Source organism: Neiella marina (genome assembly GCF_002165625.1).
Classification (GTDB): domain Bacteria; phylum Pseudomonadota; class Gammaproteobacteria; order Enterobacterales; family Neiellaceae; genus Neiella; species Neiella marina.
The window spans coordinates 1-115,343 of the sequence record NZ_NGNS01000011.1; the positions used below are offsets into that span (position 1 = coordinate 1).

Below are 115,343 nucleotides of genomic sequence, written 5' to 3' on the forward strand. Positions count from 1 at the left end.
AGCTTGGGAGGGTGAGAAGCCTCGTGGGTTCGAGCCGAGCGCGTAGCGCGAGACAACATCGCCATCGGCGATGGCCCGAAGGGAAGGAGCGAAGCGACGCATAATCCTTCCCTCTCCGCCATTATTCAGAGAGCCCGCGTTAATACGCGGGCTTTTGTCGTTTTAGAGCAATAAAAAATGTTATTTGCTCGAATCAAGCAAGGCAAGAGGCGTTGCTGTAGACTGCATTAAAAATGCATGGAATAAGGAATGGAGCAAGGGCAATGAGGCATGTCATTACCGTTACGCTCAACCCGGCATTAGACCAAACCGGTAACCTTCAGATTCTAAAGCCGGGCGCTGTTAATTTGATTGAGCGGGCAAGCCTTCGTCCAGCGGGTAAGGGCATCAACGTTGCTTGTGTATTAGCTCAGTTGGGACAAAGCGTCATCGTTACAGGATTCCTCGGTTCCGATAACGACAACGATTTTGTCGAGTTATTCAAGCAATGGAAGATGACGGATGCGTTTGTTCGTGTGCCAGGAAACACACGAGTGAATGTCAAACTAGCCGAGTCAAATGGCCGAGTGACCGATGTTAACTTTCCGAGCTTTGAGGTCGCTAAAGCCTATCAAAAAGAGTTAATTGAGCAGCTCACGGAGCTAGTGAACGACAATAGCTTAGTGGTTATTGCTGGCAGCTTGCCGCGCGGTGTAGACCCAGGCTATATCCAACAATTGATTGGTACAGTTAAAGCTAATGGCGGCAAGGTTTATGTCGATACCAGCGGTGCCGCCTTGAAAGCCGCCGTGCTTGCAGAGCCTGATCTATTAAAACCCAATATCGACGAATTTGCAGAGCTAGTTGGTGAATCGGTGAGCAAAACAAATCTCCCAGCTCTGGTGAATTCTGTGTGTGACAGTAGTGTGCAAACCCTCGTTGTGTCGGCCGGTAGAGATGGCCTTTACTCGTTTGGTCCGTTTGGTCAACACCAATGTTTGCCACCAAAGGTTGAGATTGAGAGTACGGTTGGTGCTGGCGACACCTTAGTCGCAGGTTTAAGCCTCGGTTGGTTAACCGACTCAAGTACCGAGAAATGCTTAATCAGGGCAAGTGCATTAGCTGCTTGGGCTGTGACGCAGCATGGGGTTGATGTACCAAGTGCACAGAAGCTAGAGCAACTCATGGCTGAAGTTGAGTTTAAGGCACTCGAGCAAGGCGGTTAGGAGATAACCATTTTGCACGACAACTTCTCCTTTGGCGACTACATTTGAGTTTTTCCCTGATCCTATGGGATGGCTAAGTGGAGGCCACATGTTAGGCGAAGACCATTCATTAGTTCATGAATTTCCTGAGTACTCGGAGCAAATCAATCAACTGAAACAGAATGATCAGGAGTTTGCAGCAGACATGCGGCAATATGATGAACTCGATCGAACAATTCGCAAACTGGAGCTAGCTAACTCGCCGATTGATGATACCGACATGCATCAAATGAAGCATGATCGCTCGGCATTAAAAGATTCACTGTATCGACGTCTCCAACGGGCCTAGGTTACGAGGCTAAACTAGTGGGCTCAAAGTTGAGCCCACATGCGATGTTTAACGCTTACCAAGCGAACGTTTGAATCACGTTCTGCTGGGTGATGGGATTATTCGCTATTTCATGTTCAATCTTGCTTAGAAAAGCGCGCTGATGCATGGGTAGCCAGCCTTTCATTGGCGAAATGTTGTTGCCATGATCGCCCCAATAGTAGGTTTGAAAGTTCAGGTGCTCAAGGAGATACTGCTCCTCTTCCAACACTTGTAGCGAGCTAGGCAAAACAAACTCACCACGCTGCGCTTCTCTCTCCAACTCTGAGCCGGGTTGCAAGGCAATCGCCATTGGCGCAATCTCTTCTGGCTGAGTTAGGTTGAGTATGTCCGTCGTTGCTCTGATGTGCTCTTTCGAGCGCTCTTTGCCCCCCAAACCGAAGATAAACGAAGCCAACATTTTGATCCCAGCTTGTTTCAACATTGCGGCACCCTCAATCACATGTTCGCGTTTGAGGTTCTTCTTTATCTTCTCTAATACGATTGGATCGCCTGATTCCAAACCGGTATAAACCATTGACAAGCCGGCTTTTCGGAATGCCTTGAGGTCATCAATGGATTTACGACGAATATCGTTGTAGCCAGCATAAAGTGCAATATTCTTGAGCTCAGGGAAGGTACTGGTGAGTTTATTCAGTAGCTTCAACAATAGCTCGGAGCGCACTGCCATGACGTTGCCATCGATCAGAAAGATCGACTCAACATGTCGATACTTGGCACGCGCTTCGTCAATGTCGGCAAACACCTCGTTGATGTCACGGACCTTAAAACGTTTGTCGTCAAACATAGTGCAGAAGGTGCACTGATTGTTAGAACAACCCAAAGTCGCCTGAATCAGCAAACTATTGGCTTCGGGCCAAGGGCGATAGATTTTGCCTTGATAATCCATGACTCTCCTCCTTCAGTATTGTGGTCGACATGCGTTGGAGAGCATTCTATTACCTATGACTTGGAAGATAATTGGTGTAAATGGAGAATTAGTTTCAAGGTAATTTAAGTAATCGAGCGAACTGCTTGCATAAAAAAGCCCGCGACTAGCGCGGGCTTTTGGCTGTGATGTAACGAAGTTCTAATTCGTTTGCTGACTGATTTGTTTGCTCCAGACACGAGCTTTGATGACTTGGGCAAAACTAAAGCCAACGCCACAAATCATCATACTGCTGACAGTTGCACCAAGGCCAAACACGACAACAGCGCCACTGGCTTCTGAACCTTGGACAAAGCCATGGGCGGCTCCAAACAGTGCCAAGGCCACGAAGCTTACCGCTTCAAGCAGATGATGTCGGCCAATCGCTAGACCAGCCAAGGGGACCAGTACCACTGAGGCCATCATTAAGTATTCGATGGTAGTTGGCGCGGTAAATAATGACGTGAGCAGCATGCCGCCAACAAAACTCAAAGCAATCATCGATAGTAGCACTTTGCTTTGGCCGTTTGATAAACGAGCGGTAACCACGCCCATCAGCAACATAGTGAGCAGGTGATCGATGCCGGTCAGCGGGTGCAGCAAACCACTGTACCAATGGCTAACGTCATGGTGGCCAGCGTGGGCCAATGCCGCTGGCGATAAAACACAGGTTGTGGCGAGCAGTGCCATGGTGGTTAGTTTTTTCATGATTAATCTGCCTTGATTAGACGGTTTCTGCAGTAGCTGGCTCGACGGCAACGTGGTAGTCACGCTTAGCCAACATGCCTTGCTCAACGATAAAGTCGATAATGGTGGCGACACCGTCACCACGCATGAAATTGGTAAATACGAAAGGTCGCTCGCCGCGCATTTTCTTGGCATCCCGGTCCATTACCTCAAGTGAGGCATTCACCATGGGAGCCAAATCAGTTTTATTAATAATCAGAAGATCGGACTTAGTAATACCCGGGCCGCCTTTACGCGGGATCTTATCCCCTGCACAAACGTCAATGACATAAAGGGTTAAATCAGAAAGCTCTGGGCTGAAGGTGGCACTTAAGTTATCGCCGCCACTTTCGACGAGGACTAATTCAAGCTCGGGATGACGTTCTTGCAGTTCATCAATTGCGGCCAGATTCATCGACGCATCTTCACGAATGGCGGTGTGCGGGCAACCGCCGGTTTCAACCCCCATAATGCGATCGGCTTCCAGCGCTTCGTTGCGAAGCAAAAATTCAGCATCTTCTTTGGTGTAAATGTCATTGGTCACAACGGCGATGTTGTAATGCTGACGCAAGGCTGCACACAGTTGTCGCAGCAATGCTGTTTTACCTGAGCCAACAGGGCCGCCGACTCCGACGCGTAAACATTGGGTGGTCATATTAACTCCTGAATAATCGAGAATATTGGGTTTCATGCCAGGCACTGACCATGGCGAGGTTGGGCAGCGTCATGCCGATTTGCTCATCGGCAACGCCAAGCCCATGCTGGACGCTTGCTTCAATGGCAGGCATCAGCGCGAGTAAGGTTTGTTGTGCTGGGGTTTGTCCCAGTGGAATGGTTTTACAAGCAACGGTGACTTGGTTTTCCAGCCAGCTCCATAACCAGCTGCATAAGCCAGATTCGAGTTCGATATCAAAGTGGGCGAGGGCATAAGCAAACATAGGTAGGTAGCCTAAGCCCTTTGCTTCAGCAGGTAGATTGCAATCTAGGCTGTTGAGCAAACGATGCAGCGTGCTGCCCAGTTGCAGCTCTTCTTTCAATAGCTCTGCGCTATCGCGATTGGCAAGAAGAATCGCTTGCCAGTGCTGAATTGCGCCATAATCTTTGGCCTGCCAAGCTTGATAGCAACGACTCATGAGTGGCACTTCAAGTTGTGACAAGCTGTATTTCAATTGCGGCTCAATCCACTGGATCAAACTCTGCTCGTTGCTCACCCAGCCTAAGTCGACCGCTGTTTCTAAACCTTGGCTGTAGGCGAAAGCCCCAATCGGCAAGCTAGGACTGGATAGATGCAATAGCGATAACAGTTGCTGTTGCTTCATGCGTGTTCATGCTCATGGTGTGCGTGTTCATGGGAGTGACTATGACCATGGTCGTGACCATGACTATGGCCACCTAAGCCTTGAGCATAGGCGCCGTTCTCCGGGTCAAAACCAGCATGAACTGTGGATACGGTTAGGCCCAATAGTTCGACCATTTGTTCCAGCACATGATCAGGCTGAAAGCGCACCCACATCTCGCCTACTTGCAGCGGTGTATGACGGTTGCCTAAGTGATAGCAGGCCTTGGCAAATGTTAGCCAATCGGCCGCTTTCGCTTGGCTCAGTTGTTCTGGCTCAGCTTTGACCAAAAAATTTTCGCCACATTCACTAGTGAGGTAATCACCTTCGCGCAGCACTTCGCCACGGGTAAGAAATACGCCAACTTCTTTACCGGTCACTGTGGCGGCTTTGAACCGGCCGCGTTGGCGGGTTTCAAACGGCAATGAGACAATATCTAGCACTTTGCCATGGCAGTGATCTGATTTACTGATGAGTTTATACATCGATCTGTCCTTTACCTTGCCAGCGTTAAAACAGGCAGTAACGTTGCGCCAGCGGCAGTTCGGTCGCTGGTTCGCAAATGAGTGGCACGCCGTCGGCCTTGACTTCATAGGTTTGGGCATCAACGGTCACTTCTGGCTTGGCGGTGTTGTGGATCATCGCTTCTTTGAATGCCTTGCGGGCACCAATACATGGCACCAAGCGGCGTTTAACGCCAATTTTCTCGGCCAGTCCTTGGTCAATCGAAGCCTGACTCACGAAGTACACTGACGTTTGTGACGCCGATGAACCGAAGCCGCCAAACATATAGCGGTAGTGAACCGGTTGTGGTGTTGGAATCGAGGCATTGGCATCGCCCATCGGCGCCGCGGCGATAAAGCCGCCTTTGATGATGAGTGATGGTTTGATGCCAAAAAATGCTGGCTTCCACAGCACCAGATCGGCCATTTTGCCGGTTTCAATTGAGCCCACCAGATGATCAACGCCATGGGTAATGGCGGGATTAATGGTGTATTTGGCAATGTAACGTTTGGCTCGGAAGTTATCGCAGCCAATGGCTTCATCTTCGGGCAGCAAGCCACGTTGGGTCTTCATTTTATGGGCTGTTTGCCAGGTCCGGCAGATCACTTCACCGACACGGCCCATGGCCTGAGAGTCCGAGGCAATCATCGAAAACGCCCCCATGTCATGGAGGATATCTTCGGCAGCAATGGTTTCTTTGCGAATTCGAGAGTCAGCAAATGCGACATCTTCTGGGATATTTGGATCAAGATGATGGCAAACCATCAGCATATCCAAGTGCTCATCCACCGTGTTGATGGTGTAGGGGCGGGTCGGGTTAGTCGAAGAGGGCAATACGTTGGATTCGCCACAGGCTTTGATAATGTCCGGGGCATGGCCGCCACCAGCCCCTTCGGTGTGGTAAGTATGAATGCAGCGACCTTTAAATGCCGCGAGGGTGTCTTCCACAAAACCCGATTCGTTCAAGGTGTCTGTATGAATCGCCACTTGCACGTCGTACTGCTCGGCAACGGTCAGGCAGTTGTCGATAGCCGCAGGCGTAGTGCCCCAATCTTCGTGCAGTTTCAAACCGCAAGCACCGGCATCAAGCTGCTCAGCTAACGGCTCGGGCAAGCTGGCATTGCCTTTTCCCAAGAAACCAAAGTTCATTGGCAAGTCATCACAGCTTTCAAACATTCGCTGCAAATTCCATGCACCGGGCGTACAGGTGGTAGCATTGGTTCCTGTTGCTGGTCCGGTCCCACCACCGAGCATCGTGGTGGTGCCTGACATCAAGGCTTCTTCCACTTGCTGCGGACAAATAAAGTGAATATGGGAATCGACGCCACCAGCGGTCAGGATTTGTCCTTCACCGGCGATCACCTCCGTGCTGGCGCCAATATGAATATCAACTCCTGGCTGAGTGTCGGCATTACCTGCTTTGCCGATGGCGGCAATCAAACCATCTTTGATGCCCACGTCGGCTTTGATAATGCCCCAATGATCGAGGATCAGCGCATTGGTGATCACGCAGTCCATCACTTCATCGCGGCACTTTTGACCTTGGCCCATGCCATCGCGAATGACTTTACCGCCACCAAATTTTACTTCATCACCGTACTGGGTTTTGTCCTCTTCGACTTGGATCCACAGTTCGGTATCGCCCAAACGTACTCGGTCGCCGGTTGTTGGGCCATACATATCGGCATAAGCTTTTCTGGAAATCTTACTCATTTGCTGTCACCTTGATCGCTGGTCTCGCTTGTGAGCTCGTTGCCATCAAGTGGCCCCATAACTTCGTTGCGAAAACCATAAACGTGGCGCGAGCCGGCAAAGGCGACTAACTCGACTTCGCGGTTTTGGGCGGGCTCAAAACGAACCGCAGTACCCGCCGGAATATTAAGGCGCATGCCGCGGGTTTTACTGCGATTGAATTCCAGTGCTGGGTTGGCCTCGAAGAAGTGATAGTGACTGCCGATTTGAACAGGGCGATCGCCATGGTTGACCACATTTATGGTGATGGTCGGGCGACCAGCATTCAATTCAATGTCATCACCTTGTAATTGATATTCGCCTGGGATCATGGCCAACTCCTATTGAATGGGGTCATGAACGGTGACCAGTTTGGTACCGTCAGGGAAGGTGGCCTCGACCTGAACCTCGTGAATCAGTTCAGCTACGCCGGGCATTAGATCATCATGACTGACAATATGGCGCCCTTCGGCCATTAGCGTCGCGACACTTTTGCCATCACGAGCACCTTCCATGATGGCGGCTGAGATCAATGCGACCGCTTCGGGATAATTGAGTTTGGTGCCACGGGCCAAGCGGCGCTCGGCCAATAGAGCCGCAGTAAAAAGCAGTAATTTGTCTTTGTCTCTTGGGGACAGTTCCATCGTCAGCTCCTAAAACTAAAGCTAACGGATAGGCTATCGGAACTGGTGACAAGAGTAAGTACGCTAATTGACGTAGTTTTAAATTAACTATATGTAATTGTTTGTTATTTCATGACCAAGGAGTGACAGTGAAAATCAGAGTAGACATCGTCGACGCATTTACCAAACAACGTTTCAAAGGCAATTCTGCCGCCGTGGTGATCACCGAAGCTTGGCTCGCTGATGACTTGATGCAAGCGATTGCGGCAGAAAACAACTTGTCCGAGACTGCTTTTTTGGTCCAGTCAGCCGATGGTAGCTATCACATCCGCTGGTTTTCGCCGCTCGCCGAAATCGATTTTTGTGGTCACGCCACGCTGGCCTCTGCTTCGGTGCTGTTCAAACAGCTGCCACAGTGTGATGAACTGACTATGGTTGCAAAGGCTGTAGGGCGGATGACCATTAGTCAAACTGCTGAGGGTTTCATTGAGATGGATTTTCCCAACCGCAAGCCAACAGCTGTGGCTGATATTCCGCAAGCGTTGTTCGACGGGTTGTCGATTCAACCGGCGCAGGTGCTGTTAAACAATCAAGCTTACTTTGCTGTTTACGATAGCGAGGCGGATGTTCGTGCCGTGGTTGCCGATTCTGAACAGCTGAAAAAACTGGCGCCATACGATGTGGTGGTGACTGCTGCTAGTGAGCAATACGACTTTGTCTCGCGCTATTTTTGGCCAGCCAATGGCGGTGACGAAGATCCAGTGACGGGCTCGATTCATACCGGCTTAGCACCTTACTGGGCCGAGCGACTGAGCAAGCAGCAACTTCATGCCTATCAGGCATCGCAGCGAGGGGGCGAGCTTTATTGTCGAGTCGATAATGATCGGGTGTTTATCTCTGGTGGCGCGGTGCACTATCTGCAAGGTTACATTGAAGTGTAATGGGCCGCCCCGTGTTGAAAGCGGGGCGCTCGTTGTCACTCCGCATAGCTATTTCTTAATGCTGGGACATCGGTAAGGTACTCAACAAACTCCACTTCAAACCCTGCAGGATCTAAGAAATAAACATTGTTGCGATATGGGCTATCGGCACCATCTTTGGCTATTTCGTAGCCTGCCGTTTCTAGTCTGCCGATCACTTCGTTTAAGTTGCTGACTTCAAAGGCAAAGTGAGCGAGCCCGGTTGAGGTGGTGGTCAAGTCCCGATTCTCGCCAATACTCGGCGAATTAAAGGTGATGTAATTGTAATCATCGCCAAAGTGGCACCAATATCTTGGCTTGCCATACCAATCTCCGTTTCCCTCGCCGCGCATCGACCAGTGCGGAAAAGCGGCTTGATAAAACGCCAATACCGATTGGATATCTGGAACAAATAGGTTGATATGTTCTAAACGCATCATGTTGGTTCTCCTTGCTCTCCACTTGTAAGTGATAAGTTATTTAATAAAGCATTTTCTTTATTAAACTAGCAGGCAATTTAAATATGTAAACCTTTTTCTTTATTAATTATGTTGAGAGAGCCATAATGAGCTCAGGAGGGGATGATGAAAACCACTGAAGAAATTGTTAACTTGCTGAAAACCAATGGCCCTATGACAGCCCAAGCCATTGCTGATGTGTTGAATATGACTAGCATGGGCGCTCGTCAGCACTTGCTGCAGCTTGAGCAAAGTGGCGATCTGGGCCACGAAGATCGCAAGGCCAAGCGCGGGCGGCCAACTCGCTATTGGTTTTTATCATCGAATGACCATCCGCAATTTGCCGATCGCCACAATGAACTCACTCTCCAACTCATCGACTCGGTCAAAGAAGTCTTTGGTGAAGAAGGGCTATCAAAGCTTATCGAAAGTCGTGAGAAATCGACTGAGCAACTCTATCAACAGCAATTAGCTGCTATCGCAGATTTAACACAACGGGTAGAAAAGCTGGCTGAAATACGAACGACCGAAGGCTACATGGCAACCGTGGAAGAACAAGACGGTGCCGTTTGGTTGCTAGAAAACCATTGCCCGATTTGCGCTGCAGCGACTGCTTGTCAGGGCTTCTGCCGCTCAGAGCTCGAGTTATTTCAATCACTGTTTAGCAAGCTTGCAGAGGTTTCTCGTCAAGAGCATATCGTCACTGGAGCGAGGCGCTGCGCCTATCGCTTTTTACCCCGCTGATCTTGAAGGCCTCCGAGGAATTCACCTAAACCGCGATTGTTCTAACTAATCAACTTTTTTCAACTTATTGAATTGTTGCATTTGATTTGTATTTTATTTGTTGCATTTGATATGCATCAAATAAATATTTGGTCATGCCAATCACAATGCGCTCAGTTTTTAGCAGTTTTAGGAAGTTGTATGAGCAAGTTGAAGCTGGTCGTGATCGGTAACGGCATGGTTGGTCACCGTTACATTGAAGACCTGGTGGAAAAAACAGAACTGGCCCAGATTGAGCTGACAGTGTTCTGTGAAGAGCCGCGAGTCGCCTATGACCGCGTGCATCTGTCGTCGTATTTTTCCCACCACACGGCCGATGAGCTTTCGCTTGTGAAAGAAGGCTTCTATGACAAGCATGGCGTCACCATGCTGGTTGGCGAGCGGGCGATTAACGTTAACCGAGATAAACGTATTGTTTATTCCAGCACAGGCAGGGAAGTGCAGTATGACAAGCTGATCATGGCCACGGGTTCATATCCATTTGTCCCTCCCATCAAAGGTCGTGAAAGCAAAGATTGCTTTGTTTACCGCACCATCGAAGATCTCAAAGCCATTGAAGCATGTGCCAAGCACAGCAAAGTTGGTGTTGTTGTCGGTGGTGGCTTGTTGGGATTGGAAGCCGCTGGTGCGCTAAAAGCTCTCGGTGTTGAAACCCACGTCGTTGAGTTCGCGCCGAAACTGATGGCTGAGCAGCTTGATTTAGCGGGCGGCAATCAGCTGCGACAAAAAATTGAAAGCATGGGCGTTCATGTCCATACCAGCAAAAATACCCTTGAAATTGCGCCGCAAGGCATTACGTCTCGCAATGTCATGCGATTTGCCGATAGCACCGAGTTAGAGACCGATTTCATCGTGTTCTCCGCCGGGATTCGGCCACAAGATAAGCTCGCTCGGGAGATGAACTTAACCACTGGCGCGCGTGGCGGTATCGCCATTAACGACTACTGCCAAACATCCGATCCGGATATCTATGCCATCGGCGAGTGTGCCTCGTGGAACGATATGTTTTATGGCTTAGTTGCGCCGGGCTACAAGATGGCCACAGTGGCTGTTGACCACCTGCTCCATGGTCATCAACTGCCAGCCGAAAGCCAATTCGCCGGTGCAGATATGTCAGCCAAGCTTAAGCTTCTCGGCGTTAAAGTTGGCTCTATCGGTGATGCCAATGGCCGCACGCCGAATTGCAAGAGCTACGTTTATCAGAATGAAGAGTTAGACGTCTACAAACGCTTAATCGTCTCCGCTGACAACAAAAAGCTGCTTGGCGCAGTGATGGTTGGTGATACCTCCGACTACGGTGATTTGTTGCAGCTGATGCTCAATGAAATCGACCTGCCAGAGCATCCAGATACGTTAATTCTGCCAGCCCATACCGGTGCAGAAAAACCAACTTTAGGTGCTGACGCGCTGCCTGAATCGGCAGTGATTTGCTCATGCTTTGATGTCACCAAGGGCAAAATTGCCACTGCGGTGGCCGACGGTCATCACACCGTGGCTGAGGTCAAAGCTGCGACGGGCGCAGGCACGGGCTGTGGTGGTTGTATTCCGCTGGTCACTTCAGTGTTGAATGCCGAGCTGGCTAAAGCCGGTGTTGAAGTGAAGAACGATGTCTGTGAGCACTTTGCCTACTCGCGACAAGAGCTATTCCACCTGATCCGCATTGAAGAAATCAAAACCTTTGATGAGCTGCTTGCCAAGCATGGCAGCGGTTATGGCTGTGAAGTATGTAAGCCGCTGGTGGGCTCTATTTTGGCGTCATGCTGGGGTGAGCACATTCTCAAGCCTGAGTTGGTCAAATTGCACGATACCAATGACAACTTCCTCGGCAACATTCAAAAAGATGGCACCTATTCGGTTATTCCGCGGATGGCCGGTGGTGAAGTGACTCCGCAAGCATTGGCAGCACTCGCTGAAGTGGCAGCCGAATACAGCTTGTACACCAAAATAACTGGCGCCCAGCGCATTGGTTTGTTTGGCGCGCAAAAAGATGACTTGCCAGCCATTTGGAAAAAACTCATTGCCGCAGGCTATGAAACCGGCCAAGCCTATGCCAAAGCGCTGCGGATGGCGAAAACGTGTGTCGGCTCCACTTGGTGCCGTTACGGCGTGCAAGACTCGGTTGGCCTTGGGGTGATGATTGAAAATCGCTACAAGGGTATTCGCACCCCGCACAAAATGAAATTTGGTGTGTCCGGTTGTACTCGCGAGTGCGCTGAAGCCCAAGGTAAAGATTTGGGCATTATTGCCACCGACGCCGGTTGGAACATGTACGTGTGTGGTAATGGTGGTATGAAGCCGCGCCATGCCGATTTGTTGGCCAGCGACCTCGATAAAGAAACCCTCATCAAGTACATCGACCGTTTCATGATGTTCTACATTCGCACCGCCGCACCATTACAGCGTACCTCTGTGTGGTTGGAAAACTTAGAAGGTGGCGTTAATTACCTGCGTGAAGTCATCGTTGACGACAAGCTCGGTATCAATGACCAACTCGAAGCCGATGTTGCCAAACTGGTTGCGGAATACCGCTGCGAGTGGACCGATACCATTGACAACCCGCAGCAGCTCAAGCGTTTTGCTCATTTCATCAACTCAGATGAGCGTGATGCCAATGTGGTGTTTGTCCCTGAGCGTGCACAGCATCGCCCTGCCACCTTTAGTGAAAAGAACCCGCAAGTGGAGGGTGACATCCTCCACGTCGCAGCCGAGTAATTGGGAGAAGTACCATGGCATTTACCACGATTTGCAATATCGAAGACATTATCCCGGGTACCGGTGTTTGTGCCTTAGTGGCAGGCGAACAGGTTGCCTTATTTCGTCCGACGACAGAGCAGCAAGTACTGGCAATTAGCAACACCGATCCCTTCTTCCAATCGAATGTGTTATCGCGTGGTCTGATTTGTCAGCATCAAGGCGAACTTTGGGTTGCAAGCCCGTTGAAGAAGCAGCGCTTTAACTTGAGTACTGGCGTTTGCATGGAGAACCCAGAGTTCAGCGTCAAGTCCTATCAGACCCGCGTGGTTGATGGCTTGGTTGAAATTGCGGCTTAGAGCGAGCGCCATTGAGTTCGAAATTTAATAGCAAAAATGCTTCTTTACCAATGCCACCTTAGCGTACTCAGTACGTCTGGTTTAGAGCCTTTGTCTATTGAATTTTATAGATTTTTATACAACCCACTTTCTAACTTTAAATTACAACTAAGGACGTATATATGTCTGCTCCAAAACCTGCAGAATTTGTACAAACCATGATTGATGTTGGCGAAGCCAAAACCAAAACCAGCAGCCGAGACTTATTGCTACGTGGCGTCATGGCCGGGGCAATTTTGTCATTTGCCGTAGTGGTTGCCATTACTGCGATTACCCAAACTGGTCTTGGTCTTGTTGGCGCGTTGGTATTCCCAGTGGGCTTTTGTATTTTGAGCCTGATGGGTTACGACTTGGTCACCGGCGTATTTGGTTTGGCGCCTTTGGCAAAGTTGGAAAATCGCCCCGGTATTACTTGGGGCCGAGTGTTGCGCTGTTGGGGCTTGGTTGGCTTGGGCAACCTGATTGGCTCTTTGATCGTCGCCTTTTTAATTGCGCTGTCATTGACCATGAACTTCACCATTGAACCGAACGCAGTGGCACAAAAAATCATTGCTGTTTCCACCGCACGCACTGTCGGTTTTGAAAATCTGGGCGCTGATGGTTGGATTACCTGCTTTGTTCGCGGCATCTTCTGTAACTTGATGGTGTGCCTTGGCGTTATCGGCAACATGGCGGCTCGCACGGTTGCTGGCAAAATTACCGCGATGTGGTTGCCGATTTTCATCTTCTTTGTGTTGGTATTCGAGCACACCGTGGTCAATATGTTCTTGTTCCCACTGGGCATGATGTTGGGCGCCGATTTTGGTGTGGCCACTTGGTTGAACTACAACCTGATCCCAACCATTTTGGGGAATATCGTCGGTGGTTTGGTTTGTACTTGCATTCCGCTCTACATGACTCACGCCCGCACAGCACCCGCGCTGGATACTGAAGAACCTACGGTAAACGCCGAGCCGGTGTTAGAAAGTTAATGGTGACAGTTTGTCGACAGTAGCAAAATCAGATCAGCAAGGATTTGTATCACTTGTAGGAGCAGGGCCGGGCGATCCGGACCTGCTGACAATGAAGGGGTATCGAGCGATTCAGCAAGCGTCCGTAGTGGTCTACGACCGCTTGGTGTCACCGCAAATCCTCGCCTTAGCAAGTGCCGATGCAGAGAAGATTTATGTTGGTAAACAGTTGGATTTTCACTGTGTGCCACAAGCACAAATCAATCAATTACTGGTCGATAAAGCCAAAGCTGGCAATAGGGTCGTGCGCCTTAAAGGTGGCGACCCGTTTGTTTTTGGTCGCGGTGGTGAAGAGCTCGAAGTGCTGGCCGAACAGGGCGTCCGCTTTGAAGTTATTCCCGGCGTCACCGCCGCTGCTGGCGCTACCGCTTATGCCGGTATTCCGTTAACGCATCGCCAGCACGCCCAAAGCGTGCAGTTTATTACCGGCCATCTGCAAGCCAATGGCGAAGAAGTTAACTGGCAAGCGTTAGCCCAGGCTAACTCGACCTTGGTGTTTTACATGGGCCTTAAGCAAAGTGGCTATACTGCCGAACGGCTAATAGAGCAGGGCATGGATGTTCAAACCAGCTGTGCCATCATCGAGAATGGTACTCGGCCACAACAACGAGTATTGACCGGACAGTTGGCCGATTTGGCCGAACTGGCCAACAAAGCCGTGAGCCCGGCACTGATTGTTGTTGGCAGCGTGACTCAGTTGCAGCAAAAACTCAGTTGGTTTGCTGGCGAGTAACAGCAAAAGCCCCGTAATTTGCTGTGTCAATTTCAGCAAACATGGTTTGGCAAAATTTAGTTTGCTGACAAATAACATCTTTTGTGACCTAACAACGTAGAATCGGGTATAACTAACCTCTACAACTGTTTAGGGTTTATTTGGTGTCTGACAACATCTCTCAAATCTCTCATCCCAAAGTCGCGGTGATTGGTGGCGGTATGGCCGGCTCAACCATTGCCTTGCGATTGTCTGAGTTAGGCATTGCCACTACCTTGTTTGATAAAGGTTCCAGCTTGGTCAATGGCCCGCCAATGTGTCATTTGCATGCCGGCGGTAATCTCTATCGAGATATCTCCGATGAACAGTGTTTTGCTCTACTCGAACAGTCGATTGATACTCTAAAGGTGTACCGCAATTGCGTCGATTGGCGTCCTACCGTTATTGCCTTGCCAACGACGGATAAGAGCACGCCTGCAGCACTATTACCGCGGCTTCACAAATTGCAGGCCCATTATCAGTCACTCATTGCTAAAGATTCATCGAACGCTGTGCTTGGGGAACCTGAGCATTATTTCCGTCCATACCAGCGGGAGCAGCTTGAACAACTGGCGCTGCGCGACACACCTAAGTTTGCTCAACATTTTGATGATTGGTTGATTCCCGTTGCCAAAACGCTGGATTTGGATGCCTTGCAGTTTCCTGTTTTCTTGGTACAAGAATACGGTCTGAATGCCTTTCGCCTTGCTGCCACTGCATCTTTGGCAATGACATCGCTCGAAGCCAGCGAACTGCGTTTGCAGCACCGAATCGTTGACATTGAGCGCCAGCCCCGAGCCAACAACTCTGAGTCGCTGGCGGCAAACTGGCGTCTTATCAGTCAAGATCAATCAGGCGAGTTAAAGCATTGGCAATTTGATTATGTGGTCAATGCTTGCGGCTTCCAAACCGGTGAAATTGATGACTTGTTGCAGCAGCCACGGCAACGCATGGTTGAGTTTAAAGCTGCCTATGTTGCTTACTGGCATGGTGCTGAGGGCCAATGGCCAGAGGTCATTATTCATGGTGAGCGCGGTACCCCGCAGGGCATGGCACAGCTAACTCCTTACGCCAACGGCTTTTTCCAGCTCCATGGCATGACCAAAGCCATCACCCTGTTTGAAGATGGTCTAGTGGCCACATGCGCCGAAAGCGCGCAGCCAAAATTGGCACAACCATTTATCGATAAAATTGAGCAGCATTGGCCGGCAGCAGAAGTGCAAACCCGCACCAAAGCGGCTATTGCCCATGTGGCTCAGTATCTTCCGGCCTTTGCCAATGCCAAAGTCGGAACCAAGCCGATGTACGGTGCGCAGCAAATACCGGGGGCCGATCCGGGTTTAAGAGCGGCTGATGTGTCTTTTTGCTGTGATGGTTATGCTCGCGCTGAGATTGTTAAGGCCTCATCGGCGCTTGCCGCTGCCGATGCCATTTTATCGGACATGGTGCGGTTACAGGTTGTTAGTCCGCAACAGTTTGGCGACAAGCTAAGCCATCATCATTTGCCAGTCACCAAGGCATTGCCGCCGGTTAGGGTTGCTGGTCTCGCGGCGCAAATTGCTGCGCAACGTGATTATGCTGCCGCTTTGGCAGAACCTATCAAAGCGGTAGTCTGATTGCTGTTAGTCGCAACAGGGAAGGGGTATCATGGCGGCTGCAATGTAGCCATGTAGCCCCCGAAATGACCAATAACGACATTCTTCGCCGAGTTCGATACATCTTTAGTTTCAATGATGCCAAGGTCATTGAACTGTTTGCGTTGGCCGACTTGCAGGTAACCAGAGAGCAAATTTCAGGCTGGCTAAAGCGCGACGATGATCCAGCCTTTACACCCTGCAATGACAAAACCCTAGCCACTTTTCTTAATGGCTTGATCAATGACAAACGCGGCAAGCGCGAGGGCGAACAACCTCAACCTGAGAGCCGCCTGACGAATAATCTGATATTGATGAAGTTTCGGATTGCGCTCAACTTGAAAGCCGAAGAAATATTAGCGTTGCTCGCTGACGTTGGATTTAACATAAGCAAACATGAGCTCAGTGCCTTTAGCCGCAGACCAGACCATAAACACTTTCGCGAGTGCAAAGATCAAGTGATCCGCAACCTGCTAAAAGGCATGCAACTTAAATATCGTGGTGATGCAGGGCCCAAAGAGCAAAGCAAACAACGCCGCTCCGCTAAACCGGCTACCAACAAAAAACAGCCGACCAGCGGCGGTTTTAAGTGGCCCTCAATTTGATGTGAGGGGCGCGCTCACCCAAATGGCGTTTTTTATCTTTATGATTTGAACCACCATTTAGCATCGGCTAATGTGGTTAAGTAGACATCCATAAATCTTCATTCTCACTTTCTACACCAAGGACTGGTTTGAAAGCTGCGCCTCGGCACTCCTACCTCCTTGTTCTTGATGGAAAGTCAGGAATGGATCATTAAAAAATTGAACTGCGATTTTCGAAGAAATTTCGAGTTCGCAGTAACACACTGTTAGGTGAATAAGGAAACCCAGTAGCGTGTTCAAGCTAAATGAAACAGATAAAGAAATTTTGCAGATTTTGAAAAGGGTGTTTCTGACCAAGAAAATAAAGCCCCTTAGCTCAGATGATCATCTTAGAATCTGGATGATTCGCATGTTTTTCTATTTGTCTCTTTTATTCATTGTTGTGAAGATAGTTTTTGAATTTACTGGTAAAGAAATGCGCTTTACCGCCAGAGCCAGAAAAAAATAAGAAACCGAAATAAGCGAATACATCAACAAATAAGCCCATATACCGGACTCAGCGAATTTCATTGAGCTGGTTCCGCCAACTTCAGTAGTAATTGCCAATAATAAAAAAATTCTTGCCATCCACATAAATAATCACCTTCACTTAAAATGCATGGCAATTCTAGTTCGATAGTTCACAAAGAGAATGTATTGCAGTTATGCAGAAATGAATAACTCAGTGAATATGATATGGGCCAGTCACTAACCAAATAACTTGGTGATGCCTTGATGTAGATGCTGATAGAACGGGTGGTTTCTGCGGCGTTGTAACATGCCGCCATACACTTTCACCAATGAAAACTGTGCCGATGCTTGTGCTAGTGGATAACAACGAATATCCGAATGTAATTTCGCCGTTGAGGGGTTGGCATACATGATTGCGTTGCTCTCGCTCAAACAGGCCAGTCCGGCAAGAATACTGGTTGTTGCGAGCATGACATTCACTCTTAGCCCATGTTGTTGATACTCAAGTTCAACGTAGTTGGGGCGGTGGTTGCCATCGGGTGGGGGTAGTATCACTACTGCCAGCTCTGCCAACTGTTGCCAGCTGCTTGCTACTACTTGGGACAGCACTGGGTGGTCTTTTCGAGCAAGCACTTTCATCGGCTCTTGGTAAAGCTGTTGCAAATAGATTTCTTGCGGAAGACTCGTTTCTTGATCGCAAATGCAGTAATCAAAGCTACCCTGCAGTAATTGCTCGATGCTGGCAGTTCCCCAGCCTGTTATTGCGACCGAAGCATTGGGGTATTGAGTGCGCAAATAGTTAGCGAGCTGGGGGCCCTGCTCTTGCAGGACATAAGGATCGACCACGATAGCGATGTCACCTTGATAGGCCAATGGATCAAACTGATGATAAGCGGAGAGAGCTTCTTTTACCGGCTCCAACATTAAGTCGGTGGCTTTGGTTAATCGCAACGCCAGTTCCGAGGGTTCCATGCCATGGGCTTTGCGGATAAACAATTGATCGCCAAAAGTGGCTTTTAGTTTGGTCATGCCGCGGCTTGCACTGGCTTGTGAAATACCTAGCCTTTCAGCTGCAGCTCTAGTACTGCCGGTTAAGACAATAGCGCGTAGCAACTGCAATAAATTGAGATCGAGTTGGTCGATATTGTCAATGGCTGTTAATCGTCTAGTCTGAGGCACTATTGTTACTTTTTTCGCCTTGGTGCAGTTTCAATTGTAAGCATCATAGTCGATTGAATTGATGCCAGTAAGCAAATCACTCAAAGACTGTAACAATCAAGTATTCCAGATTCTTGGCACACAGGCTGGCTTGTTGATGATCGATGGTCGCAAGATTTGCCAGCATTGCCGCAGTAGGCGCTGTGCTTGCTCTGAGCAATTGCCCAAATAGCGCACCAAAATCAAGTCAAGCCGTTGGGTGATGCTAATGCAGCGTTCCTCTTCTATGTCAGCCATCGCTTGGCGCAGTTGCTCAACTTGTTGCTCTGGTGCACCGGCACCAAATGCCACTAAGGTGCCGGACACCGTACAGTTATTAAAACCAACCAGTGCTTCAATGAGTGGATCTTGACTGCCCAATCGCTGCCGATCGAGCAATAAGGGTTTGTCGTTGTGATAGAGATTGAAGGTTTGTTCAATCATTCCTTGCTCAAACGGCAGACCGCTGTGGGTGCGACCCAAACAAAACACATCCATACCAATAAAACGGGCATCGCCATAAAGGTTGATCTGAGTGTTGAGAAAACCATGGGCGCCATCGAAGACAATGGTTTCCATTGGCAGCCATTCGCATTTGGCGTTATCGACGCTGATGTCGACGCGTTGCTTCTGCTCAATATTGGCCGAATCGGCTTGATAGATTTTACCTGCCGATGGCGTGGTGAGTAGGGCATGAGATTGAGGCTGGCAGTCAACCTGAATGTGCAAGTCATCGCCGGATACCAGTCCGCCGGGCGGATGCAGCAAATAGACATGGCAGCTGTCACCCTCCGGATAAAAGGGTCTTTGAACTCGCAAAGGCCCTGCGAACTGCATTTGATTCATGCGGGTTTTGCCCCGCGCTTGATCAAACCCTAGGGCAATCCAAGCCGGCCAGTGGCGCTGCTGGTCGGTTTGAGAGGCTTGGTTATTATTGATTGCATTCAAATAATCAGTCATCGAAAGGCGCTTTCCTACCACTGGGCTGCGATCAGGCTAAACAGTCAGATACTGCTTCACCAGCTGTTCATCTAAATCGCCGATGTCGCCATTGGCAACCTGACGGCCTCGATCCATTAAGCAAAAGTTATCCGCTACTTTACGGGCAAATGGCAATTTTTGCTCGACTAACAGTACAGTCAGGCCGATTTCCTCATTGAGTTTGCGAATGATATCGCCAATTTCAGCGACAATGTTCGGCTGAATGCCTTCGGTCGGTTCATCAAGGATAAGCAGCTCAGGCTTGATTGCTAGCGCTCGGCCAATGGCCAACTGTTGTTGCTGACCGCCGGACAAATCACCACCTTTGCGGCTCAGCATTTGCTTCAATACCGGGAACATGTCGAAGATGAATTCTGGCACTTGTCGTTGTTTATCAGGCCGAGCAGGTAAGCCAATGCGCAAATTTTCTTCGACTGTCAGTAATGGAAAAATCTGCCGGCCTTGCGGCACGTAGCCTACGCCTAACGTGGCTCGGCGCTCCGATGACAGTTTTTGTAGGCCGACTTCCATGCCACGTCCACGATAAATAATCTCACCACTTTTGACTGGCAATAAGCCCATAATGCTTTGCAGTAGGGTGGTCTTGCCAACACCATTGCGGCCCATCAACACCGTGCATTTACCTTGCTCCACTTCTAAGTCGAGATCCCACAAGGTGTGGCTCTGACCATAGAATTGATTGAGCTGTTGAATACTTAACATGCTGTTCATCGCGACTACTCTCCTAGATAAACTTGAACGACTTTGTCGTCGTTTTGCACTTGGTCCATTGTGCCCTCGGCAAGCACTGAGCCTTGATGGAGCACAGTGACTTGATTGGCCAGCGAACGGACAAAGTCCATGTCATGCTCCACCAGAATCACGGTATGCTCGCCTGCCAATGAGGTCAGCAGTTCGCCGGTGCGATCCATTTCTTGGTGAGTCATGCCGGCCACCGGTTCATCCACTAACAGCAGTTTCGGGTTTTGCATCAATAGCATGCCGATTTCTAACCACTGTTTTTGCCCGTGAGACAGGGCGCCTGCCAACAGGTTGCGTTGTTGCTTGAGACCAATTTGGCCCAATACATGATCAATATGATCAAGTTGCGATGAACTGAGTTTTGCCATCAAAGTGGTGAACACGCCCTTGGCGCCAGCCATCGCTAGCTCCAAGTTGGCAAACACCGTTTGATGTTCAAACACGGTTGGTTTTTGGAACTTACGACCAATACCGGCTTGGGCAATTTCTGGTTCTGACATATTCAGCAAATTGATTTTTTGGCCAAACCAAGCCGAGCCTTCATCGGGGCGAGTTTTGCCGGTGATGATGTCCATCATGGTGGTTTTGCCCGCGCCATTGGGGCCAATGATGCAGCGCAACTCGCCTTCGTTGATGTATAAGTTGAGCTTGTTAATGGCTTTGAAACCATCAAAGCTGACGCTGATATCTTCTAAATAGAGCAGGTAACCTTGACCAACGTCCAATGCTGGGCTGGTGTTCGGCATCATGAAATCGAACACCTTGTCGCGATGCTGAAATTCTTCGATGAGCCTCATGCTTTTACTCCGCTGTTATCCAAATCGTTGCCATTGTCCAAGTTGTTACCGTCGCTATCGTCATTGTCTGGCCGCTCGCGCTGCAATATCCCCATCACCCCTTTGGGTAAGAACAAGGTCACTAACACGAACATGGCGCCGAGGCTGAATAGCCAAATCTCAGGCATGGCGGCGGTTAAGTAGGTTTTGGCGTAGTTGACGGCGACGGCACCAACCACGGCACCATAAAGTGTTGCGCGACCACCCAAAGCGACCCAAACCACCAATTCAATGGAATTAAGCGGCGAAAACTCGGATGGGTTGATGATGCCAACTTGCGGCACATATAACGCCCCGGCAACACCGGCTAGCACCGCAGAGACGACAAAGATGAATAGTTTGACGTTCTCAACTTTGTAACCAATAAAGCGGGTGCGGGCTTCGGCATCGCGAATGGCAACCGCGACCCGGCCAAGGCGACTGGTGACAATCATCCGGCAAGCGATGTAACCCAAGCCCAGCGCTACCGCTGATGCAACATAAAGGGCCATGCGGGTGGCATCGGACTGGAGATCAAAGCCCAAGATGTCTTTGAAGTCGGTGAGGCCATTGTTACCACCAAAGCCCATTTCATTGCGGAAGAAGGCCAGTAGCAGGGCATAGGTCAGCGCCTGGGTGATGATCGACAGATAGACGCCAGTCACTCGCGAGCGAAAGGCCAGCCAGCCAAAGACAAAAGCCAGTAAGCCGGGTACCAGCACAATCATTAAGGCTGCAAACCAAAATTGATCAAAGCCGTGCCAGAACCAAGGCAGCTCCTGCCAGTTAAGGAACACCATGAAATCCGGCAACAATGGGTCGCCATAAACGCCGCGGTCGCCAATCTGACGCATCAAGTACATGCCCATGGCGTAACCACCAAGAGCAAAAAAGGCGGCATGGCCGAGGCTCAAAATACCCAAGTAACCCCAGACCAAGTCAACGGCAACTGCCAGTAGGGCATAGCACAAATACTTGCCCATCAGCGTCATGGTATAGGTCGTTACATGCAGTGGGTTTGAGCTGTCCAGTGCATTCAATAGTGGCACAGCAAGTGCCACGACAATCAACACCGCCAAAAAGCGAATGGTGCTTTTGTTGAAAATGCCTTCGTACATTTGTGGATGTGTTGTCATAACTTAGCCCTCAGCCGAACGGCCCTTCTGAGGGAACAATCCACGTGGCCGTTTTTGAATAAAGAGAATGATGAATACCAGTACCAAGATCTTCGCCAGTACGGCGCCAGCCCAAGGCTCCATGATCTTGTTAGCAACACCCAGTGATAAACCAGCAACCAAAGTGCCCCAAAGGTTACCCACGCCGCCGAACACCACCACCATGAAGGAGTCGATGATGTACGCCTGGCCCAGGTTTGGCCCGACGTTAGTGAGCTGACTTAAGGCAACCCCTGCGACACCGGCAATGCCCGAGCCTAAACCAAAGGTCATGGCATCAACCCATTCCGAGCGAACGCCCATAGCGCGCGCCATGGCTCGGTTTTGGGCAACCGCACGTACTTCAATTCCCAAGCGGGTGTAGCGCAGTAGCATAAATAACAGGGCAAAAACGATGAGACAAAAGGCAATGATATACAGGCGGTTAAGGGTCAGACTAAGCACAGGGTTAATCTCAATGACGCCACTCATAAACTCAGGCGTCGCCACCGAGCGGTTTAGCGGCGAGAAAATCGAGCGCACTGCTTGTTGTAAAATCAGGCTGATACCAAAGGTTGCCAGCAGGGTTTCCAGAGGCCGACCGTAAAGAAAGCGAATGACGCCACGTTCGATCAGAATGCCGACAAAGGCGGACACCAAAAAGGCAGCAGGAATCGATACCAAAATCGACAAGGCAATATTGTCTGGCATCAGTAGTTGCACCACATAGGTGGTGTAAGCGCCAAGCATAATGAGTTCACCATGGGCCATGTTAATCACGCCCATGACGCCAAAGGTAATAGCCAAGCCAATAGCCGCCAAAACGAGCACCGAGCCTAGGCTCAAGCCAAAGAATAAGGTTTCGGCATGGCCAGCCCATTTGCGCTTTTCATCGATGCTGCGTAAGCCTTTGCTGGCTTGGCTTTTGAGTATGGCGTCATCAGTGGTTTCGACAAATTGTGCGAGGGCGTTGCGAGCTGCCGGTTGCAGGCTGTCAGATAAAGTTGCAACGGCGGTTTGTTGCTCGGCTGAGTCACTGTCAGTACTGTTCAAGTCGGTCACGGCGAGGGCGACTTCAATCAGTTCTTGTACTGAGTTGTCCCGTTCGATATCGAGGCGTTGAGATAAGGTTTGATAAAGCTCAGGAGTGAGCTTGCCCATCAATTGACTGACTGCTTGTTGACGTTGCTCGACATCAGGCGAGGACAGCTTTAACGAGGCCAGTGCTGCTTTAAGGCTAGCGCGAATACTGTTGTTAATTCGTACCTTTTTGATTTTGCGTTTGCTGACGGTTTGGGCGCTCTCACCACTGTCGTCGAACAAGTTGACGATGATGAGTTTCTTGTCTTGCTTGCCTTGGACGACAACCAACTCATCGGTTTTCTTGAGACGATAGAGTTCGCCATTGAGTAATAGATTCAGGACCAATTCGGTGTTGGCATGTTGGCTGCTGGCAATTGCAGCAATGCCTTGTTCAATATGGCTGAAGTCCTTGGATTTTAATTGTTCTAATCCTTGCTCGAATGAATCTGCCCGAGCGAAACCTGTGGTCGCCACGGCGCTCAATAAGAGCAAGCTTACCCAAAGTACTCGAAGTAACATCTGTAATCCTCCAGAGCCACTAAACGGAAAAAGGATGGCGCCTTTCGGAGCCATCAATCCAGGTGTACACATTGCGTGTGATTCCTTTTCAACTGAAAAGGAGAAGAACTTGATGAACGAAACACCTTTACCGAACCGGTGTGCAATCCGGTAAAGGGTTTTCACAACAGTCAGAACTAGTAGTTCTGGCCTGAACACTTCGAGGTCTTGACGTTGTAGTTACCGCAAGACAAAGGCGCTCGCCAATCTGAAATCAAGTCTTTTGAGCCCGGCAGGAAGTCAGACCAAGCATCGCCTGGGACCAAGCCAGAAGTCTTCCAAACTGTTTCGAATTGACCATCGTCCTGAATCTCACCAATCAACACCGGCTTGGTGATGTGGTGGTTTGGCATCATGGCAGAGTAGCCACCAGTCAAGTTAGGTACTGCAACACCAATCAGCGCATCACCAACCACACTTGGGTCTGTGGTGCCGGCTTTTTTCACTGCTTCAACCCACATGTTGAAACCGATGTAGTGAGCTTCCATTGGGTCGTTGGTCACGCGATCTTCATCTTTAATGAAGGCGTGCCATGCTTCGATGAACTCATCATTGACGTCAGATTCAACGCTCATGAAGTAGTTCCAAGCGGCCAAGTGACCGACCAGAGGCTTGGTGTCGATACCAGAGAGTTCTTCTTCACCGACTGAGAAAGCCACCACTGGGATTTCGTCGGCGCTAATGCCTTGGTTACCCAACTCTTTGTAGAAAGGCACGTTGGCATCACCGTTAATGGTTGAAACTACCGCTGTTTTCTTGCCTTTTGAACCAAACTTTTTGATGTCAGAAACAATCGACTGCCAATCTGAGTGACCAAACGGGGTGTAATTGATCATGATGTCAGATTCAGGTACGCCTTTCGCTTTCAAGTAGGCTTCAAGAATCTTGTTGGTGGTACGAGGGTAAACATAATCCGTACCGGCCAGAACCCAGCGCTTAACGCCTTGGTCCATCAGATAATCAACTGCAGGGATGGCTTGTTGGTTTGGCGCAGCACCTGTGTAGAAGACGTTTTTCGATGACTCTTCACCTTCATACTGAACGGGATAGAACAGCAGGCTGTCGAGTTCTTCGAATACTGGCAGTACCGATTTACGTGATACCGATGTCCAGCAGCCGAATACTGCATCAACGTCTTTCTTTTCAATCAATTCACGAGCTTTTTCTGCGAACAATGGCCAGTTTGATGCGGGGTCAACCACCACGGCTTCGAGCTTTTTACCCAGCAAGCCGCCCTTTTTGTTCTGCTCATCAATGAGCATCAGCATGGTGTCTTTCAGGGTGGTTTCACTAATCGCCATGGTGCCAGAGAGTGAGTGCAACACGCCGACTTTGATGGTGTCTTCATCCGCCATCACACTGCCAGCGCTCATGCTGCCTGCAATGGCGGCAGCTAACATTAATTTTTTCAGGTTCATCGTCAGTTATCCTTGTTTAACGAGTGTGGTTGGGCGAGTGCTTAGAAAGTCACCAGCGCTTCAAGAGCAAAGCTGTCGGTATCGACGTCGGTGGCATCGTCGGTATCCATGCGGTATTCAGCAACAATCAGCAGGTAATCGTTAACGGCATAGCTTGGCGAGATGGTGAAGCCACTGATGTCTTCAACGGTATCGCCATCATCGTTTTCAACTTCCCAAGCGTGATAACGCAAGGTGATGCCGGCTTTGTCAAAGGCATAGTTAGCCATCAACAAGTAACCATCGGCTTCAGCACCTGGACCACCGGCGGTAGCGGTTGCTGCTGGCGTTTCTTCTGAAGTGTTGTATTCCGCGGCAAGAGTGATTGGGCCTGCGGCATAGCTTGCCCAAACGTTGACCATGCTGATGTCTTCACCGGTGTCATCGTTCTTATCAGCAAGATAGAAACCTTTCACTGTGACCGATTCGATTGGGTTAAATGCCAACATGGTTTCGATAGCAGGATTAGAGAAGTCGCTGCCGTCGCCTTTGAGGTTACCGGTGTCAGCAACAACCGATAGCGCTGCACTGAACATGTCACCAGTGTATAAACCAGAGACACCCTGCTGATAAGCACCATAGAAGTACTTGCCATAGCCAGTGCCTGAATACTGGTAGAGGCCTGTTGGATCTTCTGTTTCCCAACCAGAGTAGCTGAGGAAACGACCTGCTTTCACTGAGAATTGATCGTTGAAGGCGTAGTTGATGGTCATTTGCTCAAGGTGCATTTCTTCGCCATCACCATTGTCATGCCATTCGATATCTGCATGGGCGCTGAACTTGTCGGTCATGGCATAACCGATTTGAACTTCGGCTTGGTCGAGCGCAGCGCTGGAATCTGAGCTAGCGTCATCTGGATCTTCGTAGTAGTAAGACATGTCGATGAAGCCTGAGATGCTGATTTTATCGAACTGAGCTGCCAGTTCATCAGCGGTCAAGGCGTTGGCCATTGGGCTTGCCATGAGTACTGCTAGAGCGAGTGCGTTCTTCTGAAAGCCTTTCATCACGCTATTTCTCCTGAAAAATGTTATGTTATTGGTTGGTTAAAAACCTTCGCAGAGTGTTTTTGTCGCTAACGTTTCAGGCTCTGGCGACTCTTCGATGAAAGTGATTCGCAAACCAGCAACGTCGGCTTGTGGCTACTATCCGAGGAAAGGGCAATTGGGCCAATCAGGCGATCGGCGCATAGGGCTACGTTAAATAACGCATATTCGAAAGCACGCTGACTCAATAGACTTAGGAATGAAGTTACCCTATGCCGCAGGAAGCAAACCTGTCCGCTGACGGACAGCCCCGCCAACAGATGCAGAAAGTTCTTGTCACGCGCCGGATCTACAACAAGTTCGTTGCCAATGAGATGCAAGAAGACTTTGCCTTGCGCTTTACCGCGAAGCGGGCCCGTAAGTGGTCATCGGGCTGGATTGCCAATACTGCGTTAGGCACTGTGTCATTCCTGGTGCTTGAAGCATTGGGCGGCGCTATTACCCTCAACTATGGTGTCACCAACGCCCTGTGGGCGATTTTTGCGGTTGCCTGTGTGGTGTTTATTAGTGGTTTGCCGATTAGCTACTACGCCGCCAAGTATGGCGTCGATGTTGATTTGTTGAGTCGTGGCGCCGGTTTTGGCTACATCGGCTCCACCGTGGTATCGCTGATATACGCCTCGTTTACTTTTATCTTCTTTGCCCTCGAAGCGGCCATTATGTCGATGGCGCTGCAGCTCCTTTTGGGGATCCCTTTGGTGGTGGGGTACATCATCAGCGCAGTAATGGTGATCCCGCTGGTGATGCACGGTATTAGCCGTATCGGTAAGTTCCAGCTTTGGACGCAGCCGCTGTGGTTGTTAATGCAACTGATCCCGCTGTTCTATGTGTTTACTCACCCTGATAGCCGTGTTGATGAATGGCTTAACTTTGCCGGTGTTGATGGCATTAGTGGCAATAACTTTGACCTATTGATGTTTGGCGCTGCATCGGCCGTGTTGTTATCGGTGGTAGCGCAAATTGGTGAGCAAGTCGACTTCCTGCGGTTTTTGCCTCAAGCCGAGAAAACCACCAAATTGAAGTGGTGGGGTGCGGTGATCTTGGGCGGTCCGGGATGGATGTTTGTTGGCGCCGCGAAGTTGGTACTGGGCAGTTTTCTTGCCTATCTGGCGCTCAAACATGGCGTTGCAGCTGCACTTGCCGATGATCCAGCTCATATGTATCAGGTGGTGTTTAGCTACGTCACTGACAACCCGCGCGTTGGCGTGCTGTTGGCTGCAATCTTTGTCATCGTCTCGCAGCTGAAGATTAACGTGGCCAATGCTTATGCTGGCTCATTAGCGTGGTCGAATTTCTTCTCGCGCCTAACCCACAGCCACCCAGGTCGGGTGGTTTGGATGTTCTTCAATGTCGCCATCGCCTTGTTGTTGATGGAACTCGGTGTCTATCAGGCCATTGAAAGCATGTTGCAAGTTTACTCGGTACTGGTGTTGGCCTGGATCGGTACCTTGGTTGCCGATCTGATTATTAACAAGCCGTTAGGCCTGAGCCCAAAGCATATCGAATTCAAGCGCTCGCAGTTGTATGACATCAACCCTGTTGGCCTAGGTTCGATGATCATTGCCTCAGTATTTGGCTTTCTGGCTCACATGAATTGGTTTGGTGAAGTGACTAAGGCGTTGGCGTCATACTTGGCGTTTGTGATTCCTTTTATCACGGCGCCAGCAATAGCCTATTGGACCCGCGGTAAGTTCTATTTGGTTCGTTCCAATCAGGACTTGATTATTACTCAGCCACAATCCACTTGTGGTATTTGTGAGTTGGAGTTTGAACAAGAAGACATGGTTTGGTGTCCAGCATATTCGGCACCTATATGCTCGTTGTGTTGCTCGTTGGATGTGCGATGCGGCGACAAATGTCGGCCGAAAGCGACCTTGGCGGCACAGTTCAAACGCTGGTTTAGTCCTTATCTCAGCCCTGCTTGGATGACGCGTTTGTCATCTTCACTGGGCCAGTTCTTATTGGTGATGACGACTATCAGCATCATCATGGCGGTGATCTTAACACTCGCTTACGCCCAATTACCGCACCGCATGTACTACGCCGAGGACCCCATATTTTGGGCCTTCACTAAAGCCTTTTTCTTACTATTGATTCTTATCGGTGTCGTCAGTTGGTTGTTTGTCCTGGCACGTTCGAGTGGCATGGTGGCAATGAAAGAAGTGCAATCTCACGCTCGACTGCTCACCGAGGAAGTTGAAGCCCACCAAGAGACTCACAAAGCACTGCAATATGCCAAGGACCTTGCGGAAACGGCTAACCAAGCTAAAAGCCGATATTTAGCGGGGATCAGCCATGAATTGCGCACGCCATTGAATATTCTGCTGGGCTACGCTCAGCTGCTGTGCAATGACAACGAACTAACACGAGAGAAGCGCGATTATGCCCACATCCTTAAGCGCAGCGGCGAGCATCTCTCGGACTTGCTCGAAGGCTTACTGGAGATCTCGAAGATTGAAGCTGGGCGGTTAGAACTGGCTCGCGATGAGTTCAACGTCCGCGCTTTAATGAAGCAGTTGGTTGACATGTTTCAGCTTCAGGCACAGCGCAAAGGTATTGAGTTTACCGCGGAGATTAGCGATCGCTTGCCAGCCTATGTGGCTGCTGACAAAAAGCGCTTGCGTCAGATCCTAATTAACCTGCTCAACAATGCCATCAAATTTACATCCGCTGGCAGCGTCAAATTGACGGTGTCATTCCGCAGTGACGTTGCTCGCTTTATAGTCGCCGATACCGGCATTGGTATTGGCAAGCAAGATGTCGAGCGTATTTTCAAACCTTTCGAGCGCGGTGAAGAGTCGTCAGCCAAAGGCATTCGCGGTACTGGGTTAGGGCTGACTATTTCTAATAGCTTAGCGGAGTTAATGGGCGGCGAGATCCGTTGCGAAACTCAGTTGGGGCAGGGCAGCACCTTTACCCTGAGCCTGATGTTACCGGAGATCGAACGACCAGAATCAAGTGCCGAGCTACACCATGCCACCGCCGTCGGTTATCAAGGCGGGCCATTCCATATCATGGTGGTCGATGATGAGCCGGCCCAACGAGAAATGTTACATCACATGCTCAGCCCTCTTGGTTTTGAAATCTGTCAGGCAGCGGACGCCAGCGAATGCCTTCAGCAAACCAAACAGTCGGCATTTGATTTGTACCTGCTTGATATTCAGATGCCAGGCCTGTCGGGCTGGCAGTTGGCGCAACAGCTGAGGCAAGCGGGTATTACTGCGCCTATTGTGATGTTTTCTGCCAATACCTTGGAGATGGAACAAAAGAGCATCGCGGCGCAGCTTCATGATGACTACATCACTAAGCCGGTTGCGTTGGAGACCTTGTTGGAAACCCTGGAACGCAACCTCAAATTGCAGTGGATTTTTGCCGATGACAGCGCCAATGAGTTGGTAGGACAAAATCGCGGCGACCAACTGCCACCCACTGATGTGTTATTGCAACTGAAAAGCTGGGCCGAGATTGGCTATATGAGCGCATTCAGTCAGGCGTTTCGTGATTTAGAAAGAGACCAAGCGATTTGCGGCAAATTTATCGAGCGTCTCGATGCCGATTTAAAGCAATGTAATTTCGTCAATATTACCCAGTACTTAGATACCTTAATCCATGAACCTAGCGCAAACTAACAGCTCCATTGTACTTGTCGTTGACGACTCACCCGAGTCGCTCGGCATGCTTAATGTCACCCTAAATAATGCCGGATTGACTGTGCTGGTGGCTCTCAACGGTTTGCAAGCGCTTACCATTGTTGAGCGGGTAACCCCTGATGTGGTGCTGATGGATGCGGTGATGCCCGAAATGGACGGTTTCGATACCTGTCGGCAGTTGAAAATCAAACTGCCACAAACACCGGTTATTTTTATGACCGGCTTGACCGAATCAGAGCATGTCCTGAAGGGCTTTGAAGTCGGCGGGGTGGATTATGTCACCAAACCCATTGTGCCCGATGAAGTGCTAGCCCGCATTCGAGTCCATTGCCAAAACGCTAAGTTAGCAGAAACCGCGCAGGCGGCGCTGGACTATAGCGGTCAGTATGTGTTTTGTGTTGATAACCAAGGGCAAATGCAGTGGGCGACGCCCAACACTCAAGAGTTAGTCGGCTCATTGACCGAACAGCCGGAGCTCGCTTGGCAACAGATTGAGCAGCAATTATCGCCGTGGTTGAGTCAGTCAGATAAGAATGCCGGTTTGGAGTTACAAGCCTTTGACCCACCGATGAAAGCTTTCTACTCGGGTGAACATGAAGGTGCCTATCAGCTGATCCGCTTGGTCACCCCGAAAAAGACCAAAACGGCGGAAGCGTTGCAAGAAGAGTTAGGGCTCACTAAGCGTGAATCGCAAGTGATGTATTGGGTGTCATTTGGCAAAACCAATTGGGAAGTTGCCCAGATCTTGTCGATGAGCCCTCGCACCGTCAACAAGCATCTGGAGCAAATCTTTAAGAAGTTAGGCGTCGACAATCGGACCTCTGCCTCGGCCATTTCGATCCGAGTGCTAGAGGCCGAATAACAACGCCACAACAGCTAGTTTGACGACAGCTGTTCGCGGATTTGCTGGCACACTGATACCACTGTGGTCGATGCCCGATTGAGTTGTTCGGTTGTTGGTGGTTGATTGCTCGCCAAGTCTTGCTCAATTGCAATGGCGACATCAGCAATACAAGTTACTCCTAGGTAGGCCGCTGCTCCTTTCATACCATGAACGTAGGCCGCCAGTTCATCTCCTTGCGACTGCAATCCATCGCCATACATATCGGCAAACTTGCGTAGCAAATCGACATAGACCTTAGGGTTGCCACCACAGCGTTGCAAGCCTGCTTCGCCATCCAGGCCATCAATACTCATTGCCTCGATACTTAAAGTTTCGATCTGTGCCGCTTCATTGTCTGTTGCTTGTTCCAATTCGATGGTTTGCTGCCAGCGACGGATTTCTTTGATGAGCTGCTGAACCCCTTTGACTAACCGCTGACAATGACTCTCTACTTGCTCACTGGAAAGACGGTCTGCTTGCTCGACAAGCTCTTGCGCCAACCCCGTAAAATCAGGATGGGCGAGGTGACTAATGACTTGTTGGATTTGCCGTGCCGCATCCTGCAAGGCACCCGATTGTTGGCTGGCGGCGGCCTTTTTAAGCGCCATCACCTTCGGAACACAGACGCCAGTAAATTGCGTCAATAGTTCCTGTATCGGTTGTTGTAGTTGTTGGGCATGAGCTTTGACCCGAACTTTGTCGAGATATTCCTGCAGGTCATCAGCCTGGGCAGGTTGTGGCAGCCATTGATAAAGCAGTTGGTAGAATTGTTGGGGTTCGACCGGCTTGCTGGCAATAGCGTTCATGCCTGCTGCCAACGCTTGTTGTGTTTGTGCATGATCGGTGGTGGCCGTCAGCGCAATAATTGGCAGTGACGCCCATTGCGGCTGTTGCCGAATTCGTTTTGTTGCCTCGATGCCATCCATGATGGGCATCTGACAGTCCATTAACACGAGATCAAATGATTGCTCGGCAAGAATATTGATCGCTTGTGCGCCGTTTTCTGCCAACACCGGTTTAGTGTTCGCCTTGGATAGCAACTCAAGCAGCAGAGTTTGGTGGATTTCATTGTCTTCGACAAATAGTACCCGAATACCGCGAATCGCAGACATGACGCGCTCATGCGGCACACCTTCAATCGTTCTGGGTTGTATCATGTATTGCCATACCTATGCTTATCAAATAACGGTTTTATTGGTTTCTGAGCCGTTTCAGTAGTTGTTCTAACAAATCATTAGCTTGGTCAAATTCAAAGTTTTCAGCCAATTCCGCCAGCGTGACCAACTCTGGTAATTGACTCGATAGCACAGGTGTTAACTGCTCAAGCACTGACATGGCTTCGGCATCATAGCTTTGTAGGTACTGCTGCAAGCTAACTAGCTGTTGATACTGCTCATCGGTGAGGGCGGGCTCCTTGGTTACAACCGCAGGCGTCGGCTCATCATCGGCATCTAGTTGCGCGAGAGACGCAATCACGGGCGCTAACTTGAGGTCTACTTGCTGCAACCGTCGGCGTACGTATTCATCATCTAGTCCATCAATAAGCGCTGCTTCCAACTCTTTCGCAGCTTCCTGAACACCTTTTGCGCCAATGCTGCCAGCGACGCTCTTGAGCGAGTGGGCATGGCGAGTGGCTGAAGTCTGATCCGACTCTGCGAGTGCTGATTCAAATGTGGCTTTGAAATCTTGATAGTTGTCGTAGAACTTAGTCAGAAGCTTGCGATATAGCGATTTGTTGTTCATTGATACTCGCAGACCAGTGCTAATGTCGATATCAGACAACGGTGGTAACTCGATTTCAGAATCGTTATTGGCTGTGACTTCTGAATCTTGCTGACTAGTTGCTTTGGGGGATATCCAATGCGCCATGATTTGGAACATTTGATTAATGTTGATTGGCTTAGCGATGTGGTCATTCATCCCCGCTTCGAGTACTTTTTCGCGGTCGCCCGCCATGACATTGGCTGTCATGGCAATTACCGGCAAGTCTTTAAAGCGCTGTTGATTGCGTATTTCTCGAGTTGCTGTGTAACCATCCATCACCGGCATTTGGCAATCCATCAAGACACCGTCAAATGATTGTTGATCTAACAGCGTTAGGGCTTCTTGGCCATTGTTGGCAACGGTTGGGTTTAAGCCATGGCTGCGCAGTAGCTCAACGGCGAGTTCCTTGTTTATTTCATTGTCTTCAACGAGCAGAATTTCGGCACCATTGAGTTTTCTAATCGCGCCCTTAACGCTTTCTTGCTTGGTCGATGTGCGAGAATCAGCTACAACCCCATGGCCCAGCGCCAGCAGCATGGTGTCGAGTAGCGTCGATGGCATCACGGGTTTCGACAAAAAACCTGCGAGTTCGACATCCTGTGCCTCGAGCTGCGCTTCCTCCCGGCCATACGCCGTGACCATGATGACCGTTGGAGCTGACTGTAATTTCGGGTCGTTTTGAATGAGTCGTGCGGTTTCAATACCGTCAATGCCCGGCATGCGCCAGTCCATTAGCACTAAGTCATACGGCGCTGGTTTATCGGCCGCCTCGATCATGGCAATGGCGTCAGTACCATTGGTCGCTTCATCGATGGCAAAACCAAAATTCTCCAGCATGTTGCGCAGGATTAACCTGGACGAGCTGTTGTCATCGACGATCAGTATTTTCAGTTCATTCAGCTCTTTGCGAGTCTTCATTGCTGTTGCGGCGCCAGCTTCTTGTAAACCGAGGCAACAAGTGAATGAGAATGTACTGCCATTACCGGCTTCACTGTCCACCCAAATCTCGCCCTGCATCAGCGACACTAGCTGTTTCGAAATTGCCAGTCCGAGACCCGTACCCCCATGCTTGCGAGTGGTTGAGGAGTCAACTTGGCTGAACGACTCAAACAAATGCTGTTGTTGCTCGGCATTCATGCCGATGCCGGTATCACGAATGGCAAACTGCAACACCGCTTCGTCTTTAGTACGCTCTTTCACGGTCGCTTGAACAACCACCTCGCCGCCTGCTTCGGTGAATTTGATGGCATTGCTACCTAAATTGAGAAGAATTTGTCCCAGCCGGAGTGGGTCACCAATCAATGCTGTGGGCAATTCGCAAGGCAGATCGAACATCAGCTCAACGCCACTCTCTTCTGCTTTTAGGCCGAGCAAATTGTTGAGGCTTTCCATGACATCTTCGAGTTGGAAATCAATGTATTCGAGCTCAAGCTTGCCTGCTTCGATCTTAGAAAAGTCGAGAATGTCGTTGATGATTCCCAACAGACTCTCTGCGCTGCGGTTGACCTTTTCAATATAGTTACGTTGTTTAGGAGCTAAATCGGTGCCCAGTGCCATGTGCGACATACCGATAATGGCGTTCATCGGGGTTCTGATTTCGTGGCTCATATTGGCAAGAAAATCAGATTTGGCCTGAGTGGCTTCCTCTGCCACTTTTTTCGCCTCAATGAGCTCGGAGACCTCAGCAGAAAAGCCAAACATGCCGACAATGTTGTGCTGATCGTCATAGATGGGACGTTTATTTGATTTAACCCAACCGGTCGAGCCATCTGGCCGCAGGTAGCTCTCTAAATGATCGATGAGCGGTTCACCTTGTTCAATGACGGCACGTTCACCATCAAAGTATGCTTGCGCATCCTCGCGAGGAAAAATATCGAAGTCGGTTTTGCCTTTGGCGCCAAATACGCCATCTTGCCCAGTTAAGCACGCATGATTAAGGTTTTGTGCTCTGTATCGGTGCTCTGCATCTTTGATATACAGAAAGTCACTGGAGAAATTGAGAATGGCGTTGAAATCGCGATTCAGTAGCAATAGCTCCTGACTTCGTTGCTCGGCTGCTTCTTTCGCCCGGGCCAAACTATTTTCCATCTCTTTGCGGGTAGTGATGTCGGTGACCGAACCACTGGTCCGATAGGCTTCTCCATTACCCTTTCTGAGTGACTTCGCGCGAGCCCTAAACCAACGATAGGAACCCGATTTGGTTCGCATGCGATACTCGATATCGTAAGGCACATCATCAACTAGGTGCGCCATAAACGCTTGGTTGGCCATTTCGAGCTCGTCGGGGTGAACGTGATCGCGCCAAGTATCTAGAGTATTCGGTAGTTCACCCGGCAGATAACCAAGAATTTCAGTGAACCGAGACGAAAACCAATTTTCTCCAGAGCGCGAGTCATATTCCCAAAGTGCGTCACCACTGCCACGAACGGATAGCTCAAAACGCTCTTGGGTTTCGGTTAGCTTCTGCCGAGACTTTTTCACTTCTTCAATGAGTTTACTTTGTTTTTGCTCTTGCCGAATGGAGTGGCGCAAGTAGACAAACAATAAGATCGTCAACAGGCTAACCGCCATCGGCATAACCAAACTCGTTGGGTCCCACGTCGGATACAACGAAGGGTGAGCCGGTATTGCGATCATTTGCCATTGGCGGTCGCCGAAGGCAATGATGTTCTCGGCGTGCATTTTCTCGTTGCCAATATCGAACACTGCAGGTGGTGGATTAGCTCCGGGGTAGCGACTGGCATGAGTGTATAAGCTTTGGTGATCGTTCGGCTCGGTAATATCAACAAAGTGCATGTGGATACCACCGGGCTTGGAGTAGTTGATTAGGATATCCTCAATCATTGAACCTACTTCGATGGTTGCTGCAGCGATGCCTAACACCGCACTGCGGCGTTCCGCCACATGAGTTAATGATTCATCTCGACGGTAGACCGCTAAAAGAATAGCTGCGCCAACGGCGTCGTCACGATCCTTTAGTTGTACCAAGTTTAACGGCGATATTGCCGTTGGCGAGCGGCTATCAATGGCTTTGTATACCGCAGGTTGGGAGTATGATTGTGAGGTAACATCAATACCAATCGCCCCCTTGTTGGCCTCATAAGGCTCGGTATAAAGAATTGGATAATGTTCTTTATGGGTTTCTATTGCGACGTAGCCTTGACCATCGAAAAGCCTGATAGTCAGTGGTGTTTGATACAGCTCGCTAATGTGCTGCTCAAACGCGGCTCGCTGCTCGCCTGTGACTTTGGGTAACCATTGCAAACCAAGCAAACCTGGCTGCACCTGCAAGTTGCGTTGTACGTATTTGGCGAACTCTTCTCGAGAGATGTGTTGTGACGAATTGAATATTTTTTCAATGTCATAAAGCGATTCGGTGTAAGCGGTGATCCCCCGAGTAATGGCGTTTGCGTGACTGTAGGCAGCAGCTTCAAAACGTGCTTTGGTTGTTTCTCGGGCGGTGTTATCAAGAATTGTGTACAGCAATGCCGACAACGCGATACCGAAAAACAAAGCGACCATCGGGGCGTAGTCTTTGAGTTTATTGTCTTCAGCGATTTGTGCCGACAAGCTGGTTCGAATGGCTAAGGTTAGACCTAAGGTTGCAATAATGCCGAAAAACAACACGCCTTCATCGGCGAAGTTATTGGCTGATGAGCCCAGCAACTCGACCATATTGTGTTCGTGAGACTTCAACGCTTGCCATGTGGTAATACTCAATGACAAACAGCCAATACCAATAGGCCACGGCAGCCACATTGGCAATTTGTGTTTGTCCTTGGAAGGTAACGAACTGATGGTATAAGCCAAGAGGCCTATGCCGAGTACAACGAAGCCAAATGAGGTATGCACTGCCATTTTGGTTAATTTGCCCCAGCCGTAGGCAGTGTCGATTTCAATGAGATAGCCGCTAAAAGCAATGAAACCAAGCGAGAATACCAGCGATGCCAAGATGGCCGAGTATGACTGTTGCCATTGGTAGCTGCCGGAACGAGAGGCGATAAAGCATCCGAGCCCGAACAGCGAAAAGCATAGCGCCGTATTGGGGGCCATACGCCCAGGATGAGAGGTATTGATGTCGACATAATGCTCCATCAATAGTTGATCGATGTGCAAGTCGACACCAGCGATGTACTCAGTGAGCGTGAGAGAGCCGAGAAGGATTAGGAAGACCGATGAGACACCGGCGACTATCGATGAACGAATGAGCAACAACGCAATGGCTGATGCGACAAACCCTAGCGCGGTGTTGTATTGCATCGGAACAAACGACGGATCGATTTGAATCAATAATTCGTTGTGGCTATGCCAACCGATCACAACGAGGACGCCTAAAACGAGTGTTAGTGCACCGGCTAGCCGGTGCACCCCATTCCACCAATTACCTTGAATCATCCTAGAAATCCAATCCCCGAACCGCTGTATTCGTTATGTTTTTTACAAACGCCAAGTTAACCACACTGGCAACAAATATTCACATCAAATCGCTTTGCAACGGGATGGAGGGCGACGCTTCGCTAACGTCTAAATCGATTCGTTACTCGAGGCTGTTTGTTACTTTGTTGTTTTGAATTTGCCAAATGTCACAACGACCTCATGGTTTTTTCTGACCAAAGCTTTGCCATCGACCCACAGCGGTTTGTATTTCCAGCGTTTAACCGCTTCGCCAGCGCTATGTTCAAATCCGTAGCGTTTTGGGTAAGAGTCAACCACGCGGATATTTTGCACAGCACCGAGTGTCGATACATCAAAGCGCAAGTGAACCCAGCCAGACTTACGTTTTTCAGCAGCGCGCTTAGGGTATTTGGGTTCAATAAGAATGATTGGATTTACTGACTGAAACTGTTCAGCTAATTCTGGGATCGATTGACTGGCAGTGGATGTTGTTTCAGATGTTGATGCGCAGCCAAACAGCAGCGCTGCGGTTAGAATGATCCATCCTTGTTTCATGAGGTTTGTTGCTCCTAGTTGAACTGTATTGAAAATAAAGGGCATAAAGCGTTAGCGAAGCGGCGTTGGCAACAAACCGATTAAGACAACGCTCAGTCGCCGTAAACACGTCCATGTGGGCTCGACGCTGGCTTCCATGCCAGCGACGCTTCGCTAACGTCTAAATCGATTCGTTACTCGCGGCAGTTTTTGCCTTGTGCTCTTTGTTATTTGTTGCCGCCAGAACAAAAAAGCCGCTCTGTGAACTGAGCGGCAAAAGGTTCGGGGGGAAAGTAGGACAAGGTCCCTAGAACACTACTTCCAAACAACCGGCATAAAGACGGTCATTTCAGCTTCGCCTCGGTTACTCCAGGCGAAGTAAGGAACTAACTGCACACGCTGCTCGTTCCAAACAGGTTTCGTCACAGCGCGATACATGCTTTCTTGCTCGACTGGACGAAGTAATAGGTTGGCATCAATGGTGGTAATGCCGCCGAGGAAGTCGTCTTTGTGCTCGGCATTGAGGCTGGCTTCTCCTTCAATGTAAACATCAAGGATTTCCGTGCCTTCTGGCAGATCCGGAGTTTCAACACAGTAGACCAATGGGCCACGCTTCACTGCAACTTGGCCGCGTACTTCTTCGATACGAGGGTGACCTTCAACAAACGTCGCTTCCATTGGAATGTCAATGACGACCACATCACCTGCTTGCCACTCTCGGTTCAATACGGCATAGGTACCCGGAACGGCTTCGACTGCAGCCTTTTCACCATTAATGGTGATTTCCGCGCCAGTGGCCCAGCCCGGAACGCGCAGGCAAATATCGAAGGCTGCAGACTTGCATTCTTCAACTGTCAGTTTGACTAAGCCTTTCCACGGGTATTCGGTGTCTTGAGACAACTTCAACGCTGAACCGTCACGCATGGTGGAGGCTAATTTGTTGCCGCCGTAAAGGTTCACATAAACGCCATTTTCGGCAACGCTGTATGCCCAACCTGACAGGTTTGAAATAGTACGAACCAAGTTTGGTGGACAGCAGAAGCAGTCAAGGTAACCTTCGCGGTTTGGCGTTTCGGTCACATCAGCATGAGCGTCGTAGTCACGTGTGTTGTGAATCATCCGCAATGGGTTGGCATAGAAATAGTGCTTACCGTCATCGCTAATACCCGACAGGCCGCTGTTGTGCATCACCAATTCAATGATGTCGGCGTACTTGGCATCACCGTGAATACCGAGCATGCGGAAGCTGAACATGGCATTACACAGGTTGGCACAGGTTTCGTTGTAGGCGGTTAGGTTAGGCATCATGTAGTCATCAATGAAGCCTTCTTCGATCATGTCGCGGTTCACGGAAGCACCGTAGTGGGTTTGACCCACAGCGCCAGTGACGTACATTTTCTTCTGCGTCACGCTTTCCCATAGACGATCCAGGGCTGTGATGAGTGCTTCTTCACCGGTCTCGGCGTAAACGTCTGCTGCACCAGCGTAGTAGTACAATGCTAACACCGCGTGACCGACAGGCGAGGTTTCTTCTCGCAGTGGCGTGCGCTCTTGCACCATGTCACCAATTGGGTAACCAATAGTGGTGGCGTCGTGCTCAATTTCGTAAGTACCACGGCGGTCGATGAACTTCTGCGCCAACTTCAAGTACTTGGCATCACCGACGGTACGATAGAGTTCAACCAGACCCATGATTTGTGTTTGGTTAAAACCGAAGCGCTGGTAGTGCTTAGTGTCAGGGAAGAAGATGGTATACAGCAGATCGGCATGTTTTACTGCCAAATCTAAGAAATTACGTTGGCCAGTGAGGCGATGGTGGGCACAGGCACTGATCAACAAGTGACCGGTGTTGTACATTTCATGGTACTTGCGGTTTTCGTAGCGGTCGGCATCGTCACGCAATTGAATTTGAGTTTGCAAGTAACCATCTGGCTCTTGCGCCTTGGCTAGAATGTCGATGTACTCGTCAAGCTCTTTGAGCAATGATTCGTTTTTAGTCAATGCGTAGGCATAGGCTTTGGCTTCCATGAACTTGTAGAAGTCACCGTCATGCCAGTACATGCCTTGGTGTTCACCTTCTTTCATGCCAGCAGCAATTTTGAAGTTGTTCAGTGCATGGCCCACATCACCACACAACACATCACCCATGTAAGGGATCATGACTTCAATGGCTTTTGCGGTTTTTTCCGCCCAGAAACCATTGGTCCACTGACAGTCGCCAAAGTTGGTGGCCTTTAGCTTGACATGTGGGCTTGCAGAATTCGCTAAAATAGCTTTATCTGTCACTTCAATCGCGCTCATGTTTGTACCTCTTGGTTATTTTTTCAATGGCCAAATGGTTCACCAACCGCGGCCAAAAAACTTATTTGTTAGTTCAGTTCAATATATGAAACGGTATATGGCTTGCTGTGTTTGCTGTTGCGAATGCCTTTACCTTTCATTAAGTCAAAGTTAGAAATGATCAGTTTGTCGCCATAGACAATCAGATCTGCTGGCTGATCAATCTGACCATTGGAGCCGTCGTTGTCAGCATAGTCGGCTAACATAGTGACCACTCCATCAGGGCTCAGTTTGAAAATTTGGTTGAGGCCAAATCCGGCCATATATAGGTTGTCGTCGCCATCAAAGGCAATGCCATCAATACGGGTATCGTTCGGCAGTTTCGCCAACAATTCCTTGCCGGTGACCTTGCCATCCTTGTCCATGGTTAAGCGATACACTTCGCTGTCACCTAAATCGGCGGTGAACAACTCGCCAGCCTTATTAAAGGCAATACCATCGAGACCAAATTTGATGCCCTGGTTGTCTGTTTCAGTATGAAAAATAAGCTGGGCATCAGTTAATGTGTTGGTCATTGCTAAATTGCGATCTGAGGCGTTGAAACGATAGATAGCGCTGGTAGTTTTAGCGGACTTCACTTTCGGCATTTGCAGCTGAGTAATGTATATCTGCCCTTGGTGGTAGCGCAGGCCGTTGGGGTTAATACCAGAAGCAATCACTTCAGTATTAACAATGTCGTTGCCATCAAAAGTAAGTTTAAGAATACGGCCAAATTTTGGTCCGCGAGAATCACCAACATAAAGTGCGCCGTGTTCATCGTAGGCAATGCCCATTGGGTTGGCTTTCTTCTTTAAGCCTAATGTTGGCACTGTCGCAAGGTGGCTGACCTCACCATTTGGACTCAGTGACAGCAATTCGCCCTGTAACTTATTATTGGCGAAGTTTGGGCAAGATAAGGTCAGCGAACCATTTGGTGCGATGGCAAAGGCATCAGGCGTGGGGCAGTTTGCTGGTAGTTCGGCGAATAGCTTCGCCGGTTGTAAATTTGTTGCTTTTTCAACTTCAGTAGCGTCAACAGAGGGCAGAGATAAGCCCGCGATGAGCGCAATCAATCCAGCGTTAGGTAACAACTTTGTCATTATGTGATCCCGAGATGATTGTTAACCAAGTTTTATAAACATGGCCCTTGAGTTTCAAAAACTTTAAACATAATATGTTTGAAATGATGTGATGTACATAGGTTTCTGACAAATTATGAGAAAAAGTCCAGACAGTCTTGTGACCCAATACTCATTAATCGCCGCTTTCGGTGGTTTTGTGTTTGGGCTCGACGCCGCCAACATTTCTGGGGCGGTTCGCTTCGTCAGCTCGTTATTCGAGCTCGATAGCATCCAACAGGGCACCGTTGTTGGCTGTGCTTTATTAGGTGTAATTGTCGCCCTGCTATTTACCGGCACCCTTTGTGAGCGGTTTGGTCGCGCCAAAGTGTTGCTAGGAATTGGCTTTGCCTATTCGTTATCGTCGATTTTGTCGGCGACTGCAGTGAACTATGAAATGCTCATTGTTGGCCGCTTTATTGGTGGTGTGGCATTCGCTTCAATTACCGTTTCGGCTATGTACATCGGCGAAATTGCACCACCCGAGAGCCGGGGTAAGTTTGTCTCGGTGAACCAGTTCATGATTGGCCTCGGCTTGCTGCTTGCCTTTATCATCAACTACTTCCTTATCAAGTCGATGCCAAGCATTAGCTGGATTGACAACACCAATGTATGGCGAGTCATGCTCGGCGCTGAGCTGATTGCCAACGCTGTGTGGGTTGCGTTGTTGTTGCGAATTCCTGAGTCGCCACGTTGGTTGATCTCTAAGCATCGCGATGAAGAGGCGAAAGAAGTCTTTAAAGTAATCGCCCATGAAGACCAAGTCGATTCGTTGGTTGCAGATGTCAAACAAAGCCTACAAAAAGAAGACAAACTCGATACCGCCAAACAGCTTAAAGAGCTGTTTAGCAAGCGCATGCGGTTTGTTGTCTTCATTGCTGTTTGCTATGCCATTGTGCAAGGCGCTACCGGCATGAATGCAGTGCTGTTCTTTGCTCCCATGGTGTTTGAACAAGTGGGCATGAGCGTTGAAGACACCTTCTTACAAACCATTGCCACCGGTGCGGTTGGTTTGGCGGCGACGCTCATTGCGATTGGCTTTGTCGAAAAACTGGGGCGGCGAATATTAACCATTGCTGGTTTGATTTTGGTGGTGCTATCCCATGGCGCGACTTGGATGGGCTTTAATCAAGCGAGTTACACCTTTGATGATAAAGCCATTGCCGCGATTGAAGTGCAATTGCAAGAGCAGGGTATTGATGTTGCTAAGATTCAGCCGTTTGTTGGTCAAACGTTTGATACCGACGTCGAGTTGAAGAAAGCGCTAGCGGCTAATTTCGACAACAAAGAGTTCCCATTGGTCAGCGGTTTGGTTATCAACGAAACCATTAGCGGTGTCAATGCAGCGTTAGTTCTATTTGGAATCTTTGGTTTCCTTGCGGCATTTAACTTGTCGATTGGCCCGATTATGTGGGTTCTATTCTCTGAAATTTTCCCCAATTCAGTACGGAGTGTTGCACTACCTTTTGCAGCCTTGGTACAGACTATTTCGTCTTGGAGTATCCAACAGTTCTTCCCTTGGCAGCTCAATAACTTGGGTGTATCGACCATCTTCCTGATTTATGCCGGCTTAGGCCTCGCAGGTTTGATTGTCATGTGGTTTGCTTTGCCAGAAACTAAGGGTAAAACCATTGAAGCAATTGAATTGGAATTGGCGAAGGCATAGGGAGCTGTTTAGATGTCAATTGAGAATACCAAATACCTGATCCTCGACTGGGGCACCACCAACTTTCGTGCTTTTGCTATGTCGGCAGAGCACGAACTACTGGCAACGCAAGAGCACCCGATGGGGATCTTGCAAGTCGAAGATGGCAAGTTTTCTGAGTCGTTAGAAGCCATTTTAAAAGACTGGCTACCCGATTACAGCCAACTGCCAGTGTATATGGCTGGCATGATTGGCTCGCTCAAGGGCTGGGTCAATGTGGCTTACGCGCCGACCCCTGTGGGTTCGGACGATCTGATTGCCAAGGCCCACCGCTTTACTCTGCCGTGGGGGCCAGAAGCCATCATCATGCCAGGCGTTAGCCATCAGTATGAAGGCGACAAGTACGATGTGATTCGAGGTGAGGAAGTCCAAGCTTTGGGCTTAGCCAAAATTATTGATGCCGCTGATTACGAAGCTATTTTGCCAGGTACCCACAGCAAACATCTGTTGTTTAAAGACGGCAAACTTTGGTCTTTTGCCAGCTTTCTAACTGGCGAGCTCTACTCAGTAATTTCCAATCACATGTTGCTCGGCCGCGATTTACCCAAACCGTGTGGCGACGAGCAAGCCTTTATCAAAGGCGTTGAAGATGGTCAGTCAGGCCCATTTGCCAGCCGCTTGTTTTTGGCCTGGACCAATCGACTATTTGAAAAGCTGACCCGAGACCAAATCCCTGACTATTTGTCTGGCTTGCTGATTGGCTTCGAACTTCGAGAGTTGAAGAGCCAAAAGGTTTATATCGTTGGCGGCGACACCTTGTCGAGGCTTTATCAAAAAGCCGCCGCTAGCTTGGGTATTGAAGCGACTATTGCCGATGGCAACGCTTGTTTTCTAGCGGGAATGACCCGTCTAATTGAGGATTTATCGAATGACTGATTGTGTGTCATTGCAAGGACACTTACCGCTAATTGCGATTATCCGGGGTGTGACACCGGACTTGGTGCTTGAAGTAGCTGATGTGTTGGTGGAAGAAGGCTTCACCATGATTGAAGTGCCGCTGAATAGCCCTGATGCATTAACTAGTATTGCTAAGTTGGTTGCCAAATACGGTGACAAGTACATCATTGGCGCGGGCACTGTGACTACGCCAGAGTTGGCCGAGCAGGTCATTGCCACTGGCGCCAATTTAATCGTCACGCCAAACTTTAATGAGCAGGTGGTTAAAATGTCGGTTGCTGCAGGTTGTGCTACTTTTCCTGGAGTCGTAACACCAACTGAAGCCTTCGCTGCGTTGGCTGCTGGTGCCACCGGATTGAAGCTGTTCCCAATCTCTATGGTCGGTCTTGATGGCTTTAAAGCGCTGAAATCAGTGTTACCAGCTGATACTAAATGTTACCCAGTCGGTGGCGTCTCACCTTCGATTGAAAGTATGAAACCTTACATCGAGATTGGTGCGGATGGGTTTGGCTTGGGCTCTGCGCTCTACAAGCCGTCAATGACCCTTGAGCAAGTTCGAGCCAATGCCCGTGGTTATGTGACTAGTTTTAAACAACTAGTCAGCTGAGCTCGCTGATTTTTTGTTTATTTGAAGTTTATTGATTTAATGCAGGAACTGGTGCTGTCTTCAATTCGCGAATTATTATACTATTCAAAATAATTAAAGATAATATGTTTAATAGCTAGAACAAAGATAAGATGTTTGCCGATGAGTGAATTAGTTTATTACGACCTGAAGCGGTCGACCAAAATGACCCCAAGTTTGTCGGTGCAAGTTGCACGAGAACTGGGACGTCGCATTGTAGCCGGCTCAATTGAGCCTGGTGCCTTGATTGATGACGAAAATGCTTTGGCGGAACGCTTTCAGGTGAGTCGCGTGGTTGTGCGCGATGCGGTTAAAATTTTAGTAGGTAAAGGATTACTGGATGTTCGCCGAGGGATAGGCACTAAAGTCCGACCACGTAATGAGTGGATTTTACTGGACGACGATGTCTTAGCTTGGCATATCACAGCAACGCCTCGCGCTGATTTCATTAATCAGCTGATGGATATTCGATTGGCGTTTGAACCCAAGGCTGCGCGCTGGGCCGCTGAGCGGGCTACCGAAGAAGACATCGCTGAAATCGATAAAGCATGTAAGGGCATGGAAGAAGAAACCGGCTCCATTGAGAAGTTTATTGTCGCCGATGCGCTGTTCCACAAAGCCATGCTTCGCGCCGCCCACAATGAGTTTCTCAATGCAATGGAAGGGGTGATTTACTCTGCCTTGCTGGTGAGTGTGCGAATCACCAATCAAGACCCGCGCAAAAATAGCGACTCCGTTGCTTTCCATCGTGAAGTGTACGAAGCGGTTGCGGCAGGGGATGGAGACAAAGCTGAACAACTCACCGAAAAACTGTTAACCGACGCAATTCGTCGCCTTAAAGAGAACTTTAACGTCGAACGCTAATCAGTACACTGGTAAGAGCTAAATATCAAACGGGAAGCCCCTTGGCTTCCCGTTTTTTTTGTCTTAATGGAACGGGATGAAGGGCTTTACAAATCACAACATTTGTTAATGATTTGTTAATTGTGGTGGACGCAACACATTGCAAACTCCTTTCCAAGCCACTCATACAGGCAGTGATAGCGATATCATCGAGACTTATTCGCAGGTTTATCGATCTCGCAACATTAAAAATATTCGTTAACAAACTGTGCACTCGCGCATGAACTGCTGTTGAAAGCTCAAACATCATATGTTTACATAGGTGGCATAAATATTCCTGCAAAGTATGTAGGATCAAATAATAGAGATACATGACCATCGGAGTATTAAACGATGAATCAATTGGGGAGTAGTGGGAGTTTTGCCTTCGCCATCACGACGGCGCTCTCTTTGTCAGCCTGTAATACCGCATTGGCAAGTGACACTGAAGTGACTGATGTTCCGTGTCAGCAAGTTTCCACGACAGCCAATGACAGTGGTCTCGCCGATTCAGTCGAACTGGCGTTGACTGACGCAGGATTGCAGCTTAATCCACACGTTTTATTGTGAGTGGAGCGGACAGGACAAATGAGCGACACCGCAGCGGTGTCTTTATCTGAAAACTATCCATTACCGAAGTGAACAAGAGCTTGCTTTCATGAACTCGTTTAATTTCAAAAATCTAAAAGGCGCAGCAGCGTTGCTGTGTCTTGTTACACCGTTTCTGGCCTCACCCTCTTTGGCCGATGTCAAACGCACTGAAAAACCAAATGTGCTGGTACTCATGTTTGACGACATGCGCTTTGACACTTTCTCTTACCGCGGTGGCCCGGTTAATACCCCTAATATTGACCAATTGGCTGCTGAATCAACTCGTTTTGACAATGCAATGTCAACAACGGGCCTGTGTTCGCCATCTCGAGCTGCGTTTTACACTGGCCGTTGGGGCCACAAAAACGGTCTAGATGACAATGTTGAGCTCTACCACACCCGCTTGATGGAATTGGATCCACGTGAAGGTACGCTGATCAAGCGCGCCAAGGATGCGGGTTACTTGGTAGGTCATGTTGGCAAATGGCATTTAGGTGCGACCGGTACTGCCATGCGTGGCGCAGAAATTGACTTAGCCCATGGTCATGAACCACGCGAACGTTTTACTCGGGTTTACACGCCGTATTCAAAAGTGACTCAAGTTGAAGGTTACTATGCGGGTAAGCTTGATGATGGTGATGAAAAGCACGAGTACTACCGCACGCTACCTGGCGGTTATAAGGATACCGAGGCCTACAAGAAGGTAGTTGCTGGTAAGCAAATGCTGAAACAAATGGCCAGCGACGAGCGCCCCTTCTTTGGTGTGATCAGCTTTAATCAGCCGCACCCTGCCTATCGAGTGCCAGAGCCATATGCCAGCATGTTTGACCCGAAAACAGTCAAACTGCCGTCGAATCATCTAGCTGAGCGAGTGAAAAAACCGTTGGCGCAAGGAGGGATTTGGTGGCCTTGGCATGATGTGGGTCATATGACTGACATGGATTGGCGAAAAGCTCGCGCCTACTACTATGGCGCCATTGCAATGGTTGACCGCATTATTGGCGAACTGCTGCAAGCAGCTAAAGACGAAGGTATTTACGACGACTTACACATCGTCTTGCTTGGCGATCAGGGCAGCATGCTGGGCGAGCATACGCTCTATGACAAAGGTCCATATGCCTACGATGAGCTGATGCGGATGCCGTTGTTGATCAAAAACCCGAACCTACAACCGCGCACGGTTAATCGTCAGGTGTCACTGCTTGATGTGACGCCAACGCTGGCTGAATTGATGGGCTTGGCCAGTGATGGCGATGTTGATGGTCATACCCTAACGCCGTTGATGACCGAAGGTGATAAAGCTGAAGCCGGACAACCTGACACCGCCCTCTATGCCTACGAGTGGTACAACGGCTCATGGTTTGGGATTCGCGCAGTACGGACGCCAGAGTTCAAGTTTGTCTGGAATCCGGGCGACAACGTGGATGAATTCTACGACCTGAGCAACGACCCTGGCGAGGTCAGCAATCTGATCGGCAACGCCAAGTACAAGAAGCAAATCGCCATGATGGTTGAGCTTCTAAAAGCTGAGCTCAAACGCGTTGATGATCCATCGCTGACTAAATTAGAGCATCACGCCAAAGCGTACCTGTAAAGATTACTGCGAGGCGCGAGGCGCCTCGCCCCTAGAGGAAGTTATGAAGACAACACTAATCAAACGAATCGCTCCGGCACTGTTGGGTTTGGCGTCGGTGTTTGCTGCAGGTGCGGCTGAGCGTCCGAATATTTTGGTGATCATCACCGACGATTTAGGTTACGGCGACGTCGGCTTCAATGGTGCGACCGATATTCGCACGCCAAACCTTGATGCCTTAGCGGCAGACGGTACCACTTTCAACGCGGCCTACAACGTCCATCCGTTTTGTGGACCGAGTCGAGCGGGATTGATGACCGGCCGTCATCCACACAAATTCGGTTCGCAGTTCAATCTGCCAACCAGTTATCTTTCGGGCGGCTTAGGCGTTCCCGTTGAAGAAACCTTTATCAGTAAAACCCTACAGAATGCCGGTTACTTTACCGGTGTCGTTGGAAAATGGCACTTGGGCGAGACCGAAAAGTATCATCCTCACAATCGTGGTTTTGATGAATTCTATGGCTTCTTAAACGGCGGCCATGACTACTTTCCAGAAAGCTTCGCTCCTGCTTACGAGCGTCAGCGTAAAAATGGCATGAAGAAAGCCATTGGAGGCTACCTTCACCCGCTTGAGTACAACGGCAAAGAAGTTGAAGAGAAAGAGTACATCACTGATGGCCTGTCGCGCGAAGCGGTCAACTTCATTGAGAAAGCTGCTGACAACAAAGATCAGCCATTTTTCTTGTATCTCGCTTACAACGCTCCGCATTCGCCAATGCAAGCGAAACAAGAAGACATGGATCAGTTCCCAGAGATTAAAGACAAAAAACGCAAAGTATACGCCGGCATGGTCTATGCCGTTGACCGCGGCGTGAAGCGCGTGGTTGAGGCGTTGAAAGAAACCAATCAGTTCGACAATACCTTGATCGTGTTCCTCAGTGATAACGGCGGTAAACCCAAGCTTGGTGCAACCAACACACCATTGCGCGGTGAAAAAGGTAGTGCCCTGGAAGGCGGTACTCGCACGCCAATGTTTTTCCATTGGCCAGACAAAGTCGCCGCGGGTAAGTCCTTTAAGCATCCAGTTTCAACACTTGATTTCTATCCGACGTTCGCGGCATTGGCGGGCGCAGATCTCCCTGCCAATAAAGAACTTGATGGCAAAGACATCTGGCAAAGCTTGCAAGATGGCAGTAGCCCTCGAGCCGGTGAAATGCTTTATGTGATGCGTCACCGCAATGGTTTCTCGGAAGTGTCAGGGCGCAAAGACAATTGGAAAATCGTCAACGTGACCGGCAATCAATGGCAGTTGTTTGATATTGAGAAAGACATTAGCGAGCGCAATGACCTCAGTAAGCAGTACCCACATGTGTTGCGCGAAATGGTTGCCGATATGGAGATTTGGAGCTGGCAACATGCGCAGCCGAAGTGGTTCCACATTCACTCTGAAGGGGTGCTGTGGCGAGAAAAGTCGATGCCGCGCTTCCATGAGACATTTGAGATCAAAGATTAACTAAACATGCACAGTTCGGGATGGCCGACGTTCCCCCGACTTCGCCTCCCGAACTCGTGCTTATTATGCAATGAATTAGCCAAGCGGCTTTGAATCAAAAGGTGGGGGGGAGTAAACAACACGAAATAGCAACACCATAAGGCGATAACAGCAATGTTTAGTGAGTGCCCTCATCCGCTACTAGGCAACTGATATCTCCAAGACAATAACGAATTACATCGACCACACAAGATGGATCTGAGTTTGTCTTACGGACCGAGACTCTAACGATAAAACTATAAAAGAGGTTGGATTTTCAATGAATTTTCTAAGCCGATTCAGAATTGGACCGCGTATTATCGCACTCGCGTTCCTACCGATTATTGTGATAGGCGTCTTGACGCTCAATCAGTACCGACATGCCAGCGATGAACAACAGCGCATCGCTGAACTCACTAGCCTAATGGCACTAGCCAAAGAGGCGGGAACCCTGATGAATACCATTCAGGATGAACGCGACCTAGCCAACGGTTTTCTCGCTCGGGAAAACAACGTGGTGGGACCCGTTGGTGAATACTTTGGTAGTCAGGGCAATGACTTTAAAGTCGATATGCAACAACAGCGACAGGTCGTTAACCGCCAAATTCAAGAATTCAAAACCTACGTAAACCTGCGCAAGAGCGAATATGCCTCGATGCCATCCGTGCTTGGTGTGTTGGAGCGGCTGAACGAGAATCTTGCTGCCATGGTAGAAGTCCGCGATAAGATCGACCAGTACATGATCAAAGACGGCAAAATCTGGACTCTGATGATTTACGACAATACCTCTGAGCAGTTTTTCCGCCTGTTCGAGTCGATTGTTAGAATCGCTTCTTATGATCCTGAATTGAGCTTGCTGTCTAATGCCTACTTGGCTCTGGTCAATTTAGGTGACCGTTATTCGGTTGAACGGGGCGTGGTAGCACGTGCTTCATACATGAACGCCCTTGATTACAATATCTATGCTCGTGAGAAAAGGACTCGGCAAGAAATCAGCAACCTCATCGCACGATTCAATGCCTATGCCAATGACAGCTTGAAAGATGACTTTACTCGCCAGCATTTGCAATCGACAGCGACCCAACAGGTCATTTCTGATTGGAAAGCCTACCGAGATTCCGCGGCCAAGAAATTGCCGTTTGATGCTAAAACTTGGTATCCGAGATCATCAGCCAATATCCAATCTCTCAACCGTTTCAAAGATCAATTGGCGGTTCAGATTGTTGAGAAAGCCGATGAGCTCTATCAAGTCGCCACCGCGAAAGTGTGGCAGAGCCTGATTTTGTTCTTTGGTATTTGTATTGCCGTGGGAGTGGTGTCGTACGTCATCATTATGTCAATCATTCGGCCATTAAAACGTTTGGTTCGACAATTGACCCATGTCGCTAACAACAAAGATTTGAACTATCAACTCGATGTATCTGGCAATGATGAACTGTCAGAAGTTGCCAAGGCCGCTGATTCATTGCTAACCAGCTTCCACTCGGCGCTGGCAGGCGTGTTAGAAGTGGAGATGAAAATGAAGCAGCTGACTTCCAATGTGCTGCAATCGATGACTATCAGCCAGCAGCGAGCAGAGAATCAAAACCGCAACACCGATGGTGTGTCGGTTGCGATGAATGAAATGACAGCTTCTGTCGGGGAAGTGTCCGTTAGTGCCCAATTGACCTCCGATGCGGTTCAGCGATTGCATGACATGTCGGTGAAAAGCGCCGATAGCGCCAATACCAGCAAGGACATTATGGAACAGCTGACCAGTGACCTGGATAGCGCCACCAAGATGGTGGAGAGCGTCAATGAAGAAAGCAATGCCATCGGCGCAGTGATTAATGTTATTCAAGATATTGCCGAGCAAACCAATTTACTTGCCCTTAACGCCGCGATTGAAGCAGCACGGGCTGGCGAGCAAGGCCGAGGTTTTGCGGTAGTGGCAGATGAAGTTCGCAGCCTGGCTAGCCGCACCCAAGAATCAACAGGTCATATTAAGCAGCAAATCGAAGCGCTACAGACTGGTGCCCACACGGTTACTACCACCATGGACCGACTCAAGGGGCAGGGCAGCGAGGCGGTTGCCGTAGTAGTTGAGACCCTCGGAGCCTTTGAGGTGCTGCAGCAAGAGTTAGACAACATTGCTCAGATGTCGACCCAAATCGCCACTGCGGCAGAGCAGCAGTCGATGACATCAGGTGATATAAACCGGCAGATCCATGAGATCAAAGAAGACTCTGATGAGATGACAACCCACGTGAAGTCAACGCAAGTGGCCAGTAATGAACTGGACCAGACCGCTGAAGTGTTGGACTCCTATGTCTCTGCGTTTCAGTTGAAACATGCTAGCTGATCAATAAACAACCAATGCATCAGGCAATTATTTTTGTCTGATGCATTAATTCACAATGCCAATAATTGCTTACAAACAGTGTTTTTTAGCGACAGAACTGACGATTTTTTAGTCGTCGTGTTGGCTCGTTTAGTCGGGTCAAAATTGGCTTCATAACCTACCGTTGATACACCTATTTTTATCTATTAAAGACATATAAAACAGTTATTTATTGGTTGTTTGTTGGTTTTTTTGTCGGACTCGTTTAACAGTCGCTGGCGCTGCTTTGTCGCTGTCAATTTGGCACAAACATAAGTCATCAAAAATAACCAACAAAAAATTCACACATCGCTCACGTTTTTTTGAATTACATCTTGCAAATGCAAACATCATACGTTTGAATAAGTCCTACAATGAAATTAACTAGATCGTTAGCCGTGCGTTCGTTGTGACTGTTATGTCGTCAGCACACCAAATCAGGTTTTATTTATGAAAATTGAATGTATTAAAACGCACCACATTAGATGCCAACTGAACGAACCTTTCGGTTTCTCCCAATGGTTCTACGATCAGCGCAATGTGTTGCTGGTTGAAATTATCACCACTGATGGTGTTCGTGGTTGGGGTGAGTGCTATGGGCCTGCAGACGTTATTCAAGGCGCAGTTGAGAAGTTTTACGCGCCGCGCATCTTAGGCATGGATGTCCTCTCTACCGACCAAATTTGGCACCATATGTGGCGCGCCTCGTTAGATTTTACTCGCTCTGGCGTCATGATGGCGGCCATGTCTGGTATTGACATGGCACTTTGGGACTTAAAGGGCAAAATGCTTGGTCAAAGTGTTAGCCAGCTCATGGGTGGTGCTTGTCGCGATCAGGTACCTTGTTACGCAACTGGTATGTATTTCCAGGATCTACCGGAAGACCTGCTACTGAAACAGCTTGTTGACGAAGCTGTGTCATATGCAGAGCAAGGTTTTAAAGCGATGAAGATCAAGGTTGGTAAGAATCCAGCCTTTGATGAGAAGTTAATCGTTGCCATGCGCGAAGCGTTACCCAACACCATTTTAGCGGCGGACTCCAACCACGCTTACGACCTGCCAGAAGCGATCCGCATTGGTAAGGTCTTAGACAAGTGCGGTTACATGTGGTTCGAAGAGCCATTGTCGCCAGAACATCCAGATTTATTCCGCCAACTGCAAGACAAAGTCAATTTGCCTGTCGCCACCGGCGAGTGTGAGCAGACTCGATATGGCTTCAATAACTTAATCTCCAAGGGTGGTGTGCAACTGGTCCAAGCTGACTTGGCTTACTGCGGTGGCCCAAGTGAGGCATTGAAGATCCGCGCCATTGCGTCGGCTAACGGCATCAATATGATTCCACACGTTTGGGGCACGCAACTTAACTTGGCTGCTGCGACGCACTTCTTAGCGACTTCTTATTCAGAGCCTGGCCGTGCTGAGTCAAAGCCACTCTACCTAGAATACGATCGCACCGAAAATCCGCTGCGGGATCAACTCTACAAAGTCAATGTTGAAGTGGTCGATGGCTCGGCCAAGGTGCCAACAGCGCCAGGTCTTGGCGTCGAGATTGATACCGATGCACTAAACGAATTCACTATTTGTACGACGGAAACGAAATGAACTCCAATCAATTTCAAATGCTGATCAATGGCGAGCTAGTTAGCTCATCAGATACTTTTTCAGTAGAAAACCCAGACACCGGCGAAGTGATTGCTCAGGTTCCGCAAATGGAACCTGCTCAAGTTGAGTTGGTACTCGAGAGTGCCAAGGCCGGCTTTGACGTTTGGTCACAAACATCCTTGGCCGAGCGTGAAGCGCTGATGCTGAAATACGCTGAAGTGCTTGAAGCCCATAAAGACGAAATCATTGACTTGTTGATTGCTGAAACTGGCAAGCCAATCGACAACGCTGAGTATGACTTTGGCATGCTGACCACTTGTCTGCGCTTCTTTATTGAAGAAGCAAAGCGTGTTGACCAGCCGGTAATCGTTGACCCAGATGGCCGTTTCCATCATTACGTGCAGCGTCAACCTTTGGGCGTTGTGGTTGGTTTCCTAGCGTGGAATTTCCCACTGTTGAATTTGGGATACAAGCTGGGGCCAGCACTGGCCGCCGGCTGTGCCAGCATTATTAAGCCGTCTCAAGTGACGCCATTGGCTTCTCTGCGTTGTGCCGAGTTAGCGCTTGAAGCGGGCTTCCCGAAAGGCGTGATCAATGTCATTAGCAGCAATGACTACGACGTCACCAATCCGCTGTTAACCAGCGATATTCCAGCACTGTTCACCATGATTGGTTCAACCAATTCCGGCATTAAAGCAATGCGTACCGCATGCACTAGCATCAAGCACTTCTCAGTTGAACTCGGTGGTAATGCGCCGGTTGTGGTGTATGACGATGCCGATGTCAAAAAAGCAGCGCAGAACATCATTGACCTTAAATTTGGTAACAGTGGCCAGGTTTGTGTATCGCCAAACCGCTGCTTTGTTCACGAGTCGGTTTATCAACAATTTATTGCTGAAGCAAAAGCTCATGCTGCCGGTTTAGTGTTGGGCGCAGGTCGTCAAGAAGGTCGCTTAATGGGGCCGGTGATTAACGAGAAAGAACGCACACGCATTGTCGGCTTGATTGATAGTGCAGTATCGGCTGGTGCCAAGGTTGAACTTGGTGGCGCAGCGCCTGCTGATCGCCCTGACGGCTACTACTTGGAGCCAACCATTCTATCGAACGTTTCCACCGACATGGATGTCGCCTTGCAGGAAATTTTCGGTCCAGTACTACCTGTGATTTGTTACAGCGATGACGACGACGTGATCGCCATGGCTAATGACTGCGAGTTTGGTTTAGCAGCTTATGTCTATACCACCAACCTGCAGCGTGGCATGAAAGCGGCCAACGAGATTCAGGCTGGCAGTGTTTGTGTCAACGAAGTGCATTACGCCGTTCACTTGCCGCATGGCGGTTTGAAGCAAAGTGGCGTTGGTAAAGATTGCTCTCGCTATAGCTTGCAAGAGTACCTGACCAACAAACGCGTATCGGTACTGATTGGCGACTAATAACGACCATGAAGCCATGTCACAACAAGCGAATCGCATGGCTTCATTTTTAGGGCTTTGCCTAACACAAAAAAATACGAGGGGGGTATTTAAGCAAATGGGGGACTTTGCCAAATAGCAATGAATAACTAACTCCGCCCAATGAGGTGGAGATAAAAATCAAATTAACCAGATGCTTAAAGCGTTCAGAGTCATGCGGTGCTGAGCGCAAAAAGAAATAGAAGAGGATTCAATACGATGAAGAGTAATTTTAAATTGTCAGCGTTGACCGCTGCGATTATTACTTCAATCATGTCTTCATCCGTCTACGCAGCAGAAGAAGCGAAAGCAGAAGAAGCTGCCGAAGATGTCGAAGTTATTGAAGTACGTGGTTTACGAGCAAGTTTAAGAAAAGCGGTTAACGCCAAGCGTTTTGCAGATAACGTCACCGACTCAATCCACGCCGAAGACGTGGGTAAATCAACTGACCAAAACATCGCTGATGCACTTTCGCGCGTAACCGGTGTATCGGTGCAAGAAGAAGGTGGTGAAGGTACTCGAATTTCGGTTCGTGGTGCTGGCCCATCATTGAACCAGGTTTCGGTTAACGGCGTTACCCTGACCGGTGGTTTAAGTACCGATGGTTCAGACGCTGGTGCAACCAATGATAACAGTGTCGACTTGAGTGCTTTCTCATCCGACATTCTGTCTTCGATTGACGTTGTTAAAACCGCTGCTGCTGATCAGAACGAAGGTTCTTTGGGTGCTAACATTGAGTTGCGCACCGTCAAGCCATTGGGCTTAAACAAGCCGCGCCGTTCGTTCACTGTTGAAGGTCGTCACAACGAGTTCGCTGATGAGAACGACTATCGCATCAACGCCAGCTTCTCTGAAAAGTTCTTTGACGACACCTTTGGTATTGTTGTTACGGGCTCAAAAGATACTCAAAAAACCCGTCAAGATCGCGTTCGTACTCAGTGGGTCAATGGCGCACTACCAATTGACGATTTGATGACTGACGGTGGCCACACCGCGCACGATATTGCCACCGGCAAGCCAATTCGTGTGTTGGGTTATCAGCGTGATGAGAATGGCGATTACATTCTTGACGACGACGGCAACAAACAGCTTAACCCGATTGATTCACTGGAAGGCTACGATCCAGAGACGCAAGCCTTGTATGAAGGTGACCTTTACGTACTGGCTCGCAACTACGACGACTTCTCACTAAGCACTGATGAGCGTGACCGTTTCTCTGTTTCTGTTGGTCTGCAGTATCGTCCAAATGAAGATTTAGACATTCAGCTAGATGTTACCCATGCTGAGCAGGACATCACCACTGACTATCACAACCTGCGTTTGAACTATGCGCCGGTTACCAACGTCTATCAAGGTGAAGATGTCACTGGTTTGAATGGCGTCGATTTCGGCAACAACACCCTAGCTAAGTACTCCAGCCGTTCTGCTGCTGGTAACTTCAACCGTTCTTACGGCTTACGCGAAGTCGACACGGACGTTGCTTCTCTCACCATTGATTACAACATCACTGACAACTTCAGCAGTAGCTTGCGCTTAGGTTATTCAAAAACCACTGATGAAAATCCAGATGATGATGAGAAAGATCGTTTCATCTCGATCAGCACCAACACTTGGGGCACCGCTGGCCGTCAGGTTGTTGAAGAAATGAATCACGACGCCTTTGAACGTGTCGGCTACGACTGTAGTGGCGCTCAGTGTGCTTACACCGCAGGTGTCACGCCAGCGGTATTTGATGCCTTTGATGGCACGACCAATATTGCTTACAGCCGCTTTACGCCGTTTGACATGAACCACAACCACTTAGGTGGTTTGACGCTGCGTAAAAACAAACTGGAAGATGAGATTAAATCAGTGTTCGTAGATTTCGAATATCTGTTTGATTTCGATTACCTGACTTCTATTCAGTTTGGTGGTAAGTGGTCAGAGCGTACCAAAGACGTCAACATTCAAAACCGAGCTACCACTAACGGCTCTGATTTGGTTGATTTGGATGATCCAGATGCCGAGTTTGAAGTGCGTGGTCTGGGCTCGATTCGTTTAGGTGATATTCTTGCGACCAAAGCATTCCCATATGACAACTACGCCAAAGATTTGGTAAACAGCCGTGGCAATGACTTCTTTGGCGGTTGGCCATTGCTCGACGCCGATAAAGCATTGGAATTGGTTTCCGGTAAAGATGCTAGTGAAGTAGGCTTGCGTGAAACTCGTGCCGGTACTCGCTACATTGAAACCAAAACCAAAGCGGCTTACATCAAAGCTAACTTTGAAGCGCTTGATGGTCAGCTGACCGGTAACGTCGGTGTTCGCTGGGTGCGTGATGAGAACACTGCCAAAGGTATTGGTGGTATCACTTACGTCAAGTTCCCACAAATGCTCGACCCATATGATTTGTTGGTGACCCGCAACTTAGCGGACATGAGCCAAGAGCCTTGTCCTGACGCGGCAATGGGCTTAAACCCTCAGGGTGTCGGTGATACTCGTTACACGCCAATGAACGACGACCAATTGCGTAACTGTTGGGCATGGCAAGTCACCCATGCTTACAACTACACCAATGACGCCACTATTCCTTATGACAGCACTACAGGAGAGTGGTTGGTTAGAGGTCCTGATGGCCAGACTGGTCCAGATGTTAACCGCATTGTCTTTATGGACGAAAATGGCAACCTGACTATCAATCAATTGCCATCACAGGTCTATGACGCCGATGGCAACCTAGTTAACTCGCCGCGTAGCCAGTGGGCTCACTTTGGCTCTGCCGGTCACATCTGGCCATGGCTTGACCGTACCACCGCCTTTACTGGCCCAGGTGGCGATGGTCAGGAAGTTCAGGTACGTGAATTCGAATCGAAAGGTTCTGGTGAACAAGATACTTGGCTGCCAAGTTTGAACCTCAACTATGCCATCAACGATGACATGATTGGTCGCTTTGCCGTGACTCGCACCATGACCCGTCCTCGTTTTGACTCGCTCAACCCTCGTAACCAAGTTCGTGAAGAGCAGTGGGCTCCTACAGCCACCGGTTCTGCGGGTAACACTGAATTGAAACCATTGAAGTCAACCAACCTTGATTTGTCTTGGGAATGGTACTTCGACGAATCTGGCCTGCTGTCTGTTGCTGGTTTCTACAAGGACATGGAAGACTTTGAAGAGACGGTTATTATTCCGTTCCACTACAAAGACATCCGCACTGAATACGAGTTAGAAACCGCGGACTTGCTACTGCCATTCGATCCTAATCGTTTGCCGGGCGACGCCGATGACTGTAGCCCAATGCGTCAAGTGGCTGGTTTCTTTGATACTTGGGATATCCAGTGTGATGTGGTGAACGTGGTCACCCAGACCAATGGTAAGGGCGCTGAGATTAAAGGTCTCGAAGTGACCTATAACCAGAACTATGACTTCCTACCTGGGATCTGGTCTGGCTTAGGTTTGAACATGAACTACACCTATCAAAGCTCAGAGTCTGATAAAGAAGAAATCGGTGATACCGGCGTCTTCCTGAAGCCGCTGCCACAGCCTTACACACCAGAAAACTCGTTGAACACGACGCTTTACTGGGAAGATGGTGGTATTCAGTTGCGCTTAGCTAGCCGTTATCAAGATGATGTGTTGGTTAACCGTGGTCAGGCTGGTGGTGCTATTTGGCAAGAAGACACTCATCGTCTCGACTTCAGCTCTGCCTACCCAATTACTGACAACATAAGTGTCACTTTCCAGGTGTTGAACCTGACCGAAGAGTCGTTCCGAACTTACTACACCAGTTCGAACACTCGTAATGTCAACGACCCTAACAGCGTTGAAGTGGTGATGGACGAAGGTAATGCCCTTGATGGCGGCGTACCTAAGAACCGTACCGTGTCGACATGGCAAACCGGACGTCAGTGGCGTTTAGGTATCCGTGGCAGCTTCTAAGCATCAGTGAACTTATTAAGTGCTGGCCTTGAAAAGGCCAGCCGATAAAGAATTGGAGAAGTAAGATGAAACAAAACTTACTATTGAAAACCGCGATCGCAAGTGCATTGGCGGCCGCGTTATCAGCCTGCGGTGGCGGTACCGATAAGGGATACGACTCAGGCTATAAGAAGAACAACAACGAACTGACGTTTGAAACCGAGCAGATTGTTGTCGAGTTTGATGAAGAAAGTGGCCTGCAAACCATCGATTTGCTAGAAGGTGCTGTGGTCGATGGTCAACCTGCTGCAAACCTGACCACTCGTATCGTGACAAGTCAACTGATATTTGAAGCAGAAGACAACTTCGAAACTCCGCAAGCGCCATCGAACACGGTTGCAAACCAAACCATTTCACCGTTTGTGAAGTCTGAAGATAGCCGCATGCTGTATGTTGACACGGATGCCTTTGCCGAAGCATTGCGTGCCTGTGATGATACTGACGTGCGTGGCGATCGCGATGATGACAATAACCCGATCCCAGATGGTTTCGCGGATTATCCGACCCAAGCGGTGTATGAAATTACTTATACCATTGACCATGGTTATCCAATGACGCCGGGTGAACCGTTACCAGAGCGGACGTTGCGCCTGACCATCAACGCTATTGATGACCCAGTCACTGACGTTAACATTGCGCCGCTGGAACTGCCTGCTGGCGGTACCGCGCAATTGGTTGCATCAACTGTACCTACTTACGCTTGTAATCAAGAGCTCACTTATAGTTCTGCTGATGAAGACATAGCGACAGTCGATTCAACTGGCCTTGTTACGGGTGTCATGGTTGGTGAAACCAGCGTTACAGCAACCAGCGTTGATAACCCAGAAGCTTCTGCAACTGATTCGGTAACGGTGACCTCTGCATTTAGCATTGCCATTACTAATCAGGATACCGATGACCTCGGTGCGCCAACTGGTCATAAACAAGTTGCTGCGTGTACTGCGACGGGTATTGATGTTCAACCATTTGAACTCAACGACAACCTCACTGGCGAGTATGGTTACGACTGGACCTTGACCAATGAAGTGGACTACGTCAAAGGCATGTCTTGGGATAGCGGTGTTGGCGGCTTCGGTGAGGTGTTGGCAGTGAAAATGCCTGCCGATGTTGGCTCAATCAATACCGTTGATGTTGAGTTGGTTTCAGGTGAGACAGGCGGTACGCCAATCTCTGAAGTGACGCCTAAATCGATGGACATGACTGTCGTCAACAACAAGATGTGTGATCCAGGTACATCGGCTCACCCTGCAGGCTGGTTCATTGACTTTGATTTGGACTTTGTCCAAGCAGGCTACGGCGGTAACGCCAGCTACTCGGCTTCTGATGATGTCGTTGCTGGTTCAGCAGCATCGGTACGAATCACTGCTGGTGCCGGTGAAGCAGAATGGGGTGATGCAGTAGTACCTTATTCTTGGGGCGCGCAACAAGTTTGGAATAACCAGCGTAACTGGTACACCGCGAACTATGGTCAGGGCCTGAACTCCATTGGCAAAGTTTACCGGTTTGGCGTCTGGGCGAAGCTAGAGCAAATGCCAACTGAACCAGTGGTATTACGTCAAGCGATTGTTGCTTGGAACTACGAAGGTATTCCAGATGGTGCTCAAGGCTTCCAAGGTCGCTACAGCGGTGCTGGCTTGTTCAGCGCAGAACTGGAAATGACCACCGAGTGGCAATACGTTGAGTTCATCGATGACCGCACCGGTGAACGTGACTGGGCAATTCCAGCCATTTGGAGCATGAGTACGCCAGTATTCACCTTGTGGGAAACGTTCAAGCTGCCTCAAGGCAACAGCATCTTGTTGGATGAAGTCAGCGTAACCTTGGTCGACGAAATCGAAGAATAACCTCCGATAAGTCGAGTCGAAAGCCACTCATTCGAGTGGCTTTCTTTTAGGGCCCACGAAGTAAGCGGCTCTGTAAGTTCAAACGAAATAGTTTGGAGCTAAGCAGTTTGGAGCTATGTAGTTAGGAGAATGTGATGCGGTTTTGTCGTTCAGTGAAATCCTTATGTGCTGTTATGTCGATGGCGATTGCACCATTGGTGCAGGCGCAATTGCTACCTGCCTCTGATCCGGCCAATGCTGGTGACTGGCAGCTCAACAGTAAAGTGAGCGATGAGTTCAATGCTGAGTCGTTGGATCTCAATAAATGGTATGTATCCGGAACTGACGGCCAGTTTTATATATGGAAGGGCCGTGCACCTTCCCAGTTTGCTCCCCACAACGCCTATCTTGATGATGGCAAGTTAATCATTCGTACCCAATGGCAACCGGATTACCCGTTTATCGGTAAGCCTCCGCAGCGGCAAGAAATCAAAGCCTACGAAAACATCACCACCGCCGCCGTTATTAGCCATCACACCGTGTTATACGGCTATATGGAAGTCCGAGTAAAAATTCCTGATGCACCAATGACCGGCGCATTTTGGGGCACTGGCTATCACCAAGAACTGGATGTATTTGAGCTTGTTGGTCGGGTGACCAAAGGCAGTAAAAACCCAGAAACGACGTTTGTCACCTCGTTCCATGATTGGCGACCAAACCACCCGAAGAAAAACAAAGTTTGGAAACATCCTCACCCCACACTAGGCCGTACGGCAGAAAACTTCTTTGTTTACGGCGTTGAATGGCTACCCGATGGCTTGAAGATGTACTTCAATGGTGAGCTGGTCCACCAAGTCACACAGCAAGAACTAGGTGACAAGTGGGTACTGAATAACCCGATGGAGCTTTGGTTCGACTCCGAAGTATTCCCATGGCATGGCATTCCTGAGCAAAGTGATTTACCTGCATTTTTTGAAATTGATTACGTCCGGGTATGGCAACGACCTGATGACAATCAACTAGACCGCGCCTTTTTTGGTTTTGAAGGGCCGCTACAGATGAACAGCCACCATAAACCCGCGCCGCGAATGAAAGATGCCAAATTCTGGCTAATCGACGAAGCGGTCAGCAGCGCGCTGAGTGTCACCGACTACGGCGACAATATGTTCAGCACCGGCCGCAAGAGTTTAAAACTCGATCTTGACCACCTAGAGCAACCGACAAAACAGCAACAAGTGGTCGCCTTCTCGCCGGATGGCTCAGTGCAATTAGCCACTGGCGATTATCGCTTGACCGCTAAGGTTTGGCTCTCTGAGCAGGTCCAAGACACCCAGCTGCAAGTGGTACTCGAATCGCCATGGCAGCAACTCAATACGATCGACCTCGATTCTTTGCCGAGAGGCCAATGGACTGAGGTAGCAATCGAATTCAAACAGCAACAAGCGTCTTCTGCGACGGACCGCATGCGGCTTGTCTTTAAAGGTGGCAAACAAGGTCAGGTATACCTTGATGATATTGCCATTCGCCCTCTGAAGTAGCAGGAGTTCAAATCATGACAACGACAAAAATGATCATCCGAGTATTGGCTATCCTGAGCTTGGCTTGGGCTGGCTTAGCGAATGCCAACGACCAAATCTCCAACCTGGTCGTTGAGCAAGAAATTGGCCCTAATCAGCCGCCTCTGATAGAGATGGATTTGCAGGTGTCTAAGCAACGTGAACTGCACATTGCCATGATTCGCCTTGAGGATTGGAAAAACGTTAAACGAATTCAAAAACGGATCAAGAAGTCGGGACCGGTCAAATTGCGTTTGCCGGTCGCTGATTTAAAGCCCGGTAGCTATCGCATCGATGCTTATCTAGCACCCCGACGCGGCGGCTGGACCGATCGGTTGGCAGAACCAACTAGTGCCAATCTATCTGTGGTGACAGATGCTCAACTGGCTGAAAAGAAACAAGCGAAGAAAAATCAAAAGCCGCAATTTGCCAAAGAAGACAAAGTGTTATTGGTGAACTTTCCTAAAACCGTTGGTGATGAGCCAGTGGATTTAGCCGTTAAGTTTCAAATTTCTCAAAACCGCACCTTAAAGATCAAACTACTGTCGAGCGAAAACTGGGAAGAATTTGGCGCCTTGGACTTTCCCGTCGAGCGTAATGGCGATTTAAACGTGCCGTTGGAAAACTTAGCCGCTCAGTTCCCGCCAGGCAAATACGCTTGGGTGGTGCAGATCCTTGATGATAACGACGAAGTTGTAGCCAAACTTGGCAAGCACTTCACCTTAGGTAAGTAGCCGCTCAGTTCGCTGACATATTCGAAGTAACTGGTAGTAGTAGGATGAAAAATCAAATGATATGTGCGGCGGCCATGTTGCTGACTGCATGTTCGCCAGCGGACTTGACTGCCGCTGAAGCAAGCCAACAGGTGATGCCAACGTTTAAGGAGCAGTTACAGGACTTTAAGCGTGAGAATAAAGATCGACGCAAATGGGACTCGCCTGTGGTTGCCGATTTAGATCAGGATGGCTTTGCCGATCTGATTATTAATGATCATGGTTATGGCATTCGTATTATGTGGAACAACGATGGCAAATTCGCCAAACCTTATGACTTGATCATGGGCGATATTCACGGTGTCGCAATTGGTGATGTCGATGGCGACGGTTTGCTTGAATTGTTGCTTTCTCGGGGCGGCGGCTCGGGCAGCAATGCCCGCAATAGTAAAGTATTTCGAGCCCATAAAGACCGCACCCTTGTTGCCTTACCTGAGCAAAAACCAGCCTTTGAGTTGATGCGCGGTCGGACCCTAAAGCTTATTGACTTGGATCGCGATGGCGACTTAGATCTGCTGAATTTCGCTTTCCCGAGTAAAGAACGGCTAGGTGCTAGCGAAAACTATGTCTACGAAAATCAGGGTGATGGCTACTTTACCGTCAATAATGTGCTGCCCCCGGTCAAAGGCGATGGTCAGAAAACGCTGGTAACCGATTTTAATAATGATGGTTACCCAGATTTGCTGATTTACGGTCACGGACCAATGCAGGCCTATCAAGGGCAGGGCGATTTGACCTTCAAGACGGTCACTGATGTTGTATTACCTAATCGCATTGCTGATGTGAATGGCATTGTTGAGCTGGATTACGACAATGATGGTGACTTTGATCTTTTCATTGCTCGCGGTAAGCCGTTTAAGCCCGGTGAAACCTTCTACAATCCACAAACCCGCAAATGGGGTTTTTTCACCATGCGCGGTAAGTTTGACTATGTGATTCCGGCAGGCGAAGTACTTCATATCGAAAATCTTCAGACGCCTTGGCCACACACTACATTCAAGGTTGGAGAATCAGCTTATACCTTTGAGTTTGACGGCGAGACCCATTCTGGACGCAACACTAAATTGGTCAGCAGTGATGCCTTTGGTTTTCCCGATAAGCAGTTATCGAAGGGGCTATACATCGGCTACATCGGCAACAACAACTGGCGCATTGCCGGCAGTATTTTCAACCAATCGAGTGCTGTATTTAGTGAAGTTTCTTCCTATAAAGCCGCTGAACATCACCCTGGTTTGAATGATGTATTACTCGAAAATCGCGGTGGCAAGTTTGTTGATGTGTCGGCTCAAGTTGGATTAGCTGAAGCCAATCAAAGCACTGCGGTCACCACTGCCGACTTCAATAACGACGGCTATGCTGATTTGGCGATTAGCCCACAAGGTTTGCTGGTAGAACAGAACGTTGGCTTAATTTGGCTCAACACGGCTGGCAAAGACGGCAAGCGGACTTTCGTGAAGGCCGATGGTCACCATGTCAGCACCGGAGATATTGGTTCTTGGGGCATGGCGATTGATAGCTTTGACCGCGATGGTGATGGCGACATCGACATCGTGATGGGCCAAGAGCGTGGCAAGTGGCACTTGTTTGACAACCAGCTGCAGCAGCATAAAAACACCAACAACTTTGTCAAAGTTGCGCTGCCTTTGGTTCACTCCGGCAAGCGAACATCTGTCGGTGCCATTGTCATGGTTAAAGCTTGTGGTATTAGCCAGCAAAGACGAATTGGTTCATCCGGGGCGATGTACTCTTCGACGTTCGACAATATTGCTCATTTCGGTGTTGGCCAGTGCAGCAAACCTGCCTCTGTCGAGGTGAAGTGGAGTGATGGTGCGGTTAGCAAATTAGCCAGTGCCAAACTGAACCAAACTCACCAGATTCAATAATTGATTGTCGCCTTCGTTGGAAACGTCGGCGTTCCTGTTTGTGTGGTTGCTGCTGCCCGTGCCCGTTTGGGCAGCAGACTTTTTTAATCATCTCCTGGTTAAAAAGACCAACTGGTAAAAATTCACCTCCCAAAGCAAATCAAAATGATGATCTCGCTAGCAGTTCTTAGTTGTTGTTTATGACAACGCTTACACCAGTCGTTGTAAAAGTGTAAATTTTATAAACATCATATGTTATAACTTGTCAGATCAATTAATGTCTGGTTTATGGATGAACCCCAAGTGTGGAGTTGAGCGGTGAGCGTATTAAACCAACTTAAAATTCGAACTCGGATCTTGATCCTGACCTTGTTGCCTATTTTGGTGGTCGCGGGGCTGGCTGTGCAAGGTTATCTGCAAGCATCAGCTAAGAACGAGGCCTTACAACAGTTGTCCATTGCCATGGAGTTAGCGCGAAAAACGGGTGGACTACTGCAACAGGTGCAATCTGAGCGTGACTACACCTATGGTTTTGTTCAGGGCAAAAGTAATCCCGCATTGGGCGAACGTTATCGCCAGCAACTCAGAGAACAGCGTCAACGCGTTGATCGGGCATTGAACGATTACAAGCAGTACTTCGCCGCATCGAAACAACAACTTGGCCATTTTGAACAAAGAGTCAACAGCCTATTGGAAGGTGCGGCTAAGTTGCCACGCACCCGTCAACACATTGATCGTTACCAGCTGCAATACGACGATAAAAAGTGGGTGATGAATGATTATTACCCGCTAGTCAAACGATCACTTAACATCGTTAATGGTGTGATCAAACTAGCTGCAATTGACAGTGATCTAAGCCTGTTACTCGGCAGTTACCGAGCCCTGATCAAGTTGGACACCATCGTCTCATTTGAACGCGGTGCGATGATCCGCACCTTAAGCCAGCCGACTCTCGACTACGTTTCTGTGGCGACAACCGTCGCGGCGTTGCGACAGTCTGAGGACGCTGCCGAGGGTTTTCGCTCGTATGCTCCAGAGGATGTCGGTTTACTGTTTCGCGATACCTACATGAGAACGGATATTCATAAACAGCTGGAAAAGCTGCGTGCCAAGCTCGCTCGTTCTGGTGGTGAGTCCTACCAGCTGTCGCCGGATCAATGGTTTGAAATGTCATCGCAGAATATTCGGGCGTTGCGTCAAGTTATTGAATTCACCGATCAGCGCATCGCCAAACAAATGCTCACTCAGTTGGATGACGCGCAGAGCAAGGTCAACAACAGCATTTTGTTGCTACTTGGCTCGATATTGCTGATCGGCAGCGTGTCCTACTTCATTATTTTGTCGATTATCGCTCCGCTTAAGATTTTGGTTAAAGAACTCAAACAAGTGGCAGAGACTAAGGATGTTAGTCGTGATGTTCCTGTCACTGGCACTGATGAACTCGCAGAGGTGTCGCGCGCCTTCAATACGCTGCAAAACAGCTTTAACGAGGCCTTGCTCGGGGTTCGTGGAGAAACCAGCAACATGGAGCAATTGACCGATTCTGTGTCGCAGTCGATGGCCGAAAACAAGCGTCGCGCCACCAGTCAGGATGAAGCGACTAACAGCGTATCAGTAGCTGTCAATGAGATGAGTGCGACGATTCAAGAAGTAGCAACTATTGCTCAAGATACCGCTTCTGCAGTTGTTAGTGCCCACCAAAGTTCAGTGACCAGTGCTCAGAATGCCAACGACAGCAAGGATATTCTTGAACGACTGATCGCTGAGTTAGCCAGTACCCAAGATAAAGCCAAGCAACTCAACAGTGAAACGGAAGTAATTGGCAGTGTATTGGAAGTGATTCAAGGAATCGCCGAGCAAACCAACTTATTAGCGTTAAACGCTGCGATTGAGGCAGCTCGCGCTGGCGAACAGGGTCGCGGATTTGCCGTGGTGGCCGATGAAGTGAGAACGCTGGCGAGCCGCACTCAGGAATCAACTGAACAGATCAGAACCCAAATCGAAACGCTGCAAGCTGGATCGCGGGCAACCACTAATAGCATGGAGCAACTGCAAGTGCAGGGGGCTCAGGCGGTTGACGTCGTAGTGAACAGCTTGGCGGCGTTTGATCGATTGCGCGAGCAACTCGACAACATCAATGGTATGTCGACGCAAATTGCCACCGCCGCCGAAGAGCAAACCGTCGTTGCCTCAGAAATCAATGAGCGTATTCATTTAGTCAAAGACGATACCCACGAGATGACCGTGCAAACGGATGCCACGGTGCAGGCTTGTGGCGAGCTCAGCCAGTCGGGCAAATCACTCAGCGACTATGTCAACACCTTTAAAGTCAGAGGATAGCCACAGCCAATAGCGACGTGCTTGGTAGATGGAACTCATCGTAATAACACCCACGAGAACAATAATATGAATAACAGCAAACAAATCGCACCGCTTGCCTTGGCGTTGATCGCCTTAGGCTGTAATGCTTGTGGCGGCTCTTCCGGCTCGAGCGATAGTTCTGGCCCGGTTGTTGAGCAACCGACCCCAGATCCAACACCAGATCCAACTCCTGATCCAACGCCGGAACCAGAGCCGGAATTGACCCTAGTTGAACAAGCCGAGGCGAACATTGCCACGCTTGAAGCATTGATGGCTGATGCTGAGCTGGAGCAAATTGATACCACTCGCGAGCAAACCGTGATTTGGTTTGCCAAAGAGTTTCTGAAGTTCGCTGAGTGGGATGAAAACAATCCAGATACAGTTGCTGGCCTGTTTGGCATTTATGGTCCATTTCGCGATCAAAAAGATCACTACGCCGCTATGTTGCCAGATTTTCAGCGCCAACAAGTGGTTGACATTCTAGACGATGGCATCGCGCAGTTAACTCAAGTACTCGAAGGTTCTGTCGAGCGTCGTGCTGTGACTAAAGTCGACTGGCAGAACATTAGTGTGGCGGACGATATGTTCGTCAGCAATGGCAAACCAGTGTTTCTTTATGACTATTTCTCCAAGGCACAGGGCAACCCAACGAATGACCCAGACCTCTACAACGATCACTTGGGCAACATGGACTCGATGCCAAGTATTAGTCTTTCATGGAGCGACAGGGGCGATTCCATTTGGCAAGGTAAAGTCAATGAGGTAAACAGCAAAGAAGACAGCAAAGTTGGTTACGCACTGCTGTGGAATACTAATGTGCCACAGTGGATGCGCGACCGAGAGCCAGAGATTGCTACTGGACGCTCGCTGTTCACCGGTTTTGACATTGACAACCCATTGGTACAAACAACTTGGCGTAACATTGTTCGTGAATTTGGCGAGCTAAGCCGAGGCAAACACGCCATTAAGGCCGGGGTTATTTTGTCAAATGAGCCGCACTGGTTCTCCGAGCAAGGCCATTGGACACAAAATTACCAAGAGATGAATGATATTTCATCGTATACCTTAAATGGTTTTAGGGATTGGCTAAAAGACAAATACCAGGACAACATTGCACAGCTCAATGACAACTGGGATAGCCAGTTTAATGGGTTTTCTGAGGTAACTATCGACATTCCGATTAGTCTAGCGAAACGTGGTCAGCCGATATGGTATGACTGGTGTCGCTACAACATGGATCGCGGTATTGCTTGGTTTAAAATGCTGCAGGACGAGTTACTGGCCGCTAATCCTGAAGCTGATACTCACATCAAAATCATGCCCGATTTGTTCACCGAGAATTCTCGTTCGCACGGTATCGATTTAGAGGCTCTCACTGTGCTCACCACCATGATTGGCGATGATGCCAAAGCTAGAGGTCGAGATCTGCGTTCTACTTCGCCCGAGGAGTGGGAAGCGCATTATTCCTACTTCTGGGAGGAGCTTGCAGTTTCTTACGATTTTATGGAATCGGTGGCGCCAAATAAGATTCATGTCAATTCTGAAGGCCATTTTCTGTCGACCTCTTGGTATCGCGACTTGGGAATGTCGCCAGCGTACGTCCGAAACACCTTCTGGCTGGCCACTATCATGGGAATGGATGCCAGCATGAGCTGGTTCTGGGCGCGGGATCCCGATGGTTCGCCGGAGGATCGCCTGGAGGGCGATTTGAACTTTGCCGATCCGGCTCTTGCCGGTTCGTATGCCGCTTCAACCGCGATGCAACCTCAAGTAGCGAACGCTGTCACTCAAGTGATGATGGACATGAATAGCTTCTCTGAAGAGATCATGGCGTTGCGGCAACAAAAACGGCCAATCCGATTGTTCTACTCAGAGACCTCTGCAATTAACAAAAACAATCACATGACGGAACAGTTTGAGCTCTACGAGTCGTTGTTTTTTGAGGGCTTCCCAATGGGCTACGCCACTCAAAACGTCATCGATAGTCAAGACAATAGCGATTGGGATGTAATTGTTGTGTACCGCACTGAATATGTCACTGATGCTGAGTTTGCCGCGTTGCAGCGCTATTTGAATAACGGCGGCACCATCATTGTCGATAACTCCTCGAGTTTGGCTAAAAACGAGTACGGTCAAACTCGGGCATCTAGCTTAGTCGCCGCAGCGGGTGAGCTGATCACCATGGCAGAGAGTGCCGATTTCAATGATGTTGCCAGCCGAGCGCTTGAGTTGTTGGCAAATTCCAATGCCGATGACACCGTGTTACTCAATGAGGCGAACGGCACTGGCCACAAAGGCTGTCACTGGCGTGTTGTGAAGCAGGCTGACGGCAGTTACTTGATGACGGTCATTAACATCGGTAGTAGCACAGCAACCCTGTCTACGGCGATGAAAACCGGAGCCAATGCACTCAGCACCAATCTGCTGACTGGCGAGGAGCTAGGTGCAGAATTCGAACTACCATCGAATGGGGTGTTGTTGCTTGCGGTAAATCCTCAACAGCAATAACGACATCGTCGCCCCAAATCAGCGGGCTGGTTTGGGGCTTCATATTTGCCACTCCAGAAGCCAAGTTGGAGCGCTTGACCGTGTCTGCTCGTCACCAATAAAAGGGACTTTTCACTGCTATTGATCGCAGAACAAATCTCTCTACGTATGAACATTAACGCAAATATTTGATACTTGACCTCCACTACTGTTTTGCCCCCGATGTCAACGGTCTGGTATCGACAAACTAGAGCCCAACAAAAATCAGCAGATAGATGAATCTTACTTAGCCAACTTTTTAAGCTAACTCCATGATAAGATTACCGGTTGTAGCAGGCATTAAGCTTATGGAAACACATATATGGAGGTTGCAATGAAGCGACCTCAAGACAACAAGCAAGGAGTGAAAGGAAGCATGCGCAAAATTTGTTTAGGGTTATTGGTATCCGCTGTTTTAACCGGTTGCGGCGGTGGCGGAGGAAGCTCGTCATCTTCAACCCCAACATCGCCAACACAACCCGAATCCAGATGGCAAGCTGGAGTATTCGAACCATCGACAGACTTTGACGGTCAGTGTGAAGTGGTAAGAACTCATCTTAATATTTTTGGTGAAGCTTACCCTGACGTGCAAGGTACCGAAGAGGATGAAAAGCTCTGGCTACGTTCTTGGAGCCATGAAACCTACCTTTGGTACGATGAAATTACCGATGTAAATCCGGCAAATTTCGCTTCACCCCAAAGCTACTTTGAGGTGTTAAAAACCACCCAAACAACAGCCTCCGGAGCGTTGAAGGATAACTTCCATTTTTACGAATCAACTGACGATTTCGAAGCGTTTTCTCAGTCTGGTAGTCAAACAGGCTACGGCATTAACTGGAGCTTTATTGCTAGCGCTCCGCCGCGTGATATCCGAGTGACCTCGGTTGAGGGCAGTTCGTCTGCTGGATTTGAGGGCGTCGCCCGTGGCGACAAGCTTATTCGAATCAATGATGAAGACGTGATCGACGGTGATAATGTCGATTTCCTAAATAATGCCCTCTTTCCTGCCGAGGAAAACAGTCAGTTCAGTTTTACTTTTGAGCGCGTCGATGGCAGCGAAGTGACTTTTAACCTGACATCTGGCGTGTTTGAAGAAAGCTTCGTCAACAACGTACAAATCTTGCAGACCGACACCGGTACTGCCGGTTATATGCGCTTCGATGGCTTTCAGCGGCCAGCACAAACGCCATTGATTGAAGGTTTCCAGCGTTTCGCTGACGAAAACGTCACCGATCTGATCCTCGATTTGCGATATAACGGCGGCGGTTTACTCGCTATGTCCTCGCAGCTGGCGTACATGATTGCCGGCGAGCAAAACACTGCTGGTAGTGTTTTTGAGGTATTGCAGTACAACGATAAATTCCCTAGCTCGGCCACGCCGTTTTATACCGAAGAAATTGATTGGGAACGTGGGGTGTTGACCGACAATAAACTACCGACCCTTGATCTGGAGCGGGTGTTTGTTATTGCCACAGGTAGCACTTGTTCTGCCAGTGAATCACTGATGAATGGCCTCAGAGGTATCGATGTTGAAGTGATTCAAATTGGCGGTACAACATGTGGCAAGCCATATGGCTTTGTGCCAACAGATAATTGTGGCACCACCTACTACACCATTCAATTCCAAGGCGTCAATGACAAAGGCTTTGGCGATTATGCCGACGGCTTTAAGCCGCGAGTTGCGCCGCGCTTTGACGATGAGTTGCCGGGTTGTGAGGTTGCAGATGACTTTGAGCATTCGTTGGGCGATACCAGCGAAGGGATGTTAGCGGCCACTTTAGAACGACTAAACACCGGTAGCTGTCCGGTTAACGCCAGCGGCGTGGCGGTTCGCAGTCTCGATCTGAATGGCTTAGTTGATTCGCAGAGTGAGTTGTCAGTGTACGACCCAAGAGGCATCGCACTGGCAGAGAACAATCGCATCTATATTGCGATTGAGGATAGCAACGATGAGTAGATTGGCGACTGTTGTATGCGCTGGTTTTAGCCTTGTTGCATTGGCAGGTTGTCTGAGTACTTCTGCCGATGCCAACGAACCGATGCCAGCTTTGGTTGAGATGAATTCGGCAACCAAGCAAACGTTGGAGCGTGCAGCGTCGGAATTACTGTTTGGCCGCCAACTGAGCTTTTCATCGTCGGCTTTTACTACGAATAGCAAGGTGTTGATAGACAAAAAACAAGCGCGAGACAGCCAAGGCCAGTTGCTAAATGGCCGCGAGCTGCAAGCTGAGGTGATTGCCTTTACGCTTTGGAAGCAAAATCAGCAATGCTGGCTGCAGCGCGATGATACTGAGGCGCGCGTTGTGCTAAATGGGGTCAGTTGCAAGGTTAGATAGAACAAGAGGCGGGCGCTAAGCCCGCCTTTTTTTGTTCCGATTTTTTAATGTGTCGAGTAAAGCCAGTGATCAGCCGTTGTGGAAACCTACACCACTAGTCAAACAAGGGGCGATTTTTCTTCAAACGACGCCACACGAATCGCCCTGGGTTGACGGCATCCAGTAACGCTTGCGAAGTCGGATGAGCAGTATCGCAGATATAACTGGTGATGATGTCAGCGGCCAGGGGACCGGAGCAAATACCGCGAGCGCCGAGGCCTGAGATCACATACAAACCAGCTTGATGCGGCAGCTCCGATAGTTGAGTCGTTTGCGGCAGCTTGGTAACAGAAGACCAATCTGGAATTGGCCCCACAACTGGGAAATGGTCACGTAGCACGGCTCGAAATCCAACTCGCCCGTCGGTTGCCGAGTTTTTCCAATCTTGGGGTAATGCTGATTCAGGAAGCGCCTGTTGCAACCGCTCAAGGTTGATCTGATGATCCTCGTCCAGTAACTCAGTACTGTTGTTGTCGCGTGAAAAAGTCGCGCCCATACAATGGCCATCCCAAGCGTCGTGGTCCGATGGAGTAAGATAGCCGGTGTGGCAAATCACGGTCTTGAGCCGCGAGCTTTGTTCCGTGACTGGGACATGGCTAACCTGGCCGCGCACTGAGCTGATTGGTAAATGACGACTGACATCAAAGCCATTGGAATCAATCCCCGCAGCAATCACAACCTGCTTTGCCTTAATGCTTTGCTTGCCCTGCAGCTGCCAGTAGCCATTGTCACGACTGATGTCATCAACGCGCCAGTCGAAACGAACATCATGGCCATTGTCGATCAGCCAATCACCGATAAAGCGGCAGATGTCACCGGGGCAAAACCATCCTGCATTGGGGTAATAAGCTGCAGAGTGGGGGATATCGATACCGGCCAGTTCGCTTGCTCTGTTCGCATCAACCAATTGTATTAATGTGCTCGGATAGTTGTGGCTGGCAATAGCGCTATGTTTGCGGCTCAGCTCTTCGTTGCTATTTAAGTGCAGCAAACCACACCACTGGTGTCGAATCCTATCGGTTTTGGCTGTGAGCTGTTGATAGTCATTGCAGGCGAGGTCAAACGCCTGCCAGTAGAATTGTGAGAGTTCTCCGGGGTTCGGCGTTAGTAACGGATACAGTGCCCCTTGACGGTTACCGCTGGCTGCTAGCGCAAGCTGTTGGTCGGCACACAGCAAAACCACCTGTTTGCCAGCATTGGCAAGTTTCCAGGCGGTTAGACAGGCTGCCAAACCACCACCAATAATGGCTACTGTTTGGTCTGTTGTATCTGGCCTTGAAACGCGGTTTGGCTCTCTATTGGCAATGGTCATATCACGCTTATTGCCATAACCTGGCTGCTTTGCGACAGTAAAACCGGCTTGTGCTAATCCTCTTCGAACCAAACCTGCAGCGGTGAATGTCGCCACGCTTGCGCCAGCCCGTGATAGCCGAAACATTTGGTCAAACAAACTTTGTTGCCACATCTGAGGGTTTTTACTGGGTGCGAAGCCATCCAGAAACCATGCATCGACAATACCGCCGGTATTGTTGGGGAGCGTTGGCATCACCTCATTGATATCACCTAGCCACAGATCCAACACAACCCGTCCCTCTGCGAAGGTCAAACGATGGCATCCGCGGCGAAACTCGGTTGGAAACTGGCGCTGCAGTTGCCTGGCATATCGAGTGAGGTTAGGGAAGTGTGCGTGGGCAGCAGCGAGGTCAGTTGTGGTTAAAGGAAATTTCTCAAACGAAATAAAATGCAATTGTTGCGCGCCGTTTGCTGAGCCTTGACTAAGATAGTCATCGAATGCTTGCCAGCTGGCTAGGAAGTTGAGTCCCGTGCCGAATCCGGTTTCGGCAATAGTAAATGAGTTACAGCTGTGCGCTCGCCACCGGCTGGGTAGCTTATTTGCAGCTAAAAATACGTATTGGCTTTCGGCGAGGCCGTCATCATTGGAAAAATAAACGTCATCAAAATCCTCCGCAACAGGCGTACCGTGGGCGTTGAAATGCAGGTTGGCAGAGTGAATTTGCTGATCAGAACTCATATTAGCGTGGCATGGAGATTAAAGTGGCGCTACTATAACCGACAAATTAGCGTACACGTGTAACTTTATTGTAAGCAAAGCGGACCAGTATAGAGTCTAAATCCGATTACAATTCACGCGTTTTTGTACCAGCAGGTTTCTAAATTAAACAGGAATTATCAATGAAAAGAGCCGTTATCACCGGTTTAGGCGTTGTTTCAAGTCTTGGTAACAATGCCGAGGAAGTCTTGGCTTCTTTGCGTGCAGGCAAGTCTGGGATTCGCGCATCCGAGCAGTTCAAGGAAAAGGGCATGCGCAGCCAAGTCTGGGGTGATGTGCAGTTAAACACAAAAGACCATGTTGATCGCCGTGCGCTGCGTTTCATGGGAGATGCCGCCGCTTATGCCTACATTGCTATGGGGCAGGCCATTGAAGATTCCGGTTTAACCGAAGAGCAGGTTTCTAATGTCCGTACCGGTCTGGTAGCAGGATCTGGTGGCGCCAGCTCTGAAAACCAAGTGCTGGCAGCAGACATTTTGCGCGAAAAAGGCGTCAAGCGTATTGGTCCTTACATGGTTCCGCGGACTATGGGTAGCACGACATCTGCCTGTTTGGCAACACCGTTCAAAATTAAAGGTGTCAACTATTCGATGAGCTCTGCCTGTGCGACTTCCGCACACTGTATTGGTCATGCCTGGGAGTTGATTCAACTGGGCAAACAAGACGTTGTTTTCGCTGGTGGTGGTGAAGAGTGCCACTGGTCCTTGGCAATGCAGTTCGACGCAATGGGCGCACTGTCAACTAAGTACAATGAAACCCCAGAAAAAGCGTCTCGCACCTATGATGCTGATCGCGATGGCTTCGTTATATCGGGTGGTGGCGGCATGGTCGTGGTGGAAGAACTTGAGCATGCCCTTGCTCGTGGCGCCAAGATTTATGCTGAAATCGTTGGTTATGGAGCGACATCAGATGGCTATGACATGGTGGCTCCTTCCGGTGAAGGTGCTATTCGCTGCATGCAACAAGCGATGAGTACGACTGACGGTAAAATCGATTATCTCAACACTCACGGTACCTCGACGCCAGTTGGCGATGTCAAAGAACTCGAAGCAATCCAGCAAGTGTTCGGAGACAATTCACCAATGATTAGTGCCACCAAATCGCTATCAGGCCACGCTCTTGGAGCGGCTGGCGTGCACGAGGCGATCTATTCGTTATTGATGGTTGAAAATAGCTTTGTATCACCGTCGATCAACGTCGAGAACTTAGACGAAGCGGCACAAGGTCTGAATATTGTTACTGAACCAACAGAAGCCGAACTGACACAAGTGATGTCAAACAGCTTTGGTTTCGGTGGCACTAACGCAACCTTGGTATTTAAAAAGTACAGTTAACCGCGTCACTGGCCAGATATTGAAAACCGGCCAATAGGCCGGTTTTTTGCTTTTAGTGGCAGTCTGGCGTTGCTGGACAGGTACAGTAAAAAAGCATACATTCGCCCTGAATTTTGGACTTCTAGATGGATAGACCTTCATGCGCATATTAGCCGATGAAAACATGCCATATGTCGAAGAGTTGTTTTCACCTTATGGTGACGTGATTCGAGCCCCTGGGCGCGATATTTGCCCCAGTATGTTGGTTGATGTTGATGTGCTGTTAGTCCGCTCAGTAACCAAAGTAAACGCCGATTTGTTGAGTCAGGCTAACAAGCTTCATTTCGTTGGTACCGCAACGATTGGCACTGATCATGTCGACCTGAAACTACTGCAACAAAGGGGCATCAGTTTCACCAATGCGCCGGGCTGTAATGCATATGCGGTATGCGATTATGTGTTGAGCAGCTTGCTATTGATAGCGGAGCGACGGCAGTTGCAGTTGCATGGTCTGACGATGGGAGTTGTTGGGATTGGCAACATTGGTACTCGCCTGTTGCCGAGGTTACGTGCACTGGGCCTGCAGGTGTTGGTCAACGATCCGCCGCGGGCAGCCGCTGAGCCGGATTTTCATTCAACCCCGCTTGAGCAAGTGCTGCAGCAAGCGGATATCATCACTTTCCATGTGCCATTGCAGCGCGATGGAGAACATTCGACCTTCCACTTAATCGCTGCTGAGCAACTCGAAATGATGAAACCCGATGCGATACTCATTAATGCTTGTCGCGGCGAGGTCATCGACAATCAGGCACTATTGCGGCATTTGACCAGACATCCAAAACTATCGGTTGTGTTGGATGTCTGGGAGAACGAGCCGAATCCGAACAATGAGTTGTTGCGAGCCGTTGATATCGCAACGCCGCACATTGCTGGTTATTCGCAAGAGGGGAAAGCGTTTGGCACCAGTATCGTCTACGATCACTGGGCTAAGTTACATGGCTTCGCTCTGGCCAATGTTCAGGCTTTATTGCCCAAGCCTGATCTCGCAGCGATGACCTTATCCGCCGCTCCTAACCAAGCGGTGCTTAAGCAATTGGTGCAAGCGGTCTATGACGTGCGCAATGATGACGAGCGGATGCGCCACCATAGTCAGCAACCAGAATACTTTGATCGATTGCGCAAGACATATCCTTTGCGCCGCGAGATCCTAAGCACTCAAATTCAATTTTCAGATTTTGACAACCAAGTGGCGCGAGATGATATTGCTGCCCTCGGTTTTCAAATTCAGCACTAGATAACAACGACAAAGCGGAGAATCCAAGCATGTCAGCCAAGTATAATGTTGCAGTTTTAGGCGCTACCGGGGTGGTCGGTCAAACCATGCTCGATATTCTCGCCGAACGCCAGTTCCCGGTCGATCAAGTATTTGCTCTGGCTAGCGCCAGAAGTGCTGGCGGTACTGTGAAATTTGGTAATAAACAACTTGAAGTACTTGATGCCGAAGAGTTCGAATGGGACCAGGTGCAACTAGGTTTCTTCAGTGCTGGCGGTTCTGTGTCAGCTAAGTATGCGCCAATTGCGGCAGAGGCCGGCTGTGTCGTCATCGACAATACCTCGGAGTTTCGTTACGAACCGGATATTCCGCTGGTGGTGCCAGAAGTAAATGCCCATGACTTAGCCAACTTCCGTAATCGCAACATCATTGCCAACCCAAATTGCTCGACGATTCAGATGGTTGTTGCGTTGAGCCCGATTCATCGCACGGTTGGTATTAGCCGGATCAATGTTTCGACCTATCAGTCAGTATCAGGTACCGGCAAAGAGGCCATTGAAGAGTTGGCATCGCAGGTTGGTGAAATGATCAATGGCCGTCCTGCGACTAGTAAAGTTTACCCAAAAACCATCGCGTTCAACGTGTTACCTCATATCGATGTGTTCCAAGACAATGGCTACACCAAAGAAGAAATGAAAATGGTTTGGGAGACTCAAAAGATCTTGGGTGACGAAACAGTGCTGGTTAACCCGACTGCGGTTCGTGTCCCTGTGATGTATGGCCATGCCGAAGCTGTCCACATTGAAACCCGAGATCAAATCGATGCCGAAGGCGTAAAGTCGCTGCTGCGTGAAGCGCAAGGCGTGATTTTGTTTGAAGATGACACTGATTATCCGACCCAGTTAGAAGAGGGCAGCGGCAATGATGACGTTTATGTTGGCCGTGTCCGTAATGATATCAGTCATCCACACGGCATCAATCTATGGGTTGTCGCTGATAATGTCCGCAAAGGCGCAGCTCTAAATAGTGTCCAAATCGCTGAAGTCTTGATTCGCGACTACCTGTGATTGAACATCGCTGATCTGATGTCAATATCTTGACGACAAAAAGCCAGCCTTGGGCTGGCTTTTTTTATGGTCGGCGTTTTACCATTGATTGTCATGGATATTGCTGCAACTTGCGATATGGGTAGTGGCGTTGGAATGCGAATTGCTTATTATGTTGAGATATAGCCAACATCACGCAATTGTGCCCATATTCCGGCGCAGCAAAGTAAAGGAAAGGAATATGTCTCGAACCCCTAGCTTTGGGTTATCTGCGGTCCGCCGTATCTTGACTGCTACATTGCTGGCAAGCATTGCCAGTTTACCCATTGCCGCTGGTGCTTTTGAGCGCGGAAAGGTCGAAATCGTAGGGCCTGATGGCGAGCCTAAAGAGCAACAACAAGCCGCCCCAACACGATATGGACCTGTTGCCAATGCAGATACCTTGTGGCGGATAGCTAGCGTTACCCGTCCGGATGGCTCTATATCCGTTTATCAGATGATGTACGCGCTGTACCTGAAAAACCCCCATGCATTCGAGCAGAACAATATTCATTTGTTGAGCCGCGGTAGCTTCCTGCTGATCCCGACGCTTGCTGAAGCTCGCCAATACACCAACCGGCAAGCAGTTGCCCAATTACGTGATGATGAGCAACGTCTTGCCGCTAGCGAAGCTAAAAAATCCTCTACGAACCAGCAGCAGGCAGTCGCCCAAACGACTGTCGAGCCTGCGGCACAGCCGGAAACTCCTGCTCCTCAGCAAGCTGAATCGCAACCTGTGGTTGAAGCTCCGCCGGAGCCAGCACAAGAGGTGGTGGCGGAAAAAACAGTAGAGCAACCACCTAAAGCGGCGGTTTCTGATCGCGAACGCCGTTTGTATGACGCTCAAATGCGTCAACTAAAAGAAGATTTAGCAAACTCGATTGGTAGCATCGAAACTCTAATTGCTCAAAATGACCAACTCGCCAGCCGGGTAGAAGACTTGTCGTCAACCATCGTCAACCTCGAAGCGGAGTTGACTCAGGAGCGCGAAGCGGCGGAGCAAGCCAGAGAGCAATTGGCGAAGCAATCTGAGGTCACCAGTACCAAGGTTGATAACCTATTGGAGCAACCTATCGGTGCTTCCAGCATTTGGCTATGGTCGCTGTCGGCAGGCCTTGCAGTAGTGTTTGGTCTAATTGCTTGGTTGATTTTACGTCATCGTAAACATGCTGAAGGCGCTCAGGAGCAAACCGTTGCAGAGCCGATGCCGGAAACCTTGTTGGCACAGGATGCAGTGGCTGAACAAGCGGTTGACACAGCGGAGCAAGAGCAGAGTAGCGAAGAGGACGTGCTGCTAGATCTGGGACTTGATGATAATAACGATGCGCCAGAAGAAGATGCTTTGGTTGACTTGGCATTGGATGATGCGCCAATCGAGGCCATTAGCTTAGATGACGATGACGAAGCAGCCATCGACCTCGACGATGATAGCGCTGATCTGCTAGCTCTTGATGATGAACTCAAAGAGCCGGCTAATGCGGAAGCGCCAGCAACCGAATCTCAGCCCGAAATGGCCGATATCCAAGAGCTTGACTTGGATTTGAGTGATGATGGCGGAGAACTAACTCAAGACGCGCTCGATGCACTGGCTGCGATGGACGAATTGGCCGCATCTGATGGCCCATCCTCTAGCGACGATGATGATTCGTTGGAAGAAGCATTTGATGCTATTGGTGCGGCCGATAGTCAGGATGAGCGAACCGAAGAAAGCTCTGATCCTGATGACATCATGGATGAGTTTGCTGCCGCTGTAGCCGCCCAAACAGCTGCCGAGGAGGCTGGCGAGCCGGTCAATGATATCGCCGATATTGATGATTTGGTGGATGAGTTTGATGCTCAAGTTGCTCCTGCCGAACAACCGCAAGCCAATGATCCTGAATCAGAATTAGTTGGCGAGCCTGATGCGGAGCCAGTAACGACAGCAGATGTTGATGAGCTTTTGGCATCCGTTGAAGAGGCATCTGAAAGCAACGATATTCCCCAGCAAGTTCAAGATGAACTGGATGAGCCAGAAACCGAAGAACTGGTTGATATTGATAGTTTGCTCGCCGAGTCAGGTCCTGAACAGCCTCTCGCTGAAGAGAGTGGCGTTGAATCGGATATCGATATTGAAAGCTTGATTGCTGAAACCCAAGAAGCGGTTGATCAATCTGCCGATACCCAACTGTCGGAGTCTGCGCCGGAACCTGCAGAGCTGGATGTCGAAGAGATCTTAGCTGCCGAGACCCCAGCGGCATCCCCTGACATTGAATCTGAACCAGAACCACAACAGGTGTTGGATAGTGATGGTGCCGATGAGCTACTGGCCGACTTTGAATCCGACTTGTTGTCGGAACCGGATAGCCAGTCGCAAGACGACGAAGTGTCGTTTGATGAGCTGGAGCAAGAATTCGATTTATCCAATGTTGCCGATGAGCTGTTGAATGAAACATCGCCAGACCAAGAGGTTATTTCTGAAGCAGAAGAGCTCACTGAGTTAGGTGAAGATGACAGTGTTGATTTGGATACCGAGCTGGCAGCTATTGAACAGCAAATGCCCGCCGAACCGGAATCGTCAAAAGATGGCGAAGACGAATATCTCGACATTGATCAGTTGTTGGCTGAAGCTGATGGCGCCGCGGGGCCTGATGATGACATTATGCTAGTGGGTGATCTTGAAGACGACATCGAGCTCGAAGAGGAAGATGGCATCGCCGCTAAGCTAGACCTCGCCAGAGCCTATATTGAAATTGGTGACAAAGAGGTCGCTAAACAACTGCTGGAGGAAATAGCTAGTAGTGGCAATGACGGCCAAAAGGATGAGGCGACCGAATTGCTGCAACGATTAAGTTAGTTGTTTCAGCATACCAATCAAAGCAAAGCTCGCTATAATGGCGAGCTTTGTTGTTTTTCAAAAGAGTAAACCGTCATGCGCATTGCACTTGGTGTTGAGTACCAGGGCACTGGTTACTTTGGTTGGCAGCGCCAACGAGAGGTAGATAGTGTTCAGGCGCAACTGGAAAAAGCTTTATCTCAGATCGCCAGTGAGGACATTGAGGTGTTATGCGCTGGCCGGACCGATGCAGGTGTTCATGCCACCGGTCAGGTCGTCCATTTCGAATGCAGCAAACCCAGAGATATGGCCGCTTGGAGCTTGGGGGTTAACTCCCAGTTGCCGGATGATATCGCTGTGCGTTGGGCTCAGCCCGTTGCAGATGACTTTCATGCTCGCTTTACCGCAACTGCAAGGCGCTACCGTTACATCATATTGAATCAGCGGTTACGTCCTGGGATTATGCGTTTTGGCGTCACCCACCATTATCACCCGCTGAATGCTCAGGCGATGCATGAAGCCGCTCAATGCTTGTTAGGTGAGCTTGATTTCAGTAGTTTCCGTGCCGTTCAATGCCAGTCTAACTCGCCCTTTCGCAATGTTCATCACGTTGCGGTCAAACGTTTCGGCGACTATTTAGTTGTTGATATTCAAGCGAATGCTTTTGTTCATCATATGGTCCGCAATATTGTCGGATCGCTGATCAAAGTGGGTGAAGGGGAGCGCGACGGTGAGTGGTTGCAGCAAGTGTTAGAGGCAAAAGACCGGACGGTTGCAGCGGCGACTGCTAAGCCACATGGTTTGTATTTGGTGAATGTGATCTATCCTCAACAGTACTCGATACCAAAACCAACCATGGGGCCTTTGTTCTTGCCTGACGACTTTGACCTGAATTGAACGAACAATACCTTTGGTGGTCCAAATGACACATCGGGTAAGACCAGTAAACGATGAACAACGGCCTGAGTTGTGTTTTAATGTGCCGGTTTTATTAATGAATTTCCTCTGCGGACAGCGACCGAGAATAAAAACATGAGCTGGATTGAAAAGATTCTCCCAAAAAACAAAGTAGACGCTTCGCTGCGTCGCAACATTCCTGAAGGTGTATGGGGTAAATGCGGTGGCTGTGGCCAAGTCATTTACCGCGCCGAGCTAGAGCGCAATCTTGAGGTTTGTCCTAAGTGTGGCCATCACATGCGAATTGGGGCTCGGAAACGTCTCGAACGTTTGTTGGATGAGAGTGATCGCGTTGAGATCGGTGCAGAGTTAGAGCCAAAAGATGCACTAAAATTTAAAGATTCCAAGCGTTACAAAGAGCGAATTGCTGCGGCCCAAAAGTCCACAGGCGAGAAAGATGCCTTGGTTGTAATGAGTGGCTCAATCAAGGACGTCAAAGTCGTTGCTGCGGCATTTGAATTCTCCTTTATGGGCGGCTCCATGGCCTCTGTTGTTGGCGCTCGTTTTGTCCAAGCTGCTGAATACTGTTTGGAACATAACCTGCCATTGATTTGCTTCTCCGCCAGTGGTGGTGCGCGAATGCAAGAGGCGCTATTTAGTCTGATGCAAATGGCCAAGACCTCTGCCGCCTTGGCTCGAATGTCGGAGCAAGGCTTGCCATTTATCTCGATATTGACCGATCCGACGATGGGAGGCGTATCAGCGAGTCTGGCCATGTTGGGTGATATCAATGTCGCCGAGCCGAAGGCGCTCATTGGTTTTGCAGGTCCTCGAGTCATTGAACAAACGGTGCGAGAAAAACTGCCGGAAGGTTTCCAACGCAGTGAATTCTTGGTTGAACATGGCGCTGTCGATATGATCGTTGACCGTCGTGAGATGCGCGACACTTTGGCGCGCTTATTGGCCAAGTTGACTAATCAGCCGACTACAGAAAGCGAACTATTACCCCTGTCTGAGTAATGTCGAACACTCAAATACCCAGCCGCTCTCTAGCTGAGTGGCTGGCTTATCTCGAATCCATTCACCCAACGACTATTGAACTTGGCCTCGAACGAGTGGGTCAGGTGGCTGACGCTCTGTCGTTGACCAGCTTCGATGGTAGCAAAGTGATCACGGTTGCTGGCACCAATGGCAAGGGCTCTACTTGTGCCTATATTGAACATTGTTTGCTGCAAGCCGGCTATAGCGTGGGGGTTTATAGTTCACCACATTTGGTTGATTATCGCGAACGAGTGCGACTTGACAACCAACTGCTGAGCGAAGCGGCTCATTGCCAAGCGTTTGCAGTGATAGAAGCTGCGCGTGGTGATGTCAGTTTAAGTTACTTTGAGTTTGGAACGCTAGCGGCGCTATGGCTACTGCAACAACAAGCCCCTGATGTGGTGCTGTTGGAAGTAGGGCTTGGTGGCCGATTAGATGCAACCAACGTGGTTGAACCCGATGTCGCGGTAGTGACCACTGTCGATTTCGATCATCAAGCATTTTTAGGCGATAACATCGAGCAGATAGGGTTTGAGAAAGCTGGCATTTTCCGTTCCGGCAAACCCGCGATTCTTGGCGATGCTCAGTTGCCCAACAGTGTTGCTCAACATGCGTCTAATATCGGCGCTACGATCATTGCTGCAGGTGTTCACTTTGACCTCAAGCTCGATGACAATTCATGCTGGTGCTATTGTAGCGACGATTATCAACTCGACGCGATCGCCGAATCTCAATTACCGATAGAGAATTTGGCGACTGCTGTGACCGCTATTCGCGCCGCCCAACTATCGGTACCTGACCAAACCATGCGTCTGGGCTTGGCACAGGCTTCGTTGCCTGGCCGTTGGCAGCAGTTGCAAACCCATCCAGCAGTATTTGCTGATGTTGCCCATAACCCTCAATCGACGCGTTTGTTGGCAAACAAAATATCTCGCTGTCAACGCGATGGCAGCAAGGTGTATGCTGTCGTGGCGATGCTGGCAGACAAAGATAGCCTGAACTCAATAAAACCACTGTTGCCGGTCGTCGACTATTGGTACTTGGGCGGATTAGGTGTCCCCCGTGGCGCCAGTGCAGAGCAACTGGCGCAAGCGTTTGCTTGCTCGGTGGTCACTCACCCAAATGTCGCAGATGCGTTGTCACAGGCTCTTGAATCGGCAGACCAAGATGATATGGTTGTCGTCTTCGGCTCTTTTTACACGGTTGCAGAGGCGCAATCCGTGCTGCAAGGAAATACCTGAGCGTGAATTCTCAACTCAAGCATCGACTGGTCGGCGCGACAGTTCTTGTGGCATTGGCAGCCATTATTCTGCCCGATGTGCTCGATGGCCAAAAAGTTAGTCGCAAGCAGGATTTTGCGATGATTCCGTTGCAACCACAGTTATCCTCGCCTGAATTTCAACTTGAGCAGCCGATAGAGCCGCTAAATGTGCCTAATGACTCCGCTATTATGGCGGCCGAGAATCGCACATCAGAAGCTGAAGTGGCCGACAATGTCGATAGTGAGCAACCGCAGCCAGTGGCGGCAGAACCGCCAACTAACCCGACGGACCGACAATTACCTCAGTTCAAAGATAGTGGCTGGGTATTACAGCTTGGCGTTTTTCGCAATGCCAATAACGTTAACTCCCTCATTGCCAAGCTAAGAGATGCTGGTTTTCCGGCCTTCAGCAAACCCAAAACTGCAATTCAAGGCAAGCCAACTTGGGTTTATGTCGGCCCTAATCTAGACAAAAATAAACTGTCTGCGATGCAGCCTGAAGTGAAGCGCTTGACCGGTCTTAATGGCCGGGTCTTTCCCTATAATCCACAAAGCCAATAAATGACCATGGTCAAGCCTGTAATTATTTTGTTAGAATTCGCGCCGATTTCGGCAGGTGAGTATTAGCATGGTTTGGATTGATTATTCCATTCTTGCAATTGTCTTAATTTCAGCTCTAGTGAGCTTAATGCGTGGTTTTAGCCGCGAGGCGATCTCCTTGCTTACTTGGGTCATTGCTTTTTTCATTGCCAGTCAGTTCTATCAAGATTTATCGGTGTTTCTGACCGGAATAGATGATGCGCTGTTGAGGGATGCTGCAGCCATCGCCGCCTTGTTCATTTGTACTCTGATTCTTGGAGCTTTAGTGAACACTGTGATTGGCAATTTGGTCGATAAGACCGGTTTGTCGGGCACAGACCGAGTGTTGGGCTTGGTATTTGGTGGTTTGCGCGGTGTGCTAATTGTCTGCGCTTTGCTATTTTTCATGGATGCCTTTACCGGCGCGGCACAAACCCAGTGGTGGCAACAGTCGTTGCTTATCCCTGAATTTAAAATTGTAGTTCGTTGGTTTTTTGATTATATCGAGCAGTCGTCTGACTTACTGAAGGTAGCGACGACTTCAAGCTGAGGTGACCCTTCTTATGTGCGGTATTGTGGGCATTGTGGCGAATTCGCCAGTGAACCAAACTATTTATGACGCGTTGACTGTTTTGCAGCATCGCGGTCAGGACGCAGCGGGGATCATGACTATTGATGATCAGCAACGCTTCCGTTTACGCAAGGCCAACGGCTTGGTACGAGACGTGTTTGGCACCTTGCACATGCATCGCCTGCAAGGTCACATCGGCCTCGGGCATGTGCGTTATCCAACCGCTGGTAGTTCTAGCTCAGCAGAAGCTCAGCCATTCTATGCCAATTCACCATTCGGTGTGTCATTGGCTCACAACGGCAATTTGACCAATGCTGATGAGCTCAAAGAGATGCTCTATCAGACGGCTCGTCGCCACATCAATACGACCTCTGATTCTGAGGTGTTGTTGAATGTCTTAGCTCATGAGATGTGCGTCTCTAGACAGTGGAACTTGACTCCGGATGATATTTTCAGCGCGGTGAAAGCAACGGTAAAACAGGTGCGTGGTGGCTATGCTGCTGTGGCATTGATTATTGGCCATGGTTTGATTGCGTTCCGAGACCCTCACGGTATCCGGCCGTTGGTATTGGGCTCTCGTGTCGATGAAAGTGGCAAAACGGATTATATGGTAGCTTCAGAGAGCGTTGCTTTGGACGTTTGTGGTTTCACCTTGGAGCGCGACATTGAACCGGGCGAAGCCATCTACATTACCGATGATGGCCAGTTGTTCAGCCAGCAATGTGTTGAAAAATTCTCTCACAATCCTTGTATCTTTGAGTTTGTCTATTTTGCTCGCCCTGACTCCTTTATTGATAAGGTTTCAGTTTATCAAGCGCGGGTGCGCATGGGCCGTAAGCTTGGACAGAAGATTCGTCGCGAGTGGGAAGACAAAGATATTGATGTGATTATTCCAATTCCGGAAACTTCATGTGATATCGCCTTGGAAATTGCTGCTGAACTAAAAATCCCGTATCGCCAAGGTTTTGTAAAGAATCGCTATATTGGCCGAACGTTCATTATGCCGGGTCAGAAAACTCGCAAGAAGTCAGTTCGTCAAAAGCTCAATGCAATTGGTGCTGAGTTCAAGGGTAAAAACGTGTTACTCGTTGATGACTCCATTGTTCGTGGTACAACCTCGCAGCAGATCATTGAAATGGCTCGAGATAGTGGCGCAAATAAGGTCTACTTTGCTTCTGCTGCACCAGAGATTCGCTACCCGAATGTGTATGGTATCGATATGCCATCAGCAGAAGAACTGATTGCCCATGAACGTACGGTAAAAGGTATCTGTGACGCGATTGAAGCGGATGGCCTAATTTTCCAAGACTTGAGTGATTTGATTGAAGCCGTCAGAGAGGGCAACCCAGAGCTCAAGGGATTCGAAACATCGGTATTTGATGGTTGTTACATCACCAATGATATCGATAGCGGTTATTTGCAAATGTTGAATGATATGCGCAATGACGATGCCAAAGCTGACCGCGCAGCGGAGCTTGCTTCAAACTTAGAGATGCACAACGAAGGCCACCCTTAAGTCGGCTGACGGTATTTTTTGGCTAACAAAAAGGCAGCTGACGCTGCCTTTTTTTGTTGCTGCAATTGATCGGCCTATTGGACGAATACTGGTCCTAAACCCAGGTTCCACAAGATGACCGTACCAGCGAGCGTGGACACTAATAACACTAAGCCGCAAGTGACCACCGAGCTAGCGTAGATGAATCCTCGCTCTTCGGGAATGTGCATTAGTATCGGAATGCCTGAATAAAGCAAGTAGACGGAGTATGCCAGGCCAGCTAAGCCGACGAGCATGACGAACCAGACTGCCGGGTAGAGTGCTGCAAAGCCGACCATAAACAGCGGCGTTGCGGTGTAAGAGGCGAGCTCTAAGCACTGGGTGTAGGTTGGTGACGAGCCGAACGTTTGGGCCATCCATTTCGCCAGATAAGCAAGAGCTCCGACACCGGCGAGTAGCGCAAAGTACATTGCCACTGCCATCATTAATGCCGAATTGGATGACAGGAAGATTGGGTCGCCGACTCCAATTCGCCAGCCGATATGAACAGCAGACATGTAAGCGCACACTGACGGTATCAGGGCTATCAGCATGATATGGGCAATGCTATACGTCGCGCTCTCGTGCTCTCGATCGATGGTTTGCCATTCTTCTCGTGGGTGCGCATACAGGCCCCAAAGATGGTTCAGGATCATAGCTATTTCCTTCTTTTTTCTGTGTCGCCGTTTATACGGCGTTCTCACCAGCAACAGTTCAATAATTAAACTGCTTAAACCCACTTTTGACGAGGGCTTTGCTTTCGTCAAGTTTGGATTTTTAGCTAATTCGGCGGATTTTTCGGTTCTGAGGCAGGAAATATCGGGCTTCCAGCTCATTTAGGGGGAGCGGACGGCTAAACACGTAACCTTGAACAACGTCACATTGAAGCTCTCGTGTGAGGCTTAGTTGTTGGTTGGTTTCAACGCCTTCGGCGACGACTTCGTGGCCTAACGCTGATGCTAAATCTTGAATCGCTTTGACAATATACCAATCCTGCGATTCGCGCGTTAGATTGCTTAGGAAGCTGCGATCAATCTTGATGCTATCGAACGGCAGTTGTCGTAGCAAAGAAATGGAGGAAAAGCCGGTACCAAAGTCATCTAGTGCAATGCGAATACCTAAGCCACTTAGCTGCTCCAGTAGGTTTCTGACGTTATCCATTTCTGAAATAGCAGTCGACTCGGTAATTTCAACCGTTAATCCGGTTGGATCGACACCTGTGGCATTAATTATCTCAGTGACATTTTTTAAGAAGTTTGGATCGGTCAGTTGGCCGGCACTAACGTTGACGGACATATTGATTGGGCGGCGCTGATTATGCTGCCATTGGCGTAATACTAGGCAGGCGTTTTTGATCACCCACAGTCCGAGCTCAACAATCTGGCCGTTTTCCTCGGCCATTGGAATAAACTCCGCAGGCGATACGGTACCAAGTTCGCTGGATTGCCAGCGCAGAAGAGCTTCAACGCCAACAAGTTCGCCATAAACAGTTGAAATTTGCGGTTGAAACACCAGCGATAATTCATTTTTAACGATTGCTTTGCGTAACTCGTGATCGATGCGAGCCCTGACATTATGCTCAAGTCGAAGCGATTGTTTAAACAGAACGGATTGGTTGCGGCCAGATTTCTTCGCTTGCTGCATTGCCATATCAGCATTGCGGAGCAAGTTTGCTGGCGTGTCAGCGTGATCTGGGTACAGCGCAATACCGGCACTGGCGGTGACGTAAAAATCGACGCCAAAGGTCGCTTGCAGAGGCTGCTCGATAATGTTGATTAAACGATTAGCCATCATCACGGCTTGGCGCTGATTATCGACCAAACACAAACATATAAATTCATCGCCGCTGAAGCGGGCAAAGAAATCACTTTCTCTTAGGCCTTTTTTCAGTAAGTTGGCGACGTGTTGTAGCAATTTGTCGCCAACTTCGTGGCCAAAACGGTCATTGAGGTGTTTAAAGCGGTCAAGCCCGATTTGCAAAACCGCGACCGGTTGCTCTGGCGCAGCAGATAACTGCTGAGCAATTTGATCACTGATCATTGAGCGATTTGGCAGGCCTGTTGTGGCGTCATAGCTTGCCGCCATTTGAAAGCGCTGATTGTTCTTTCGCTTGTCTGTGACGTCTTTGATGGTACCTAACATGCGTTTGGCATAGCCGTGAGCGTCGACGATAGCTTCACCTGTGGCAGCAAACCAGCGAATCGAACCGTCTTGACACTGAATACGAAAGTTTACCGAAAACGGCATGCCATGGTTGACGTGAGCCTCTACACGGCGTTTGACAATGGCGATGTCTGGCTCACTCATGTAATGGTAGAAGCTCTGCTGCTGGCATACCGGCTGCTCAGCTTGGTTGAAACCGAATAACTCCAACGCCCGTTCATTCCACTGTACCGTATCCTCGTTGAGGTCCCACTCCCACAAACCGCCAGTTGCGGTTTGTGCCACCGATTGCAAACGGCGTTGCAGTCGGTCAGTAATCTTTCCGTGACGATTGGCAAGCTGTTCTAACAGATCGCGCTCAATGCGATGGCTAAGCTGAGCGACAAGCTCAACAAACTGATGATAAAGATCGAGCTTGTTGGCTGGGGTGAAACGTGCGGCAAAGGTGAGCGCTCCCCACAACTCGCCACGCAAGCGTATCGGCACTGTCAGTACTTGACTGGCAGGTTGACAGAATTTGTCAGTCAACGAGTGAGGAGGGAAATTTTCAGGTAGACAGTTACAGGCTCCCGGATAGCGTTCAACATCAAGAGCATCAAAGTCACCATACATTTCGATGATCTTCAGATAGTGATTATGCTCATCAGTGCCGGACCATTCAGCTAGGCACGCGAAGCGCATAAATTCACCGAACTGATGATTTAAACTAACGAACTCGGCCAAACTGGAACGCAAACTTTCATGGACGCTGAAATAGGCTTGCAGCGAGCGAATCGCTAGCTCTCCGTCTGACGCTATGTGTTCATCTGCCACTGGTCTTTCAGCTAAATCCGAACTTTGTGCCGCTAAAAACTCGGTTTCTATTAAACGATGCTCAACTGGCTTTTGTGGTAGTTGATGACGCGCTAGCAACAGCTCAAACGCAGCATCGGCAGTGGCAAAGTAATCTTGATTAATAGTGCTAATAGTGGGGCGATGAGCTGCTGCAATGTGGGAACCATCAAAACCAACCACAGCAATATCTTGTGGAATTCGCCACCCCAGTTGTTTTAGTTGCCCTATTAAGCCAATTGCGACTAGGTCATTAGCGCAAAGCACTGCAGTGGGCATCGGGTTCATTTGAATGAGTCGATTGGCTGCTTGTTCGCCACCGTAAAACGAAATACTACCGACATCAATGGCGTCGGATGGCTGTTGCTCAATGCCATAAGCACTCTGACAATGGCGGAAGGTATCGTAGCGTTGCTTGATGTCTGACGTCGATAGATTGCCGACGAAGGTAAACTGTCGGTGACCTTGTTCATGCAAGCTGGTAAAAGCTTGGGTGATGCCATCTTCGTTATCAATCAATACACTATCGACATCATGATGAGCATGATCACTACCGATACATACTAATGGCAGTTTGCGAGATTGAATGGTTTGTAGCAAACGGCTTGAAATCGCGTCACGAACAACAATGACCGCGTCGACATGATTAAGGCTGAGTTCGTTGTCGAAGTCTGAGTAGGCGCCAGTAACTATCAGCTGAATTCGGATATTCAGCTCACGCGCAATGGTAAGAAGCTCACGGCACAAGTCACCATGGTAGTATCCATGGGCAACTTGGGTAAACACAGCAACTGATCGTATTGTGGAGCCACCCATACAACTACTCTAAAGGGAATTACAACAAACGACTCTTCCATGAGTTGCTGCGGCATAGTGCCGAGCTTTTGTGACACTTTAAATACAAACCTCAAAAAAAAACAGTGTGTCGATCAACTTGTGCGTCAATAACGTGACGATTATTAACATTGTTGGTGATATCTCTCACAGAAAATTAACACTTCAGCCAAGCAAAGTGGCCTTTGAGCGCTGTTGCCAATGGCTTTATAATTGCCGACCGGATTTAGTTGCAATGACTCAGAATAGGCAATGACAAGTACTGACTATCAATTTTTGCTGGAGCCGATTGACGGCTTCTTACAATGTTCAACGCCATCAGAATGGATTGCCGTGGCGAAGCGACCGGAAAACCTCAGTATCATATTGATCGATCATATGGTGTGTGAGCTGAAAGCTGCGCAAAGTGCCATGTATCTGATCCGTAAATATGCCGTTGATAAGAGTAGCGGTGACGCACTGCTGTCGTGGTTGAAGCCTTTTGAAGATTACGCATATCGCAAAGAAGGCGACTGGCGAGAGCTAAGCCAGCATAACAAGCTTAGTAAGTCGATGTTGCCGAAGTCTGGCTCGCCTTATGGCCAGGATTTGATTGATAAAATGGTGTTGCTGATTAAAGAAGAATTGCACCATTACTATCAGGTGCTAGAAATCATGGACGAGTATCAGATTCCTTATCGAAACATTAGCTCCAGTCGATACGCCAAGGGATTATTGAGCCATGTAACAAATCACGAACCGCATACCCTCATCGATAAGCTAATTTGTGGCGCTTACATCGAGGCCAGATCGTGCGAGCGATTCGCCAAGCTGGCGCCTCATGTCGATAAACGGCTAGGTGACTTTTATGTTTCATTGCTGCGTTCTGAAGCTCGACATTATCAAGATTATCTGACACTTGCGGAGCAAATTGCCGGCCAAGACATTGGTGAACGGGTTCGCTATTTTGGTGAAGTCGAAGCTGAACTTATTTCATCGCCTGATGACGATTTTAAGTTTCACAGTGGGATGCCGATTGATTAACTTCCGCGATTAAAAAAGGGAGCGGATGCTCCCTTTTTCGTATCTTGTCAGTTAGACAGGCTTGTTAGAATTTGGCGCTAGTCCAAATCCACAACTTGTCGGTATCAACTTTGTAGTCGTCGGCAGAATAAGCCGCGAATTTGATGCCGCTAGAGAATACCTTGTTCCACTTGTAAGCGTAGAGCAAATCAAGTTCTGAACCTAAATCGTCGAGTGCATCTGATGATTCATCGGCAGAGAAGTCGTGGTAAGCAACAACCCATTTACCACCGAACAGTTTACCTGTTGCTGAGACATAGATGTCTTCAACACCTTCGTTTGGCGTGCTGAGGAATTGGTCAGCCCAACCTTGGAATTTGTGCAAGGTTGCCAACGGAGTTTGGAAGCCTTTCATGCCGTCGTCTGAACCCAGTACTTCGTAGCCTAACTTAAAGGTAATACCGTTAAATACAACACCACCTTCGAGCAAGTAGTAGTCAGTATCGAAGTCGGCGCCAGCAGCATTTTCAAAGTTTTGCTTGGCAAACTCAGCTGCGTACAGCACCTTTACTGAATCCAGTTGTTGAGCGCCTTTGAAGCTCACACCGAAGGTGTCGTATTGGTTTTCAGTATCATTGTCTTCTTCAAGCAAGTAGCCGTAGCCAGTCACGGTACCGATTGATGTTTTGTAAGACGCGTTGAATAAATGGTCTTTGGAATTGATGTCGCGCTCTTCAGCAAAGATACGGTTACGCTGATCGATGTAGGCATACTTCAGTGCCAAATCTTTCATTGGTGTGTAGTCGAAGCTCAATGCATCAAAGGTTTGACGGTCTTGACGCCATCCAACGTGACCAACAAAACGTTGACCATCCCAAGCGATGACCTGTCGACCTAGCTTCGCACTGAACTTATCACTGCCATAGGCAACAAAACCTTGGTCCAACTCCGTTGTTTCTGGGTCGGCAATTACTGAGTATTCTGGCTTACCGTTTAAACCGGCGGCGTTGTAGTCTTCAACGCCGGCAACGACGCGAACGTCTTCCATGCCGATAGTGGCCGAGAAGCCTTTGAACGCGCCGGTAGAGTAGGTAAGACGGGTACGAAGAGTCAGCGCGTCGGCATCTTTCTTGTCAGAATCATCCGATACGTTTTCATAACGCAAGTTCATATCGGTTGATACTTTACCTGCACTTAGAGCGCTGGTGAAATCGTCAGCCAACGCAGGTTGAGCTGCAGCAGCAAGTGCTAGTGATACGGAAAGTGCAATCTTGTTCATCTGATAGTTCCTTTTAGAATTTATCGTTTAAAATTGTCTTGTTACGCCACTTCAGTGGTCTTTTTAGTGGATTCTTTGGTGCTTTTTGAAGCTGAAATAGGCTCTACTTTGCGTTGTTTTTCGTAGAGGAACTTCAGTACTTCAGAGCGCAGGTGGTTGTATTCAGGGTCTTCGGCCAGCGCTAAGCGTTCACGCGGGCGTTCCAGGTTAATATCGAGTATTTCACCAATTGTGGCGGCAGGGCCGTTGGTCATCATCACAATGCGGTCAGACAAAAGAACTGCTTCGTCAACATCATGGGTGATCATGATGACAGTGTTGTTAAGTTCGGCCTGAATTTCCATTAGCGAGTCTTGCATGTGAGCGCGAGTTAATGCGTCCAAAGCACCAAATGGCTCGTCCATCAGCAGCACTTCCGGCTGCATTGCCAGCGCGCGAGCAATACCGACGCGTTGTTTCATACCGCCAGAGATTTCGTCAGGACGCTTGTTCATGGCGTGGTCCATGTGCACTAGCTTGAGGTTGTGCTCAACCCACTCTTTGATTTCGGCTTTAGATTTGCTACGACCGAATACTTGTTTGACCGCTAGTTCCACGTTTTGATACGCCGTCAGCCAAGGCAACAGCGAGTGGTTTTGGAACACCACTGCGCGCTCTGGGCCTGGCTCTGATACCTCGCGGCCATTCAAGATAACGCCACCTTTGCTGGCCTGGTATAAACCAGCAACAACGTTCAGTACCGTTGACTTACCGCAGCCTGAGTGGCCAATCAGCGAAACGAATTCGCCTTTTGATATTTGTAGGTCAACTTCTTTCAGTGCTGTGAATGGGCCCTTTGGAGTAGGGAACACCATGTCGATTTTGCTGATATCTAAAATAACACTCATGATCTTATCCTTTTTGTCCAAAGCCTTATTGGGCGCCTGCTTTATCCCAAGACACGACGCGTTGCACTTGCAACATGATGCGGTCGAGCAAGAAACCGATGAAACCAATGACAATCACAGCAGTCATGATGCGAGACAAAGAGTCAGAGCTACCGTTTTGGAACTCGTCCCAAACGAATTTGCCCAGACCTGGGTTCTGCGCCAGCATTTCTGCTGCAATCAATACCATCCACGCAACACCCAGAGATAAGCGCATACCAGTGAAAATAGCTGGAATCGAGGCTGGCAAAACAATCTTCTGAACGTGCTTCAGTGCTGGTAAACGCAACACTCGGCTCACGTTGACTAAGTCTTTGTCGATAGAAGCAACACCGACAGAAGTGTTAATAACCATTGGCCACAAGCAACATAGCGTCACTGTGATCATGGAGTTGATGAAAGACTTAGGTACCACAGGGTCCGGGCTGACATAAAGGGCACTGACGACCATGGTGACCAGCGGCAGCCAAGCGAGAGGCGACACGGGTTTAAATAGTTGAACAATAGGATTGACTGCGATGTTGAGCTTTTTGTTGAGGCCAATGGCAATACCCAGAGGAATAGCAATCACAGCCGCTAAAATGAAGCCTGACATTACGGTAATCAAGCTGGTAACAATTTGGTCGAAGAAGGTTTCTTTACCTGTGTACTTACGGATTTTCGGTTCGTAAGTTGGATCTTTGGCAACGCGAGCAGCATTGCGTTTTTCTTGGCGCTCGTAAAACGCCGCGGCTTTGTCGCGCTCAGCGACGTGCTCGTCATACAAAGTAACAGCTTGCGTAGCAACTTGAGAAGGGCCTGGGAATTTACCTAATGAAGTATCAATGCGATCGGCTGCCATCGACCAAATCAGCAAGAACATTGCGATTCCGATAAGTGGCAGGGCAATCAAGTTGGTAGCTTGTTGCAAAATGGACTTGAATTGAGGGTTGTTCAATTGAAGTGCATTCATTTTCGCTACCTTAGTCGTTGTAGTTGTCATATTTGTAACCTCTAACACCTGGAATGTTGCGCCCGGTTTGCTTGGGAGAAATGCTCCCCGGGCGCGTGGTTATGACTGGTGTTTAAATTTTGTCGCCAGTTTTCAAACCAATTTTAAAGCTATCGATGTATGCGTTCGGCTTGGTACCGTCATAGCTAACGCCATCAATGAATTCTTTTTGCACAGGTTTGAAGCCGGTTTCAGTCGCAAAGTCAGGGAAGCCTTTGGCATCAACTAATTTCTCTTTAATAAGTGATTTAGCTGCCGCGGCATAGATGTCTGGGCGGTATACTTTCTTCGCCATATCGAAGTACCAGTCATCTGATTTGTCTTCTGAGATTTGGCCCCAGCGACGCATTTGAGTTAGGTACCAGATAGCATCTGAGTAGTACGGATAGGTCGCGTTGTAGCGGAAGAACACGTTGAAATCAGGTACTTCACGCTTGTCGCCTTTCTCGTATTCGAAGGTGCCAGTCATTGAGTTGGCGATTACGTCGTAATCAGCACCAACATAGTTAGACTGTGACAAAATTTTCACCGCTTCTGGGCGGTTGGCGTTGTTGTTCTCATCCAACCAAATAGCGGCGCGGATCAGAGCACGAGTCAAACGAATAGTGGTGTTTGGATACTTCTCAGCAAACTCAGCAGTGATACCAAATACTTTCTCAGGGTTGTTTTTCCAGATTTCGTAGTCAGTAATAACTGGCACACCGATGCCTTTGAATACTGCTTGCTGGTTCCAAGGTTCGCCGACACAGTAGCCGTAAATCGTGCCAGCTTCCAAAGTGGCAGGCATTTGCGGTGGAGGCGTTACTGACAATAGTGCTTCGGCATCGATTTGGCCTGACACGTCACCTTTGTGAGGCGCATAGTAACCAGGGTGAATACCGCCAGCTGCCAACCAGTAGCGCAACTCATAGTTGTGGGTCGATACTGGGAATACCATACCCATGTTAAATGGCTTACCTTCTGAGGTGTATTTCTCTACCACAGGTTTGAGGTAATCGGCTTTGATCGGGTGAACTGGGCGACCATCTGCCATTTTAGGAATGTTAGGCTTCATTTGTTTCCAAACTTCGTTAGAAACTGTAATGCCGTTACCATTCAAGTCCATTGAGAATGGGGTGATGATGTGAGCTTTTGTACCAAAGCCCATGGTTGCCGCGAGCGGCTGACCGGCCAGCATGTGAGCACCATCAAGACTACCGTCGATCACACCATTGAGCAGCACCTTCCAGTTCGCTTGCGCCTCGATGGTGACATACAGGCCTTCCTCTTCGAAGTAACCTTTTTCGTATGCAACCGCGATTGGCGCCATGTCGGTCAGTTTGATAAAGCCAAATTTCAGCTCTTCTTTTTCTGGCCAACCTAGCTCTTCAGCTGCAGCTTGGGGCGCAAAGATTGTTGCGATTGTAAGGGTAGCAACTGAAGCGATTACTGCTCGTTGCTTCATTGCCTCTTGTTTTAGTTGAGTGAGGCTAGTCCACGTACGTTTGATTAATGACACCTGCATTCTCCATCCGTTTATTATGTTGTTCTGAAAACTAAAAAAGGCGCTCTCACAGCACTGACAAAATTCAGTGAGCGAGAGCGCCTTTGCTCTAATTCAGTTTGTGTTGCAGCGCTGATTGAAATGGTCAAATCGCAGCTGCTTGTGTTGATTAACTGATTGCGAAGCTTGTGCCAGAACTGGAATAAAACAAAAAATATTTTTTAATCTATTTAAATACAATGGGTTAGATCTATTTTGTTTGCATCGGCATACCGCTTATTTTTATTGTTGCATGTCATTTGCACTAAAATGAGTGCTCCGCTTTGGGGGCGTTTTTAAGTGAATGCACAGCTTTGGTGAGTTTTGTCACACTTCTGGTTGAACCCTGAATCCTCAAAATGAGGCAATAAAAAGCCCGACTTTTAGCCGGGCTTTGTCAAAATGGCGCAGCAACTAAAAGATGTTGGTGATCCAAACAGTCTGGTAAGGAGCAAGCTCCATTTCCATTCCTGATAAATCAACTTTTTCCTGTGCTACTAGGTCAAACCAATCGATATTGTCGATCAAGTTGATATCACCGAGATTTAGCAGCTGTGGTTCATCCGACACATTACTGACAGAAAAGATACTTTGTTTGCGATCTAAGCTTTGCCGCCAAAGGCCAAATAGTTGACCTCCCAGTTGTAAGGTAAATTGAGTCGCATTGGGATGAAATGCCGGCTGCTTGGTTCGGATATCGATCAATCGGCGCATGTGACCGAGCACTTTGCTATGTTGGGTTCTGTCATCGGCCAATGCTTCAGCGAGTGCTTGATCGTCCCAGCGATGGCGATTAATTGAGCGATTGTGCTGAGTGTGTTTTAACTTTTCATAGTCATTGCCAGTCGCCAGCAGGCTGTGAATATAAATGCCTGGTACACCTTCCAAGGCAAACATAATGGAGTGAGCACATAAAAAGCGTTGCTCACCCCAGCGGTCAGGCCCATTGATGGTGCCTTGCAACGCATCATACAGAGCGATGTTGATTTCGTATGGTTTACGCTGACCATGATCGGCGGTGCGCCAACTGACACAACCACCAAACGAGGCCATGGTATTGACCAGCTGATTGATTTCCTCTTCACTCAGCAAACCCTCAGCCGGGCGCAAGCCGATGCCATCATGTGAAGCAATGAAGTTAAAGTATGCAGTGCCGTTTTGCGCTGGCGGCATACTCATCAGCCATTGTTTCAAGTAGCGACAGTTGCCAGTGACCAGAGTGTTAACTAATAGGGGCGGCAGTGAGAAGTTATAGATCCAGTGTGCTTCGTTAGCGTTGCCGAAGTAACTGAGGTTTTGCTGGTTTGGGATATTGGTTTCAGTGATGACCACTGCATCTTCAACGGCATGCTCGATCAAACAACGTAGCAAGCGAATACATTCGTGAGTCTGTGGCAAGTTGATACTGCTAGTACCCACAATCTTCCACAAGAATGCTACCGCATCGAGGCGGAATAACTTGACGCCACTATCGAGGTACTGGCGAATAATCGATATAAAAGCGATTAGCACTTCCGGGTTGCGGAAGTCCAAATCGACTTGGTCATGGCTAAAGGTACACCAGACATGTTGTAGGCCATTACCGGTTTCGGTCTCTCGCAGTAGCGGTGATGTTCGCGGGCGAACTACTTGTGATAAATCATCAGTGGGGTCCGCCGTCATAAAGTAGTCGCTACCGGTGCCAGAGCCTTTGATGAAGTTTTGGAACCATGGGCTGCGACTTGAACAATGATTGATCACCAAATCAGCCATCAGTCGATAATCATCAGCAATAGCCTCAATATCTTGCCAATCGCCCAATGCATCGTTGACACTCGAATAATCGATCACTGCAAAGCCATCGTCAGAGCTGTAAGGAAAGAATGGCAAAATGTGCACCGAATTGATGATGCCCTTACAGTGATCATCAAGGAACTGATGCAGATACTTCAATGGCTGTTGTTGTTGACCACAGATGCTGTCGCCATAGGTGATCAAAACAACATCCTGCTGATCCCAATGATTGATGAAGTGCTCAGGTGTTGAGTTCACCTCATCCAGTCGCATGGTCGCCAAAATGCGAGCCATTATGGCCTCGAGATCATCAACGTGCTCGACATCGCGATAGATAGTCGCCAGATGATGAAGAACTCGCTGCTGCAGGTGTTCGGTAGCGTCGGTCATTCGTGCTCCTTAGCGCAAGAATTCTTTGCGATCTTCTTCGACCGCAGTATAGAGGCGTTCCAGTACATCCGGCATCGCGCTAACAACGCGGTTCCAACTCGGAATGAATGGTGTATCCATCGGATACTCTAGGAACTGCTGGCCGGCGGTCATAATGTTTTGGGCGAACATTTCGACCGCTTTCTCTTCATTATGAATATCGAGAGTGAGGCCATTGATAATGGCATCGTTGCGATAAGCTTCAATAAAGTCGAGAGCGATGCGGTAATAGGTTGCTTTTAGTGAACGGAATACTTCGGTGCTGAAGGTTTCGCCTTGAGTCGCGAGTTTACGAAATAGCGCCTTGGTAATGTCAATGGACATTTTGCTCAAACCGGCATTCTTGTTCTCTAGCGATAAATCCTGATGTTTGTGATCGTAAACTCGGGCGATATCAACCTGACACAGGCGGTTATTTGAGTAGTTGCGGTGCATTTCTGACAGCACGCCAATTTCTAGGCCCCAGTCACTCGGGATACGAATGTCGTTGAGGACATCGCGGCGGAAAGAAAACTCTCCAGCTAGCGGATAGCGGAAGCTGTCCATGTATTCTAGGTATTCGCTGTGGCCACAAATACGCTTCAGCGCCAACAACAATGGTGTTACTAGCAAACGCGAGACTCGGCCATTGATCTTGCCATCGGCCACTCGGGCATAGAACCCTTTACAGAACTCATAGTTGAACTGGGGATTTGCCACCGGGTAGATTAAACGCGCTAGCAGGTCGCGTTCATAAGTCAAAATATCGCAATCGTGGAGTGCGACAGATTCAGACTTGTTTGACGCCAGAATGTAGCCCATGCAATACCAAACGTTGCGGCCTTTACCTAATTCTTTGGGCGCGAGACCGAGTTCGGCTAGCTCTTTGTCCAACGCTTGCAGGCGCGGGCCTTCATTCCAAAGTACGCGATGGTGCTGTGGCAGTTCACCAAAGAACTTCAAGGCATGTTGATACTGGGCTTGATCAGCGCGATCGAGGCCGATGACGATTTCGGTAAGGTAGTTAACCCCTTTCAAATTATCGATGATATTTTTCAGTGCAGGGCCCTCAAGTTCAGAGTAGAGCGAGGGCAAAATTAGCGCCATGGGGCGAGTTTTATTAAATTCGTACAACTCCGCTTCGATTTCTTCAAGTGGGCGTTCGGCAATGTTATGCAGTGTAGTGATCACACCATTTTGGTAAAAGTCTGCCATATTATTTCTCTCGTTCTAAAAGGGCCTGAGCTGGAATTTCCAGCAATTGAATAAGGGTCTCTCGCCAGCCTTCGGGGCCATAAGCTTTGGAGTGATTTAAGTTGGCTTGGCGTTTTAGTTTTGGGGCCGAATGAGTTGGCGAAGCAATGACCACGGCGTGGTCGGCGATTTCCAACATGTCGACGTCGTTTTGACTGTCACCTAAGGCGATGGACTGAAATTCTGTGTTTGGATAATGGTCGCAATACAATTGTTTGAGCCATTGCATTGCTGCGCCTTTATTGACGGCATCGCCGACATGAAGGAAGCGGCCGCCTTGTAATACATTGCCTCCCAATTCATTGATAGCTTGAATAAACAATAACTTGTCTTCGCGGTTGCCATGCCATAAGACCGGCTCACCAAATTGCCGTTTAGCAGCTCGCTCTGCTTGTTCAGTTGTTAGGCCGGTCAACTGCACGAGTTGTTCAATCGACAGGTTTGAGAAACTGGTGTAAAGCGATTGAAAGCTGGGTTTCAAGCTGTGCAACAGGTTCAGCCAATGCTCGCGTGGACGACTCATTTCGTATCGCCACAATGCACCATCATCGTGACAGTCTTTGGGACATTCGGGAAAGAGCTTTTTCGGCAAGTAAACTGCTGCACCATTTTCGACAATAAAGGGCGCTGAGTTATTTAGTTCCTTGCGAATGTGGATCAATTCTGCGCAAGTTTTGCTGGTGTTGGCAATAACGGGTATTTGTTGCTCATCAAAGTAGCTAAGCAACGGTTGGGCCGGTTCAAAAGAATAGCTGAAATGGTCCAGCAATGTGCCATCTAAATCGGTGAAAATTAGCGGCTGACCAATCATAAAAATAATTCCTTGTTGCGACTAACCTCGGATATTCCACGGTCAGGCTGTAACTGCCAAACCACATGACTGTTGGCTGGCAATGTCGCTAATCCGTGTTCGGTTAGACGTTGAAAATAGCTGATAAACGTTTCGATTTGTTGTTCGCTCATCAACCCGGAGCGATCATCATCCGCTGACAATCGGGCTGCTAGTTTTTGTTCTTGTTGGTGACGCCACTGCTTAACACAAGCAAATGAGGGTGCTTTGAGCATCAACATTATGTCGGTTAATTGATACAGCGGAAGGTAATGCTCGACGATTTGATTATTAACGTAGTTGCGCCATATCCCTTGGCAATCTTGCTCAGTTTCTAGCCCATTTAACGGCGATGACAAAGCCGCCGAGGGCTGCTGTGAGATGCCCCAACACCAGCCCTCGACAATAATAACGTCGACTGCAGATGGCACATGGGTCCACTGACTGGTCTCAAATCGATCATCGGTTGCTTTGTTAAAGCGGGGAATTGCCGTTGCCTCTTGGCGTTGCAATGCGCCAATAACGGTCATCATTAACTGACAATCGTGGGTGCCTGGAACACCGCGAGTAGCCAAAAGCGGGTGCACCGATTTGGCTAATTGCTGGCGCTCAGCTTTAGTCAGGTAGAAGTCATCCATCGACATCGCAACGACGGACAAACCAAAATTTTCCGATAAAGTTAGTTCGAGATAGGCTGCTAGCGTTGACTTTCCAGAGCCTTGACAGCCATTGATAGCAACGATTAGCGGTCTTCTTGCACCATGTTGGTGCTTGTTGATTTCGGCTGAAATTGGCATGAACCATTTTTGCGCATGCTGGAGATAACCGGTATCCAGGCCGTTTTCATCAAGGAAACACTGTTGTTGCGGTGTGGGTTTGATAACTGCCTCCATTGATCGAGATATTTTGGAGGAATTAATTCAACTTGCATGCCACATCCACACTAGAGGTGTGGATGTAGACTGCTCTAAAGGCAGATTGGCTGAGTTTAGTTGGCTTGGTGGGGAAGCGCTATAAAACTGATTTGACCATCATCAGAGCAGGCCAAAACGTTACCTTGTTTAAACCAGTCGCCGAGTACAATACGCCGGGCTTCTGCGCCGTCGACGGCTAAGGTGTGAATGGCTTGTCGGTGAGTGTGACCATGAATCAGTAAGTGGGTTTGGTTTGCGATCATTTGCCGCAGGACCTCGTCCTGAGTCACATCCATGATGGTCATCGACTTTTCAGATTTTGCTGTTTTGCTTTGCTTTTTCATGTTTTCAGCAATGCGGGTACGGACTTTTAACGGCAGTCTTAGCATCAGCAATGGCCACCACCAGCTGCGGCTCTTCCGGCGGAATTTTTGATAATCGACATCGAGTGTGCACAGGGTGTCGCCATGCATTAGTAACGCCGGCTGACCATACAAATCAATAACACTATGCTCGGGTAGGATGGTGACACCCGTTTCTTTGCAAAATCGGCGGCCGATCAGAAAATCTCGATTGCCAGCGATAAAGTATAGTGGCACGCCAACGGAAGACAGCGAAGCGAGAGCATTCTTGACTTGGTCAATGGTGTCGGTGCGGTAGTCATCACCGACCCAATAGTCGAACACATCACCGAGTAGGTAAATAGCGTCTGCTTGTTGGGCCGGGCCAGTGAGGAACTCGAGCAGAGTTTTGGTGATGTCTGGTCGCTGCTCGGTGACATGCATGTCCGACAGCATATAGGTGATGCCGGACACTATAATTATTCCTCGATAGTCGCGCTGGTGATCAGCACTTCTTCGTTGGGAACGTCTTGGTGGAAGCCAAAGCTACCAGTTTTCACTGCTTTGATCTTGTTGACCACGTCCATACCTTCGACAACTTCGCCGAATACGCAGTAACCCCAGCCTTGCACCGATTCATTTTTGAAATCTAAGAAGCCGTTGTCGGCTACATTAATAAAGAATTGCGCAGATGCTGAGTGCGGTTCCATGGTGCGAGCCATGGCAATGGTACCAACTTTATTGCTGACGCCATTATTGGCTTCGTTCTGAATCGACTCACCGCTGTCTTTTTCGTCCATGCCTGGAGCGAAGCCGCCACCTTGAATCATGAAGTTATCGATGACGCGGTGGAAGATTGTGTTGTCGTAAAATCCATCTTTAACGTACGACAGGAAATTGGCTACAGTCTTCGGTGCTTTATCTTCAAACAGGTTGAGTTTGATGTCACCGAAAGTGGTGTGAAGAACAACCATGAAACATACTCTCGTCAAGATCAGGGAGCAGAATAGTACCTAAATGCTGGCCAATGGAAAAGCAATTCCTAATTCCGTAATTTGCATGCGGATTAAGGGATGGCGCTTGTTTGGTGCTTGAGCAATGATACAATGCCGCCTCTTTTATCAATCAGTAAGGAATCCAAGTGCTTCAACTTCACAATACGCTGACGCGCAAAAAATCGGTATTTGAACCAATTGAGCCGAACAAGGTTGGCTTGTACGTCTGTGGAGTCACCACTTACGATTTCTGTCACATTGGCCACGGTCGCACTTATGTGGTGTTTGATATCCTCAATCGCTACCTCAAATTTTCTGGCTATGAAGTCAACTATGTCCGCAACATTACTGATGTCGATGACAAAATCATTCGCCGCGCCAATGAGAATGGTGAAACCTTTGAGCAAGTGACCGAGCGCTTCATCGCCGCCATGCATGAGGACTTTGATGCGTTGGGCATTATGCGACCGAACATTGAACCGCGCGTTAGTACCTCGATGGTTGAAATCATATCGTTAATCGAGCGCCTGATTGAGCGCGAGCATGCCTATGTGGTTGCCAATGGCGATGTCCTGTTTGATGTCTCAACCTTCGATAAATACGGCGCCTTAAGCCAGCAAGATTTGGATATGCTTAAGGCAGGCGCTCGAGTTGATGTTGATGAGCACAAAGATGACCCACTTGATTTTGTTCTCTGGAAATCGGCCAAACCGGGTGAACCAAGTTGGGATTCGCCATGGGGTAAAGGCCGTCCGGGTTGGCATATTGAATGCTCTGCGATGACCATGGCGCATTTAGGTGAAGAGTTCGATATTCATGGTGGCGGTTCGGATTTGACGTTCCCACATCACGAGAATGAAATTGCCCAATCTTGCTGTGCCACTGGTAAGAACTATGCCAACACTTGGATGCACGGCGGCATGGTACAGATCAACTCCGAGAAAATGTCGAAGTCATTGAATAATTTCTTCACCATCCGCGACGTGCTTAAAGAGTATCCGGGGGAGGTTATTCGCTTTTTCTTGATCGGCTCGCAATATCGCACTCAACTGAACTACAGCGAAGACAACCTCAACCAAGCTCGTCAAAGTTTAGAGCGCATGTACACCGCGTTGCGTGGTGTCGAAGTTACTGAAGTTTCTCTGGCGGACAGTGAATATAAGGTTCGATTCTGCCAAGCGATGGACGATGATCTAAATGTTCCAGAGGCCATGGCGGTATTGTTTGATCTAGTCCGTGAACTCAATCGAGCTAAAGAACAAGGCGCAGATGATGTTGCTACTTTAGCTGGCACACTTAAACAACTGGCTGCGGTGTTAGGTATTCTGCAACAAGAACCGGAAGCTTTTTTACAAGGCGATGGCGACGATGAAGAAGTTGCTCATATCGAGGCTCTGATTCAACAGCGAGCTGATGCTCGCGCTAGCAAAGATTGGGCAGCAGCTGATGAAGCGCGAGATGCCTTAAATGCATTGAATATTGAGCTAGAAGATGGCCCCAATGGCACGACTTGGCGACGGAAGTAACTGTTGCTGAAGTTGATTGCTGAATACGAAAAAGGCCGCGATAGCGGCCTTTTTTAATGGCAACACACGTTGCTCAGTCAGTCATGATATTGCTCAGCTGCCAGCAGCGTGTTTTCAATCAGGCTCGCGACGGTCATTGGACCAACGCCGCCCGGTACTGGTGTAATAAAGCCCGCGCGCTCTGCTGCTGTGGCATATTCAACATCACCGACTAATTTGCCATCTTCAAGACGGTTAATGCCAACATCAATGACTATGGCCCCTGGCTTAATCCAGTCACCAGGCAGGAAGTTTGGTTTGCCAACGGCAACCACGACCAAATCCGCCTCTCGTACGTGTGACTCCAAATCTTTGGTAAAGCGATGACAACAGGTTGCGGTACAACCGGCTAGCAACAGTTCAAGCATCATTGGCCGGCCAACAATATTTGATGCGCCCACCACAACGGCATTGAGTCCATGAGTTTTCACCCCTGTGGATTCAATCAGCGTCATGATGCCTTTGGGAGTGCAAGGTCGCAGAGCCGGAATACGCTGAGCCAAGCGGCCAATATTGTATGGGTGAAATCCGTCTACATCTTTATGCGGGTGAATGCGTTCCAGAATCAATTCTGAGTTGAGGTGTTCTGGCAAGGGAAGCTGAACCAGAATGCCATCAACTTCGCTGTCATCATTCAGTTCATCAATTAACGACAACAGTTCTGCTTCTTCTGTTGTGGCCGGCAAATCGTAAGAACGAGAGATAAAACCAACTTGCTCACATGAACGGCGTTTGTTGCCGACGTAAACTTGAGAGGCCGGGTCTGCACCCACCAAAACCACGGCTAGTCCGGGTATACGTTTACCAGCGTCACGACGAGCGTTTACCGCTTCAGCAACTTGCTCTTTGAGTTGAGCAGCGACGGCTTTACCGTCGATGATTTGTGCAGTCATCTTGTTGTCTGTTTATTAGATGTAGGGAAAAGAAGCGATATTGTCGCAGACTTTTGGGGAAAATTGGAAGCGCCAAGCGGTTTGCTGCGCCGTTTGATTGTTATTTAATCACAAAGCGCGAAGGTTACCCCGAACAATACCAAAAACCGTTTGACGCTCTTCTGTTGCATCGCTATTATCGCCGCCTGATCGGCAAGTGGACCAAGGTTTGCCGCAAGTCATGACCCCATAGCTCAGCTGGATAGAGCATCTGCCTTCTAAGCAGACGGTCGCAGGTTCGAATCCTGCTGGGGTCGCCATTATTTGCGATTCTCAGCGAGAAGCCAGAATTTAGACGTTTCTGCTCTCGACTCCCCGATAACCCGCCGCTATAATGTCGCGTCAAAATTTTAACTGAGCACTAGCTATTACGTGAGTGTTCGCGCGTAAGCACGAATGAGAAGCCAAATCGCCATGGGGCAGGGCTCTCGCCATGGCTGCTATTGGCGGCTGAACGACTGAGGTAAATCCAATGCAAGTTTCTGTTGAGACGACTCAAGGTTTAGAGCGTTGTCTGACAATCACCGTACCTGCTGACAAAGTAGATTCTGCGGTTCAAGGCCAACTTCGCCGCATGGCGAGCGACAAGAAGCGTCGCGTTCCTGGCTTCCGCCCGGGTAAAGTGCCAGTAAGTGTAATTAACAAAATGTATGGCGCTAGCGTTCGTCAAGACGTGATCGGCGAAGTTGCGCAGCGCAGCTACGTTGAAGCCATCATTGCTGAGAAAATTAATCCAGCGGGTAGCCCACGTTTGGAAGTAACCAAAGCGGAAGCTGGTGCAGACCTGGAATTCAAAGCAACGATCGAAGTTTACCCAGAAATCGAAGTGACTGGCGTTGACAAGGTCGAAGTAGAAAAACCTGTTGTTGAAATCGCTGACGCTGATTTGGACGATATGGTTGAAACTCTGCGCAAGCAAAACGCAACTTGGGAAGTTGCTGAGCGTGCAGCAGAAGACGGCGACAAAGTGAATATCGACTTCGTCGGTAAAATCGACGGTGAAGAATTTGACGGCGGCAAGTCAGAAGGTTTCGACCTGACTTTGGGCAGTGGCCAAATGATTCCTGGCTTCGAAGATGCGATTGTTGGCGCTGAAGCTGGCGCTGACGTTGTAGCCAACGTGACCTTCCCAGAAAACTACCACGCTGAAAACCTCAAAGGTAAAGAAGCTGAGTTCGCGATTAAAGTGAACAAAGTTGAAGCTCAGGTTCTGCCAGAAGTGACGGAAGAATTTGTTCAGAAGTTTGGTGTTGAGTCTGGTGACATTGCTGAGTTGCGCGAAGAAGTGAAGAAAAACATGACTCGCGAGCTTGAGCAAACTCTGAAAAACACTGTTAAACAACAGGTTTTAGACGGTCTGGTTGAACAGAATGATGTTGAAGTTCCTCAGGCTCTAGTGGCTCAAGAAATTGACGCTTTGCGTCAACAAGCACTTCAACGCTTCGGTGGCAACACTGAAAATGCGCCAGAATTGCCTGCTGAGTTGTTCGACGAGCAAGCTCGCAAACGTGTCAAAGTAGGTTTGGTGTTGGGTGAATTCATCAAAGCCAAAGAACTGAAAGTTGAAGACGAGCGAGTGGAAGAGCAAATCGCTTCTATGGCATCTGCATACGAAGATGCAGAGCAAGTCATTGCTTACTACAAGTCTAACGATGAGTTGATGGAGCAAATGCGTAATCTGGCTTTGGAAGACCAAGCAATCGACGCTTTGCTGGCTGAAGCTAAGGTCACAGAAGTCGAGAAATCTTTCAAAGACGTGATGCAACCTGCGCAGTAAGTTCAAGCAATAATTGACGAAACCGCAGGGCTGACGCCTATAATGGCTCGTGTGATGATCACACGGGCCATTTTTTTCGGCTATTCATTTTTAAGACAAGGAGGCAGTACCAATGTCTGATTTGATCGATTCTCCGCTTAACGCGCTAATTCCCATGGTTGTTGAGCAAACCAGTAAAGGTGAACGCTCGTACGATATCTACAGCCGCCTGCTCAAAGAGCGCGTGATTTTTATGGTTGGGCCGGTTGAAGACCACATGGCCAACTTGATTGTTGCTCAGATGCTGTTTTTGGAGTCAGAAAATCCGGATAAAGACATTTATCTGTACATTAATTCTCCCGGTGGTTCGGTTACTGCGGGTATGGCAATCTATGACACCATGCAGTTTATTAAGCCGAATGTCAGTACTGTGTGTATTGGTCAAGCAGCTAGCATGGGCGCATTTTTGCTTGCCGGTGGCGCCAAAGGTAAACGTTACTGCTTGCCAAATTCGCGGGTGATGATTCACCAGCCATTGGGAGGTTTCCAGGGCCAGGCATCGGATTTTGAAATTCATGCCAAGGAAATCCTGTCTATTAAAGAGAAGTTGAATCGCTTGTTGGCGGAGCACACTGGACAGGATTATGATGTGGTAGCAAACGATACTGACCGAGATAACTTCATGAGCGCAGCGCAGGCCAAAGAATATGGCTTGATTGACGATGTCTTGAACAAGCGCGCAGAAAAGGACTAAGTCCTGCAAAGTCGTTCGGAATGAAGTACACTCAGGTCGACAGTGACAAATACGATAGTAAGAGATTGAGGATATCAGATGTCTGATTCTCGCAGAGGCGGAACAGAAGGCGATAACAAGCTACTGTTTTGCTCATTTTGCGGTAAAAGTCAGCACGAAGTTCGCAAGTTGATTGCCGGTCCTTCGGTGTTCATTTGTGATGAGTGTGTTGAACTTTGCAACGATATCATTCGCGAAGAGATCAAAGAGATTGCTCCGCGCAAAGATTCTAATGCGTTGCCGGCACCACGAGAGATTCGTGAGCATTTGGACGATTATGTAATCGGCCAGGAGCATGCCAAAAAAGTTCTATCGGTGGCGGTTTATAACCACTATAAACGCCTCCGCAATGGTGACAGTGTTGATGGTGTTGAGCTTGGTAAAAGTAATATTTTGCTTATTGGCCCAACCGGCAGCGGTAAAACGCTGCTGGCAGAGACCCTCGCTCGCTTTCTTGACGTACCATTTACCATGGCCGATGCCACCACGCTGACAGAAGCGGGGTACGTTGGTGAGGATGTTGAGAACATCATTCAAAAGCTACTGCAAAAATGTGATTACGACGTCGAGAAAGCTCAGCGTGGTATTGTCTATATTGATGAGATTGACAAGATTTCTCGCAAGTCAGACAACCCGTCGATCACTCGTGATGTATCCGGTGAGGGTGTCCAGCAAGCACTGCTTAAATTGATCGAAGGCACGATTGCTTCGGTACCTCCGCAGGGCGGTCGCAAACACCCTCAGCAAGAGTTTTTGCAAGTCGATACGTCTAAAATTCTGTTCATTTGTGGTGGTGCTTTCGCTGGCCTAGACAAGGTGATTGAGCAACGCACCGACAAAAACTCGGGTATTGGTTTTGGCGCTGAAGTGAAAAGTAAAGTAGAAACCACTTCATTGACCGCCAATTTCGAACAAGTGGAGCCGGAAGATTTGGTCAAATACGGCCTGATCCCAGAATTCATTGGTCGTTTACCTGTAGTAGCAACGCTAACCGAATTGGACGGCGACGCGTTGGTGCAAATCCTCAACGAACCGAAGAACGCTTTAACCAAGCAGTATGGTGCGCTTTTCTCTCTCGAGGATGTCGAGCTGGAATTCCGTGAAGATGCTTTGTTCGCTATTGCAAACAAGGCCATGGAGCGTAAAACTGGCGCTCGAGGTCTACGTTCGATTGTTGAGCATATTTTGCTACATACTATGTACGAACTGCCGTCTATCGAGAATGTTGCCAAGGTGGTTGTCGACGAGTCGGTTGTAAATGGCGAGTCAGATCCGATTTTGATTTATCAAAACAGTGATAAACAAGCGGTCTCTGAATAGCGGCTGTTCGGCTAAAAAGTAAACAAAAAAGGAGCTTAGGCTCCTTTTTTTTGTTTTTACGGTAGAAAGCCATTTAAAAACTATCACCGATCCCCATATGCTGTCTTATACCTTTTCTGTGGAGACTGCCCATGGTGCAATCGCACTCTGATTTAATTGAACTCCCCGTATTACCGTTGCGCGATGTTGTCGTTTATCCCCATATGGTGATCCCGCTATTTGTTGGTCGGGAAAAATCTATTCAGTGTTTAGAAGCGGCAATGGAGCAGGACAAGCAAATCTTCCTAGTGGCTCAAAAGGATGCTTCTACCGAAGAGCCTTCAAAAGACGATGTCTATCAAGTTGGTACCATCGCTTCTATTCTGCAATTGTTGAAACTACCTGATGGCACAGTCAAAGTGCTTGTTGAAGGCAGCAGACGGGCAAAGCTTGATAGTTTCTTGCAGGAAGAACCATTCTTTAGTGCGACGGTAGCGGAAGTTGCCGAACTTGAACCGCCAGAGCGAGAGCTGGAAGTGTTGATCCGCTCGACCATCAGCCAGTTTGAAGGCTACGTTAAGCTCAACAAGAAAATACCACCAGAGGTACTGACCTCTCTTCAAGGCATTGAAGAAGCGTCACGGATGGCTGATACCATGGCAGCCCATATGCCGCTCAAGCTTGAAGATAAGCAAAAAGTGCTGGAGCTGACCGATGCCAAAGATCGTCTTGAGTACTTGATGGCGATGATGGAGTCAGAAATTGATTTGCTTCAAGTAGAGAAGCGCATTCGCTCTCGAGTTAAGAAGCAGATGGAGAAAAGCCAGCGCGAGTATTATTTGAATGAGCAAATGAAAGCGATTCAAAAAGAGCTGGGTGAACTCGATGATGCGCCTGATGAATTTGAATCATTGGCCAACAAGATCAAAGAAGCGGGGATGCCAGAAGAAGCCCGCACCAAAGCAGAAGCTGAGCTCAACAAGCTGAAAATGATGTCGCCAATGTCAGCCGAAGCAACTGTAGTGCGCAGTTATGTTGACTGGATGATCAGTGTGCCGTGGAAAAAGCGCAGCAAGGTGAAGAAGAACCTAGCGCTGGCCGAAGAAATCCTCAACAAAGACCACTACGGTCTGGAGAAGGTCAAAGAACGTATTCTTGAATACTTGGCGGTGCAAAACCGTATATCCAAGTTGAAAGGCCCAATTCTATGTTTAGTTGGCCCTCCAGGCGTTGGTAAAACCTCGCTGGGGCAGTCGATAGCGAAAGCGACCGGCCGCAAATATGTTCGTATGGCACTCGGTGGCGTCCGTGATGAAGCTGAGATCCGCGGTCATCGTCGTACATACATCGGTTCGATGCCGGGCAAACTGATCCAGAAAATGTGCAAGGTTGGGGTAAAGAACCCACTATTTTTGCTCGATGAAATCGACAAAATGGGTGCTGATATGCGTGGTGACCCGTCGTCGGCATTGCTGGAAGTGCTTGATCCTGAACAAAACAGTTCGTTCAACGACCATTATATGGAAGTTGATTATGATCTGTCGGATGTCATGTTCGTCGCCACTTCTAATTCGATGAATATTCCTGCGCCATTGCTAGATCGGATGGAAGTGATTCGGTTGTCGGGTTACACCGAAGACGAAAAGCTCAATATTGCTAAACAACACTTGTTGCCTAAGCAAATAAAGCGCAACGGCCTGAAGTCCGGTGAAATCGATATTCAAGATTCCGCCATCACTGGCGTGATTCGTTATTACACTCGCGAAGCAGGTGTTCGTAACTTAGAACGTGAGTTATCTCGTATCTGTCGTAAAGCGGTGAAGCGTATTTTGCTTGAGAAAGATCTCAAGCAGGTCGTCGTGAATGGCGAAAACCTGAAAGAATTTCTCGGTGTTCAGCGTTTTGATTTTGGCAAAGCAGACGATCAAAACAGCATTGGTCAAGTCACTGGCTTAGCTTGGACAGAGGTGGGTGGTGACTTGCTTACCATTGAAACAACCAGCGTGCCAGGCAAAGGCAAGCTTACATACACCGGCTCGTTGGGCGAGGTGATGCAAGAATCCATTCAGGCGGCTATGACTGTGGTTCGTTCTCGTGCCGAGCAACTAGGTATTGCCAGTGATTTTCATGAGAAAAGCGACATGCACGTCCACGTGCCTGAAGGTGCCACACCAAAAGATGGTCCCAGTGCCGGTATTGCCATGTGTACTGCACTGGTCTCGACGCTAACAGGGAATCCGGTGCGAGCTGATGTCGCCATGACCGGAGAAATCACCCTCCGTGGCGAAGTACTGCCCATCGGTGGCTTAAAAGAAAAATTGCTAGCTGCCCACCGAGGGGGTATTAAACGAGTATTAATACCGCATGAAAACGCCCGCGATTTGGAAGAAATTCCAGATAACGTGAAGCAAGACTTGGAAATTCATACGGTTCGCTGGATTGATGATGTGCTGAAATTGGCCTTGCAAGATGAACCCGTCAAGTGTCAGTAAATTGTCGAAAAACTAAGCCGTAGGCCTTTACTGGCGCAGGTTGGCCGGATTTTGTCCGGCTGATTTGTGCAAATTTGAACTTGCTCTCAAATTTATTCGCAAAAAGTTCTTTTTGAGAGCTTCCAACTCAAATTTGTTGTGATAGCCTAGATTGAATCTTGTTGACCGTAGTCGAACCCAGTGTTGGCGCGGCTTAGCAAGAAATTTATTTGTAATTTTTGAGCTTGAATCTAAATACCAAGCTTGATATAAAACCTGCGCAGGTCATCACTTAGGGACGCAACTGCCAAGGTGACCGATATAAAATCAAAGGGGATGTAAACGTGAATAAATCTCAACTTATCGACAAAATTGCAGAGAATGCGGATATTTCTAAAGCCTCTGCTGGTCGTGCATTGGATGCTCTGGTAGAAGCGGTAACAGATACGCTGAAAGCAGGTGATCAAGTGGCTCTTGTTGGCTTCGGTACTTTCACTGTTCGTGAACGTGCTGCTCGCTCTGGCCGCAACCCACAAACTGGTGAAACAATTGAAATCGCAGCAGCTAAAGTTCCTGCATTCAAGCCAGGTAAAGCACTGAAAGACGCAGTTAACTAAAATCCTGCTGAATTCATTGAATTAAAAAGGTCGATTTTTATCGGCCTTTTTTAATGTTAACGATCGCGGCTTAGGCATCATTGGTCTGATCGCTTGGCTGTGTTAACATGCGCCGCATTGTTGATGTTGGTGTATTGCTTGGCATTAAGCGGTGCCCATCATCTGTTTGGTAAACGCAATTCATTCAATCTGACTAATTTACTCAATTCGGATTCAAATTACTCAGGCAAGAGAAAAAGCATGCTCGAAAAAATTCGTGAAGGCTCACAGGGCACTATCGTTAAGGTAGTTCTCGGTGCGGTTATTTTATCCTTCGCACTGGCCGGTGTTGGTAGCTATCTAGGTAATCCAGCCGAGCTTGTTGCAGCTAAAGTCAACGACCAAAAGATTTATACCCAGGCGCTGGAAAATGCTGTTCGCGATGAGCGAACTCGTCTTCAGCAGCAGCTGGGTGAGCAGTTTGAAATGATGGCGTCCAACCCAGCTTTCGAACAGCAAATTCGCGCTTCTGTGCTTGAACGACTCGTTACGGAAGCCTTGTTAGATCAAGCCGTCGCTGAACACGGTTTAGCCGTTGGTGACGAGCAAGTTCGGCAAGCGATTGTCAACATGGCAGCGTTTCAACGCGATGGTGTATTCGATAACGATTTATATCTGTCGCTGATTAGCCGTCAAGGTTTCTCTGCTGCTAGCTTCCGTGAGACGGTCCGCGCCGACATGTCGCGCCGCCAGTTTGTTACTGGTGTGCTGGATAGTGATTTTGTTCTGCCAAACGAGATTGAACGTGTTGAATCATTGTTGAATCAAACTCGTTCTGTTCGCTACTGGAAGATTGACACGGCGAAAATCGCAGCAAGTTATATTCCGACTGAAGAACAAGTTCAGGCCTATTTCGATAGCCATCAGTATCTCTATCAGCAGGCTGAAATGGTATCGGCTGAGTTCATTCGAATTGATGCTCAACAGCTAGCGCAAGACATCACGATCTCTGATGAGCAAGTTGCAGAGTATTATCAGTCAAACGTCGATTTATATAAAACGACCGAAGAGCGCAGAGCATCGCACATCCTGTTGGACAATTCCGATGAAGGTCGCGACGCAGCTCGTAAGATCGAAGCTGAATTAGCCGCAGGTGGTGATTTCGCTGAGTTGGCAAAAACCTATTCAACCGATACGTTTTCAGCTGAAAAAGGTGGTGATTTAGATTGGTTTGCTCGCGGCATCATGGGCGATGTATTTGACGAAGCGGTATTTGCATTGGCCCAAGAGGGTGATGTAAGTAACTTAGTTGAAACACCATTTGGATTGCACATTATTCAATTGACTGGTGTGCGCCCAGAAGCAACTCAACCGCTTGATGAAGTAGCCAGCACAATTCAACAAGAACTAAAACAGAACCAAGCGCTTGAGCAGTATTATCAATTGCAAGAAGAAGTAACCAACTTGGCATTTGAGTTACCAGATAGCCTTGATGAGATTGCTTCCGAAACGGGTCTAAAAGTCGAGCAAACTGATAGTTTTGAGCGCACCGCACCGCCTACTTTATTGGCTGACCCTAAGGTCATTAATGCATTGTTCTCAGAGCAGGTGATGCGTGACCGTTTGAACTCAGATCCAATAGAACTGGGTGAAGGATTGTTGATGGTAGTGCGAGTGAAGGACTATCAACCAGCACGCACTAAGACACTGGATGAAGTGAAGTCAGAGGTTGCACAAGCTGTTGCACTTGAGAGTGCCGCAGACTCCGCCAATGGCATTGCTGATGACTACTTGGCAAAACTGAAAGCTGGTGAAACACCATTGATCGCAGCTGATGAGCCAATCGTGTTGCTATCTGAGTCCGATTTTCGACGCGATGCTATGAGCCTTGATCGTGCTGTTCGCGACCGCGCGTTTGCCATGGCTAAACCTGAGCAAGGTAGTCAGTTTGATAAAGTCACAGCAAGCAACTACGTTGCCGTGATTGCGCTTGATAAGGTATCGATTGCGGAAGGGCAAGAAAGTGATGAACGTTTGGCACAAGTGCTAGAGCAAACCCAATCACAAGTGGCTTACCTTGCACTGGTCAATGCGTTAAAAGAGCAAGCCGAAATTGTTTATGTGCAACAGACAGAAAGCGATAGTGACTTGTTTTAACTAATCGCAAAAGCTAGACAGTCAAAAGCACACCTTAGGGTGTGCTTTTTTATAAGTGGCGACGACGCTACTTATCGAACTCGCTGGGAGTTTTCGCTGTTTGCTGGCTCAAACTGAAGTTGCAGCAGCCCAAGTTCACCCGCAATCCAAATCACTAATCGGCCAACGAGGCTTAGTTCTTCACGCATTTGCATCACCTCGCGTGCCAAGCCTGGTTCGTCAGTAATTAATCCGTCAACGCCTCGACTGAGCATCACCGACATCATCACCGGGCTGTTGACAGTCCAAACGTACACCTTCAGACCGCGGCTATGAGCATCGCGAATCAACGAAGGCGTTGCCGCGTTGGTATTTAGTGCGAGGAAATTGACATTCAACCGGGTCAGATCCCCCAAACTGGCAGTGCTTAATAGCCCGCGCTGCCAACTTGGCTCCAATGCTGCCATTTGATGAACTGCTCTGCGATTCAGTGACATGATCTTGATCTGCTCAGACATTCCGATTTCTCGTACCACGTCGGCAACCTTGGAAGCCAATAGCAACTGTTTGTGTTGGCCCTGCCCTCCATAGTACTTGAGTTCGATGATGACTCCGGCTTTACCTTCGACCCGTTGCAGTACCTGACGCAGTGTCGGGGTGCGCTCAGACGCAAACTTAGGGGAGAACCAGCTGCCGACGTCTAAATCGGCCAGCTCTGCGTGAGTGGCGTGCCAAGTCTGGAGTGGATTACCTGCCACTTTCATAAAATCGCTGTCATGGGTAACGATCACTTTGTCATCGCCGCTGAGCTGAACATCCAGTTCAATCCAATCGCTGTGCTGACGGATCGCCTCTTCAAAGGCAGCCATGGTATTTTCTGGCGCGGCATTGGAAGCACCTCGATGTGCGATCACTTCGGCATGGTCTTTAGCGGAGACATTCTCTAGGACTTGGTACACCAATAAACCGGCTACTAAGGCGACGCTGGCGCAAATCGCCCAAGGCCGCCAGCCTGTCAGTAATACGCGGTAACCTTGCCAGCTGATTGGCCGCAACCGTTCAAGTGCCGGCAGTGTTCCTTTCACCACCATTCGACGATACAGGCGCGCCATTAGCAAAACGAACAGTGACAGGGAACCAAACCCCAAAACTAGGTTGAGTATCAGGGTCACCAATAGGAGTATCACCACAAGTAGGATTGCCATCATCCAACCATCGCCAGCGATTAATGGTGCCAGCTGGTCACCGATAACACTAAGCAACATCGCGGCAAACCACTGCACTAGCCATAGCAGCAACATCCATGACAACAAGCTCACACAAATAAGTAGGGCGTAGCCCTTGGTGTATTGTTTACTGTCGCGCAATGCACGCCTGCCTGATACACCTGAAAATAGAGTGAGTGGCAGTGCCATCGACCAGCCGGACAGTAATCGAACCGCCAACAGCAAATAGGCCACGCCAAGCCCTCCTGCCCACCAAAGTGCTGTGTTCCATTCTGGCGGTTGATGAGCTAGGTAGTAATTGATGTCATGGCTCGATAGCAGCCACCAATAGATCCCCGACAGTAACCCGATTAACGGTGTGGCCAGTGCCAACAGGCGGAGCAGCACGTGGCCTCCTAGTACCAGCAAATCGCGTCCGTGTTGAACCACGTAGCGAATGGCCACTAGGCAAGAGATACGTTCGCCACGCAAGGCACCGTAGGCGATGACACTCATTGCGCCGACTTCGGCAAACCACACTCCGAGCGATACCGAACCAATAACAAATAGCCCTGATAAACCAACGGGATGAAACAAAAACAGCAGGATATCTTCATCGCTCAGCACACTTTCATCAGCAGCAAGCAAAAACAGTTTGAGCAGCAGCACGATGATGGGAGCGATAAGCAGGCTGCTCAGCCACCACGCAAGTATGTGTGTCAGCAGAAAACTGCGCCAAAGACGGATAAAGTCC

General features: G+C 48.9%; 87 protein-coding genes, 1 tRNA gene and 1 other RNA gene (1 of these 89 running past the window's edge). 51 read left to right on the forward strand and 38 right to left on the reverse strand.

All coding sequences use genetic code 11. The features are described 5' to 3' along the window. The first annotated feature begins 5 nt into the window (after positions 1 to 5). From CBE68_RS09910 to CBE68_RS09920, 3 genes are all read left to right on the forward strand, one after another. A non-coding RNA gene (locus CBE68_RS09910) (RtT sRNA) lies at positions 6 to 121 on the forward strand. 142 nt (positions 122 to 263) lie between these two features. Then, the gene (locus CBE68_RS09915) at positions 264 to 1,205 is read left to right on the forward strand and encodes a 1-phosphofructokinase family hexose kinase (protein ID WP_158100568.1); all 942 of its coding nucleotides are present in this window, start codon (positions 264 to 266) and stop codon (positions 1,203 to 1,205) included. Between the two features lie 88 nt (positions 1,206 to 1,293). Further along, on the forward strand, positions 1,294 to 1,533 hold the full coding sequence (locus CBE68_RS09920) for a YdcH family protein (RefSeq protein WP_087505932.1): 240 nt from the start codon (positions 1,294 to 1,296) through the stop codon (positions 1,531 to 1,533). Between the two features lie 55 nt (positions 1,534 to 1,588). On the opposite strand, the gene CBE68_RS09925 is transcribed toward CBE68_RS09920, so the two are convergent. The 8 genes from CBE68_RS09925 to ureA form a co-directional block, all read right to left on the reverse strand. After that, complete coding sequence (locus CBE68_RS09925) at positions 1,589 to 2,461, reverse strand: radical SAM protein (protein ID WP_087505933.1); 873 nt, start codon at positions 2,459 to 2,461, stop codon at positions 1,589 to 1,591. 180 nt (positions 2,462 to 2,641) lie between these two features. Then, positions 2,642 to 3,187: a HupE/UreJ family protein gene (locus tag CBE68_RS09930; RefSeq protein WP_087505934.1), complete on the reverse strand. Its 546-nt coding sequence runs from the start codon at positions 3,185 to 3,187 to the stop codon at positions 2,642 to 2,644. 16 nt (positions 3,188 to 3,203) lie between these two features. Beyond that, positions 3,204 to 3,860: an urease accessory protein UreG gene (gene ureG, locus CBE68_RS09935; protein WP_087505935.1), complete on the reverse strand. Its 657-nt coding sequence runs from the start codon at positions 3,858 to 3,860 to the stop codon at positions 3,204 to 3,206. Position 3,861: 1 nt separating this feature from the next. After that, on the reverse strand, positions 3,862 to 4,524 hold the full coding sequence (locus CBE68_RS09940) for an urease accessory protein UreF (RefSeq protein WP_087505936.1): 663 nt from the start codon (positions 4,522 to 4,524) through the stop codon (positions 3,862 to 3,864). Further along, a complete protein-coding gene (ureE, locus tag CBE68_RS09945; protein WP_087505937.1) occupies positions 4,521 to 5,027 on the reverse strand; it encodes an urease accessory protein UreE in 507 nt (168 codons plus the stop codon). The genes CBE68_RS09940 and ureE overlap by 4 nt, the downstream gene beginning before the upstream one ends. 25 nt (positions 5,028 to 5,052) lie before the next feature. Further along, entirely contained in the window at positions 5,053 to 6,759 is a 1,707-nt protein-coding gene (gene ureC, locus CBE68_RS09950; protein WP_087505938.1) for an urease subunit alpha, read from the reverse strand. Next, complete coding sequence (locus CBE68_RS09955; RefSeq protein WP_087505939.1) at positions 6,756 to 7,109, reverse strand: urease subunit beta; 354 nt, start codon at positions 7,107 to 7,109, stop codon at positions 6,756 to 6,758. The genes ureC and CBE68_RS09955 overlap by 4 nt, the downstream gene beginning before the upstream one ends. A 9-nt stretch (positions 7,110 to 7,118) precedes the next feature. Then, positions 7,119 to 7,421: an urease subunit gamma gene (gene ureA / locus CBE68_RS09960; protein WP_087505940.1), complete on the reverse strand. Its 303-nt coding sequence runs from the start codon at positions 7,419 to 7,421 to the stop codon at positions 7,119 to 7,121. A 128-nt stretch (positions 7,422 to 7,549) separates the two neighbouring features. Here ureA and CBE68_RS09965 point away from each other — a divergent pair, with 128 nt between their 5' ends. Further along, entirely contained in the window at positions 7,550 to 8,341 is a 792-nt protein-coding gene (locus tag CBE68_RS09965; RefSeq protein WP_087505941.1) for a PhzF family phenazine biosynthesis protein, read from the forward strand. 35 nt (positions 8,342 to 8,376) lie between these two features. Here CBE68_RS09965 and CBE68_RS09970 read toward each other — a convergent pair whose 3' ends face one another. Then, complete coding sequence (locus CBE68_RS09970) at positions 8,377 to 8,799, reverse strand: VOC family protein (RefSeq protein ID WP_087505942.1); 423 nt, start codon at positions 8,797 to 8,799, stop codon at positions 8,377 to 8,379. Between the two features lie 144 nt (positions 8,800 to 8,943). On the opposite strand from CBE68_RS09970, the gene CBE68_RS09975 reads away from it, so the two are divergent. From CBE68_RS09975 to CBE68_RS10005, 7 genes are all read left to right on the forward strand, one after another. Continuing rightward, the gene (locus tag CBE68_RS09975) at positions 8,944 to 9,561 is read left to right on the forward strand and encodes a helix-turn-helix transcriptional regulator (protein ID WP_087506021.1); all 618 of its coding nucleotides are present in this window, start codon (positions 8,944 to 8,946) and stop codon (positions 9,559 to 9,561) included. A gap of 180 nt (positions 9,562 to 9,741) precedes the next feature. Beyond that, entirely contained in the window at positions 9,742 to 12,312 is a 2,571-nt protein-coding gene (gene nirB, locus CBE68_RS09980; RefSeq protein WP_087505943.1) for a nitrite reductase large subunit NirB, read from the forward strand. A 14-nt stretch (positions 12,313 to 12,326) separates the two neighbouring features. After that, positions 12,327 to 12,650: a nitrite reductase small subunit NirD gene (gene nirD, locus CBE68_RS09985; RefSeq protein WP_087505944.1), complete on the forward strand. Its 324-nt coding sequence runs from the start codon at positions 12,327 to 12,329 to the stop codon at positions 12,648 to 12,650. Positions 12,651 to 12,811: 161 nt separating this feature from the next. Further along, positions 12,812 to 13,660 carry a formate/nitrite transporter family protein gene (locus CBE68_RS09990; protein WP_087505945.1) on the forward strand — a complete coding sequence of 283 codons (849 nt, stop codon included), beginning with the start codon at positions 12,812 to 12,814 and terminating at the stop codon, positions 13,658 to 13,660. Between the two features lie 10 nt (positions 13,661 to 13,670). Then, entirely contained in the window at positions 13,671 to 14,432 is a 762-nt protein-coding gene (cobA, locus tag CBE68_RS09995) for a uroporphyrinogen-III C-methyltransferase (protein ID WP_087505946.1), read from the forward strand. Between the two features lie 143 nt (positions 14,433 to 14,575). After that, entirely contained in the window at positions 14,576 to 16,066 is a 1,491-nt protein-coding gene (locus CBE68_RS10000; RefSeq protein WP_229744698.1) for an FAD-dependent oxidoreductase, read from the forward strand. 65 nt (positions 16,067 to 16,131) lie between these two features. Then, complete coding sequence (locus CBE68_RS10005) at positions 16,132 to 16,689, forward strand: YehS family protein (protein WP_087505947.1); 558 nt, start codon at positions 16,132 to 16,134, stop codon at positions 16,687 to 16,689. Between the two features lie 396 nt (positions 16,690 to 17,085). Here the strand turns inward: CBE68_RS10005 and CBE68_RS19075 are convergent, their stop codons facing one another. The 9 genes from CBE68_RS19075 to CBE68_RS10050 all read right to left on the reverse strand — a co-directional run bounded on the left by CBE68_RS19075 (position 17,086) and on the right by CBE68_RS10050 (position 26,189). After that, positions 17,086 to 17,301, reverse strand: coding sequence for an SMR family transporter (locus CBE68_RS19075; protein WP_087505948.1), 216 nt, complete (start codon positions 17,299 to 17,301; stop codon positions 17,086 to 17,088). Between the two features lie 114 nt (positions 17,302 to 17,415). Next, complete coding sequence (locus CBE68_RS10015; RefSeq protein WP_087505949.1) at positions 17,416 to 18,357, reverse strand: LysR family transcriptional regulator; 942 nt, start codon at positions 18,355 to 18,357, stop codon at positions 17,416 to 17,418. A gap of 96 nt (positions 18,358 to 18,453) precedes the next feature. Next, positions 18,454 to 19,335, reverse strand: a complete 882-nt coding sequence (locus tag CBE68_RS10020) for an urease accessory protein UreD (protein ID WP_087505950.1) — start codon at positions 19,333 to 19,335, stop codon at positions 18,454 to 18,456. 36 nt (positions 19,336 to 19,371) lie between these two features. Further along, a complete protein-coding gene (gene urtE / locus CBE68_RS10025; protein WP_087506023.1) occupies positions 19,372 to 20,079 on the reverse strand; it encodes an urea ABC transporter ATP-binding subunit UrtE in 708 nt (235 codons plus the stop codon). Between the two features lie 14 nt (positions 20,080 to 20,093). Continuing rightward, positions 20,094 to 20,867, reverse strand: a complete 774-nt coding sequence (urtD, locus tag CBE68_RS10030) for an urea ABC transporter ATP-binding protein UrtD (RefSeq protein ID WP_229744704.1) — start codon at positions 20,865 to 20,867, stop codon at positions 20,094 to 20,096. Positions 20,868 to 20,911: 44 nt separating this feature from the next. Next, on the reverse strand, positions 20,912 to 22,069 hold the full coding sequence (urtC, locus tag CBE68_RS10035; RefSeq protein WP_229744697.1) for an urea ABC transporter permease subunit UrtC: 1,158 nt from the start codon (positions 22,067 to 22,069) through the stop codon (positions 20,912 to 20,914). A 3-nt stretch (positions 22,070 to 22,072) separates the two neighbouring features. Beyond that, a complete protein-coding gene (urtB, locus tag CBE68_RS10040) occupies positions 22,073 to 23,689 on the reverse strand; it encodes an urea ABC transporter permease subunit UrtB (protein WP_087505952.1) in 1,617 nt (538 codons plus the stop codon). A gap of 176 nt (positions 23,690 to 23,865) precedes the next feature. Then, on the reverse strand, positions 23,866 to 25,146 hold the full coding sequence (gene urtA / locus CBE68_RS10045) for an urea ABC transporter substrate-binding protein (protein WP_143824538.1): 1,281 nt from the start codon (positions 25,144 to 25,146) through the stop codon (positions 23,866 to 23,868). 41 nt (positions 25,147 to 25,187) lie between these two features. Beyond that, positions 25,188 to 26,189, reverse strand: coding sequence for a porin (locus CBE68_RS10050; protein ID WP_087505953.1), 1,002 nt, complete (start codon positions 26,187 to 26,189; stop codon positions 25,188 to 25,190). A 251-nt stretch (positions 26,190 to 26,440) separates the two neighbouring features. Between CBE68_RS10050 and CBE68_RS10055 the strand changes: the two genes are divergently transcribed. Further along, on the forward strand, positions 26,441 to 29,857 hold the full coding sequence (locus tag CBE68_RS10055) for an ATP-binding protein (RefSeq protein WP_229744696.1): 3,417 nt from the start codon (positions 26,441 to 26,443) through the stop codon (positions 29,855 to 29,857). Next, positions 29,838 to 30,740: a response regulator transcription factor gene (locus tag CBE68_RS10060; RefSeq protein ID WP_087505954.1), complete on the forward strand. Its 903-nt coding sequence runs from the start codon at positions 29,838 to 29,840 to the stop codon at positions 30,738 to 30,740. The genes CBE68_RS10055 and CBE68_RS10060 overlap by 20 nt, the downstream gene beginning before the upstream one ends. Positions 30,741 to 30,754: 14 nt before the next feature. Here the strand turns inward: CBE68_RS10060 and CBE68_RS10065 are convergent, their stop codons facing one another. The 5 genes from CBE68_RS10065 to CBE68_RS10085 all read right to left on the reverse strand — a co-directional run bounded on the left by CBE68_RS10065 (position 30,755) and on the right by CBE68_RS10085 (position 40,873). Then, positions 30,755 to 31,918, reverse strand: coding sequence for an Hpt domain-containing response regulator (locus tag CBE68_RS10065; RefSeq protein ID WP_087505955.1), 1,164 nt, complete (start codon positions 31,916 to 31,918; stop codon positions 30,755 to 30,757). Between the two features lie 34 nt (positions 31,919 to 31,952). Then, positions 31,953 to 36,920: a CHASE domain-containing hybrid sensor histidine kinase/response regulator gene (locus CBE68_RS10070; protein WP_087505956.1), complete on the reverse strand. Its 4,968-nt coding sequence runs from the start codon at positions 36,918 to 36,920 to the stop codon at positions 31,953 to 31,955. A 159-nt stretch (positions 36,921 to 37,079) separates the two neighbouring features. Next, complete coding sequence (locus CBE68_RS10075) at positions 37,080 to 37,475, reverse strand: energy transducer TonB (RefSeq protein ID WP_158100569.1); 396 nt, start codon at positions 37,473 to 37,475, stop codon at positions 37,080 to 37,082. Between the two features lie 294 nt (positions 37,476 to 37,769). Further along, on the reverse strand, positions 37,770 to 39,755 hold the full coding sequence (locus tag CBE68_RS10080; RefSeq protein ID WP_087505958.1) for a glycoside hydrolase family 127 protein: 1,986 nt from the start codon (positions 39,753 to 39,755) through the stop codon (positions 37,770 to 37,772). A gap of 68 nt (positions 39,756 to 39,823) precedes the next feature. Continuing rightward, a complete protein-coding gene (locus CBE68_RS10085) occupies positions 39,824 to 40,873 on the reverse strand; it encodes an SMP-30/gluconolactonase/LRE family protein (RefSeq protein ID WP_087505959.1) in 1,050 nt (349 codons plus the stop codon). Positions 40,874 to 41,012: 139 nt separating this feature from the next. On the opposite strand from CBE68_RS10085, the gene CBE68_RS10090 reads away from it, so the two are divergent. From CBE68_RS10090 to CBE68_RS10180, 19 genes are all read left to right on the forward strand, one after another. Continuing rightward, the gene (locus CBE68_RS10090; protein WP_229744695.1) at positions 41,013 to 42,557 is read left to right on the forward strand and encodes an MFS transporter; all 1,545 of its coding nucleotides are present in this window, start codon (positions 41,013 to 41,015) and stop codon (positions 42,555 to 42,557) included. 12 nt (positions 42,558 to 42,569) lie between these two features. Then, positions 42,570 to 43,472, forward strand: a complete 903-nt coding sequence (locus CBE68_RS10095) for a 2-dehydro-3-deoxygalactonokinase (protein ID WP_087505961.1) — start codon at positions 42,570 to 42,572, stop codon at positions 43,470 to 43,472. Continuing rightward, a complete protein-coding gene (locus tag CBE68_RS10100) occupies positions 43,465 to 44,100 on the forward strand; it encodes a 2-dehydro-3-deoxy-6-phosphogalactonate aldolase (RefSeq protein WP_087505962.1) in 636 nt (211 codons plus the stop codon). The genes CBE68_RS10095 and CBE68_RS10100 overlap by 8 nt, the downstream gene beginning before the upstream one ends. Before the next feature lie 141 nt (positions 44,101 to 44,241). Next, on the forward strand, positions 44,242 to 44,982 hold the full coding sequence (locus CBE68_RS10105; RefSeq protein ID WP_087505963.1) for a FadR/GntR family transcriptional regulator: 741 nt from the start codon (positions 44,242 to 44,244) through the stop codon (positions 44,980 to 44,982). A gap of 372 nt (positions 44,983 to 45,354) precedes the next feature. Further along, positions 45,355 to 45,570: a hypothetical protein gene (locus CBE68_RS10110; protein ID WP_087505964.1), complete on the forward strand. Its 216-nt coding sequence runs from the start codon at positions 45,355 to 45,357 to the stop codon at positions 45,568 to 45,570. An 88-nt stretch (positions 45,571 to 45,658) separates the two neighbouring features. Further along, positions 45,659 to 47,185 carry a sulfatase family protein gene (locus tag CBE68_RS10115; RefSeq protein WP_087505965.1) on the forward strand — a complete coding sequence of 509 codons (1,527 nt, stop codon included), beginning with the start codon at positions 45,659 to 45,661 and terminating at the stop codon, positions 47,183 to 47,185. A gap of 43 nt (positions 47,186 to 47,228) precedes the next feature. Then, positions 47,229 to 48,677 carry a sulfatase family protein gene (locus tag CBE68_RS10120; RefSeq protein WP_087505966.1) on the forward strand — a complete coding sequence of 483 codons (1,449 nt, stop codon included), beginning with the start codon at positions 47,229 to 47,231 and terminating at the stop codon, positions 48,675 to 48,677. A gap of 298 nt (positions 48,678 to 48,975) precedes the next feature. Beyond that, positions 48,976 to 51,036: a methyl-accepting chemotaxis protein gene (locus CBE68_RS10125; RefSeq protein ID WP_087505967.1), complete on the forward strand. Its 2,061-nt coding sequence runs from the start codon at positions 48,976 to 48,978 to the stop codon at positions 51,034 to 51,036. Positions 51,037 to 51,504: 468 nt separating this feature from the next. Continuing rightward, positions 51,505 to 52,656, forward strand: coding sequence for a mandelate racemase/muconate lactonizing enzyme family protein (locus CBE68_RS10130; RefSeq protein ID WP_087505968.1), 1,152 nt, complete (start codon positions 51,505 to 51,507; stop codon positions 52,654 to 52,656). Next, on the forward strand, positions 52,653 to 54,089 hold the full coding sequence (locus tag CBE68_RS10135) for an aldehyde dehydrogenase family protein (protein WP_087505969.1): 1,437 nt from the start codon (positions 52,653 to 52,655) through the stop codon (positions 54,087 to 54,089). Before CBE68_RS10130 ends, CBE68_RS10135 begins: the two co-directional genes overlap by 4 nt. A gap of 237 nt (positions 54,090 to 54,326) precedes the next feature. Next, a complete protein-coding gene (locus CBE68_RS10140; protein ID WP_087505970.1) occupies positions 54,327 to 58,022 on the forward strand; it encodes a TonB-dependent receptor in 3,696 nt (1,231 codons plus the stop codon). 65 nt (positions 58,023 to 58,087) lie between these two features. Further along, positions 58,088 to 59,905 carry an Ig-like domain-containing protein gene (locus tag CBE68_RS10145; protein WP_087505971.1) on the forward strand — a complete coding sequence of 606 codons (1,818 nt, stop codon included), beginning with the start codon at positions 58,088 to 58,090 and terminating at the stop codon, positions 59,903 to 59,905. 134 nt (positions 59,906 to 60,039) lie between these two features. Then, positions 60,040 to 61,422 (forward strand): family 16 glycosylhydrolase, encoded by a 1,383-nt coding sequence (locus CBE68_RS10150; RefSeq protein ID WP_087505972.1) that lies wholly within the window; start codon positions 60,040 to 60,042, stop codon positions 61,420 to 61,422. A gap of 14 nt (positions 61,423 to 61,436) precedes the next feature. Beyond that, complete coding sequence (locus tag CBE68_RS10155) at positions 61,437 to 62,174, forward strand: hypothetical protein (protein WP_087505973.1); 738 nt, start codon at positions 61,437 to 61,439, stop codon at positions 62,172 to 62,174. Positions 62,175 to 62,218: 44 nt separating this feature from the next. Then, positions 62,219 to 64,096 (forward strand): CRTAC1 family protein, encoded by a 1,878-nt coding sequence (locus CBE68_RS10160; RefSeq protein WP_087505974.1) that lies wholly within the window; start codon positions 62,219 to 62,221, stop codon positions 64,094 to 64,096. 297 nt (positions 64,097 to 64,393) lie between these two features. Continuing rightward, complete coding sequence (locus CBE68_RS10165; protein ID WP_087505975.1) at positions 64,394 to 66,415, forward strand: methyl-accepting chemotaxis protein; 2,022 nt, start codon at positions 64,394 to 64,396, stop codon at positions 66,413 to 66,415. Positions 66,416 to 66,481: 66 nt separating this feature from the next. Continuing rightward, the gene (locus tag CBE68_RS10170; RefSeq protein WP_143824539.1) at positions 66,482 to 68,944 is read left to right on the forward strand and encodes an alpha-amylase family protein; all 2,463 of its coding nucleotides are present in this window, start codon (positions 66,482 to 66,484) and stop codon (positions 68,942 to 68,944) included. 352 nt (positions 68,945 to 69,296) lie between these two features. Then, complete coding sequence (locus CBE68_RS10175) at positions 69,297 to 70,919, forward strand: S41 family peptidase (RefSeq protein ID WP_158100570.1); 1,623 nt, start codon at positions 69,297 to 69,299, stop codon at positions 70,917 to 70,919. Then, positions 70,912 to 71,298, forward strand: a complete 387-nt coding sequence (locus tag CBE68_RS10180; RefSeq protein WP_087505977.1) for a hypothetical protein — start codon at positions 70,912 to 70,914, stop codon at positions 71,296 to 71,298. Before CBE68_RS10175 ends, CBE68_RS10180 begins: the two co-directional genes overlap by 8 nt. Positions 71,299 to 71,392: 94 nt before the next feature. Here CBE68_RS10180 and mnmC read toward each other — a convergent pair whose 3' ends face one another. Next, positions 71,393 to 73,369: a bifunctional tRNA (5-methylaminomethyl-2-thiouridine)(34)-methyltransferase MnmD/FAD-dependent 5-carboxymethylaminomethyl-2-thiouridine(34) oxidoreductase MnmC gene (mnmC, locus tag CBE68_RS10185; RefSeq protein WP_087505978.1), complete on the reverse strand. Its 1,977-nt coding sequence runs from the start codon at positions 73,367 to 73,369 to the stop codon at positions 71,393 to 71,395. Positions 73,370 to 73,530: 161 nt separating this feature from the next. Between mnmC and fabB the strand changes: the two genes are divergently transcribed. From fabB to purF, 10 genes are all read left to right on the forward strand, one after another. Continuing rightward, complete coding sequence (gene fabB, locus CBE68_RS10190) at positions 73,531 to 74,742, forward strand: beta-ketoacyl-ACP synthase I (RefSeq protein WP_087505979.1); 1,212 nt, start codon at positions 73,531 to 73,533, stop codon at positions 74,740 to 74,742. Between the two features lie 139 nt (positions 74,743 to 74,881). Beyond that, positions 74,882 to 76,015, forward strand: coding sequence for a 4-phosphoerythronate dehydrogenase PdxB (pdxB, locus tag CBE68_RS10195; RefSeq protein WP_087505980.1), 1,134 nt, complete (start codon positions 74,882 to 74,884; stop codon positions 76,013 to 76,015). Positions 76,016 to 76,044: 29 nt separating this feature from the next. Then, positions 76,045 to 77,061 carry an aspartate-semialdehyde dehydrogenase gene (locus CBE68_RS10200; RefSeq protein WP_087505981.1) on the forward strand — a complete coding sequence of 339 codons (1,017 nt, stop codon included), beginning with the start codon at positions 76,045 to 76,047 and terminating at the stop codon, positions 77,059 to 77,061. A 220-nt stretch (positions 77,062 to 77,281) separates the two neighbouring features. Further along, on the forward strand, positions 77,282 to 79,912 hold the full coding sequence (locus CBE68_RS10205) for a FimV/HubP family polar landmark protein (protein ID WP_158100571.1): 2,631 nt from the start codon (positions 77,282 to 77,284) through the stop codon (positions 79,910 to 79,912). 75 nt (positions 79,913 to 79,987) lie between these two features. Next, positions 79,988 to 80,788 carry a tRNA pseudouridine(38-40) synthase TruA gene (gene truA, locus CBE68_RS10210; protein WP_087505983.1) on the forward strand — a complete coding sequence of 267 codons (801 nt, stop codon included), beginning with the start codon at positions 79,988 to 79,990 and terminating at the stop codon, positions 80,786 to 80,788. Positions 80,789 to 80,923: 135 nt separating this feature from the next. Continuing rightward, positions 80,924 to 81,808 carry an acetyl-CoA carboxylase, carboxyltransferase subunit beta gene (gene accD / locus CBE68_RS10215; protein ID WP_087505984.1) on the forward strand — a complete coding sequence of 295 codons (885 nt, stop codon included), beginning with the start codon at positions 80,924 to 80,926 and terminating at the stop codon, positions 81,806 to 81,808. Next, a complete protein-coding gene (gene folC / locus CBE68_RS10220; protein ID WP_087505985.1) occupies positions 81,808 to 83,070 on the forward strand; it encodes a bifunctional tetrahydrofolate synthase/dihydrofolate synthase in 1,263 nt (420 codons plus the stop codon). The genes accD and folC overlap by 1 nt, the downstream gene beginning before the upstream one ends. A gap of 2 nt (positions 83,071 to 83,072) precedes the next feature. Beyond that, entirely contained in the window at positions 83,073 to 83,651 is a 579-nt protein-coding gene (locus tag CBE68_RS10225) for an SPOR domain-containing protein (RefSeq protein WP_087505986.1), read from the forward strand. Positions 83,652 to 83,718: 67 nt separating this feature from the next. Beyond that, on the forward strand, positions 83,719 to 84,219 hold the full coding sequence (locus CBE68_RS10230; RefSeq protein WP_087506028.1) for a CvpA family protein: 501 nt from the start codon (positions 83,719 to 83,721) through the stop codon (positions 84,217 to 84,219). 13 nt (positions 84,220 to 84,232) lie between these two features. Beyond that, complete coding sequence (purF, locus tag CBE68_RS10235; RefSeq protein ID WP_087505987.1) at positions 84,233 to 85,756, forward strand: amidophosphoribosyltransferase; 1,524 nt, start codon at positions 84,233 to 84,235, stop codon at positions 85,754 to 85,756. Between the two features lie 74 nt (positions 85,757 to 85,830). Here the strand turns inward: purF and CBE68_RS10240 are convergent, their stop codons facing one another. Together CBE68_RS10240 and CBE68_RS10245 are read right to left on the reverse strand one after the other, a co-directional pair. After that, positions 85,831 to 86,430, reverse strand: a complete 600-nt coding sequence (locus CBE68_RS10240) for a Yip1 family protein (protein ID WP_087506029.1) — start codon at positions 86,428 to 86,430, stop codon at positions 85,831 to 85,833. A 121-nt stretch (positions 86,431 to 86,551) separates the two neighbouring features. Further along, positions 86,552 to 89,584 (reverse strand): EAL domain-containing protein, encoded by a 3,033-nt coding sequence (locus CBE68_RS10245; protein WP_087505988.1) that lies wholly within the window; start codon positions 89,582 to 89,584, stop codon positions 86,552 to 86,554. A gap of 270 nt (positions 89,585 to 89,854) precedes the next feature. Here CBE68_RS10245 and miaE point away from each other — a divergent pair, with 270 nt between their 5' ends. Further along, positions 89,855 to 90,625: a tRNA isopentenyl-2-thiomethyl-A-37 hydroxylase MiaE gene (gene miaE, locus CBE68_RS10250; RefSeq protein ID WP_087505989.1), complete on the forward strand. Its 771-nt coding sequence runs from the start codon at positions 89,855 to 89,857 to the stop codon at positions 90,623 to 90,625. A gap of 64 nt (positions 90,626 to 90,689) precedes the next feature. On the opposite strand, the gene CBE68_RS10255 is transcribed toward miaE, so the two are convergent. The 10 genes from CBE68_RS10255 to CBE68_RS10300 all read right to left on the reverse strand — a co-directional run bounded on the left by CBE68_RS10255 (position 90,690) and on the right by CBE68_RS10300 (position 101,815). Further along, positions 90,690 to 91,883 carry an alginate export family protein gene (locus tag CBE68_RS10255; RefSeq protein ID WP_087505990.1) on the reverse strand — a complete coding sequence of 398 codons (1,194 nt, stop codon included), beginning with the start codon at positions 91,881 to 91,883 and terminating at the stop codon, positions 90,690 to 90,692. A gap of 41 nt (positions 91,884 to 91,924) precedes the next feature. Next, positions 91,925 to 92,770, reverse strand: a complete 846-nt coding sequence (locus CBE68_RS10260; RefSeq protein ID WP_087505991.1) for an ABC transporter ATP-binding protein — start codon at positions 92,768 to 92,770, stop codon at positions 91,925 to 91,927. A gap of 25 nt (positions 92,771 to 92,795) precedes the next feature. After that, positions 92,796 to 93,791 carry an ABC transporter permease gene (locus CBE68_RS10265; protein ID WP_188708120.1) on the reverse strand — a complete coding sequence of 332 codons (996 nt, stop codon included), beginning with the start codon at positions 93,789 to 93,791 and terminating at the stop codon, positions 92,796 to 92,798. An 82-nt stretch (positions 93,792 to 93,873) separates the two neighbouring features. After that, positions 93,874 to 95,244 (reverse strand): CmpA/NrtA family ABC transporter substrate-binding protein, encoded by a 1,371-nt coding sequence (locus tag CBE68_RS10270; RefSeq protein ID WP_087506030.1) that lies wholly within the window; start codon positions 95,242 to 95,244, stop codon positions 93,874 to 93,876. Positions 95,245 to 95,736: 492 nt separating this feature from the next. Next, complete coding sequence (locus CBE68_RS10275) at positions 95,737 to 97,485, reverse strand: sugar phosphorylase (protein WP_087505993.1); 1,749 nt, start codon at positions 97,483 to 97,485, stop codon at positions 95,737 to 95,739. 9 nt (positions 97,486 to 97,494) lie between these two features. Next, positions 97,495 to 98,718 (reverse strand): glycosyltransferase family protein, encoded by a 1,224-nt coding sequence (locus tag CBE68_RS10280; RefSeq protein ID WP_087505994.1) that lies wholly within the window; start codon positions 98,716 to 98,718, stop codon positions 97,495 to 97,497. 1 nt (position 98,719) lies between these two features. Further along, the gene (locus CBE68_RS10285) at positions 98,720 to 99,568 is read right to left on the reverse strand and encodes an HAD-IIB family hydrolase (RefSeq protein WP_087505995.1); all 849 of its coding nucleotides are present in this window, start codon (positions 99,566 to 99,568) and stop codon (positions 98,720 to 98,722) included. Continuing rightward, complete coding sequence (locus CBE68_RS10290) at positions 99,565 to 100,383, reverse strand: kinase (protein ID WP_233143584.1); 819 nt, start codon at positions 100,381 to 100,383, stop codon at positions 99,565 to 99,567. Before CBE68_RS10290 ends, CBE68_RS10285 begins: the two co-directional genes overlap by 4 nt. Positions 100,384 to 100,574: 191 nt before the next feature. Further along, positions 100,575 to 101,315 (reverse strand): UDP-2,3-diacylglucosamine diphosphatase, encoded by a 741-nt coding sequence (gene lpxH, locus CBE68_RS10295; protein ID WP_229744694.1) that lies wholly within the window; start codon positions 101,313 to 101,315, stop codon positions 100,575 to 100,577. Between the two features lie 5 nt (positions 101,316 to 101,320). Continuing rightward, on the reverse strand, positions 101,321 to 101,815 hold the full coding sequence (locus CBE68_RS10300) for a peptidylprolyl isomerase (protein WP_087505997.1): 495 nt from the start codon (positions 101,813 to 101,815) through the stop codon (positions 101,321 to 101,323). A gap of 167 nt (positions 101,816 to 101,982) precedes the next feature. Here CBE68_RS10300 and cysS point away from each other — a divergent pair, with 167 nt between their 5' ends. Continuing rightward, the gene (gene cysS, locus CBE68_RS10305) at positions 101,983 to 103,362 is read left to right on the forward strand and encodes a cysteine--tRNA ligase (RefSeq protein ID WP_087505998.1); all 1,380 of its coding nucleotides are present in this window, start codon (positions 101,983 to 101,985) and stop codon (positions 103,360 to 103,362) included. A gap of 77 nt (positions 103,363 to 103,439) precedes the next feature. Here the strand turns inward: cysS and folD are convergent, their stop codons facing one another. Further along, positions 103,440 to 104,294: a bifunctional methylenetetrahydrofolate dehydrogenase/methenyltetrahydrofolate cyclohydrolase FolD gene (gene folD, locus CBE68_RS10310; RefSeq protein WP_087505999.1), complete on the reverse strand. Its 855-nt coding sequence runs from the start codon at positions 104,292 to 104,294 to the stop codon at positions 103,440 to 103,442. Between the two features lie 222 nt (positions 104,295 to 104,516). Between folD and CBE68_RS10315 the strand changes: the two genes are divergently transcribed. The 7 genes from CBE68_RS10315 to CBE68_RS10345 all read left to right on the forward strand — a co-directional run bounded on the left by CBE68_RS10315 (position 104,517) and on the right by CBE68_RS10345 (position 113,405). Next, positions 104,517 to 104,593 (forward strand) — tRNA-Arg (locus CBE68_RS10315). Between the two features lie 212 nt (positions 104,594 to 104,805). Continuing rightward, on the forward strand, positions 104,806 to 106,110 hold the full coding sequence (gene tig / locus CBE68_RS10320; RefSeq protein WP_087506000.1) for a trigger factor: 1,305 nt from the start codon (positions 104,806 to 104,808) through the stop codon (positions 106,108 to 106,110). Positions 106,111 to 106,222: 112 nt separating this feature from the next. Continuing rightward, on the forward strand, positions 106,223 to 106,843 hold the full coding sequence (gene clpP / locus CBE68_RS10325) for an ATP-dependent Clp endopeptidase proteolytic subunit ClpP (protein ID WP_087506001.1): 621 nt from the start codon (positions 106,223 to 106,225) through the stop codon (positions 106,841 to 106,843). A gap of 78 nt (positions 106,844 to 106,921) precedes the next feature. Then, positions 106,922 to 108,202, forward strand: a complete 1,281-nt coding sequence (gene clpX / locus CBE68_RS10330; protein ID WP_087506002.1) for an ATP-dependent protease ATP-binding subunit ClpX — start codon at positions 106,922 to 106,924, stop codon at positions 108,200 to 108,202. A gap of 131 nt (positions 108,203 to 108,333) precedes the next feature. Beyond that, a complete protein-coding gene (gene lon, locus CBE68_RS10335) occupies positions 108,334 to 110,673 on the forward strand; it encodes an endopeptidase La (protein ID WP_087506003.1) in 2,340 nt (779 codons plus the stop codon). A gap of 323 nt (positions 110,674 to 110,996) precedes the next feature. Continuing rightward, complete coding sequence (hupB, locus tag CBE68_RS10340; protein WP_087506004.1) at positions 110,997 to 111,269, forward strand: nucleoid-associated protein HU-beta; 273 nt, start codon at positions 110,997 to 110,999, stop codon at positions 111,267 to 111,269. Positions 111,270 to 111,509: 240 nt separating this feature from the next. After that, the gene (locus tag CBE68_RS10345) at positions 111,510 to 113,405 is read left to right on the forward strand and encodes a SurA N-terminal domain-containing protein (RefSeq protein ID WP_158100572.1); all 1,896 of its coding nucleotides are present in this window, start codon (positions 111,510 to 111,512) and stop codon (positions 113,403 to 113,405) included. A 71-nt stretch (positions 113,406 to 113,476) separates the two neighbouring features. Here the strand turns inward: CBE68_RS10345 and CBE68_RS10350 are convergent, their stop codons facing one another. Next, on the reverse strand, positions 113,477 to 115,343 hold the 3' portion of the coding sequence (locus CBE68_RS10350) for a glycerophosphodiester phosphodiesterase family protein (protein WP_087506006.1). 44 nt of this gene lie beyond the right edge of the window; 1,867 of the gene's 1,911 nt are visible here — the last part of the coding sequence; the start codon falls outside the window, past its right edge; it ends in the stop codon at positions 113,477 to 113,479.

Coding starts and splice junctions, on each gene's coding strand:
- purF (WP_087505987.1), top strand. CDS start 84,233: ATGTGCGGTATTGTGGGCATTGTGGCGAATTCGCCAGTGAACCAAACT.
- CBE68_RS10145 (WP_087505971.1), top strand. CDS start 58,088: ATGAAACAAAACTTACTATTGAAAACCGCGATCGCAAGTGCATTGGCG.
- CBE68_RS10275 (WP_087505993.1), bottom strand. CDS start 97,485: ATGACCGACGCTACCGAACACCTGCAGCAGCGAGTTCTTCATCATCTG.
- fabB (WP_087505979.1), top strand. CDS start 73,531: ATGAAAAGAGCCGTTATCACCGGTTTAGGCGTTGTTTCAAGTCTTGGT.
- nirD (WP_087505944.1), top strand. CDS start 12,327: ATGGCATTTACCACGATTTGCAATATCGAAGACATTATCCCGGGTACC.
- CBE68_RS10160 (WP_087505974.1), top strand. CDS start 62,219: ATGAAAAATCAAATGATATGTGCGGCGGCCATGTTGCTGACTGCATGT.
- urtA (WP_143824538.1), bottom strand. CDS start 25,146: ATGAACCTGAAAAAATTAATGTTAGCTGCCGCCATTGCAGGCAGCATG.
- urtD (WP_229744704.1), bottom strand. CDS start 20,867: ATGATGCCGAACACCAGCCCAGCATTGGACGTTGGTCAAGGTTACCTG.
- CBE68_RS10070 (WP_087505956.1), bottom strand. CDS start 36,920: ATGATTCAAGGTAATTGGTGGAATGGGGTGCACCGGCTAGCCGGTGCA.
- CBE68_RS09990 (WP_087505945.1), top strand. CDS start 12,812: ATGTCTGCTCCAAAACCTGCAGAATTTGTACAAACCATGATTGATGTT.
- CBE68_RS10155 (WP_087505973.1), top strand. CDS start 61,437: ATGACAACGACAAAAATGATCATCCGAGTATTGGCTATCCTGAGCTTG.
- CBE68_RS10050 (WP_087505953.1), bottom strand. CDS start 26,189: ATGAAAGGCTTTCAGAAGAACGCACTCGCTCTAGCAGTACTCATGGCA.
- CBE68_RS10200 (WP_087505981.1), top strand. CDS start 76,045: ATGTCAGCCAAGTATAATGTTGCAGTTTTAGGCGCTACCGGGGTGGTC.
- nirB (WP_087505943.1), top strand. CDS start 9,742: ATGAGCAAGTTGAAGCTGGTCGTGATCGGTAACGGCATGGTTGGTCAC.
- CBE68_RS10095 (WP_087505961.1), top strand. CDS start 42,570: ATGTCAATTGAGAATACCAAATACCTGATCCTCGACTGGGGCACCACC.
- CBE68_RS10290 (WP_233143584.1), bottom strand. CDS start 100,383: ATGCCAATTTCAGCCGAAATCAACAAGCACCAACATGGTGCAAGAAGA.
- CBE68_RS10345 (WP_158100572.1), top strand. CDS start 111,510: ATGCTCGAAAAAATTCGTGAAGGCTCACAGGGCACTATCGTTAAGGTA.
- CBE68_RS09955 (WP_087505939.1), bottom strand. CDS start 7,109: ATGATCCCAGGCGAATATCAATTACAAGGTGATGACATTGAATTGAAT.
- CBE68_RS10260 (WP_087505991.1), bottom strand. CDS start 92,770: ATGAGTGTTATTTTAGATATCAGCAAAATCGACATGGTGTTCCCTACT.
- CBE68_RS10255 (WP_087505990.1), bottom strand. CDS start 91,883: ATGAACAAGATTGCACTTTCCGTATCACTAGCACTTGCTGCTGCAGCT.
- CBE68_RS10230 (WP_087506028.1), top strand. CDS start 83,719: ATGGTTTGGATTGATTATTCCATTCTTGCAATTGTCTTAATTTCAGCT.
- CBE68_RS10130 (WP_087505968.1), top strand. CDS start 51,505: ATGAAAATTGAATGTATTAAAACGCACCACATTAGATGCCAACTGAAC.
- tig (WP_087506000.1), top strand. CDS start 104,806: ATGCAAGTTTCTGTTGAGACGACTCAAGGTTTAGAGCGTTGTCTGACA.
- CBE68_RS09930 (WP_087505934.1), bottom strand. CDS start 3,187: ATGAAAAAACTAACCACCATGGCACTGCTCGCCACAACCTGTGTTTTA.
- ureE (WP_087505937.1), bottom strand. CDS start 5,027: ATGTATAAACTCATCAGTAAATCAGATCACTGCCATGGCAAAGTGCTA.
- CBE68_RS10105 (WP_087505963.1), top strand. CDS start 44,242: ATGAGTGAATTAGTTTATTACGACCTGAAGCGGTCGACCAAAATGACC.
- CBE68_RS10280 (WP_087505994.1), bottom strand. CDS start 98,718: ATGGCAGACTTTTACCAAAATGGTGTGATCACTACACTGCATAACATT.
- CBE68_RS09940 (WP_087505936.1), bottom strand. CDS start 4,524: ATGAAGCAACAGCAACTGTTATCGCTATTGCATCTATCCAGTCCTAGC.
- urtB (WP_087505952.1), bottom strand. CDS start 23,689: ATGTTACTTCGAGTACTTTGGGTAAGCTTGCTCTTATTGAGCGCCGTG.
- CBE68_RS10240 (WP_087506029.1), bottom strand. CDS start 86,430: ATGATCCTGAACCATCTTTGGGGCCTGTATGCGCACCCACGAGAAGAA.
- CBE68_RS10205 (WP_158100571.1), top strand. CDS start 77,282: ATGTCTCGAACCCCTAGCTTTGGGTTATCTGCGGTCCGCCGTATCTTG.
- CBE68_RS09915 (WP_158100568.1), top strand. CDS start 264: ATGAGGCATGTCATTACCGTTACGCTCAACCCGGCATTAGACCAAACC.
- accD (WP_087505984.1), top strand. CDS start 80,924: ATGAGCTGGATTGAAAAGATTCTCCCAAAAAACAAAGTAGACGCTTCG.
- CBE68_RS09970 (WP_087505942.1), bottom strand. CDS start 8,799: ATGATGCGTTTAGAACATATCAACCTATTTGTTCCAGATATCCAATCG.
- CBE68_RS10140 (WP_087505970.1), top strand. CDS start 54,327: ATGAAGAGTAATTTTAAATTGTCAGCGTTGACCGCTGCGATTATTACT.
- CBE68_RS10020 (WP_087505950.1), bottom strand. CDS start 19,335: ATGACTGATTATTTGAATGCAATCAATAATAACCAAGCCTCTCAAACC.
- CBE68_RS10100 (WP_087505962.1), top strand. CDS start 43,465: ATGACTGATTGTGTGTCATTGCAAGGACACTTACCGCTAATTGCGATT.
- truA (WP_087505983.1), top strand. CDS start 79,988: ATGCGCATTGCACTTGGTGTTGAGTACCAGGGCACTGGTTACTTTGGT.
- CBE68_RS09920 (WP_087505932.1), top strand. CDS start 1,294: ATGTTAGGCGAAGACCATTCATTAGTTCATGAATTTCCTGAGTACTCG.
- CBE68_RS10300 (WP_087505997.1), bottom strand. CDS start 101,815: ATGGTTGTTCTTCACACCACTTTCGGTGACATCAAACTCAACCTGTTT.
- CBE68_RS10115 (WP_087505965.1), top strand. CDS start 45,659: ATGAACTCGTTTAATTTCAAAAATCTAAAAGGCGCAGCAGCGTTGCTG.
- CBE68_RS10150 (WP_087505972.1), top strand. CDS start 60,040: ATGCGGTTTTGTCGTTCAGTGAAATCCTTATGTGCTGTTATGTCGATG.
- CBE68_RS10005 (WP_087505947.1), top strand. CDS start 16,132: ATGACCAATAACGACATTCTTCGCCGAGTTCGATACATCTTTAGTTTC.
- CBE68_RS10135 (WP_087505969.1), top strand. CDS start 52,653: ATGAACTCCAATCAATTTCAAATGCTGATCAATGGCGAGCTAGTTAGC.
- clpX (WP_087506002.1), top strand. CDS start 106,922: ATGTCTGATTCTCGCAGAGGCGGAACAGAAGGCGATAACAAGCTACTG.
- ureA (WP_087505940.1), bottom strand. CDS start 7,421: ATGGAACTGTCCCCAAGAGACAAAGACAAATTACTGCTTTTTACTGCG.
- clpP (WP_087506001.1), top strand. CDS start 106,223: ATGTCTGATTTGATCGATTCTCCGCTTAACGCGCTAATTCCCATGGTT.
- urtE (WP_087506023.1), bottom strand. CDS start 20,079: ATGTTAAGTATTCAACAGCTCAATCAATTCTATGGTCAGAGCCACACC.
- CBE68_RS09925 (WP_087505933.1), bottom strand. CDS start 2,461: ATGGATTATCAAGGCAAAATCTATCGCCCTTGGCCCGAAGCCAATAGT.
- CBE68_RS10085 (WP_087505959.1), bottom strand. CDS start 40,873: ATGACAAAGTTGTTACCTAACGCTGGATTGATTGCGCTCATCGCGGGC.
- CBE68_RS10270 (WP_087506030.1), bottom strand. CDS start 95,244: ATGAAGCAACGAGCAGTAATCGCTTCAGTTGCTACCCTTACAATCGCA.
- miaE (WP_087505989.1), top strand. CDS start 89,855: ATGACAAGTACTGACTATCAATTTTTGCTGGAGCCGATTGACGGCTTC.
- CBE68_RS10175 (WP_158100570.1), top strand. CDS start 69,297: ATGAAGCGACCTCAAGACAACAAGCAAGGAGTGAAAGGAAGCATGCGC.
- CBE68_RS10285 (WP_087505995.1), bottom strand. CDS start 99,568: ATGATTGGTCAGCCGCTAATTTTCACCGATTTAGATGGCACATTGCTG.
- CBE68_RS10170 (WP_143824539.1), top strand. CDS start 66,482: ATGAATAACAGCAAACAAATCGCACCGCTTGCCTTGGCGTTGATCGCC.
- CBE68_RS10055 (WP_229744696.1), top strand. CDS start 26,441: ATGCCGCAGGAAGCAAACCTGTCCGCTGACGGACAGCCCCGCCAACAG.
- CBE68_RS10065 (WP_087505955.1), bottom strand. CDS start 31,918: ATGATACAACCCAGAACGATTGAAGGTGTGCCGCATGAGCGCGTCATG.
- urtC (WP_229744697.1), bottom strand. CDS start 22,069: ATGACAACACATCCACAAATGTACGAAGGCATTTTCAACAAAAGCACC.
- CBE68_RS10060 (WP_087505954.1), top strand. CDS start 29,838: ATGAACCTAGCGCAAACTAACAGCTCCATTGTACTTGTCGTTGACGAC.
- CBE68_RS10080 (WP_087505958.1), bottom strand. CDS start 39,755: ATGAGCGCGATTGAAGTGACAGATAAAGCTATTTTAGCGAATTCTGCA.
- CBE68_RS10075 (WP_158100569.1), bottom strand. CDS start 37,475: ATGAAACAAGGATGGATCATTCTAACCGCAGCGCTGCTGTTTGGCTGC.
- CBE68_RS10265 (WP_188708120.1), bottom strand. CDS start 93,791: ATGACAACTACAACGACTAAGGTAGCGAAAATGAATGCACTTCAATTG.
- pdxB (WP_087505980.1), top strand. CDS start 74,882: ATGCGCATATTAGCCGATGAAAACATGCCATATGTCGAAGAGTTGTTT.
- ureG (WP_087505935.1), bottom strand. CDS start 3,860: ATGACCACCCAATGTTTACGCGTCGGAGTCGGCGGCCCTGTTGGCTCA.
- CBE68_RS10245 (WP_087505988.1), bottom strand. CDS start 89,584: ATGGGTGGCTCCACAATACGATCAGTTGCTGTGTTTACCCAAGTTGCC.
- folC (WP_087505985.1), top strand. CDS start 81,808: ATGTCGAACACTCAAATACCCAGCCGCTCTCTAGCTGAGTGGCTGGCT.
- folD (WP_087505999.1), bottom strand. CDS start 104,294: ATGACTGCACAAATCATCGACGGTAAAGCCGTCGCTGCTCAACTCAAA.
- CBE68_RS10110 (WP_087505964.1), top strand. CDS start 45,355: ATGAATCAATTGGGGAGTAGTGGGAGTTTTGCCTTCGCCATCACGACG.
- ureC (WP_087505938.1), bottom strand. CDS start 6,759: ATGAGTAAGATTTCCAGAAAAGCTTATGCCGATATGTATGGCCCAACA.
- lon (WP_087506003.1), top strand. CDS start 108,334: ATGGTGCAATCGCACTCTGATTTAATTGAACTCCCCGTATTACCGTTG.
- CBE68_RS09975 (WP_087506021.1), top strand. CDS start 8,944: ATGAAAACCACTGAAGAAATTGTTAACTTGCTGAAAACCAATGGCCCT.
- CBE68_RS10120 (WP_087505966.1), top strand. CDS start 47,229: ATGAAGACAACACTAATCAAACGAATCGCTCCGGCACTGTTGGGTTTG.
- CBE68_RS10180 (WP_087505977.1), top strand. CDS start 70,912: ATGAGTAGATTGGCGACTGTTGTATGCGCTGGTTTTAGCCTTGTTGCA.
- mnmC (WP_087505978.1), bottom strand. CDS start 73,369: ATGAGTTCTGATCAGCAAATTCACTCTGCCAACCTGCATTTCAACGCC.
- CBE68_RS19075 (WP_087505948.1), bottom strand. CDS start 17,301: ATGTGGATGGCAAGAATTTTTTTATTATTGGCAATTACTACTGAAGTT.
- CBE68_RS10125 (WP_087505967.1), top strand. CDS start 48,976: ATGAATTTTCTAAGCCGATTCAGAATTGGACCGCGTATTATCGCACTC.